This is a genomic window from Stenotrophomonas sp. NPDC077461, assembly GCF_049545475.1.
Lineage (GTDB): Bacteria > Pseudomonadota > Gammaproteobacteria > Xanthomonadales > Xanthomonadaceae > Stenotrophomonas > Stenotrophomonas nematodicola.
Genome location: NZ_JBMWDO010000002.1, coordinates 285976 through 398625, shown reverse-complemented (window position 1 = coordinate 398625; position 112650 = coordinate 285976). Strand labels below are relative to the sequence as shown.

The following is a 112650-nucleotide window of genomic DNA, read 5'->3' as shown; positions in this document are numbered from 1 at the left end:
CGCATCCACCAGGTCGTAATAGTCGTCGGCGACCTCATCATCGTCCCAGTCGATGCCATCGCTCTGGAACGCCTCGACCATGCGTTCGCCATCGGCCGAGAACGGATGTGGCAGCCCCCAGCCCTGATGAAAGCCCAGCGCCGCCGGTGGCAGTGCCATCTCGGGATCGGGGGCAGGCAGGCGCTGCAGATCGCCCGCCTCCAGCAGCACGATGCAGTGGCCGTCTCCATGCGCAGGGTCGTAGCCCCAGGGTTGTTCCTGGGTATCGTAGAAGAACGACAGCAGCCCCTGCGCGGGCAGGTCCAGGCCCGACTGCAGGCCCTGCAGGTCGGCAAGATTGATCTGCAGCAGGAAATCCAGTGGTCGGCCGTTGCGCATGGGCCACTGGAAGTCCGCGGGCACGTCGGGCCCGCCGCCGATGCGCGATGCCCCGACCGGCGCGTCCGCATCGGCCGTGCGACTGAAGCCGACACGCGGACGCAGCCAGGGCTGCAGGACAGCGGCGTGCTGCCCCAGCGCGTGCTGCTCGCACAGCGCGATGAACGCCTGATCGGACAACGTCATTCCACATCCCTGTTGGACAAAACAGCCCGCAGTCTAAAGGGGGCTGCTGCGCCGGGGCAACGTGGCCACCACCGGCGGTCACGCAGCCACGGGTCCCCCGCCCAGCAGCCGCGCCGGCAGCATCAACAGCGCGCGCAGGAACGCGAACAGTGCCGAGAAAGTAATGCCCACCAGGCGGAACGGCAGACTCAACAGCCAGACGAAGGGCCACGCCACCAGAGCCAGGACCGCCAGTGGCCAGCACAGCACGAACAGCAGGCACCACACACCGAGCGCGAACAGGGTCTTCATGACGGTCTCCAGGGCGGCACCTTGCCGCTGCGGTAGTACCGTGCCGCCCTGCCCGGCCGGCTTCAAGCTGTTTGCGACGAAACCCTCCGGTTCTCCGACGAACCCCGGATCGGTCTGGAGGAACAGCCCCGTGGTGCCGGCCGCTGGCCGGCAACCCCCCACGTCCGTCCGAGGGTCCATGAAGAGCCGGCAAGCGGCCCGCACGCCCGACCAGGCCCCCGGCACGCGTCGAACGAACCCCTCAACGCCATTGGCGTTATTCGAAGGAGCCGACCGAGTCGTGCGACAGGTTGTCGAAACGGGTGTATTCGCCGAAGAACTTGAGCTTGCACGAGCCGGTCGGGCCGCCTCGGTGCTTGCCGATGATGATCTCGGCCAGGCCCTTGTCTGGGGAATTTTCCTTGTTGTAATAGTCGTCGCGGTAGATGAACACGATCATGTCCGCGTCCTGCTCGATTGCGCCGGATTCGCGAAGGTCGGCCATCACCGGGCGCTTGTCGGTACGCGTTTCCAGCGAGCGGTTGAGCTGGGACAACGCGATCACCGGCACATTCAGTTCCTTGGCCAGGCCCTTGAGCGAGCGCGAAATCTCCGAGATTTCGGTCGCGCGGTTCTCGCTGTTGCCGGGTACCGACATCAGCTGCAGGTAGTCGATCACGATCAGACCCAGGTCGTGCTCGCGCTTGAGGCGGCGGCACTTGGAGCGCAGGATCTCCGGCGATACACCCGGCGTGTCGTCGATGAAGATCTTGGTTTCCTTCAGCATCCGGATCGCGCCGGTGACGCGGCTCCAGTCCTCGTCCTCGAGCTGGCCGGTACGCAGGCGCTGGGCGTTGATGCGGCCGTTGGAGGAAATAAGGCGCATCGCCAGCTGCGAGGCCGACATTTCCATCGAGAACACCGCCACGCCCTTCTTGGACTTGATCGCGGCGTACTCGGCGATGTTCAGCGCGAAGGTGGTCTTGCCCATCGCCGGACGCGCGGCGAGGATGATCAGGTCGGTCGGCTGCAGGCCGGCGGTCATCGCATCGAAGTCGGCGTAGCCGGTCGGCAGACCGGTGATGTTGCCGCCGTTCTCGAAGCGGTTGCGCAGTTCCTCGAACGCGTCCTTCAGCGCACCTGGCATCGCCACGAAATCGGTCCGGCCACGCGCGCCCTGCTCGGCGATCGCGAACACGGACTTTTCCGCCGCCGACAGCAGCTCGCTGCTCTCGCGCCCCTCGGGCTGGAAACCGTCGTTGACGATGTCGGTACCGACCTGGATCAACTGCCGCAGCACGGCCTTGTCGCGCACGATCTCGGCATAGGCGGCGATGTTGGCCGCCGAGGGCGTGGTGCTGGCCAGTTCGATCAGGTACGCGCCGTCGCCGACCAGCTCCATCTTGCCCTGCGACTCGAACCACTCGCCCAGGGTGACCGCATCGAACGGCCGATCACGCTCGGACAGCTCGCGGATCGCGCGGTAGATCATCTGGTGATCGCGGCGGTAGAAGTCGGTTTCGGTCAACTGGTCGTTGACCCGGTCGTAGCTTTCCGGCGCCAGCATCAATCCGCCCAGCACCGCCTGTTCGGCCTCGATCGAATGCGGCGGAACACGCAATGCGTCGATGCGCATCTCGTCGCGGTCGAAACGGTCACCGCGGTCTTTGCGGTCGGAACGGAAGCCAGAACGGGCGGACATGGGAGCGTACTTCCTGCGGGGTATGAGGCGTTGGACATGGTAGGCACGCAGCGACTGCCGCAGCCATGCACAACTCTGTGGATAAGCAGTGGATGAGCTGGGGGCATGCCGGCGGCGGCCGGCCGCATCGGCCGGGGCCGGCGCCGTGGTGGCGACGGGCGCCGTTGCGGCACCCGTCGAGGGCCACATTATCGCAGATGCACCCGACTCAATGCTGACCGCCGTGCGTACCGGTCCAGGCCAGGAAGCGGTCCACGAAGCCCTGCAGGAATGCCTGCGTGCCCGCGTTGGTGATCGTGCCCTGTGCGTCGATCAGGCCCTCCTTGAAGTGCAGGAAGGCTTCCGGCTGGCCCAGCACCGGCATGTCCAGGTAGGCCAGGATGTTGCGCAGATGCTGCTGGGCCAAGGCCGTGCCGATCACCCCGACCGACGCCCCGATGACCGCGGCAGGCTTGCCGGCGAAGGCGCTGTCGCCATACGGCCGCGAGCCCAAGTCGATGGCGTTCTTGAGCACGCCCGGCACCGAGCGGTTGTACTCGGGGGTGACGAACAGCACCGCGTCGGCCTGGCGGATCTGCTGCTTCAGGCGCACGCCCTGCGCAGGATAGTGGCTGTCGAAATCCTGGTTGTAGAGCGGCAGGTCACCGATCGACACATAGTCGAACCGGGCCTTGTCGCCCGCGAGCTTTTCCAGCGCATGGGCCAGCGCCAGGTTGTGCGACCCCTTGCGCAGGCTGCCCACCAGCACGGCAATCTTGAATTCAGGCATGAAGGCATCTCCAGTCGTGGGAAGGCCCAGCCTAGGCGGGGCGGCCTTCGCGAGTGGTGAAGGCCACGCCGGATGCGGCGCGACAGCCGGTCAGCCGCGCGCGACCCCTGCCCGGACCTGCTGCCAGTGCGCCTGCCAGGCCTGGAACATCAGCACATTCCACAGGTGCGTATGCCATTTGCGCTCGCCCTGCTGGAACTGCTGCCACCGCGGTGCCACCGCGGCCACATCGAACACGCCTTCGGCGGCCAGCCGCACCGGGTCGAGCAGTTCGTCCGCCCAGCCGCGCAGGTCACCCTTGAGCCACTCGCTGACCGGGGCGCCGAATCCGCGCTTGGGCCGGTGCACCATGTCCTGCGGCACATAACGGCCCAGCACGCGCTTGAGCAGGTACTTGCTGACCCCGTCGCGGTGCTTGAGCGCCATCGGCAGCGACCAGGCGAATTCGGCCACCCGCCAGTCCAGCAGCGGCGCGCGCGCCTCCAGGCTCACCGCCATGCTGGTGCGATCCACCTTGCACAGCAGATCGTCGGGCAGGTAGGTGCTGAAATCGGCCAGCATCATCGCATCGGCCGGCGAGCCGGCACCGTGCAGCGGGTCGGCCAGGTCGTAGAAGCTGCCCGCCGCCGTAGCGCCCGGCACCGCGGCCACCGGATCGCGCCAGCGCGTGATGCGGTTGCGGTACACATCCCCAATGCCGCGTGCGCCCGCTTCGGCCAGCAGCGCAGCAAGCCCGCCGGTACGCGAGGCCTCGCCCTGCCCGCGTGCGCGCGCGGCCATCCAGCGCCGCAGCGGCGCCGGCACCCGGCCCAGCATCGTCCAATTGCGCAGCGCGCGCTGATAGCGGCCATAGCCGAAGAACAGCTCGTCGCCCCCATCGCCGGACAGCGCCACGGTCACCTTGCCGCGCGCCAGGCGCGCCACCAGGGCGGTGGGTACCTGCGAGGCATCGGCGAACGGCTCGTCGAACATCGCCGGCAACGTCGGCACCACCGCCAACGCATCGGCGCCACTGACGTACAGCTCGGTGTGGTCGCACTGCAGGTGGGTGGCCAGCGCCTTGGCCAGCGGCGCTTCGTCGTGGTGGGATCCCTCGAAGCCGATGCTGAAACTGTGGATCGGCGTGGGCGACTGCGCCTGCATCAGCGCGGCCACCACCGACGAGTCGGTGCCACCGGACAGGAACACGCCCACCGGCACGTCGGCCACCATGCGCAGTGCGACGGCGTCGCGCAGGATCGCATCCAGCCGTTCTTCGGCCTCCTCATCGCTGCCGACGAACGGGGCTGCCAGCGCCTGCTGCATGCGCTCGCGCGCATTCCAGAACGGCTGCTGCATCTGGTCGGGGCGATGCGCGGCGGCGCCGGCGGCCACTGCCTGCGCATCCAGCCGCAGCACCCGGCCCGGCAACAGCTTGAAGCAGCGCTCATGGATGCAGTGTGGGGCCGGGATGTAGTCCAGGCGCAACAGCAGGGTCAGCGCGTCGCGGTCCACCCCGTTGTCGAAGTCCGGGTGCTGCCACAGCGCCTTCAGCTCCGAGCCGAACACCAGCGCACCGCCGGCCCAGCCGTAGTACAGCGGCTTCTTGCCGACCCTGTCGCGGGCCAGCCACAGGCACTGCCCAGTCCGGTCCCACAGCGCGATGGCGAACATGCCATTGCTCCGCTGCAGGGTCTCGTCCAGCCCCCACTGGCTGATCGCGGCCAGCAGCACCTCGGTATCCGAATGCCCGCGGAAGCCGTGGCCCAGCGCCTCCAGTTCAGCGCGCAGCGAGGCGAAGTTGTAGACCTCGCCGTTGTAGGCCAGCACGTAGCGGCCGTCGGCCGAGGCCATCGGCTGATGGCCCAGCGGCGACAGGTCCAGGATGCTCAGGCGGCGGTGGGCCAGCGCAATGCCCGCGGCCGCATCTGCCCAGACCCCACTGTCGTCCGGCCCACGATGGACCATCGCATCGCCCATCGCGCGCGCCCGGTGTTCCAGTGTCGCCTGCTCCAGCCCGGGAGCGGGCAGCAGCATTCCTGCCAATCCACACATACGTCAGAGATCCTGCGCCAACACCCGTGCGGCGCTCAGGACGGCATTGTCGCTTGGAAGCACCGAGATTGCTGCCCCCGCCAACGGCGTATAGGTGTCCGCGCCGCAGACCCGCTGCAGCGGCAGGTGGCCGAGACCGGCCTCGACCAGCGCGGTGATGACGCCCTCCCCCACCCCGGCGCTGTGGCGGCCCTCGTCCACCACCAGGATGCGTTGCGCGGTAGCGCCCTGCTCGGCGATGAAGCCGGCATTGAGCGGCACCAGCCAGCGCAGGTCGACCACGCGCACCTGCCAGCCCAGCGTCGCCTCGATGCCGCGCGCGGCACGCAGGCTCATCGGCACACCATTGCCGAAGGTGAAAATCACCAGGTCGTTGGCGTCCGGCGCGTACACGCGCCCCTCGCCGGGCAGCATCGCCGGCTGGCCCGGGGATGGATAGTCGAATACCCATTGGCCGTCGCCCGGCACGTGCAGGTCCTTGGTCATGTACAGCGCGATCGGCTCCAGGAATACCGCCACGCGGCCATCCACCTGGCCCAGCGCGGCCAGCGTGCGCAGCATCTGCACCGCATCGTCGCCCCGCGAGGGGCACCCCACCACCAGGCCGGGAATGTCGCGCAGCGCGGTGATCGAGTTGTCGTTGTGGAAGTGGCCGCCGAAACCCTTCTGGTAGCCCAGCCCGGCCACACGCACCAGCATCGGGTTGCGGTACTGGTCGTTGGAGAAGAACTGCAGCGAACACGCCTCGCCGCGCAGCTGGTCGATGGCGTTGTGCAGGTAGGCCAGGTACTGGATCTCCGGGATCGGCAGCATGCCCAGGTTGGCCAGGCCCTGGGCCATGCCGAGGATCATGGTTTCGTCCAGCAGCGTGTTGAACACCCGGCGCGGGCCGAACGCCTTGAGCAGGCCCTTGCTGACCGTGTACACGCCTCCCTTCTGCGCCACGTCCTCGCCAAACAGCAGGGTCGAGGGGTACTTGGCCATCAGCTCGTGCAGCGCCTGGTTGATCTGGATCGCCAGGTGGCGCGGCGGCAGGCGTTCGGGCAGCTGCGCCGCGCCGCCGTGGGCCGCCTCGCGCGCCACCGGGTCCGGCAGGCGCTCGGCTTCGGCACGCACGGCCGCCGGCGAGTACGGCGCCAGCGGCGCGATGATGTCCTCCAGTGCGGACAGCTTCGGCCGGCGATCGGCCTCGTCCGCCGCCGCGAAGCAGCGCTGCCGCACGGCCTCGTACGCGGCCAGCAGCGCATCCGGCGTCATCCAGCCCGAGGCCAGTGCGATCTGCGCCGAGCGCAGCAGCGGGTCGGCTGCCTCGGCCGCGCAGAGTTCGGCCAGCGGCCGCCACTCGATCTCGAAATCGGTACCGGCATGGCCCATCAGCCGCGTGGTGCGCAGGTGCAGGAAGGTCGGCCGCCGCGTCTGCCGGCAATGCACCAGCGCGCGCTGGACCGCGTCATGCCCATTGGCCAGGTCCAGTCCATCGGCGAAGAAGTAGTCCAGGCCCGGCCGATGGCCGAAGCTCGCGGCGATCCAGCCCTCCGGTGTTTTTACCGAGATGCCGATGCCGTTGTCCTCGCAGACGAACAGGATGGGGGCCGGCAGCCGCTGGTGGGCGGCCCACGCAGCGGTGTTGAAGGCGGTCTGCGCGGAGGCGTGGTTGGCCGACGCATCGCCGAACGAGCAGATCACCACGCTGTCGTCGGGAATCGGCAGGCGATGGCCGATGCGCCGCCCGCTCTCGATCGCCATCGCCGTTCCCAGCGCCTTGGGCAGATGCGAGGCGATGGTGGACGTCTGCGGCAGCACCCACAGCGGCTTGCTGCCCCACACCTTGTGGCGGCCGCCGCTGGCGGGGTCGTCGCGGCTGGCCGCGAAGGACAACGCCGCATCCATCACCGGGTCCATCCCCGGCACCTTGCGGAACCGTTCGGCCATGAAGCCGCCGGAGCGGTAATGCAGGAACGCCGGATCGGTGTGCCGGGCCAGGCGCGCCACCAGCGCATTGCCCTCGTGCCCGGCCGAGCCGATCGTGTAGAAGACTTTGTTCTGCACACGCAGCACGCGCGCCATCAGGTCCAGGTGGCGGCTGATCAGCTGGGACTCCAGCAGCTCGCCGAAACCCTGGGCGTCCAGCGTGCTGCCGGGCAGGATCGGCGCGCCCGGATCGGGCCGCGGCACGGCCGGGCCGCGCCACTGCTGCACGAAGTCGATGAAGTTGGTATCGCAGATCTCGGCCCGGTTGAGGCCTTTCATGCGTGCGGGAATCGGATCGGGAACCACGGCAAACATCCATCACCCTCCGTGAGGTGCTGCGGAAACGATCAAACGTGCCGGTCAGGCCGGCTGTACGAGCAACGCCTGCACCTGCGGCGACACCGGCGGCATCGGCACGAAGCCGGGCTGCGTGCGCACGCGCCGCAGCCAGGCCAGCACGGCCGGATACGGCGCCAGCGTCACGCCGCCATCGGCGGCGACATCGGTGTAGGCGAACAGCGCGATGTCGGCGATGCCGTAGTGGCGGCCGCTGAACCAGTCGGCCTGCGCCAGGTGCTGCTCCATCACCGCCAGGGCTTGTGCCGCGCGCGCCTGCAGCTGCGGCAGTTCAGCGCGGCGCGGGGAATCGATGGCGGTCCAGCCGCGGATGAAGCGGGCCACGGCCACGCAGGGCTCATGGCTGTACTGTTCGAAGAACATCCAGCGCAGCGTCTGCGCGCGCTCCCAGCCGTCGGTGGACAGGTACGGCGTACCTTCGGCCAGCCAGAACAGGATGGCATTGGACTCGGGCAGCACCCGGCCGTCGTCACGCTGCACCAGCGGCACTTTGGCGTTGGGGTTGAGGGCCAGGAACCGGGGCGTGTGGGTCTGCCCGTTGGCGCTGTCCACTTCCACCCACTCGTAACGGCTGCCGAGGTGTTCGAGCAGCATGCGCACCTTGTGGCAGTTGCCCGACACGGACATGCCATACACCGTCAACGGAGCCCGTACCGACGTCATTGCCACCCTCTCGGATCACTGGCGGGCGGTCTGCCCGCAGCCGCGAGTCTGGCCGCAAGCAGGCGGGCTTGCCAAGCGCGGGTGCAGCATCCTGCTCACGCCTGCCGGCGCTGTCGCCATTGGGCGCGCGACTGGCCCCAGATTTCCATCGGAACGCCTGCATGCGGCGGCGGCAATTCGCCCATGCGCAGCAGCGTGCTGCCGAGCTTGCGCGCCACGGCCTGGGAATTGACGTTGGACGGCTCGATGGTATGGATCACCTCATCCCAGCCCAGTGTGTCGAAGGCCCAGTCGATGCTGGCCACCGCAGCCTCGGGCGCGTATCCCTTGCCCCAGCTGTCGCGGCAGATGCTCCAGCCGACCTCGGTGCCGGGCCAGTCCAGCGGCTGCCACGGCCCCATGCGCCCGACCCACGCGCCGGTCGCCTTCTCGATCACCGAGAACATCGAAAAGCCATACAGGTGCCAACTGCCCACCAGGCAGCTGAAGCTGCGCCAGGCCTGCGAGGGGGGCATCACGCCACCGAGGTACTGCATCACCTCCGGGTCGCTGCAGAAGCGCAGGAAGGCATCGAAATCCTCGACGCGCGGCGGGCGCAGGATCAGGCGGTCGGTTTCCAGGGCAAGATCGACAATGCTCATGCGGCGGTCCCAATGGCTACGCCGGCCATGATCGCAGAACGTGGGCCGCACGGCAGGCCCCACAACGCGGCACGCCGGCGCAGGGCCGGCGTGTCGTTCGATGCTTCGGGGAGAAGCGGCGCTTACTGCCGGTTGGCATCCAGCGACGCGGTCTGGGTGACCAGCTGACCATCGATCACCGGCAGGCGATCGCTGCTGGGCTTGTTGTCCATCTTGACGGTCTTTTCGACGCCGTCGTAGCGGTAGGTCACGTTGTAACCGGTGACCGCGTCGCTGGTGCCCATCGCAATGCGGTTGCCCGGCTTGCTGGCCATGCGCATGGTGCCGGTGGTGCCGTCTTCATTGCGGTAGGTCACGTTGTAGCCGGTGACGCGCGTCGACTCGGAGGTTGCCGTTTCGGTGTGGCACTGCCGCTCGGTGCGGTTGACCACACGGCCCCCCACGTGGCGCTTGTCCACCTGGTTGCCGATCAGGCCACCGGCCACCGCACCGGCGGCGGTCGCTGCCTTCTTGCCGTTGCCGCCGCCGACCTGGTTGCCCAGCAGGCCACCGATCACCGCACCGGCCACCGTACCGCCGACGTTGCCGTCGCGCTCGGGCAGGCGTTCCTGCACCACCACGTCCTGGCAGACCTCATGCGGGGTCTGGGTGGTCGAGGTCTCGCGCACCGGCTCGGTGCCGATCACGGTGGCGTAGGCCTTCTCCTTGCGGGTCAGCGGATCGACCTTGACCACGTCGGCGTATTCCAGCCTGCCGGCCTTGTCTTCCAGGGCCACGGCATCGGTGCGCGCACCGTCGTCGGTCAGCGGGGTGGTGTCCAGGGTGGGCCGGCTCTGTGCCGCGGTGGTCGCATCCGGGGAGGACGTGCCGCTCTTCATGAAAGCGGCGGTGGCGATACCGCCGACGAGCAGCGCGCCAGCGGCGACCAAAGCAGTGGTGGTTGTACTTTTCATAACCGGCTCCTTGCGGACCATCCGCAACGTTCTTGAGCGAATTCCAGCATGGCGTGCCTGAACGGAATCTCCACATTCCCTGCACACCGCGTTACCCCATTCAGGTTCTGTCGCAGCAAGGCCCGTGATAGCGTTTACAGCATCTGTCGAGGAGTGCGTCATGGCCAATCCCCTGTTGCTGCCCGTGCTCGAATGGGCGCGCCACCTGCGCTACCCCACCCTGTTCAAGCTCACCGCCGGGCTGTTCGCGTTGAGCCTGCTCCTCCCGGACCCGGTGCTGCTCGTGGATGAGATTCTGCTGGGACTGGGCACGCTGCTGCTGGCCAACTGGAAAACACGCGGCCACCGGACGCCGCCGCCGCTGCCCGCCAAACGCCGCGCGTGAACCTGGTCGACAGCCACTGCCATCTGGACGCGGGCGAGTTCGACGGGGATCGGCTGCAGGTGATCGAGCGCGCGCGTGCTGCGGGCGTGCGCACGCAGGTGGTGCCGGCGGTCACGGCTGCCAGCTGGCCGGTGCTGCGCGAGACCTGCCGCCTCGGCGACGGCTTGCATCCCGCCTACGGGCTGCATCCGATGTTCCTCGATCAGCACCGGCCCGAACATCTCGATGCACTGCGCACGTGGATCACGCGCGAGCGCCCGTGCGCGGTTGGCGAGTGCGGCCTGGACTTCTTCGTGGAGGGGCTGGACGTGCAACAACAGCAGTTCTACTTCCTCGGCCAGCTACGCCTGGCGCGCGAGTTCGACCTGCCGGTGATCGTGCATGCGCGCCGTGCGGTGGACGCTGTGATCGCCGCGATCAGACAGGTGGGCGGTCTGCGCGGCGTGGTGCACAGTTTCCCTGGCAGCCCGGAGCAGGCCGCGCAGCTGCACGCGCAGGGCTTCCTGCTGGGCCTCGGCGGCCCGCTGACGTACCAACGGGCCCAACGCCTGCAGCGCCTGGTCGCGCATATGCCGCTGGAGCAGCTGCTGCTGGAAACCGACGCTCCCGACCAGCCCGACGCGGGCATCCGTGGCCAGCGCAACGAGCCGGCGCGCTTGCCGGTGATCCTGGAGACGGTGGCGCGTCTGCGCGGCCAGCCAGCAGAGCACATCGCCGCGCAGACCACCGCAAACGCACGCCGCCTGTTCGCCCTGTAGCGCCGGGCTCTGCCCGGCTGCCGTTGGCGTACGATCCGAAACACCAACACGCGCCAGCCCCGTAGAGCCGGGCTCTGCCCGGCTGCCGTTGGCGCACGACCCGAAACACCAACACGCGCCAGCCCCGTAGAGCCGGGCTCTGCCCGGCTGCCGTTGGCGTACGACCCGAAACACCAGCACGCGCCAGCCCCGTAGCGCCGGGCTCTGCCCGGCTGCCGTTGGCGCACGATCCGAAATGCCTGAACACCCGCATACCACGTCGCGCGGCAGCCGGGCAGAGCCCGGCTCTACGGGGTCGCAGGCTTCTTCAGCCGGGCAGAGCCCGGCTCTACCGGGTTGCGGCCTTCTTCAGCAGCATGTCCAGCGCCTTGCCGACGGCGGCGAACGCGAAGGCGCCGGTGATGTGGGTGGCGGCCCCCAGGCCCGCGCCGCAATCCAGCTTCAGCGCCGCATCGGCGCCAAGGTTCGGGCGGATGCCGCACACGCTGCCATCCGCCTGCGGGTACTTCACGTTTTCCAGCGAGTACACCGCCGGTACGCCGAAGTACCGCGAGGCATTCTTCGGGAAATTGAAATCGCTGCGCAGCTTCTTGCGGATCAGCGCCATCATCGCGTCGTGCTCGGTACGCGACACGTCACGGATCCGCACCAGGGTGGGATCGGTACGGCCACCGGCGGCGCCCACGGTCAGGATCGGCAGCTTGCGGCGGCGGCACCACGCGATGGTTTCGACCTTGACCCGGAAGCTGTCGCAGGCGTCGATGACCAGATCGAAATCACGGTCCAGCAACTCGACCATGTTGGACACGGTCAGGAACGAGGCGACCGCATCGACGCTGATATCCGGATTGATCGCGCGGCAGCGCTCGGCCATCGCCTCGGCCTTGTTGCGACCGTACTGGCCGGCCAGGGCAGGCAACTGGCGGTTGGTATTGGACACGCAGATGTCGTCGGCATCGATCAGGGTCAGGTGACCCACGGCCGTGCGGGCCAGTGCCTCGACCACCCAGGAGCCCACGCCGCCCATGCCGACCACCGCCACCCGGCGGCTCGACAACAGGTCCACGGTGCCCACCCCATACAACCGGTCGATGCCGGCAAATCGTTCGCGCAGTACGTCATTCATCGGCACATTTTAAGGCCCATGACCCCGTACCGGTACGCGCCGTGGACAGGACGCGTCGTACCATCGCCGCAGCCACCCTCAAGGAAGCCCTCACCATGAACGATCCCGCGTCCCCGCCCCGCCGCCCCTCTGCCGCCTACCGTTACCTGTTCGTAGGCCTGCTTGGGCTGGTGATCGGGCTGATTGCCACGGTGATGGTCTCGCGTGCGATTCAGGCCCGGCAGGATCCCTTCCCGGATTCACTGATGCATGTGATGAACCGCCAGGTCGAGCTGCTGCAGGCCGCGCAGGCGCAGAACCGCTGCAGCCTGGCCGACACCGTGCCGCGTCTGCAGACGCTGCGCTCGCTGTCCAACGATCTGGACCTGGCCTTTCCCGGCCTGAAGGACAGCCAGGGCTTCCAGCAGCACGCCAGTGCCCTGCGCGCCACGCTCAACGAGGCGTTGGCGGCACCGCCGACCGACTGCCCGGGCATGGCCACGCTGGTGGAGAAGATCCAGACCGACTGCAAGGCCTGCCACCAGGATTTCCGCTGATTCATCTTCCAGCCACACTGGCGGCCCGGGATTGGCACGCTGTTCACGCTGCACAGGACACGATCTGCTCCATGCGCACCAGACGCATTCGATCATCCCTCTGGCCAGGAGATACACCATGAAGATTCAACTGATTGCCGCCGCTGCCGTTGCTACCGTCGCCCTGGCTGGCTGTGCCACCACCTCGCCGGGCTACGGCGGCGGTGGTTACAACAACGGTTACGGCAATTCCGGCGGCAACTACAACACGAACCGCTGCGCCGACTGCGGCATCGTGACCCGCATCAACCAGGTGGCATCGGGCCGCACCGCGCCGAGCGCGACCGGGGCGATCCTGGGCGGTATCGTCGGCGCCGTCGCCGGCCATGAGATCTCCGATCACACCGGCGGCAGCAAGGGCAACCAGAACATCGCCGCCGCCGCGGGCGCCGTGGGTGGTGCGTTGGCCGGCAACCAGATCCAGAAGAACGTCACCAGCGACACCTTCGACATCACCGTGCGCATGGATGACGGCCGTACCGTGGTGGTCAACCAGCGCGATCTGGGCGGCATCCGCGAGAACACCTATGTCCGCGTGGTCAACGGCAAGGTGATCCTGCGCTGATCGGCGCTGCCTGCCCGCACCATGAAAAAGGCCCGCTTGCGCGGGCCTTTTTCGTGCCGCCGCGTGGTCGACCTCAGGTCGGTTCCACAGCGTCGGCCTGCAGGCCCTTCTGGCCCTGCACAACCGTGAAGGTGACCTTCTGGCCTTCCTTCAGGCTTTTGAAGCCCTGGGTCTGGATCGCGCGGAAATGCACGAACACGTCTTCGCCGTTCTCACGGCTGATGAAGCCGAAGCCCTTGGCATCATTGAACCACTTGACAGTACCGGTCTCACGATCAGCCATCTCACTCACTCCCTGGTGACTCTGCTCTTGTTGTTGGATACGCCTGGTTGGGCGGCTGACAGCAAGGGGGAAGCGAGGTGCAACGATGCAGCGGATCCGGAAGATCTACCATCATCAGGCCACGATCCACGGTGACCTTGCCAAGCTCAGCGACCTCAACTTAACCCGGGCAAAACGAAAAAGCAACTGGCAAACCTTTCGGATGTCAACCCCATTTACCACACCATACTGGACAGCATGGACCTCTCATTCATCTTGTATCTGCTAGCGATCCTGCTGGTGCTCGCCGGCATCGCCGGGGTCATCCTGCCGGCGCTGCCCGGCATCCCGCTGGTGTTCGCCGGATTGCTGCTTGCGGCATGGGTGGACGGGTTCGCGCACGTGGGCTGGCTGCCCCTGGTCGTGCTGGGGCTGCTCACCGCCCTGTCCTTCGCGGTGGACATCCTGGCCACGGTGGTTGGCGCCAAACGGGTGGGGGCCAGCCGCAAGGCGCTGTGGGGCACGTTCATCGGCAGCATCGTGGGGCTGTTCTTCATGCCGCTGGGGCTGTTCCTCGGCCCGCTGGCCGGCGCCCTGCTTGGCGAGTACTGGCATGGCCGCGAACTGGGCCGCTCGACCAAGGTCGGCCTGGCCACCTGGCTGGGCATCCTGCTGGGCGTGGCATTGAAGCTGGCGCTGGCCATCGCGATGCTCGGCCTGTTCGCGTTCGCGTGGTTTTTCTGAAGGCGCTTTCACACCCTCGCCACGTCGTCGCCGGGCATAACGTCGCAGCAGCAGGTGATGGCCGCGCGCTGGCATGAAAACAGAGCACCGGCGACACTGTGGCGGCAATCCCATTCACTATTTGTCACCTGGCCCCGTGTTCATGACCCTTCCGCTCCCCCGTTCCGCGTTGTTCCTGGCCCTGGCCGCCTCTGCCACCAGCCTGCCGCTGGCCGCGCAGGAGGCGGCGCCGACCCCGGCCTCACCGGAAGCCTGTGCGCTGGTGGACACCGACGCCGCGCGACTGGCCTGTTACGACACGCTGTTCGGCCACACCCGCGGCGTCACCGTGGCCGCCGATGCGGCCGCCACGGCGGCCCAGCAGGCGCGCCGCGAGGAACGCCAGGCCGCCCGCAGCGCCGATGCCGATGCGCCCACGGGGCAGCGGGTCAAGCAGCGCTTCGGCGAACTGTTCCAGAACGATGGCCACCAGGCTGCCCTGGCCAACGCGGGCAAGGGCTCGCTGCTGGACAGCCGCTGGGAACTGGCCCAGGACTCCAAGCTCGGCGCCTTCCAGCTGCGCGCCTACAAGCCGGTGTACCTGCTGCCGGCGTTCTGGACCAGCGACAAGAACCAGACGCCGCAATCGCCCAACCCGGCCAACACGGTCACCACGCCGCAGCTGCTGGACAGCAACGAACTGAAGTTCCAGCTCAGCTTCAAGACCAAGATCGTGGAGAACGTGTTCGGCAACAACGGCGACATCTGGGCCGGATACACCCAGAGCTCGCGCTGGCAGGCCTACAACGCCGAGAACTCGCGTCCCTTCCGCGAAACCAATTACGAACCGGAAGTGATGATGATGTTCCGCAACGGCTACTCGATCGGTGGCTGGCGCGGTCGCATGAGCGGGATCAGCCTCAACCACATGTCCAACGGCCGCCCCGACCCGCTCTCGCGCAGCTGGAACCGGGTGATCGCCACCATCGGCCTGGACCGCGAGAACTGGGCGCTGGTGCTGCGCCCGTGGTACCGCATTCCGGAAGACCGCAAGGACGACAACAATCCGGACATCGAGGATTACATGGGCCGCGGCGACGCCACCCTGACCTGGAACCGCAACGGCCACGAAGTCTCGTTGATGGCGCGCCACTCGCTGCGCGGCGGCGATCGTTCGCACGGTGCGGTGCAGCTCGATTACGGGTTTCCGATCAGCAACCTGCTGCGCGGCCACGTACAGGTGTTCGACGGCTACGGCGAGAGCATGATCGACTACAACCACAAGGCCACCTACGTGGGCGTGGGCGTGTCGCTGCTGGAGTGGTACTGATGGCGGTGACGATCTGGCACAACCCGCGCTGCAGCAACTCGCGCGGGGCACTGGCGCTGATCCGCGAGGCAGGCATCGAACCGACGATTGTGGACTACCTCGCCACCCCGCCCGACCGCACGACCCTGGCCGCCGTGATCGCACGCATGGGCATCGCCCCGCGCGCACTGCTGCGCAGCAAGGAAGCGGCATACACCGACCTGGGGCTGGATGATCCGACCCTGGACGATGCCGCCCTGATCGACGCAATGGCTGCCCATCCGGCACTGATCAACCGCCCCATCGTGGAAACCCCGCGCGGTACGCGGCTGTGCCGCCCGCCGGAAACGGTGCGCGACCTGCTCGCGTAGCCACCGGCCGGCGGCCTGCCTGCGGGGTCAGCCGCACCCGGACATGCACGACGAACGCCGCTCTTCGCAGCCGATCTGCACGCCACTCTGTTGACACGCGTGCGCCTTGAGCTCGCAGGAGCGGCGCAGCTCGGGATGCTGGATGTCCTTGCAGCGCTTGTCCGGCTGCGGTGCCATCTGCTGCTCGCAACTGCGGTCGTGGATTTCCTTCGGCGTGGCCATGCAGCTGCGGTAACTGGCCTGGCACTGCATCGCGCACTGCGCGCCGGCGGTGAACCCGGTGTCGGCGGCAGGGTCGCCGCTGCTGGCACAACCGGCCAGCAGCAGTGACAGCACCAGCATGCAGACGTTCCGTGACATGGGCGTGCTCCTTGTTTCCGTCGAAGGGAGGGTCAGCGTTCGATCATGCGCCCGCCACACGCCAGCGCGCAGCGCTCCCAGCGCTGGGTGCAGGCCGACGTGTCGGGCGAGGGAGGCAGGCAGGCCGCACCGCCATTGGCGCTTTCGCAGCGACGCCGTTCGCTGTCGCTGGCGTATCCCGAGCAGCGGTCCTGCAGGCGTTCCTGGCCGGCCAGGCACATCGCGTGGCTGCTCTCGGCCTCCAGACGCGCATCGGTGGAGCAGCGCAACGCCTGCGCGTCGCAGGGGACCATGCATGCCGTGCCGGCCGGCGTGGTGGGGCGCTCGATCTCATACGACCGGCACCCCGCAAGGGCGAACACGCCCACACACCACAGCACCGCAGTCCAGCGCATTCCGATCCTCCATGATGGCGCCCCGACTGTAGCAAATACGCGCGGGGCTGCCGCGCCTCAACGCCAGTCGGTGATGCCTTCGCGGCGGTACACCTCGACAAATGCCGGTCGCGCCTTGAGCCGGTCTGCGTAGGCCTTCAGTACCGGCCAGCGATCACTCGGTGCCGGCATGCCGCGCGACCAGCGCAGCAGCATCACCACCATGAAATCCACCACGCTCACCTGCTCGCCGAGCATGTACGGGCCGCTCGCTTCCACGTGATCGGCCAACCGCTGCCACGCCGCTTCAAGGCGTTCGCGCGCGTGCCGCCGGGTCGCTTCAACATGCGCCGCGCCGGCCATTTCATGTGCGTAGAACCACGCCCGATATGCCGGCTGCACGCTGTTGGCGCACCAGAACATCCAGCGGTAGGCCTCGGCACGGGAGGCACTCCCCACCGGCGGCAGCAGGCCCGCCTGCGGGTGCAGATCGGCCAGGTGCAGCGCGATCGCCGCCGCTTCGGTCAGCACCTGGCCGTCCAGCACCAGCGTGGGCACCACGCCGGCCGGGTTCAGCGCGAGGTAGTCGGCCGTCTTGTGTTCGCGCGCCTCGAAATCCAGCAGCACCAGTTCATGCGGCAACGCCAGTTCCAGCAGCAGCCAGTGCACCACCAGCGATGCGGTGCTGGGCGAACCGTAGAGGGTGATCTGCATGGGCGCTGCCTGTCGGGGAAAACGCCGAGTATGCGCTGCGGCGCCGGCCGATGCGATGCCGCGCCGACCGGGTACAGATGCCACGCGACATTGCAGGGGACTGTCGCTGTCGGCGCCCGATGCCGCCGCCTAGCATGTGCCGCCTCGCCCGTTCTTCTCCACGGTACAGCACCATGCCGGACGCCTCCGCCCTGCTCGCCTTCGCTCTGGTCGCACTGGTGATGGTGCTCACACCGGGCCCCAACATGGTCTACCTGATTTCGCGCTCGGTCAGACAGGGGCGGGTGGCGGGCTGGATCTCGCTGAGTGGCATCGCGGTGGGATTCATGACCTACCTGGCCTGCGCCACGCTGGGTCTGACCGCGCTGCTGATGGCCGTGCCGTATGCCTACGACGCACTCCGCATTGCCGGTGCGCTGTATCTGCTGTACCTGGCCTGGCAGGCGCTGCGCCCCGGTGGCCGTTCGCCGTTCCAGGTGCGTGCGCTGTCACCTGACCGCCCACCGCGCCTGTTCGCGATGGGGCTGCTGACCAGCCTGTTGAACCCGAAGATCGCGGTGATGTACCTGTCGCTCCTGCCACAGTTCATCCAGCCCGGCGGACACGGCAGCGTTGCACTGCAATCGATGGCGCTGGGGTCGCTGCAGATCGCCATCAGCCTGGGGGTCAACGCGCTGATCGTGGGCGTGGCCGGCGGCATGGCCGCCTTTCTGGCCGACCGGCCGCGCTGGCAGGCGCTGCAGCGCGCGGTGATGGGCACAGTACTCGGCGGCCTTGCCCTGCGCATGCTGTTCGACGCGCGACGCTGAGCGCCGCCCCCGCCGCAATGTTCAGGGCGTGGCGACCAGTGCCTCCAGCTGCGCGGCAACGTGGTCGAAGGGTTCAATGCTCCGCTGCGCCCGGCACATCACGATGGCCCCTTCAACGCTGGCGATGATCAGGGTGGCCAGCCGCGCCGCAGCGGCCGGCGCGTGGCCATGCACCTGCAACGCGGCGGCCAGCCGGCGCTGCCAGTCGCCGAACGCGGCGGCGGCGGCATCCAGCGCCTCCACGGCGATGTCGTCGATCGGCTCCTCCACCGCCACACCCATCACCGGGCAGCCGCGGCGGAACTCGGTGGCGATCAGGCTCTGCCGCCACGCCGCCAGATTGGCACGCAGCCCGGCAAGCGCCCCGTCCTGCAGGTGCCGCTCCAGACGCGCACCGACGTGCGCACCGGCGAGCTCGATCGCCTCCACCACCACCTGCTGCTTGCCGCCCGGGAAGTGATGGTAGGTGGAGCCCAGCGGCGCCTCGGCGCGCTTGGTCATCTCACGGATGCTGGTGGCATTGAGGCCATGCCGGGCCAGCATCTCCACGGCGGCCACGACCACGCGCCCACGCGGATTGGTGTGTCGATTGCGCATGCGGTGACCCTTGCCATGACAGTCGTCATAGCCTACCGTAATTGACTATTACACTCGTCATATTCGGAGCCTCCATGCGCCGCACCTCCGCTCTGCCCCGCCCTTCCGGCGTTCCGGCATGAATCTCTGGTTCCGGCTGCTGTGGCTGCTGCTGAGCTCCTTGTGGCGTCCGCGGCTGTCGGCCCCGGACGGGATCTCGCGGATCCGCTCGCGGGTGTGGCTCAACGACCTGGATGTCAACGGCCACATGAACAACGGCCGCTACTGGACGCTGTTCGACCTTGGCCGCATCGACCTGATCCTGCGCAATGGCATCGGACGGGCCGCCCTGCGCAACCGATGGGCGCCGATCGTCGGTGCCGGGGCGGTACGATTCCGACGGGAGTTGAAGCTGTTCCAGTCCTTCACTCTGGAAACCCGCGTCCTCGGCTGGCAGGACGCGCGGATGGTGATGCAGCAGCGTGTACTGATCGGCAACGATGAGGTGGTCGCCACCCGCGCCCTGCTGCTGGCCGGGTTCTACGATCGTCGGGCACGCCGTTTCGTCAGCGCCGAGGACCTGCTCGGCGCGGTCGGGGTGTGCGATGCGGTTTCACCGCCCTTGAACGACCCCGCCCAGGCCTTGCTGGACCTGGACGCCTCAATGAAGGGCGACGGCGCGCTGTAACGGGGTGCCGGCCGGTGGCCGGCACCCCGCTGGATCAGGCAACGACCACCGGAATGCTGCCGATGCGGGCCTGCCATTCGCGCGGCCCGGTGATGTGCACCGACTCGCCGGTGGCGTCGACGGCCACGGTGACCGGCATGTCCTGCACGGTGAACTCGTAGATCGCCTCCATGCCCAGGTCCGCAAAGCCGACCACCTTGGCCGCCTTGATCGCCTTGGACACCAGGTACGCCGACCCGCCGACCGCCATCAGATAGGCGGACTTGTTGTCGCGGATCGCCTCGATTGCCGCCGGGCCGCGTTCGGCCTTGCCGACCATGCCCAGCAGGCCGGTCTGCTCCAGCACCTGGCGGGTGAACTTGTCCATGCGGGTAGCAGTCGTCGGGCCGGCCGGGCCCACCACTTCGTCGCGCACCGGATCGACCGGGCCCACGTAGTAGATGAAGCGGCCCTTGAGGTCGACCGGCAGCGGCTCGCCCTTGTCCAGCATCTCCACCATGCGCTTGTGCGCGGCATCGCGCCCGGTGAGCAGCTTGCCGTTGAGCAGCAGGGTCTGGCCCGGGGTCCAGCTGGCCACGTCTTCCGGGGTGATCGTATCCAGGTCGACGCGGGTGCCCTTGGAGGCGTCGTACGTGATCTGCGGCCAGTCTTCCAGCGACGGCGGGTCCAGCATCACCGGGCCGCTGCCGTCCAGGGTGAAGTGCGCATGGCGGGTCGCCGCACAGTTCGGGATCATCGCCACCGGCAGATTGGCGGCGTGGGTCGGGAAGTCCTTGACCTTGATGTCCAGCACCGTGGTCAAGCCCCCCAGGCCCTGCGCGCCGATACCCAGCGCATTGACCTTGTCGAACAGTTCCAGGCGCAGTTCTTCGGCCCGGTTGGAGGCGCCGCGCGCCTTGAGGTCGTTGATGTCGATCGGCTCCATCAGCGATTCCTTGGCCAGCAGCATCGCCTTCTCGGCGGTGCCGCCGATGCCGATGCCGAGCATGCCCGGCGGGCACCAGCCAGCCCCCATCGTCGGCACGGTCTTGAGCACCCAGTCCACGATCGAATCGGACGGGTTGAGCATGGCGAACTTGGACTTGGCTTCCGAGCCGCCCCCCTTGGCCGCGACGATCACCTCGACGGTGTCGCCCGGCACGACCTTGACGTTGACCACGCCCGGGGTGTTGTCCCTGGTGTTGACGCGCTTGCCGGCCGGATCGGCCAGGACCGAGGCGCGCAGCTTGTTGTCCGGGTGGTTGTAGGCCCGGCGCACGCCTTCATTGGCCATGTCTTCCACGCCCATCGTGGCGTCGTCCCAGCGCACGTTCATGCCGATTTCCAGGAACACGGTGACGATGCCGGTGTCCTGGCAGATCGGCCGATGGCCTTCGGCGCACATGCGCGAGTTGATCAGGATCTGGGCCATCGCCTCCTTGGCGGCCGGCGACTCTTCGCGCTCGTAGGCTGCGGCCAGGCTCTTGATGTAGTCGACCGGGTGGTAGTACGAGATGTACTGCAGCGCGTCGGCGATGGACTGGATGAGGTCTTCCTGCTTGATCGATGTCACGACTTGCTCGCTTGCTGGAGGCTGGCGGGGGGTTAGCCCTCCATTTTACCCCCAGCGGTCCACCGATGCCGCCCCCGCGTGCCGACCGGAGCCACGGGTGAGAATGACTCGCAACCCTGCGATTTGAGGCACAGTGACAACCCCCAACCTCCTGTCACGGCAGCGCCCGCTGCGGCGTCCTCCCTGCATGCACACCCCCGATACCTTCCAGACCCATCGCCCGCGCCTGTTTGCCCTCGCCTACCGACTGCTGGGCAGCCGCAGCGACGCTGAGGACGTGGTCCAGGACGCCTGGCTGCGCTGGCAGGGGGCCGACACCACTGCCATCCGGGACCCGGAAGGCTGGCTGGTCACCGCCACCACCCGGCTGGGGCTGGACCGCCTGCGGGCCGCGCGCAACGCGCGCATCGACTATGTCGGCCCGTGGCTGCCCGAACCGCTGGAGATCGCCCTCGACCCGGATCCGATGCACGACCCGGCGCAGCGCCATGCCCACGCCGACGATGTCTCGGTGGCCTTCCTGGCGCTGCTGGAGCAGCTCAGACCCGACGAGCGCGCCGCCTTCCTGCTCAAGGACGTGTTCGACTACGACTACCCCGAGATCGCCCCGCTGCTCGACCACACCCCGGCCAACTGCCGCCAGCTGGTGCATCGCGCGCGGCAGCGCCTGCAGACCGGGCGGCCGCGCTTCGCGGTCAGCGCCGCGCAGCACCGCACGCTGCTGGAGCGCTTCATGCAGGCCACGGAACAGGGGGACCAGGCCGCGATCCTGTCGCTGCTGCACGCCAATGCGGAGATGGTGTCCGACGGCGGCGGACGGGTGACCGCCGCTATCCGCCCGCTGCTGGGCGCCGAGCGCATCGCCCAGCTGTTCTGGGCCATCGCCCGCCGCAACGGCTCGCACCCCGGGCGCATCGGCTGGGTCAACGGCGAGCCGGCGATCCTGCGGTTCGACGACGGGCATCTGCATTCGGTCACCACCGTCACCGTGGACGACGGGCGCATCGTGCGGGTGCTGAGCGTGTTGAATCCGGACAAGCTCGGCGCGGTTGTCACAGCGCGCCACGCTGCCGCGTCCTCCTGATGAAGACGGCCATCGGGGCCGTCACGGAGTCCACGATGTCCGCTTCTCCCCGCGTTCCCTACACCCGCCTGGCCGCCGACGCGTTCAAGGGCCTGCTCGCCACCAGCAAGGCCGTGCATGACAGCCCGGTCGATCCCACGCTGATGGAACTGGTGTTCCTGCGCGTGTCACAGATCAACGGCTGCGGCTACTGCATGGACATGCACGGCACCGCGCTGCGCAAGGGCGGCATCGAGCCGCGCAAACTGGACACCCTGCCGGCGTGGCATGAAAGCCGCTTCTTCGACGCGCGCGAACGCGCCGCGCTGGGCTGGGCCGAAGCGCTGACCCGCCTGCCCGACGGTGCACCCTCCGACGCGGCGTTCGAGGCACTGACGCCGCATTTCGACGAGAAGGGCATCAGCGACCTGAGCATGGGCATCGCGGTGATCAACGCCTGGAACCGCCTCGGCGCCGGACTGCTGCCGCCGCTGCCGTAAGAGATCCCGGCAGTGCCGGCCGCTGGCCGGCACTGCACGGTGCACGCCTTGCATCGCGATATCCGCAGGGTGAGGCGGGATTGCACCGCATTCATCGTTCCGCCACGGCGCAGGCGCGCACAATAGCGCCCATGCCCGCCTCCCCCGCTGCCGGCACTCCCGGCCAGAAGAACCCGAGCCTGCGCGAACGCTTCCAGGCGATGCGCAACCTGCCCCCCTTCCTGCGCCAGGTCTGGCAGACCAGTCCCGCACTGGCCAGCGCCAGCCTGGGCCTGCGCCTGATCCGCGCCTTGCTGCCGGTGTCGATGCTGTACGTGGGCAAGCTGATCATCGATGCGGCCCTGCACCTGAGCCAGCACGAAGCCGGGTTCCCGCCGTTCGGCGAGGCGCTGTCCAGCGGCCTGCTCAACCCGCTGCTCGGCCTGCTGGCGTTGGAGTTCGGCCTGGCGATCGTGTCCGATCTGCTTGGCCGCCTGGTCAACTACGCCGACACACTGCTCTCGGAACTGTTCACCAACGTCACCAGCGTCCGGCTGATGGAACACGCTGCCGAGCTGGACCTGGAAGACTTCGAGGACCCCGACCTGCAGGACAAGCTTGATCGCGCGCGCCGCCAGACGATGGGCCGGATGAACCTGATGAGCCAGCTGTTCGGCCAGGTGCAGGACAGCATCACCGTGGCCAGCCTCGCGGTAGGCCTGCTGGTGTATGCGCCGTGGCTGATCCTGCTGCTGGCCGTGGCGCTGGTGCCGGCGTTCATCGGCGAATCGCACTTCAACGCGGCCGGCTACAGCCTCAACTTCCAGTGGACGCCCGAGCGCCGCCAGCTGGAGTACCTGCGCCAGATCGGGGCCAGCGTGGAAACGGCCAAGGAGGTGAAAATCTTCAACCTCCACCGCTTCCTGATCGACCGCTACAAGACCCTGGCCGACAGGTTCTTCCGCGCCAACCGCGCGCTGGCGCGGCGGCGCGCGTTCTGGGGCACCCTGCTGGCCGCGCTGGGTACGCTCGGTTACTACGCCGCCTACGCCTACATCGCCTGGCGCACCGTACGCGGCGATTTCTCCATCGGCGACCTCACCTTCCTGGCCGGCAGCTTCCTGCGCCTGCGCCAGCTGCTGGAGGGCCTGCTGATCGGCTTCTCGCAGGTAGCCGGGCAGGCGCTGTACCTGGACGACCTGTTCTCCTTCTTCCAGATCCAGCCGGAGATCCACTCGCGCGCCGATGCCATCGCCATCCCGCAGCCGATCACCCAGGGCTTTGTGTTCGAGAACGTCGGCTTCCGCTACCCCGATGCCGGGCAATGGGCCGTACGCCATCTCGACTTCGAGCTGCGCGCCGGCGAAGTGCTGGCCCTGGTCGGCGAGAACGGCGCCGGCAAGACCACCCTGGTCAAGCTGCTGGCGCGCCTGTACGACCCGGACGAAGGCCGCATCCTGCTGGACGGGCGCGACCTGCGCGACTACGACCTGGACGACCTGCGCGCCAACATGGGCGTGATTTTCCAGGACTTCGTGCGCTACAACCTCAGCGCCGGCGAGAACATCGGCGTCGGCCTGGTCGAGGCGATGGGCGATCAGGCGCGGATCCGCGATGCGGCCCGTCGCGGCATGGCCGACGAGGTCATTGCCGGCCTGCCCGGCGGCTATGACCAGCTGATCGGGCGCCGCTTCAAACTGGGCATGGACCTGTCCGGTGGCCAGTGGCAGAAGATCGCCATCGCCCGCGCCTACATGCGCGACGCGCAGGTGATGATCCTCGACGAACCGACCGCCGCGCTTGACGCGCGCAGCGAGTTCGAGGTCTTCCAGCGCTTCAAGGAGCTGTCCGACAACCGTACCGCCGTGCTGATCTCGCACCGCTTTTCGTCAGTACGCATGGCCGACCGCATCCTGGTGCTGGCCGGCGGCCGCATCGAGGCCAGCGGCACCCATGCCCAGCTGATGGCTGAAGGCGGCCGCTACGCCGAGTTGTTCGAGCTGCAGGCTGCCGGGTATCGTTGAGGCCCCTTCCGCATGCGTTTCCGGCCAGTCAATGAGAATTTATCTCATTTGAGATAAACTGGGCGGGACAACACAGATCAGACCCCACCCCCATGTCTTCCGCTTTCGGCGCCGAAACGGTGCTTGAGGTCCGTCACTGGACCGACGCCTACTTCAGCTTCACCACGACCCGCGACAGCGGTTTCCGCTTCGAGAACGGCCAGTTCGTGATGATCGGCCTGGAAACCGACACGCGCCCGCTGCTGCGCGCGTATTCGATCGCCAGCGCCAACTGGGAAGAGAACCTGGAGTTCTTCAGCATCAAGGTGCAGGACGGGCCGCTGACCTCGCGCCTGCAGCACATCAAACCAGGCGACAAGGTCCTGGTCGGCAAGAAGCCCACCGGCACCCTGCTGATCAGCGACCTGCACCCGGGCAAGCACCTGTACCTGCTGGGCACCGGCACCGGCCTGGCACCCTGGCTGTCGGTGATCAAGGACCCGGAAACCTACGAGCGCTTCGACAAGGTGATCCTCACCCACGGCGTGCGTTTCGAAAAGGACCTGGCCTACCGCGACCTGTTCGAGAAGGAACTGCGCGAGCACGAATTCCTCGGCGAGATGATCGGCGAGAAACTGCTGTACTACCCGGCCGTCACCCGTGAGCCGTTCCCGAACCAGGGCCGCCTGACCTCGTTGATGGAAAGCGGCGAGATGCAGAAGACCCTCGGCCTGCCGCCGCTGGACCCGGAAAACGATCGCGCCATGATCTGCGGCAGCCCGCAGATGCTGGCCGACCTGCGCAGCGTCCTCGATGCCCGCGGCTTCCAGACGTCCCCGCGCATCGGTACGCCCGGCCACTACGTGTTCGAACGCGCCTTCGTGGAAAAATAAGCGCGCCCGCGCAAGGAAGCATTGCCGATGATCACGATGATCCGCCCCGCCCTCGCGTGCCTGCTGCTCGCGATCAGCCTGGGCGCCAGCGCCGCCACCGCCGAGCCGCCCAAGGCCGGCGACCTGCCGCCCCAGCTGCTCGGCAAGGACCGCCAGGGCGAACCTGTCGACCTGGCCGCCCATCGCGGCAAGGTCGTCATCGTGACCTTCTGGGCGTCCTGGTGCGGCCCGTGCCGCAAGGAACTGCCGGTGCTCGGCCAGTTGCAGGACATCGTCGGCACCGACGCCCTGCAGGTGTTTGCGGTCAACGTCAAAGAACCGCGCGCGGACTTCCTGGCCATCGCCCGCGGTCGCAAGTCGCCGCCGCTGACCTGGATCCACGACAGCCGCGGCCTGGTCTCCGACCAGTACGGCATCGAAGCCCTGCCGCACATGTTCGTCCTCGACCATGACGGCCGCGTGGCCCACGTCCACCGGGGCTACTCTGAACAGGCCCTGCCGAAGATCCTCGAGGAAATCACCGCCCTGCTGCCCGACGAGGTCCGCAACCGCCGGGCTGGCGGCTGACTGCTCAGCCCAGCGCCGCCTCGATATCCCCGCGCAGCGACGCCGGCGTATCCGTCGGCGCGTACCGCGCCAGCACCTGTCCATCGCGTCCGACGAGGAACTTGCTGAAGTTCCATTTGATCCCGCGCGTTCCCAGCACCCCGGACTTCTCTGCCTTCAGCCACTGCCACAGCGGATGCGCCGCCGGCCCGTTGACCGCGACCTTGTCCGACAACGGAAAATCGACCGCATAGGTCAGCGAACAGAACTGGGCGATCTCGGCCGCATTGCCCGGCTCCTGGTGCCCGAACTGGTCGCAGGGAAACCCGATCACCACCAGCCCGCGCGACCCGAACTCGCGCCACAGCGCCTCCAGGCCCTCGTACTGCGGTGTAAACCCGCACTTGCTCGCCACGTTCACCAGCAGCAGCACCTTGCCCCGATACTGCTCCAGCGCCTGGGGCTGGCCCGAGAGATCCACGAACGAAAAATCAAAGGCGGTGGTCATGGACGGCGGCTCCTGCGGAAACCGGCATCTTAGCGCCGTGCGGGTTGGCGCGGCCCGACCCGGCCCGCGCCCGGCGGCAACCTCACCGCCGCCGCCGCCGCACGCCCGCATGCCATGTCTTTCGACACAAGCCCGGGCCCCTCACATCGCGGTAATCTCGGGCACTTGTCTGACCGGAGAATCCCCCCTTGACCACCCGTCTTGCCCTTGCCGTCGCCGTCACCCTCGGCCTGGCCCTGCCCGCCTACTCCGCCGTCGCCGCCACCCCGGCCGCGAACACCGCCCAGCAGGCCAATCCGTTCTTCGCCGACAGCCCGCTGCCGCTGCACTACCCGCAGTTCGACAAGATCAAGGACAGCGACTTCGCCCCCGCCTTCGACGCCGGCATGGCCCAGCAGCTGAAGGAAGTGGAGGCCATCGCCAACAACAAGGCCAAGCCGACCTTCGACAACACCCTCATCGCCCTCGAAAAGAGCGGTGACATCCTGGATCGCGCCACCACCGTCTTCTTCAGTCTGGTCGGTGCCGACACCAATGACGTGCGCAAGAAGCTGCAGGCCGACTATTCCGCCCGCTTCGCCGCCCACAGCGATGCCATCGCCCTGAACGGCAAACTGTTCGCGCGCATCCAGACCCTGTACGACACCCGCAGCCAGCTTGGCCTCGACGCCGAAGGCGTGCGCCTTGTCGAAAAATACTATGACAACTACGTCCGCGCCGGTGCCAAGCTCAACGACGCCGACAAGACCAAGCTCAAGGCCATGAACGCCGAGCTGGCCAAGCTCGGCACCACGTTCAGCCAGAACGTGCAGAACGAAGTGAATGCCTCCGCCGTCATCGTCGACGACGTCAAGCAGCTGGACGGCCTCTCGGCCGAGCAGATCGCTGCCGCCGCCGAAGCCGCCAAGGCCCGCAAGCTGGACGGCAAGTATGTCATCGCCCTGCTCAACACCACCGGCCAGCCGCCGCTGACCAACCTGCGCAACCGCGACCTGCGCCAGAAGATCTACGAAGCGTCCATCACCCGCGGCAGCCGCGGTGGCCAGTTCGACAACACCGCGCTGGTCTCGCGCATCATGCAGCTGCGCGCCGACAAGGCCAAGCTGATGGGCTTTGACAACTTCGCCGCCTACAACCTCACCAACCAGACCGCCAAGACCCCCGAAGCCGTCAACGCCATGCTCGGCCAGCTCGCCCCGGCCGCCGTCGCCAACGCCAGGCGCGAAGCCGCCGACCTGCAGGCCATGATCGACAAGGAACAGAAGGCCGCCGGCAAGCCGACCTTCGCCCTGGAAGCATGGGACTGGGCGTTCTACAGCGAGAAGGTGCGCCAGGCCAAGTACAACTTCGACGAATCCCAGCTCAAGCCCTACTTCGAAATGAAGAGCGTGCTCGAGGACGGCGTCTTCCACGCCGCCAACCTCGAGTATGGCCTCACCTTCAAGCAGCGTACCGACCTGCCCGTCTACCACGACGACGTCACCGTCTACGACGTGTTCGATGCCGACGGCAGCCAGCTGGCGATCTTCATCTTCGACCCGTACGCCCGCGCCTCCAAGCGTGGCGGCGCCTGGATGAACTCCTACGTCTCCCAGTCCGCCCTGACCGGCTTCAAGCCGGTGGTCGCCAACCACCTCAACATTCCCAAGCCGCCGGCGGGCCAGCCGACCCTGCTGACCTGGGATGAGGTGAGCACCACCTTCCACGAGTTCGGCCACGCCCTGCATGGCATGTTCTCCAACGTGAAGTATCCCTACTTCTCCGGCACCGCCGTGCCGCGCGACTTCGTCGAGTTCCCCTCGCAGGTCAACGAGATGTGGGCCGACAACCCGGTCATCCTGAAGAACTACGCCAAGCACTACCAGAACGGCAGCGCCATGCCCCAGGAACTGCTCGACAAGGTGATCGCCGCTGCCAAGTTCAACCAGGGCTTCGCCACCACCGAGTACCTCGGTGCGGCCATGCTCGACCAGCGCTGGCACCAGATCGGCCCGGACCAGGTCCCGGCCGCCAAGGACGTGATGGCGTTCGAGCGCGCTGCGCTGGAGAAGGACGGCATCTACTATGCGCCGGTTCCCCCGCGCTACAAGACCCCGTACTTCAGCCACATCATGGGCGGCTACTCGGCCGGCTACTACGCCTACATCTGGTCCGAAGTGCTCGACGCCAACACCCAGAAGTGGTTCCGCGAGAACGGTGGCCTGAGCCGCAAGAACGGCGACCATTTCCGCGAAACCCTGCTTTCCAAGGGTGGCAGCGTCGATGCGATGGAACTGTTCCGCAACTTCGCCGGGCACGAACCGCAGATCGAGCCGCTGCTCGAAAAGCGTGGCCTGACCGAGGGTGGCGGCAAGAAGTAAGGCCGGTCACAACAACGGCACGTAAATGAAAACCGCCCGGGACACCGGGCGGTTTTTTTTCAGGCGGGGCTAGCGCGGCGCCACATACCCCCCCGGCACGCCGCTGGGCGACAGCACCAGCTGCCACAGCTGCGCGTGGCGGCAGCGGAAACTGGCCATGGAACCGGCCAGATAGAAGCGCCACATGCGCTTGAAGCGTTCGTCGTAACGCTGCCCGTCCAGTCGCGGCCATGCCGCTTCGACGTTGGCGCGCCAGGCCTGCAGCGTGCGATCGTAGTCCGGGCCGAAGCTGTGCCAGTCCTCCAGCACGAACAGGCCCTCGCAGGCCGCCGTGATCTGCGCCGCCGACGGCAGCATCGAATTGGGAAAGATGTAGCGCGCGATCCAGGGGTCAGTGCGGTGACGCGACAGATTGCCACCGATGCTGTGCAGCAGGAACAGGCCATCGGGCTGCAGGCAGCGCCGGACCATCTCGAAGTAGCCGCGGTAGTTCTTGTCACCCACGTGCTCGAACATGCCCACCGACAGGATCGCGTCGAACGTCTCCTCGACGTCGTGGTAATCCTGCAGCCGGATCTCGATCGGCAGGCCCGCGCACAGCTCGCGGGCATACTCGGCCTGCTCCCGGGAAATGGTGATGCCCACGCCGGAGACACCGTAGCGTTCGGCGGCGAACTTCAGCGCCTCGCCCCAGCCGCAGCCGATATCCAGCACACGTTGGCCCGGACGCAGCCGGAGCTTGCGGCAGATCAGGTCAAGTTTGGCTTCCTGCGCGGCATCGAGGTCCTGTGCCTGCGCCCAGTAGCCGCAGCTGTACACCAGACGCCGGCCCAGCATCGCCTCGTAAAGATCGTTGCCGAGATCGTAATGGCGCCGCCCGACGTCGAAGCTGCCGGAGCCCGCCTGCAGGTTGAACAGCCGCGCCTTCAGCGCATCGGCCACCTCGCGCCAGCCGTGCACCCGTTCGTCCAGGTGCGCCTGCATCAGGCGCACCAGCAGCCCGTCCAGGCTGCCGGCATCCCACTGCCCGTCCATGTAGCTCTCGCCCAGCCCCAGCGACCCATGCGCCATCACCCGCGTATAGAAATGCGGATCGTGCACCTGGATGTCGTGTGGCTGGTCGCCGTCCACCTGGACGCCGGCCTCGTGCAGCAACTCCTGTACGCGTCGTTGCAGGCCAACGTCCATGCCGCCCCCGTCAGCCGCGCGCGAACAGGCCCGCGTAGGCGGCGCCGACATACGGCAGCAGCACGCTGGCAGGCACGTCCACCGACTGGGTGCCGTCCGAATACGGACCGACCTGGTACGGCGGGAACACGAACCGCACCGCAGTGATCTTGCCGTCGGTGCCGGTAATGGGCTGGAACTGGCTGAAATTCTCCACGCTCGCATCCGTGCCGTCGGCGATCATCCGGCTGGCGTTGCGCAGCGACTCCTGCATCTGCGCCGGTTCCAGGTCGTCCCCGCTCAGGCGCGTTGCAACGCGCTCGCGCAGCTGGTCGGCCACATACACGCTGACCGCCTTCCAGCCCTTGGCATCGGCCACCAGCTGGTCGGCCGTCAGCATCTGCTGCTGCTCGGGCAACCACACAAAACGCGCCACCAGCGGCTCGCCGTGGGCGCCACCGGTGTAGCGGCTGCCATCGGCGCCAACCACCACCAGCTGCGGGGTTTCCAGCAGTTTCTCAAAGCTCAGCGACAGCTCGTAGGGCATGGTCGGCGTGTCGTTGCCCAACCCGTCAACGGCCTGCTGCAGTTCGCCACGGGCGCTGTCGGCATAGGCCTTCAACGCCTTGGCCAGCCCGGGATAGCGGGCCAGATCCGGCGGGTAGCTGATACCCACGACCGCCTGCGGGGAGGTCTCGATGACATCGCGAAGCTCCACCGGCGCGTCGGCCGGCACGATGCCGGTGGCGGGCGCGGCCGGGGCGGTGTCGGCCACCGGTGCGGCCGGCGGTGGTGTATCGGTATCGCGTTGACACCCTGCCGCCAACATCACGGCCAGGGCCACGCCGCTGGCGCGCAGCGCGCGGCGGTTTACTGCGTTGTCCATCCTTACATCCCCTTGTTGTAACCCACCATCATGAGCGGTGTTGCCTGAAGCATGACCGGCTGCTCAACCCGCCAGCAGGTCGTCGTATTCCGCGTGCCGTTGCATGAAGGCTTCGGCATAGGCGCATGCAGGCACCACTTTGAGTTTCTGTTCGCGCGCATAGCGCAGCGCCACCCGGGTCAGCTCACCGGCGATGCCGCGGCCGCCGATCGCCTCGGGCACTTCGGTGTGCGTGATCACCATCCGCTTGCGCCGGTTGCGGGTCTGAATCTGGTAATCCAGCAACGCCAGATGACCCCGCACCCTCGCCTGGAAGCGATGCCGGACCTCATCGTGCTCCACCTCGTAGGCCAAGCCGGGCGGGGTGACCGAAGCCATGAGCGGTGTCTCCTGCGGCGACTGACGCGATAGTGCGCAGCCGGCCGCCATGATCGCGTGAAGCCTGAACAGGGACAACCACCGACGCGCTGCGTCACATCCTGCCGCGCGCACGGAGGTCAGCGCCTGGCCACGGTGGACTGCGTTTGCGTGGGATGCCGCTCAAGCCTGCCCGGTTCAAGCCGATATAGGGAACGGACAGGGCGTAAAAGCTGGCATGGCTTTTGCGAGACCTGCCTGCCCGACCGCGTTTTATGGAGGCCCTCATGGACAACGCACCGCAGCCCCCCGCTCTTCCCGTGGACGCCGACAGCTCGCTGCTGGAAGGCCTGTTCGAGCTGGCCGTCAACGGCCAGACCCAGGGCTGGGAATTCGACCAGATCGACAACGAGGTCTATGCGCGCCTGCTGAGCACCTACGGCGCGGACAGTCAACAGGCCGCCTGAGCGGCCTTCCGGTTTTCGCGCGTCTCGACCAACGGCCGTGACCTGCCGCGGGGTGCCGGTGATCCCGGTCCCGACAGGTACCGACCGTTGGCCGGCACCCGCCCTCCCCGCCCCGCCGATCAGCCCAGCGGGCGGAACGAGGGGTTGCCCAGCTCGCGCAGGAAGTGGTTGAAGATGCTCGGCTGCATCATCAGCATGAACAGCACGCCGAATGCGGCACCGGCCAGGTGCGCGCTGTGGTTGATGCGGTCGCCGCCGCGGCGATCCATCCAGATGCTGTAACCCACATAGAACACGGCGTAGATGATCGCCGGCGCCGGAATGAACAGCACGAAGATCACGCTCCACGGGCTGAGCAGGATGAAGGCGAACAGCACCGCCGACACCGCGCCCGATGCGCCCAGACTGAGGTAGTTCGGGTTCTTCTGGTTCTTCAGGTAGCTGGGCAGGATCGACACCACCAGCGCGCCAAGATAGAACGCCGGGTAGGTCAGGTAGCTGCCGGTGAGCTGCACCATCACCCCTTCAATCTGCCCGCCGAAGAAGAACAGCGTGATCATGTTGAAGGCCAGGTGGCCAAGATCGGCGTGGATGAACCCGTAGGTCACCAGCCGGTCGTACTGGCGGCGGCGGTCCACCGCCGGCGGCCAGAGAATCAGGCGGTCGGCCAGGGCGCGGTTCTTGAACGCCATCCACGACACGATGACGGTGATGGCGATCAACAGCAGGTTGACGGGGGTCATGGCGGGGCTCAGGCGATCCGGTAGTTGTCGACCATACGATAGCGTCGTGCATACCAACCGAAGGCCAACGCCGCCAGGAACGCGAAGCCGGCGAAGAAGAACATCAGGAAGGCCGCCTCGCTCAGGCCGGTACTGGCGATCTGGTGGGTCACCGTATCGTTGCGCACCGCCGCGTTGGACAGCAGCACCCACAGGTTGCCGATGGTGGTGGTCAGGTTCCAGAAGCTCATCACCACGCCCTTCATCGCCTGCGGCGCCTGGCTGTAGGCAAACTCCAGGCCGGTTGCCGAGACCAGCACCTCACCGAAGGTCAGCAGCGCGTACGGCAGCATCTGCCAGAAGATGGACATGACGTTGCCGCCGTCCATCATCACCTGGATGCCACCGACCACAATCCAGGCCAGGCCGCTGAAGGCGATACCGGCGGTCATGCGGCGCAGCGCGGTCGGCTCGAAGCCGAAGCGGCGCAGCATCGGGTACAGCACCAGGTTGTTGAACGGAATCAGGATCATCACCAGCAGCGGGTTCAGGGCCTGCATCTGCGAGGCGGTGAACCACGACGGCATGGCCATCTGCTGGCCCTGCAGCACCCAGGTGGACGCCTTCTGGTCGAACAGCGAGAAGAACGGCGTGGTCAGCGCGAAGATCACCAGCACGCGCAGCACCGAGCGTACGCCTTCCACGGCTTCGGCCGGATGCACCGCCCGGGCCCGGTCGAGCTGGATCCAGGTTCCGCCCCCCACGCCGGCCAGCACCAGCACCAGCGCGATGCACAGGCAGATCACGATGCCCAGGCTGCCCACCAGCCCCATCGACGCCACCGCCAGCACGGCACCGAGGATGGCCAGGGTACGGCCCGGACGGCCCTTGCCCGGCACCTGCGCCGACAGCGCGGTCCGCACCACGTTGCCGAACGAATGCGGGTCTTTCGGCGGCAGCGGCACCAGTACGTAGCGCTTGCGGCCCATCCAGAACACGAAGGTGGCCACGAACATCAGGATGCCCGGGATGCCGAACGCCCACTGCGGGCCGAGGTTCTTCAGCGCCAGCGGAATCAGCAGCGAGGCGAACAACGAGCCGAAGTTGATGATCCAGTAAAACGCGTCGAAGACCAGCTTGGCCAGGTGCTTGTTGCTCTGGTCGAACTGGTCGCCCATGAACGAGGCCACCAGCGGCTTGATGCCGCCGGCGCCCAGCGCGATCAGGCCCAGACCGACGAAGAAGCCCTCGCGGCTGTTCTCGAACACCGCCAGGCAGGCGTGGCCGGCGCAGTAGATCAGGCTGAACCACAGGATGGTGTGGTACTTGCCGAAGAATCTGTCGGCCAGCCAACCGCCCAGCAGCGGGAAGAAGTACACGCCGATCATGAAGCTGTGCATGATGTCCTTGGCCTCGCCGGCCCGGCCATCGGCCGTGATCTCCTGCAGCAGCAGCGAGGTGATCAGGAACTGCACCAGGATGTTGCGCATCCCGTAGAAGCTGAAGCGTTCGCAGGCCTCATTGCCGATGATGTAGGGAATCTGGCGCGGCATCTTTCCCTTGCCAGCGCTGGCGGCTGCGATCGTGCTCATCCTATGGGGCTGTCCTGCGAATACGAAAGGGCGCGAGCTTACCGGAAGCCCCACACCTGCGCACGCTGCGGCCCTACATGACAGCGGCCGGCGAACATGGCAGGCCAATGGCGACAGACGCTGCCGGAAGTCACGAGGCGTCGACGGACAGAGCGTAAACTTATCGTTATGCGCATGACCTCGACTGCTGTGTTGGGACGCTGGCCACGATGGGTCCTGTTGCTGGCGCTTGTCGTGTCCGCTCCTGCGGCCAGCGCGCGCCAGGCCGAGGGCACCCGCCCGCACCTTCTCAAGATCGCCACCCTGGAACTGCCGGTCGCCGACGACGGCCAGTGGCAGCAGCGCCGCGACCAGGTGCTGCAGTTGCTGGAGTCCCTGCAGCCGGATGTGATCGCGGTGCAGCGGGTGCTGCAGAGCCAGGGCCGCAACCCGGCCTGCTGGCTGGCCACGCGCCTGCGCTACAGCTGCGACTTCGTCACCGCCGACCCGCCCAGCCAAGGCCTGCGCCACGGCAGCGCCATGCTTACCCGGCTGCCGGTCACCGAAGACGGCGTTACCCTGCTGCACCCGCCCGGCCAGTTCAGCGCGGCCGGCATGATGCGGGTCAAGGTGCAGGAGGAACTGGTCAACATCTACATTGCCCGGCTGCGTCCGGACCCGGACGAGCCGGACGTGCGCCGCCATCAGACCAGCGACCTGATGACCTGGATCGGCGCCACCTCCGATGGGCTGCCCTCGCTGATTGCCGGCGATTTTTCCGCCGAGGCCGGCGAGCTGGTCCGCAGCACGCCCGGCTTCCAGCCGGCGCGGAAGAACCCGGGCGAGCGTGTCGATCCGCCATCAATGGCCGGCGCGGCACGCGGCCACGGCCTGGACGTGCTGTTCCAGGTCAAGCACTTCGATGGCCTGCGCCAGGAAAACGTCAAGCTGCCGGCTGCCGAGGGCGAGACCGGCGCGCTGCGCCTGGGCGTGATGGCCACCCTGCGCCTGCAGGGCGAAACGCTGTAGCGCCTCCCGCTGAAACGACAACGGCCAGGCATTGCTGCCTGGCCGTTGCGTCATCCAATGCCCTGTGATCAGGCGATGGCATCCTGGTAACGACGCTCGACTTCGTTCCAGTCGACGACGTTGAAGAACGCGCCGATGTATTCCGGGCGACGGTTCTGATACTTCAGGTAGTACGCGTGCTCCCACACATCCAGCGCCAGGATCGGCGTGTTGCCGTCCATCAGCGGGCTGTCCTGGTTGGCGCTGCTTTCAACCACGACCTTCTTGTCCGGGGTCACGCTCAGCCACGCCCAGCCGCTGCCGAAACGGGTCAGCGCAGCCTTGGTGAAAGCATCCTTGAACTTGTCGAAACCGCCCAGCTGGGACTCGATCGCCTTGGCGACGTCACCGACCGGCGCACCGCCGCCGTTCGGCGACATCACGGTCCAGAACAGCGAGTGGTTGGCGTGGCCGCCGCCGTTGTTGCGCACCGGGCCCTGCAGGTTTTCCGGCAGCGACTTGGTCTTCTTCACCAGCTCTTCGACCGGCAGGTCGGCGAACTCGGTGCCTTCCAGCGCCGCATTGACGTTGTTGATATAGGTCTGGTGGTGCTTGGTGTGGTGGATCTCCATCGTGGCCGCGTCGATATGCGGCTCGAGCGCGTCGTAGGCGTAGGACAGCTTGGGCAGGGTGTAGGCCATGTGGTTCTCCTGGTAGCTCACTCACCCGGCGAAGACCGGGCGTTGCGGTGTCGATGATGGGGATGGTCTCCGAGCATACCAAGGGGCATGTAAAGGATTCTTCGTCGCGCGCGGTGTGCCGCGTGATTGTTATGCAGCGGTGACGGCGCATCCCGCAGGCAGTGCGCAGCGTCATCGGAGATGCAGGCCGATGGCGGTAGAGTACGCGTCACCTTTCCTGCCTTCCGCCCCTCATGCGCAAGCCCTTGCTGCTCCTGCTCGCCATTGTGCTGCTGATCGGCGGACTGGCCGCCATCAAGCTGGCCCAGCGTCCGCCACCGCCGCAGTTCGCCCCGTCGCTGACCCAGCCGGAGGCCGCGCCGGTACCGGCCGCCGCATCGACGCGACCCCGCGATGCGTTGCCGCCGTTCCTGCCACCCGAGGCGCGACGCACGCTCGCCCTGATCCAGCAGGGTGGCCCCTACCCGCACCGCCAGGACGGCAGTGTGTTCGGCAACCGCGAACAGCGCCTGCCGCAGCGCCCGCGCGGGTATTACCGCGAATACACCGTCGACACCCCGGGTGCCGGCAACCGGGGCGCGCGCCGCATCGTTACCGGCGGCAACCCGCCGACCGCGTGGTTCTATACCGACGACCACTATGAAACCTTCCGCAGTTTCGACGTACCACCGGCCGGGAGCTGGCAATGACACATGATGGATTCGAGCTGGGCCTGCACGACATCAACAATGCCGGCGTCTACGCCATCGGCAACGAAGACGTCGCCCCCCTCTCGGCCGCGATGCGCGATGCCGGCCTGCGCATCTGCCGGATCGACCTGGCCGGCTGCAGCGACAAGCGCACGCTGCTGATGCGGCTGGCCGCGCAGCTGGACTTCCCATCCGGCTTCGGCGGCAACTGGGATGCGCTCGCCGACAGCCTGCGTGATCTGCAGTGGCTGCCGGCCAACGGGTATGCGCTGTTCTTCAACGATGCCGACGACCTGCGCGCTGGCGCGTCGGCCGACTTCGACACGCTGCTGGACATTCTGGACGAGGCAAGCGCGCACTGGAGCGGGCAGAACGTGCCGTTCTGGGCCTTCGTGGCGCTGCAGGATGCCGCGGTGGAGCCGTAAGACAACTCCGTTGGGGCCGTTGGCCTCAACGGCTGCCGTTGTCTTCCTGCAGTTCCTTCTTGAACGGGATGTCCGGCGGCGGTCGCGCCACCGCCGGCTGGTCGTTCATGTTCGGATTGGTCAGGCCACAGCCGCCACCGAACTGCAGCATCGACACCACGCAGGAGATCTTGGTGCTGGTACCGGGAATCGGAATCTCCACCGCCTTGATGCCCTTGCGAACCCACTCGGCGAGCAGTGACTCGTTGGGCGCCCAGTACTTGTCGAACGAGGTCGGGGTGTAATCGTACGGCGGACGCTTCAGCCAGGTGCCCGACTGCGCGATGCGCTCGCGGCTCCAGCCATCTTTGTCACCGCCGGGCGCCCCCCGCTCATGGTCGCCCTTGCCGTCGTCGCCGGGCACGCGAACGCTGCCATCGGCATTGAACAGGCCGGTACCGGCCTGGTTGGCCTGCTGGGCGCCGCGCCGCGCGCCATCGCGCGCCTGGGCGTCTGCACCCCAGTCATCGCCCCGCTGCGGCGTGGCCCAGCTGCCGGGCTGCGGCGCCAGTTGCGTACCCGCGCGCGAACTGGCCGGGGCCGACGCGGCCGGGCCATCGCGGACCGGCGCGGACGTGGTCGACGGGGACGACGTGGTCGCGGCACTGGTGCTGGTGCCGGCGGCCGCCACGGTCGGCGCGCTTGGCGCCGGCCGGGGGGCGGCATTGGGAATGCTGCGCTCCCGCACCTCGATTTCCGCTGCAGCGCCCCGCACGTTGACCTCGCGCTGAGGCACCGGGGCCATCGCCACCGGGGCGGTGGGCGCCGGCTGCACCTCGCGCTCGCGCACCTGCAGTTCGCGTTGCGGCACCGTGGCCTCCACCCGCGACTGCGGCATCTGCATCGGCACCGGGCGCTCGCTCATCAGCGTCACCTCGCGCTCGCGCACACTGACCTCCGGAGTGCGGTCACGCGGCGGCGTGGCAAGCGCCGGCAACGGGACGGCCGAACGCGCCACCGGCGTTTCCACCACCGCCACGGTGCGTTCGCGCACGGTTACGTCCTGCGGTTCGCGCGGCACCACGCGGACTTCGGTGCGCGGCACGCTCGGCGGCGGCACCACAAAATCGGTAGTGGCCTCCTGCACGACGGTGGCCTGCAGGGGTTGTTCGTTGGCCGGCGTCGCCTCGGCCGGGGGCGCCGGCTCGGCGGCCGCCGGTGGCGGCGCGGCGGCCGATGCACTGGCGTCGGTCGGCTCGGCCGCCGGGGACGGCGACAGCGTGGCGGCCTGCGCCGACGCCCCCGCTGCGGTGGCATCGATCTGCGTGGCCGGCGCATTGGCCGCCACGGCTTCGGCACTGGACGCGCCACCGCCATCCTCGGCCGGCGTGCCCTTGCCGACGAAGGCGACCTGGATACGGTTGCCTTCGCCACCCTCCTCCGGATCGACCGGGGTGCGCACCAGTGCCACCCACAGCAGCAGTACCGCAAACAGAACGTGCAGCAGCGCACTGATCAGCGCCGAGGTCCAGCGCATCCAGCGCTGGTCGCGGGGGGCCGGCTCCCAGGTCTGCCAGAACAGGCGGCGCACCGCCTGCACAAAGCCCAGCGCGGGCAGGCGACCGGTCGGCACAGGCGCGGGCCGCTGCAGCATCTCCGTCACGACGCCCGTGGCCCGTGGCGGGCGCGGCAGCGGCGTCAGCGCACGCAGCCACAGGCCCCAGCCATACGGCAGGCCCGTGGTTTTCTCCAGGATGCGTTCATCCGGCTGGCGTGCCAGCAACCAGTCGAGAATCTCGTCGGCTCGGCGCAAGGGCACGCAGTGCGGTCAGGCGGCCGTGCCGCGTGGAATGTACGGCGCGTCGCCACTCTCGTGGTCGGTCGCGTCGCGCACCGCGGTAATGCCGGGCACACGTGCCATCAGGGTCTTCTCGATCCCCTGCTTGAGCGTGACATCGGCCATCCCGCAGCCCTGGCAGCCGCCACCGAAGCGCAGCAGCACCACGCCATCGGAGGAGACTTCCTGCACGGCCACCTTGCCGCCGTGCGAGGCCAGCTGCGGGTTGACTTCGTTCTCCACCACCCAGCGCACGCGCTCGACCAGCGAGGCGGCATCGGTGGGCGCCTCGCCCTTGATCTTGGGCGCCTTGATGGTCAGCTGCTGGCTGCCGGCGGCGTTGGCGACGATGTCGATGTCGGCGCCGTCGAGCCAGGCCACACTGGCGGCATCGACGTACAGGGTGAACCCGTCGCAGTCCACCGCCCACTCGTCACCGAGCAGTTGGGTGGGTTCGGCGAATTCCAGCCGCGCGTCGGCGCGCGGCGTGCCGGCATCGACCGCGCTCAGGCGGACGCCCATGCCGGGCACGGCCTCACGCTCGATCAGCTTGCGGAAGTAGGACTGGGCAGTGTCGGATATCTGGATCATCAGGCTATTCTAGCCAATCGCTCGTTACGCGCTCATTCGGTTTATACACTGAACGGCGCATTGTTCAGACATCTAGATGTGGAGGATTGCATGGCCGACCTGATTCCCCTGGCGCAGGCCCATTGCGTGCCGCGCAAAGGCAGCGACCACAAGCTGGGCGCAGCCCGCGTGGCCGAGCTGCTGGCCCAGGTGCCCGGCTGGGAGCTGGCCGAACAGGGCCAGGCCCTGACCCGGACCTTCCGCTTCGATAATTACCACGGCACGATGGCGTTCGTGAATGCCCTGGCGTGGGTGGCCCACCGCGAGGACCACCACCCCGACCTGGGCGTGCATTACGACCGCGCCGTGGTGCGCTTCTCCACCCATGATGTGGGCGGACTGAGCGAAAACGACTTCATCTGCGCAGCGAAGGCTTCGGCCCTCACGGAGTGACCCCATGAAACTGTCATCCATTCTGTTGTCCAGCGTCGCCGTGGCCGCCCTGGCCGGCTGCAACAGGCCCGCCGAACCGGCCGCACCGGTTGCGCCGCCCACCGAGGTCGCCGCAGTGAAGACCCCGCCGCCGGAGTACCCGATCGAACTGGCCTGCCAGGGCATCGGCGGCACCAGCACCTTCAGGGTGGTGATTGGTGCCGACGGCGCCCCCGGCGAGGTGGCGCTGGTCACCGGCAGCGGCAACACCCAGCTCGACGAGCAGGCGAAGAAGGCGGTCCAGGCCTGGCAGTTCAAGGCCGCCACCCGTGCCGGCCAGCCGGTGTCCACCACGATCCAGGTGCCGATCAGCTTCAACCCACCGCAGCCCAAACCCGACCAGTGCTTCGCGATCGAAGAGCGGCTGCGTCAGGGCGGTTGACCGCCCCGTTCCTGCCCCCGGAAGCCAGCGCACGCCAGCTCCATCCCCCTGATCACGCACCGCCTGCCCCGCACGCCCTTTCCCCGGCGTGACGACTACAGGGGCGACGGCGCGTTGTTACCCGTGTAAAGGATGCGGTAGCGCATGCTGGATATTTCGAGCGACAACGTATGGATCGCCCTGCTGGTGACCCTGGCTGCCGGCCTGGCCACCGGCCTGGGCAGCCTGATGGTGCTGTTCTCGCAACGTCCCAATCCCCGTCTGCTGGCATTCGGGCTGGCCTTCGCCGGCGGGGCGATGGTGTTCGTGTCGCTGACCGAGATCCTCAACAAGGCCATCGATTCCTTCACCCTGGCCTACGACGCGCGGACCGGCTTCGCCTACGGCACGATGGCCTTCCTGGCCGGCGTGCTGCTGATCGTGCTGATCGACCATCTGATCCCGAACCCGCACGAAAGCCTGGACAAGCAGGACCCGCTGTTCCGCGACAACAACAAGGCCTATATCAAGCGGGTCGGCCTGCTGACCGCGATCGCGATCACTGCGCACAACTTCCCTGAAGGCCTGGCCACCTTTTTTGCCACTCTGGAAAGCCCGTCGGTGGGCATGCCGCTGGCCTTCGCCATCGCCATCCACAACATCCCCGAAGGCATCGCGATCGCCGTCCCGGTGTACTTCGCCACGCAGAACAAGGTCTACGCCTTCGGTGCCAGCCTGCTGTCCGGCCTGGCCGAACCGGTGGGGGCCGCGATTGGCTATTTCGCCCTGTCCGGCGTCCTCAACCACGCCACCTTCGGCTGGGTATTCGGCCTGATCTCCGGGGTGATGGTGTTCCTGGCGCTGGACGAACTGCTGCCGGCCGCCAAGCGCTACGCGAAGGGTCACGAAACGGTCTATGGCCTGGTGGCCGGCATGGGCAGCCTGGCCATCAGCCTGGTTCTCTTCAAATGGTAATGCCGTCCCGCAGCGCGTCATGCCGGCCGCTGGCCGGCTCCACGCGCTGCCGCATTCCGCGCGCACCCGGCCGCCCCTGACCGGGACGGCAACCACGCCCCATCAACGCAACCGGTTCAGCACCTCGGTCAACTCGTCGGCCAGCGGGGCGTTGAGCAGGTACGGGGTCTTGCCGTTGTCCAGCGCAAATTCCAGCGAGGCGGCGTGCAGGAACAGGCGCTTCAGCCCGATCTGCTCACGAAGCCGCTTGTTGACGTCCGGATCGCCGTACTTGTCGTCACCGGCCACCGGGTGGCCCAGGTGCTGGGCATGCACGCGGATCTGGTGGGTGCGCCCGGTTTCGATGCGCACCTCACAGTACGAATGGCCGCCCTTGCGCTCCAGCACCTTGAAGTGGCTGATCGATTCCTTGCCGATCGGATTGACCTGCACATGCCGCTCGCCGCCCTGGCGCAGCCCCACGTGCAGCGGCGCGTCCACCGTCATCGTGCCATCCGGCATGCGCCCCACCAGCAGGGTCAGGTAGCGCTTGCGGATGCCCGCACCGTGGTCCTCCCGCAGCAGCGCCTGCAGTTCGCTCAGCGCCGACCGCTTCTTGGCCACGATCAGCAGCCCCGACGTGTCCCGGTCCAGCCGGTGCACCAGCTCCAGCGTCCTGCCCGGGCGCAGGGCGCGCAGGGTCTCGATCGCGCCGAAGCTGATCCCGCTGCCGCCGTGGCTGGCCACGCCCGACGGCTTGTTCAGCGCCAGCAGCCGCTCGTCCTCATAGACGATGGCGTCTTCCAGGCGCTTCATGAAAGCAGCGGGCGGGCCCGCCTTGTCTCCTTCCTCGGTGAGACGGACGGGCGGCACCCGCACCTCGTCGCCGGCCTCGAGCTTCCGCTCGGCCTTGGCGCGGCCGCCATTGACCCGGACCTGGCCGCTGCGCACCAGCTTGTAGATCAGGCTGCGCGGTGCACCCTTGAGCTGGCCGAGCAGGAAGTTGTCCAGGCGCTGCCCGGCGCGGTCGGCCGGGACAGAGATCATACGTACGCTGGTCATGGCTTCAGCGGCTTTGGGGGTGGGCTCGGTAACGGTCATTGGCCTTTTATTCTGTTACACTCGGCGGGCGAGATAAGGGATTGATTTCGTTGGAAGTTGCTCTGGGCCAGAAGCCCGACTTCCCGCGATTCCGGCACAGTGCGCAGCCACCGCCCCCGGGGCGGCCATGTTAGCGGCTCACCGGCGGTCCCGGCCATCGCCGGATGCCTGACACGCATCTGCGCTGAACATGTCCCTGTGGCGCTCCAGCCTGGCTGAAAGCTGCCTCCGGCCCAGAAACACCCAAACCAAAACAAATGAAGCGCTCCCGCGGCCTGCCGTGGTGTCGTAGCGCTGGAAACCCAAGCCGCCCTCCCCGCGCATGCGCGATGGGCGTCGAAGCGTGACCAGAAGCGAAACCCCATGGCGTTCCGCGCGGTAGCAGCGCGCGAGGAACGCAAGTATGAAGCGAATGCTGATCAATGCCACGCAGGCCGAAGAGCTGCGGGTAGCCATCGTGGATGGCCAGACGCTGTACGACATCGACATCGAACAGCCGTCCAAGGAACAGAAGAAGTCGAACATCTACAAGGGCCGTATCACGCGCCTTGAACCGTCGCTGGAAGCGGCCTTCGTCGAGTACGGCGCGGACCGTCACGGCTTCCTGCCGCTGAAGGAAATCTCCCGCGATTACTTCCAGGCGGGCGTGGACCACAACAAGGCCGGCATCCGCGAACTGCTGCGTGAAGGCCAGGAAGTGGTTGTCCAGGTGGACAAGGAAGAGCGTGGCAACAAGGGCGCCGCCCTGACCACGTTCATCTCCCTGGCCGGCCGCTACATGGTGCTGATGCCCAACTCGCCGAGCGCCGGTGGCGTCTCGCGCCGGATCGAAGGCGAAGACCGCGCCGCCCTGAAGGACGCACTGGACAAGCTGAACATCCCCGACGACATGGGCGTGATCATCCGCACCGCCGGCGTCGGCCGCGATGCCGAAGAACTGCAGTGGGATCTGGATTACCTGCTCCAGGTCTGGAAGGCCATCGCCGAAGCGGCGCTGACCAAGCCGGCCCCGTTCCTGATCTACCAGGAGTCGCGCCTGATCGTGCGCGCCCTGCGCGACTACCTGCGCGCCGATGTCGGCGAGATCCTGGTGGACACCGAGGAGCTCTACGAGACCGCCCGCGAGTTCATGCAGCAGGTGATGCCGCAGACCCTGCGCAAGCTCAAGCATTACAAGGACGACATCCCGCTGTTCAACCGCTTCCAGATCGAATCGCAGATCGAAGGCGCGTATGAACGCAACGTGCGTCTGCCGTCGGGTGGCTCGATCGTGGTTGACCAGACCGAGGCCCTGACCGCCATCGACGTCAACTCCTCGCGCGCCACCAAGGGTAGCGACATCGAGGACACCGCGTTCCAGACCAACCTGGAAGCCGCCGAGGAAGTGGCCCGCCAGCTGCGCCTGCGCGACCTGGGTGGCCTGGTGGTCATCGACTTCATCGACATGGCCTCCAACAAGCACCAGCGCGAAGTCGAGAACCGCCTGCAGAACGCGCTCAAGTACGACCGTGCGCGCGTGCAGCTGGGCCGCATCTCGCGCTTCGGCCTGATGGAAATGAGCCGCCAGCGCCTGCGTCCGAGCCTGGGTGAATCCAGCCAGATCGTCTGCCCGCGCTGCGACGGCCACGGCCGCATGCGCAGCGTCGAATCGCTGTCGCTGTCGATCATCCGCGTTGCCGAAGAGCATGCGATGAAGGAGAACACCGGGCAGGTGCTGGTCCAGGCCCCGGTCGAGATCGCCAACTACCTGCTCAACGAGAAGCGCAGCGCGCTGCGTGAGATCGAACAGCGCCATGACGCGCCGATCGTGATCGTCGCTGACGAGCAGCTGCACACGCCGCACTACGAAGTGACCCGCCTGCGCGAGAACGAGCTGGGCGAGGAAAGCGGCAAGCCGAGCTACCAGCGCGGCACCCCGCGCAAGCTGCCGGTGCATGCCCTGACCAAGGCGCAGCTCAACATCCCGGTCGCCCCCGTGGTGACCCAGGTCAAGCACAGCCAGCCGGCCCCGGTGCGCGAAGCGCCCGAACCGGTCGTCGCGCCGGCACCGGTCGCCCCGGCACCGGTCGCCGCCCCGGCGGCCACCGGCGTGGTCGGTTGGCTCAAGCGCATCTTCGGTGGCGAACCGGCTCCGGCCGCCGCCCCGCAGCCGGGCAACCGCCCGGCCCAGGAGGGCAACCGCGCCAACCGCACCAAGGACCGCAACGGCAAGGACCGCAACGGCCGTCGCGATGAGCGTGGCGAGCGCGGCGGCACTGGCGCCGCGAACGGCCAGGCCCAGGGGCGTGGCAAGGACCGTCGCGAGGACCGCGGCGAGCGCGGTGAGCGCGGCCCGAAGAACGAGCGCCGTGACGAGCGTCGCCAGGACGTGGCCCCGGCCGCCGGTGCTGCCGCGCAGGTCCCGGCTCCGGGCCAGGGCAAGCCGCGCGGTGAGCAGCAGCCCAAGCAGCCGCGCAACGAGCAGCAGCCCAAGCTGAAGCAGCCCAAGCAGCCGCAGCAGCCCAAGCCGCAGCAGGGCGAGGAGAAGGCAGCCCGTCAGCCGCAGACCGACGCACCGAAGCCGGGCAACACCGCCGCGCCGGTCGCCGATGCCGCCGTGGTGGCCGCCGCAGCCGTGACCGTGGCCGACGCCACCGTCGTGACCTCGCCGGTGCAGGACGCTGCGGCGCTGGCCGCCGCATCGGCGGCAACCGAGCAGGCACTGACTGCCGGCGATGCCGCAGAGCAGAACGATGCCGCCGGCAATGGCGATGATGCCAATGGCGAAGGCGGCTCGCGCCGTCGTCGCGGCCGTCGCGGTGGCCGTCGCCGCCGTCGTGGCAATGGCGAGCAGGCCGCAGGCAACGATGGCCTGAACGATGACGGCGGTCTGGACGACGACGGCGACGAGCAGGACGGCGAGCAGGAGGGTACCGACGCCGCCCAGGCCGAGCGTCCGGTTGCCGCCAACGGCCAGCCGCAGCCGGAGTTCGACTTCGACGATGAAGCTGGCTCGGCGCCGAACGCTGCGGCACCGGTCCAGGCCCCGCGCCCGGCACCGGCCGCCGCTGCTGCACCGGCGCCCGTGCAGGCACCGGCACCGGTCGCTGCCGTCGCCGCTGCCACGCCGGTTGCCGCGATCAGCAGCCCGGTGGTGACCGCCGGCCACACCGAAGCCGCTCCGGCCGAGGAAGCCGCGGCACCGTCCTACACGGATCGCGTGCCGTTCGTGGAATCGCCGACGCCGGCCCCGGCCGTGGTCGCCGCCTCCGCACCGGTTGAACCGGTCCGTGCCGACGCCCCGGTGGCCGACGCACCTGTCGCGCCGACGCCGGCCGCTGCTCCGGATCCGGTGGCGAACGCGCCGGTGGTTGAAGCGCCCGTCGTGACCCCGGTGGTTGCCGAGGCACCGGCCGTTGTCGCACCGGCCGCCGCGACCGTCGTCGAGGCACCGGTGGTCGTGGACACCCCGGTCGAAGCCGCACCGGCCGCGCCGGTCGTGGCCCGCAGCGAGACCGCCGAGACCGTCCGTCCGGTGCAGACCAGCATGCTGGATGCCGTGGATCCGGTGCCGGCGGCCGTCGAGAAGGTCGACGCCACGCCGGTAACCCGCGTTGAACCGGCGCCGGTCGCACCGGTGGTGCAGAACGGCCAGTTGTTCGGCTCCGCCACCAGCGATGTCCCGGCCAGCACCGACGCGGCCGCACAGGCAGCGCAGGCCGAGGCCCGCGACGACATCCCCACCGATGCCGCGCAGACCGATGCCGCCCCCCAGCAGGACCCGGAAAAGACCGACAAGGCCTGATCCCGATCCAGCGGCATGTGCAACAACAGACAGCGGCCTTCGGGCCGCTGTCTGCGTTTGGGGTCACCGCCGGCTGTGGCATGCTCGGGCTCATGCGCCGATCCGTTCCCCTGCCCGTCTGCGCGCTGCTGTTGGCCTTGTCCGCCTGCCAGCCCGCACCGTCACCGCTCAGCGATGCCGCCATTGCCGTACGCGATGCGCCGCCCGAGCACCACTTCCGCGGCGCGCTTGGCGGCACACCGGTGGAGCTGCTCGTCCAGGACTGCAAGGTGTTCAAGGTCGTGCGCGGCACCGGCCAGACGCTGTCGCTGGCCGAGGTGCTGGCACCGGCGCCCTACCCGTTCTTCACCGCGTGCCAGCGTCAGTCGCTGCGCCAGGAAGACGATGCGGTGGTCGCCGTGCTGGGGCGCATGGCCCTGGGCGCCGGCGGCTGCTGCGCGACCGGCGGGACCTGGCGGACCCGCAATGGCCAGGCCTGGGAAAAGACCAGCGAACAGGCCGTCCCCTGAGCGCCTGCCACGCGGCCGTCGATCAGGGAGCGGTGGCCGCCGGAGCCGCCGCGCGCGGCGCGAACTGCAGGCGCGTCCACACGCCGTAGTGGTCCGATGCCCAGCGGCCTTCCGCATAGGGCTGATCGAACAGCAGCCGGGCTTCGCGCGCGATCAGCCGATCCTGCTGGAAGAAGATGTGGTCGATCCGCGAGGGCGCCTGGTGGTAGTGCCGGTTGAGCGTGCTGACCGCCGCGAGATCATTGACGTGCACGCTGCCGTAGCTGTCGCCGTAGTGGTTGCGCAGCGCGCTCAGATCGCCCGCATCGACCAGCGCGTTGAAATCCCCGGCGATCACCACCGGCGCGTCGTCCGACGTGGCGGCGATGAAGGCCAGCAGATCGGCCACCTGTTTGCCACGGATGCGGCTGCCGCTGTCATCGGAGCGCTCGTTGAGATGGGTGGCGTACACGTTCACCGGCTGGCCATCGACCGCGATCCGCAGGTGCGCCACCGTGCGGTAGTCGGTAAGCGGGGCGAGCAGATGGTCGTTGCGCGCCAGCACCGGGCGCGCGGTCAACAGTGCGTTGCCGTAGCGTTTGGAGGCACCTGGCGGGTCGGTGGAGACGAACTGGTAGTCGTACCCCAGTCTGCGTGCCAGCCACTGCGCCTGGTTGCGCACCTTCGGCTTCTGGATCACTTCCTGCAGCGCGATCGCATCCGGACGCAGTGCCTTGAGCTCGCGCAGGATCACCTCACGGCGCGCCGGCCAGTCCTCGCGGTCATGGTGCAGGTTGAACGTCACCATTGTCATGCCCGACGACGGCGCTTGTGCAGGCTCCGCTGCGGCGGCCGCTTCAGCCAGTGCCAGCAACGCCAGCAGACACACAGCGAGGCAACGGCTGCCGCGGCGTCCCCATCGGTTCAACAGGTGCGTCATTACGGTGCCTTGCGTTCTGCCCGGCGTACCGCCGCCGGAATGTCGATCTGGACGGTGGCCGGCAGCTGCATCACCCGCAGTTCCTTGCCCTCCCACTGGGCCGGTTCGCCGTTGATGGTGGTCCCGCCGGGTTCACCGCTGTACGGCCACGGCAGCACCACGCCACCGGGCGGGGCCACCAGGCCGGCCGACACGGTGAGGGTCAGCTGCTTCTCGCTGCGGCTCAGTGCGTAGTTCAACTGGCCGTTGGGCGTGCGCAACCCCTGTACGGCGATGCCCTTGCCTTCCAGCCAGCGCACCGGCACGCCGGCCGCCAGCACCAGGCTGTCGTCGAGATCGCGGTTGTAGGCGAACATGTCCAGCGCCGAGCGGACGAAGTCCGAGGCAACCCAGGCATGCGGCAGGTCGCCGACAAAGAACGGTTTGCGCGGGGTGTGCGACACCACTTCGGCCCACTGGTTCCAGGCCTGCGGGGCGCGATCATTGAAGAAGAACCCGGTGGCCTGCCAGGCGCGGTCGCGCCAGTCCAGGCGTACGAACGCGGCGACATTGCGCCACTCGTACGGGGTGTAGTCCTTCCATTCCCGCTTGCCGTCGCGCCGTTCCACGAACTGGGTCCAGTAGCGCTCGAACGTGTTGTCCAGGTACGGCTGCGGCAGACGCCCCTGCTCACCGCCCGGTGCCAGCGCGATGGTGGTGGAGGTGGCGTCGAAGTCACCCAGTTCGGCCGAGCCAGGCAGGTAGTCGATCTTGTGCAGCGCGACCGCGGCCTGCAGCGAGGCCTGCAGATCGTCACGGAACTGATCGCGCGATTCGCTCATCTGCAGCGCTTCGGCCTTGCCCAGCGCCGTGGCGATGATCGCCGCATCCTTGTAGCCGCGCAGCGCCCAGAAGTTGTCCCAGTACGAATGCATCGGCTTGGCCGAATAGCCTTCGTGGCTGATCGAGGCCGGCATCATCCCGTAGAACGCCGGATTGCGTGCCCGGTTCTCTTCGGTGCGCTCGCTCAGGCGCAGCTGTTCCATGTAGTTGAACGCGCCCTGCACGTGCGGCCACATCTGCTCCAGGAAGGCGGTGTCGCCGGTGTAGCGCCAGTACTCGGCGATGTTGAAGATCAGCTCACCGTGGCTGTCGTTCTCCGGCACCGGGTCGCTGCCGCGCGCATCCACGCAGCACGGCACCTTGCCGTTGTCGAACTGGTACGGCGCATACCAGCTCACGTAATCGCGCACCGCGTCATTGCGGCCCATGCGCAGCAGACCCTCGGAAATCATCGCGCCGTCGCGGATCCAGCTGCGCGAGTACGAACGCGTGCCCGGCTGCAGGCTCGGGCCGATGCGCGAGATCAGCATGTGCGCCAGCGCGGTACGCAGCGTATCCACCAGCGGCTTGCCGGCGTCGGGTACCTGCAGCTTCACCTGGTCCAGCCGGGTGCGCCACATCGAGGCCACCTGCTGCTGGGCCTTGGCGGCGTCGAACCCCTTGGGCATGGCCCAGGTACCGGTCTGCGGGAGGACCAAGGCCACCTCGCGGGTTTCGCCGGGTGCCAGCTTAAAGCGGTACAGCAGCGCGCCGGAGGCCAGCCCGGTGCTGTCCTTGACCTCGCGGGTCTCCGGAAGTTTGCCGCTGGCCAGGTGCATCACCTCCAGCTTGCTGTCGAAGGCGGTGGCGAAGGCCGCATCGGCCGGCTGCACGGCATGGATGCGCGGGGTACCGTTGACGTCGACATGGGTCGGGTCCACCGCGAGTGCGTCGATCCGGCTGAAGCCGCCCACGGTGTTGAGGAACTGGGTCGGCGGATTGACCTGCCACGGCCGCACGGCCAGCGCCAACGTGTACTCGTGGGCCACCTTGTCCGGGTTGCGCAGGGTGTAGCGGCCGATCAACTGCGCGTTGTCCGGCCGCCCCTGCACGAAGCCGGTCACCTGCAGCGCGGCCTTGTCGTGGGCCCAGTCCACGCTGGCGATCGGCAGATAGCCGTCCTGCAGCGATTGCCGGCTCTTCACGTCCGCCCAGGTGAGCAGCTTGTTGTCCACCAGCACGAACGGTTCAACGCTGAAGCTGGACTTCGCCACCTCCAGCGCGCCATCTTCGCCGATCAGCGCCTGCTCGCGGCCGCCGTCCAGCCCCAGCAGGGTCCAGTAGGGCTGTTCGCCGCTGAAGCCGCGCGGCACCGAGCCACGCGGCAGGTCCGAACCGACCGACTGGATGAAGTCATTGGGGGTGTCGGCGAAATCCAGCGGCTTCAACCCGATGTCGCGGATGCCGTAGCGCCAGTTCGGGCCGCCCTTGAGGTCGAAGCGCAGGTAACGCGCTTCGGTTTCCGGCAGCGCCAGCCAGTCGCGGCCGCCGCCACCGGCGGTGACCTCGCGCAGCGTCTTCCAGCTGCGTCCGTCCTGCGAGGAGCGCACGGTGTAGCGCGTGGCCTCCAGCCCCGGCAACCACTGGATCACCGCGCCACCGAACTCGCGGACCTTGTGCAGGTCCAGGCTGATGGTCTGTTCGGCGACCCCGCCACTGATCCAGACCGTGTCCGGCTTGCCATCGACGATGCGGTTCTGCAGCGCGGTGGCGGTGTCGGCGATCACCGACGGCGTCAACGCACTGGTGTCTTCCGGTGGCAGGGCCTGCAGGGTGAGGCGGTCGAAGCACACCGTGCCCTTGCCGCCGACCTTGCTGTAGAGGGTGAACTCCACGGCGGCGCTGCGGGTCAGCGTCTTCTCGGTACCCGGCCCCCAGGCCTTGTCGATGTGGCGCTTGCGGTACTGCACGCCGGTCCACGCCTTGGGAAAGACAAAACCGGGGCGGTTGACCCACCACACGTTGTCCCCGCTGGCATCGATCAGCTTGAACTGCAGGTCGTTGGACGGCGAATCGCCGCGCAGCTGGAAACCGACCTGATAGTTGCCCGGCCACTCCACGGCCAGCTCGCGGCGGATGCCGACATACCCGGAGACGTCATGGAAGTCGTAGTCCAGGCACAGCGCGCGCCCGCCCCCGAGGCCGGCGACGCTGCGCAGCGAGCCGCTGACCTGGTCGGACAGCACCAGCTTCCACGGCGACATGTCGTCGAAGCCGTCCAGCACCCGGGGTGCAGCCGGCGTCGCCGGCGGTGCGGCCGCGGCCGCCAGTGACCAGACCAGACCCAGACCCACCGCGACGACGACTCGCTTCACCCTTTGACACTCCCCAGCAGCAGACCTTGGATGTAGTAGCGCTGCAGCACCAGGAACAGTGCCAGCACCGGAACCACCGTGACCACCGCACCGGCCATCATCATTTCAACGTCCATGATGTGTTCGCGCGAGAGTGTGGCCAGGGCGACCGGCAGAGTGTAATGCTCCTGGTCGGTCAGCACGATCAACGGCCACATGAAGTCGTTCCACGAGCCCATGAAGGTGAAGATCGAAAGTGTCACGAGCACCGGCTTGAGCATCGGCAGCACGATCTGGAAGAAGATCCGCAGCTCCCCTGCCCCGTCAATGCGCGCCGCTTCCAGCAGTTCGTCCGGGATCGACCGGGCGTACTGACGGACCAGGAAGATGCCGAACACGGTGGCCAGCGCCGGCACGATCACCCCGCCGAAGTTGTTGACCAGGCCCAGCTGCTTCATCAGCAGGAACAGCGGCAGCATCGCCACCTGCGCCGGGATGACCAGCGCTGCCAGCAGCAGCTGGAAGATGCGCTCGCGGCCGACGAAGCGCAGCTTGGCGAAGGCATAGCCGGCCATTGTATTGAGCAGCAGCGAGCCCAACGTGATCGCCAGCGACACCAGCAGGCTGTTGACGAAGTTGTTGCCCATGCCGGTCCGCGCGAACAGCTCGTGGTAGTTCGCGGTGGTCACCGAGGACGGCAGCAGCGGCGGCGGGAAGTGCGCCGCCTCGCCGGTCGGCATGAACGACACCGACAGCATCCACAGCAGCGGCGCCAGGCTGACCAGCGCCAGCACGGTCAGGCCACCGTTGACCCACCATGCATGCCAGCGCGATTGACCGATTTCACGACTCATACCAACTGCCTCTTGCGGCCGAAACGCAGCATCAACGTGGTCACCGCCAGGATGATCAGGAACAGCAGGAACGCCACCGCGGAGGCGCGTCCCAGGTTCCACCACTTGAAGCCCTCTTCAAACATGAAATACAACACGCTCACGGTGCTCTGCAGTGGGTCGCCGCGGGTCATGACGTACGGTTCGGCAAACAGCTGGAAATAGCCGGACACGGTGATCACCCCGACCACCAGCAGCACCGGGCCGAGCATTGGCAGGGTGATGTGCAGGAACTGCTTCCAGCGCGAGGCACCGTCGATGCGCGCGGCTTCGTACAGATCGTGCGGAATCGCCTGCAGGCCGGCCAGGAAGATCACCATGTTGTAGCCGAAGTTCTTCCATACGGCGAACAGCATGATGGTCGGCATCGCCCAGTTGGGATCGCCAAGCCAGTCGATCGGGCTGATCCCCAGGTGCCCCAGGCCATAGTTCACCAGGCCGTAGCTGGTGTGGAACAGGTAGCGCCAGATCACCGCCACCGCCACCAGGGTGGTGACCACCGGGGCAAACAGCGCCGTACGGAACAGCGCCTTGAAACGGGCCGCCGGCGCGTTGAGCAGCATGGCCGCGCCCAGCGATACGCCGATGGACAGCGGCACACCCACGATCACGAAGTAGGTGGTGTTCCACAGCGACTTCCAGAACATCGGGGTCTGCAGCAGATCAATGTAATTGCCCAACCCGACGAACCGCAGGTTGGCGCTGTCCGACAGCGAATACAGGTCGAAGTCGGTGATGCTCAGCGCCAGCGCCGACAACACCGGCAGGCCGAAGAACACGCCGATCACCAGGATGGCCGGGCCGGCGAACATCCAGCCGGCAAGCGAACGCTGCTTCATGGGCGGGCCTCCTGCTTCTGCTCTTCAATCCAGCGTCGTTTGGCGAGGATCTTGTCCACGCGGTTGTCCAGTTCGGTCACGGCCGCATCCTGATTGAGTCCACCACGCACCACCTGCTCGGTGGTGATGCGCATTTCCTGCGCGATCCGCTCCCACTCCAGCACCTTCGGGGTCGGCTTGACCCGCTCGAGCTGGTCGCGGAACGGCTGTGCCAGCGGATCGTTGGCCAGCGAGGGGTATGCCCAGGCGCTGCGACGCGGCGGAAGATCGCCGATGATGGAATGGAAACGCTGCTGGATCTGCGGGCGCGAAAGGAACTCGATCAGCTTCCAGGACGCCTCCTTCTGCTGCGAGGAGCGGAAAATCACCAGGCTGGTGCCGCCGGCGATGCCGGCGCCCGGACCGTCCGGGCCCGGCAGTGCGGCGGTGCCCCACTGGCCTTCCAGCGCCGCCGGCTGCAGCTTCTTGAACTCACGGATGTTCCAGGGGCCCGAGACGTAGAACACATTGAACCCGCGGAAGAACTCGTCCCAGACATTGGAGATCTGGGTTTCGGACATGCGCGGCGCCCAGCCCTGGGCGAACATGTTCTCGTAGAAGGCCAGCGTGCGGCGGAAGCCGGGGCTGCGGAAGTTGCCACGGGTATCGTTGTCGCGCAGCAGCGGGTCCGGCTGCTGCAGGGCCAGCGACAACTGCTGCTCGAATTCGTTGATCGGCATCAGCACGGCGTAGCGGTTGGCGCCCTGCATCGTCTTGATGGCCGCCATCATCGCGTTCCATTCGGCCCACGTCCGCGGCGGATGATCGAAACCGGCCTTGGCCAGCAGGTCCTTGCGGTAGTACAGCAGGCGGGTATCGACATACCACGGCACGCCCACCAGTTCGTCGTGGATGACGTTGGTATCCCAGATGCCCTGGAAATAGTCGGTCGGGTCCACCACCGTGGACTTCGCCACATACGGCTGCAGCGGGGTCAGCGTGTTGAGCTCGGCGAACTCGGGAATCCAGGTGTTGCCGAGCTGGCACACGTCCGGCAACCCATCGGCGGCGAAGGCGGTCAGCAGCTTCTCATGCGCCGCCGTCCACGGAATATTCTGCACATCGACATGGATGCCCGGGTTCTCCGCCTCGAATTCGCGGATCAGGCCGGTCACGACCTCGGCCTCGCGGCCCATCGCCCAGAAACGCACGGTGACGCCTTCCGGCTCTTTCCGGCAGGCACTCAACAACAGGCTGCCGACCAGCAGCAGCAACAGACTCAGACCCAGCGTGGGGCGCGACGACAATGGCACTGCTTACTTCCCTTGAGGCTGGTTGCGGTTGGTGTTGTTCTTCTGTTCCTGCGCCGCGGCCGCGCGCGATTCGGCGATGCCGACCGATCGTGCCGACGCTGCTTTCTCATCCTTCTGCAGCGTCGTCGGCGCCGTCTCGCCTTCCGGGGTCAGCCAGCCGCCACTGAAACCGGCGCGCTCCAGCCCCTTGCGGATATGCGGGTTCTTCTTCATCACGTCCCAGACGAAATCGTTCCGGTAATTGGCGATCATGGTCAGGATCGGCCCCTGGTCGATGCCGATGTAGTCGCTGGCCACCCAGCCACGGTCCGGCACCAGGCGCCCGGTCTTGATCGGGATGTCGTAGTTGAAGCTGGGATTGAACGAGTCCAGGAAGCCGTAGCTGGAATAGATGTAGTCGCCGTAGCGCTTGTGCATCTCTTCGGTGGCCGGGATCACCTCTTCCGGCGCGAACACGATCGAGGCGATCGCCGCTGTCGGCGCGATGGTGCCGTCGTCGAAGTTCTCGCGCAGGCCGGCGCCGCGCGAGGAGTAGTGCCGGAACTGGCGCTGCTCGCCGCGATACTCCTGCGTGGTGTTCTGCGGGCCATCGCTGGCAGTCAGGCCCCACACGTTCTCGCCGTAGTCCTTCCAGTTCATCGGGTTGGCGATTGCGTACTCGCGCTGGGCCAGCGCGGCCGACCGGCTGTTGAGGAAGTAGGTGCTGCCCCGCTCGCGCATGTAGGCGTCCTGGATGTCGCGGAAATCCACCCATACGTGCGTGTACTGGTGACCGAACAGCGGGCCGAAGGACAGGTATTCCTGGCCCTGGTAGACGCCCCAGTCGTTGTCGTAGGTGCGCGTCCACACCGTCCATGCGTCAGGACTGACCGGATGGGTCGGCGAACCGAGCGCGAGGATGTAGACCATCATCGCCTCGTTGTAGCCCATCCAGTCGTGGTCGATGAAGCCGCTCTCCGGGAACCAGCCCATCGAGATCAGCGGCGCACGCTGCTGCAGCCAGGGCCAGTCCACGCGCTTGTACAGCGTATCGGCGATCTCGCGGATCTCTTTCTCTCGCGGGTCATCGCCACTGTAGTAGGACTGCGCGAACAGCACGCCCATCATCAGCAGCGCGGTATCCACGCTGGACAGCTCGACCCAGCTGTCGTACCGGCGGCCCTGCTGCATGTCCAGGAAGTGGTAGTAGAAGCCCTTGTAACCACCCTTGCCGGTGCGCTGCGGCCCCATCGGCAGGTCGCGGAAGAACTTCAGCGTCAGCAGGGTGCGGTCCACCGCCTGGGTGCGGCTGACCCAGCCATTCTCGATGCCGATCGGATAGGCGGTCAGCGCGTACCCCACCGAGGCGATGCTGGCGAATGGGCGCGACGGGAAGCGATCCGGGCTGAGTCCGTTGACTTCGTTGGTGGTGTCCCAGAAAAACTGGAAGGTGCGGCGCTCGATGTCGTCGAACAGCGGCGGCAGTTCGGGCTTCATCGGACGCGGCGGCGCATCGGCCTCCACCAGAATGACCGGAGGCTTGGGCTTGGCCGGTTGTTCCGGCGCCTTCTGGCAGCCGACGATCGCTGCGGACAGCAAAGTCAGCGTCACCACCCGACGTGCATTCATCGACCACCACCTTTTCGCATGTTCGTGCTGGAGAGCATAGCCTCAACCAGATTGAAATCGTTTACAGACCCGACGCAAAAAAAATCCGCGTGTCGAGGGCGGATCCAGTCTGTCCGGGCAACGCGGGCTACCTGCCGCACACGCGCTTGTCCATCGCCGATGGGTAAGCGCCTGTGCAGTCCGCCGGTCGGCCAGGGGCCGGCCGGCGGTGCTGCCCCGGCATCGCCTGCGAAGGCGATGCCGGGTAATGCGATCAGAAGCGGAAGCCGACTTCCGCCTTGACCTGACGCGGCGTACCAATGATTTCGCCGGTCTCGTTGTAGCTGGCCTCCAGCTTGCCGTTGGTCTTGACGTAGTTGTAGGTGGAGAAGTTGTCGAAGTTGAACACGTTGATGATGTCCAGGCGAGCGTACAGCTCGGTATCGCCCGCCATCTTGAACGTCTTCGTCGCCTGCAGATCGACCGAACGGTAGCCGAAGATCTTGCCACCCAGCAGGAACTTGCCATTGGCGTTGGGCACAGCCGCCTGCGGCGTCGGCAGGTTGTAGCCGCTGGCCTGCGGCACCGGGTACCAGTCGTTGACGGCGGTCGGGGTCGCCAGGGTGATCTTGCCACCGAAGGTGATGCCCCAGAAGCCGGCGTACGAACCGGTGACCACCAGGCGGTGGCGCGGCGCGCCGTTCGAGCGGATGGTCGGGTACTCGCTGATCAGGCCGCGGTCGAACGCGTACTTCTCATTGATGTCGCGGTTGTGGCGCGCGGTGGTCCAGGTGTAGGCGACCGAGGTGCCCCAGCCGCTTTCCTTGGTGAACGGCTTCTGCGCCGACAGCAGGACCTGGGTCGCACGGGTCTTGATGCCCTGCTGGCCGATGATCAGGCTGCCGAAGCCCGGCACGTTGCAGCTCCAGGCCTGGCTCAGGCCCGGGTCGGAACCGCCGCACAGGCGCGGGTCATCGAAGAACTGGCCGGTCGGGTAGCGGTTGCCCAGGGTGAAGGCGAAGCCGTCGTAGCTCAGCGTGCGGGCGATCGTGGCGTCGGTCAGCCACTCACCGATCTGATTGCTCATGCCCAGGCTGAACTGATCCGAGTACGGAGCCTTCAGATTGTTGTTCAGCAGATCCACTTCCAGACCGGCATTGCTGGTGGCACCCACGAGGTTCTGCAGGTTGCCGATGCCGTTGAGCAGGGCCGGGTTCCAGTCATAGCAGGCGGCCTGGCCGTTGATGCAGGTGCCGGTGGCCGGGTTGCGGAAGTAGATGGTCGGCTGCGGCAGCGCCAGCTTGGTGGTTTCCAGCTGCAGGTTGTCGAACAGGTCGCGATCGTACGAACGGCCGGCACCACCGTGGATCACGTGCTGCTCGTCGGCGTTGATGTCATACGAGAAGCCCAGGCGCGGCTGCCAGGCATCCTTGAATGCCTTGCGGTTCTTGCCGGTGCTGATGTAGTCGCTGATGTCCAGACCGCCCAGCGCCAGCGAATCGGCGTAGGTCTGGCCGGCGGGGGCGCGCGGATCCTGCGAGTAGATCGCGTCGACCACCTGCTGCGGGGTCACGAAGTCCAGGTAGGACGGGGTCTTCTCGTAGTCCCAGCGCAGGCCGAGGTTGAGCTGCAGGTGGTCATTGACCTGCCAGTCGTCCTGGATGAACAGGCCGATCTGCTTGGACTTCGAACGCACTTCGCCGGACACGCCCGACACGCCGGTTACCGGCTTGACGAACTGCGCCTTGTACGGAATGGAAGACGGGAAGTCCGGATCGCCCAGGCTGTAGGTGAAGGTCGGATTGATCTGCGCGGCATCGGATGCGTACAGGTCGATCTGCTTGTACTTCGCACCCATCTTGATGGTGTGGTCGCCCATCCACTGGATGCCGTCCAGGGTCAGGTTGTCTTCGATCGACCAGCCCTTCTGGCCCTTCACCTGAGAATCCAGCGCCGATGCGCCACCGATCTTCACCACGGTGCGGTCTTCGGTGCCGTCCGGTGCGGTGTAGGTGATGCCGTTGGCCAGGGTCAGCGGGGTCGGGTTGTTGAACGAATCTTCATGGGTGACCATCATTTCGTTGTAGTAACGCTCGCCGCTGTGATTCCAGCGCAGGGCGTAACGACGGTCGGTGTTGACCACTTCACGGCCGGCTTCCGGCGAGGTCTGGCCGCTGAACTGCGACTGGGTTTCATCGCGGTCCTGGAAGGTCAGCTCGATGCGATCGTTGTCGGTCGGCTCGAAGTCGATCTTGGCGAAGATCAGGTCCTGCTGGAACGGCTGGCTGGCCGGGCCGAGGCCGGCGGCGCCATCGGGCGGCAGCAGGCCGGCAGCACCGGTGACCGCGCCATCCGGCGCGATGGTGACCGGCAGGTCGAAGCGCTTGGCTTCATAGGTCACAAAGAAGTGGGCCTTGTCCTGGATGATCGGGCCGCCCAGGGCGAAACCGTATTCCTTCTCGGCCGACACCATCTTGTCGTTGCCGCCCTGGCGCTCGGCCGGGGTCTTGGCGCGCATGTCCTCATCGGTGTAACGGTAGAAGGTTTCACCCTTGAACTCGTTGGTACCGGACTTGGTCGCCGCGGTCACGGCCGCGCTGGAGACCTGGCCGTACTCGGCCTTGTAGTTGCCGCTGATGACCTTGTATTCACCGATCGCCAGCTGCGGGAACGGGTTGCCGGCGCTGCCGGACTGGCCGGCGACGCCGCCGCCCTTGACGTAGCTCTTCTGGCCCACGCCATCGATGTACACGTTGGTACCGTCGGAGTTGGTGGCACCGCCGCGCAGCGAGGTGTTGCCCTTGGCGTCGCGGGTGAAGATCAGGCCCGGGACCGCGTCGGCGAATTCCAGGAAGTTGCGCGACACCTGCGGGGTGGTCTGGATCTGCTGCAGGCTGACGGTCTTGCCCACTTCGGAGGTACGCACTTCCTGCAGCAGGGTCGGCGCAACCACGTTGACCGTGTCCAGGTTGGTGGCATTGGCGGTGCTGCCGTTGGCCGGCGCGCCGCTGAAGTTCAGCGTCGCGGTCGAGGCCACGGTCACGGTCACTTTCTGGGTCTGGCCGTTGGCCACAACATCATAGGTACCCGGGTCCAGGCCCATCAGCGAGTAGCTGCCATCGGCACGGATGGTGCCGCGGCGCACGGTACCGGTGGCGACGTTGGTCGCGATGACTTCGGTGCCGGCCTCGGCCTGTGCAACCTGGCCACGCAGCGAGGCGTTGGCCGACTGCGCCATCAGGTCCGGCGCAGCGCCCAGCATCAGACAGCTGACCAGTGCGGTGGTCAGCAGGCGACGGGCCGGCGCACGATTGCGGTGATTGGAATACGTCATGTAACTCTCCGGGTGGTGGTGGCCGTCATTGCGGCCCCTGTATTGTTTTTTTGAAGTGGATGTACGCCCGGCCTCGCGGCCGGATTACTGCTCGGATCTGGACCTGCTCGAATCACGCACGATCAGGGTCGGCACCAGCGTCTGCTTGTCGCCGGCCCCTTCCGTGTTGTTGCCATCCATCAACTGCAACAGGCGCGTCGCGGCTCTATCGCCGAGGTCGGCGATACTCACCTGCATCGTCGTCAACGACGGGTGAACGAAACGTGCCAGCGGAATGTCATCGAAACCCGCCAGTGCGACATCGAGCGGAACACGGATGCCCGCCTGCGCGAAGGCGTAAAGACACCCCAGCGCCATCATGTCGTTGGCGGCAAACACCGCATCGGGCAGCGTGCCGGCTGCCAGCAACTCCTGTCCGGCGCGATGGCCGGAAGCTTCGTCAAAGTCACCGGGCAACTCGATCCCGTCGGCAGCATCGCCGAATGCGGCCAGCGCATCGCGGAAACCGCGCAGGCGCTCACGGGCGTCGTAGTTGAGATCCGGACCGGAAATGAATGCGATACGGCGATGGCCGACCTCCAGCAGGTGGCGGGTCATGGCCATCGCACCGGCATGGTCATCGATGCTCAGCACCGGATGATCCTGCTCGGGCAGATAGGTATTGATCAGCACCGTCGGCAGGGACTGCGGCAGGTTGTCCGTCAGGAAGCCCGGGCTTTCGGCGTACGGTGACAGCACCAGCAGGCCATCCACCCGGCCGCGCATGGCGCGCAGCGCGGCCCCCTGCTGCTCCTGGTCGCCGTGGTAGCTGGACACCAGCAGGTGCTGGCGGCGCGCACGGGCCACGTTGTCGATGCCGCGCATCAGCTCGGAGAAGAACTCGCCGTACAGGTCGGGCAGCACCACACCGATGGTGTTGGTGCGCCGGCTGCTCAGGCTGCGGGCCGCCGCGTGCGGGGTGTAGCGCAGGCGCGCAGCCACCTCCAGCACCAGCTTGCGCACGGGCTCGGCGACATTTTCATGACCGTTCAGGGCACGCGAGACCGTGGCCACGGAGACCCGGGCTTCGCGAGCGACATCTTTGATTGTGATGGCTGCCTTGTTCACCTCGCCGCCCTCCACGGCTTAGAGATCTGGGCTTGGCGCGGAATGTAAGCGTTTTCAATCCTGAATGTAAACACTACGTTAGCCTCATGTCTCACGGCGGTAACGGAACGCTGTCCACGGCGGGTCCTTCCAGGACTCGCCAGGACAAGACGGGACAAGGGTTTCAGCGGTTTTCGGTCGGACTGCGGGCGTCGATGGACAGCGCGTGGATATCGGTCTCCATCATGGTCCCGACGGCCGCATAGACGGCCCGGTGGCGCGCCAGCGGCGCCATTCCCGCAAACGCCGTGCTCACCACGTGCACCGTGAAGTGGCCACGGCCATCGCGCGCGCCGGGGTGGCCGGCATGGCGGTGGCTGTCGTCCTCCACCACCAGCTGCTCCGGGGCGAAGGCCTGCTGCAGGGCCGCACGGATGCGCTCGACGCGCTCGGCGTTGCTCATGGCAGCACCTTGCGGAACGGGCGCACCTGGACCCGCTCGTACACCCCGGCCGCCACGTACGGGTCGGCATCGGCCCAGGCGCGGGCCTGTTCCAGCGACTCGAATGCGGCGATCACTACGCTGCCGCTGAAGCCGGCCGGGCCGGGATCTTCGCTGTCGATGGCCGGGCATGGGCCAGCCAGCAGCAGACGCCCTTCGTCCTGCAGGGCCTGCAGACGCGCCAGATGGGCCGGCCGCGCCGACTGGCGGGCAGGCAGTACGGCCGCGCCGTCATAGCCTTCAATCACATACCACACAGGAAACTCCCGAGACTCATATAAACAAACGGGACGATTCTAGCCCGGCTCGCTGGACACTGCCGGTGCAAAGCCGTACTCTTGTGTCCATTGCACGTGGCTGGATGCAGCGGCCCGTCGACCCCCGGCTCTCCCGGCCCCGTGTCGACCGACCCACTGCCCCACACCAGCGCACGTAGACGACCTCCCCGTAGTTCTGTCGCTGCCCATCGCGGCGCGCCTTGCTGTTTGAAGTGTGGAATCGCGCCGACAGCGGCGTGCCTTGGCCTGCCACCCTGCCACCTGGTTCTCCAGTGGCCGGCACGGTGCGGCGACCGGTCCGTTGCAATACTGACGTCAATTTGATGACTTCCGAACTCGCGCTCGACGCGAACCCGCAAATCCGGCCGACCGCCCCACAGCAGCAGGAAATGCCGCTGGCCGTGGTGCATGGGCAACCGGTCCTGCAGATTCCGCAGGACCTGTACATCCCGCCGGACGCGCTGGAAGTGATCCTGGACGCCTTCGAGGGTCCGCTGGACCTGCTGCTGTACCTGATCCGCCGGCAGAACCTGGACATCCTCGACATCCCGGTGGCCGAGATCACCCGCCAGTACGTCGAGTACATCAACGTCATGCAGGAGCTGCGCTTCGAACTGGCGGCCGAGTACCTGGTGATGGCGGCGATCCTGGCCGAAGTGAAGTCGCGGATGCTGCTGCCGCGGCCGCCCAGCGTGGAAGGCGACGAAGCCGACCCGCGTGCGGAACTGGTGCGCCGACTGCAGGAGTACGAACGTTTCAAGCAGGCCGCCGAGGACATCGACGCCCTGCCCCGGCAGGATCGCGACACCAGCCTGGCGCATGCCTTCGTTCCCGACCGCGCGGCCGTCAAGCTGCCGCCGCCGGTGGACCTGAAGGAAATGCTGATGGCGCTGCACGACGTGCTCAAGCGCGCCGAGCTGTTCACCGGCCATGCGATCAAGCGCGAGGCGCTGAGCGTGCGGCAACGGATGGGCGACGTGCTGGGTCGTCTTGAAGATGGCCGGTTCTACCGGTTTGAATCGCTGTTCACTGCCGAAGAAGGCAAGCTGGGGGTGCTGGTGACCTTCCTGGCCCTGCTGGAACTGGCCAAGGAGCAGCTGCTGGACATTGTCCAGGAAGCTCCGCTGGCGCCGATCTACGTCAAGTCCCTGGCCGCCGGCAATACCAACGAACCGCTGCAGTTCAACAGCGAGTTCGACGACAACGACGCCGCCAACGAATCCGACTGAGCACCCGACCCACGCATGGATCAACCGCTGATCAACCGTATTGTCGAAGGCGCGCTGCTGGCATCCAGCCAGCCGCTGACGCTGGCGCAGTTGCAGGGCCTGTTCCCCGAAGAGGAACCGGCGCCCCCGGGCAGCATCGAGCGCGCGCTGGAACTGCTGCGCGAGGGCTGCAGCGGGCGTGGCGTGGAGCTGGTCGAGGTCGCCTCGGGCTTCCGCTTCCAGATCACCAACGAGGTCCACGGCTACATCACCCGGCTGTGGACCGAACGCAAGACCCGTTACACCCGTGCCACCCTGGAAACGCTGGCGCTGATCGCCTATCGCCAGCCGATCACCCGCGGCGAGATCGAGCAGGTGCGCGGCGTGGCGGTCAGCAGCAACATCATCCAGGCACTGGAAGAACGCGAATGGATCCGCGTGATCGGACACCGCGACGTCCCCGGACGGCCGGCGCTGTTCGGCACCACCAAGGGCTTCCTGGACTACTTCGGGCTCAAGCGCCTGGATGAACTGCCGCCGCTGTCCGAACTGCGCGACCTGGGCGAGCTGGAACCGCAGCTGCCGCTGGACAGCGACGGCCAGCCGGCCGCTCGCCTGGCCGCCGGCGCCGCCAGCCCGGACCCCGACGGGGACAGCGACGCCGCCAATGACGACGGCATCCCGTCGCCGGCCACGGGTGAGGACACGGTGGAACCGGACGCCGACCAGCACGCCGACGAGGCCCCACCCCCGGCATCCGATCCGGCACAGGACCTCGACCCGGCCGCCGCCCGGGCCGCCGCGCGCGCTGCGCTGGCTGCCGCCCGACTGGCGGATCGGCCCGCAGATCAGGACAATAGCGAGGCGTCCGCCGATGCGGAAGCCGGTACCACCTCATCCCATGCGCCGTTGCCGCTCCGCGACGACGACGCTGATACGACCGCCAGCGATGGCGAACCCGTTACCGCGCCGGGAGAGCGCGCGGCGCACCAGAACGAAACCGAAGACAACGCCGTCGCGACGACGACCGTGGCTGTTGACGAAGCCGATCCCGAACCAGAGGCCGACGAAACCGTCGCCGGCCGGAGCCAAGTAAATGAGTGACACCCCCCGCAAGCTGTCGTTGAACAAGCTTTCGCTCAAGCGCGAATCCGACACCGATCAGCCCAAGCTCGAAGAGCGCCTGCACAAGGTGCTGGCGCAGGCCGGTCTCGGTTCTCGCCGCGCGCTGGAACAGCGCATTGCCGATGGCCTGGTCAAGGTCAACGGCGAAGTCGCCCAGACCGGTCAGTCGATCAAGAGCGGCGACAAGGTCGAACTGGATGGCCGTGGCTTCGTCGCCACCGCGCTGACCGAGACCTCGCGCGTGCTGGCGTACAACAAGCCGGAAGGCGAAGTGACCACCCGCGAAGACCCCGAAGGTCGTCCCACCGTGTTCGAAGCGCTGCCGGCCCTGAAGGGCGCGCGCTGGATCGCGATCGGTCGCCTGGACATCAACACCACCGGCCTGCTGCTGGCGACCACCGATGGTGAGCTCGCCAACGCGATGATGCACCCCTCCTACGAGGTGGAGCGCGAGTACGTCGTGCGCGTGCGTGCACCGGAAGGCGAGGAAAAGGTGCCTGACAGCATCGTCGACCGCCTCGCCCGCGGCGTGGCGCTGGAAGACGGCCCAGCCAAGTTCGACGAGATCGAACGCATCGGCGGCACCGACTCGCACGACTGGTTCCGCGTGGTCGTCAAGGAAGGCCGCAACCGCGAAGTGCGCCGCCTGTGGGAGTCGCAGGGCTGCCAGGTCAGCCGCCTCAAGCGCACCCGGTACGGCAAGGTCAGCCTGCCGCGCGAACTGCTGCGCGGCCAGTCGGTTGAACTGCCGGCCAAGCAGGTCGAAGCGCTGCGCGCCGAACTGAAGCTGGAAGAAGGCGCGCCGTCGGCGCTGACCCTGCAGCCGGTGATCGGCCAGCGCCGCGCCGCCAAGACCACCGTGCGCGTGTCGCGCGAAGGTGGCCGCGGCAACGCCTACGTCAACGGCCACAACCAGGCCGATGAAGGCCGCGAGCTGCGTCGTTTCGACAACGTGCGCGAAGAGCGCGGCCGGGGTCGCGGCGGCAAGGGCGGCGGCTTCAAGGGCGGCCTCACGGTCAGCGGCGAAGCGGCAGCCAAGCAGTCGCAGCGTCCGTTCAAGCAGCGTCCGGACAAGGGCAACCGCGCCCTGCCGGAAGGCAACCCGGCTGCATTCCGCAGCTGGTACGTGCCGGACGGTGTCAGCACCGGTCCGAGCAACCATCGCAATGCCGGTCCGGGCGCTGCCCGTGGTCCGGGGGCGCGCGGCCCGGGTGCCGGCGCAGGTGCCGGTGGCCAGGGGCGTCCCTACGGCAAGCCGAAGGGTCCGGGCGGCGCAGGCGGCCAAGGGCGCGGCGGCTTCGGCGGTGAAGGCCGTGGCGAAGGCCGTGGCGGATACGGCGGTGAAGGCCGTGGCGGCTTCGGCGGCCAGGGCCGTCCGGCCGGCGGCGGCAACCGCGGTGGTCAGGGCGGTCAGGGCGCGTCGCGCCACCCGTACGGCCATCCGGGCAATGCGCCCAGCTTCCCGTCCGACCACGCCAATCCGGGCGCCAGCCCGTACGGCAGCGCACGTCCGGCCGGCAATCGCGGTCCGGGTGGTCCGGGTGGCAACCGTGGTCCGGGCGGTCCCGGCGCACGTGGTCCCGGCGGTCCCGGCGGCAATCGCGGTCCGGGCGGCAACCGTGGCCCGGGTGGCCCCGGCGGTCGTGGCCCCGGCGGCCCGGGCGGTCGTCCGGGCGGCGCACGCCCCGGCGGCAGCCGCGGTCCCGGCGGCGGTGGTCACCGTGGTGGCGGCCCGCGCGGCGGCTGATCGCTGAACCGCAGAACACAAAAAACCCCGGCGTGAGCCGGGGTTTTTCGTTTGGCAGGTCGCTCCCGGGCTGCTGTCAGCGCCGCTCGATGGTGAAACGGCCCACACCCACGCCCAGATCCCAGCCCTTGCCCGTGCCGGCCAGCGCCAGCGAGACGTCGCCCTTGGTCATCACCTGCGCATTTCCGGATTTCTCCGCGCCAGCATGCGCTTCAACCGACGCGTAGGAGCCGAGCAGATCGTTGACCGCGTACGCGCCGGAGAACTTGCCCTTGCCATCCACGATCCTGGACTTGCCCACCGTCAGCCCACCGCCCTTGGCGGTGATCTTGACCGGGATGCGCGCGCCGTTGTCGCAGGTGATGGTGCCGGTGCCCGACGCGGTCTTGTACAGCACAGACCAGCCCGCCAGGTTGTAGTGCAGCTTGCAGTCGATGTTGCCGGCGGCCTGTGCGGCGGGAACCGCGCCCAGGCTTGCCAGTGCAGTCAGTGCCAGGGAAAGCGTCTTCATTGCAGTGCACTCATGCGGAAAGGAACGGCCCAGAATCTAGCAGCGCGCGCATCGCGCCAGCATGTGGCCGCCTACGCGCATGCGGCCACCGTTCAGTAGCGCCGGCCGCTGGCCGGCTGCATCGGTTCGGCATGGCGTACGCGGCGCCGGCCAGCGGCCGGCATTACGCGCGGGTGTGGAGGTCAAAGCTGTCCGCGTCCAGCATCGCCGGAAAACGCGCGCGGTGCGCGGCCAGCGCCGCCGCCGAGATGGTGGTGGTGACTACCTGCTCGCGTTCGCGGATCTCCACCTGCGGCTGGCCGAGGCAATCGATCACCGCGCTGTCGCCGGCGTAGTGCAGGTCGTTGCCGTCGATGCCGACCCGGTTGACCGCGGCCACGTAGCACAGGTTCTCGATCGCACGGGCACGCAGCAGTGTGCGCCACGGGTAGGCACGCGCGGAGGGCCAGTTGGCGACGAAGATCTGCAGGTCGAAATCCAGGTCGTTGGCACGCTCCACGTTGTAGCGGTTGCGGCAGAACACCGGGAAGCGCAGGTCGTAGCAGACCTGCGGATTGATCCGCCAGCCCTTCCAGTCCACGCTCAGACGCGCGTTGCCGGCGGCATAGCGCAGGTGCTCGCCGCCGTAACGGAACAAATGACGCTTGTCGTAGTACTGCAGGTCACCATCCGGCGTGGCCCACAGCAATCGATTGAACACGCCCTCCCCCACCCGCAGCTGCACGCTGCCGGTGACCGCCGCGCCCAGCCGCGCCGCCTGCTCGCGAAGCCAGGCCACGGTCGGGCCGTCCATGTTCTCGGCCTTGTCGATGGCGTCGTTGGAGAAACCACTGGTGAAGGTCTCCGGCAGGATCACCAGATCACTCTGCCCGGCCAGCGGTGCCAGCAGCGCACCGTAGTGCGCTCGGTTGCCGGACGGATCATGCCAGCGGGTGTCGCCCTGGACGAGGCTGATGCGCAGATCGGGGCGTTCGGCGGCGGTCATCACAGCCCCTGCAGACGTGCGATCGCCGCGTCCAGCGTGGCGTCGTTCTTGGCAAAGCACAGCCGCACCAGGCGCTGGCCTCGCGGCGCGGTCTCGTAGAACGGCGACAGCGGAATGGCGGCCACGCCCTTCTCGATGGTCAGCCACTTCACGAACTCGTGGTCAGGTAGATCGCTGATCGCCGAATAGTCGACCAGCTGGAAGTAACCGCCCGGCACCGGCAGCGGGGTCAGGCGGGTGGTCAGCAGCTGTTCGCGGAAGCGGTCGCGCTTGGCCTGGTAGAACGCGCCCAGTTCCAGGTGGTGTTCGGGCTCGTCACGGATCATCGCAGCGAAGCCGTACTGCGCCGGGCCGAAGCTGGTGAACGTGTTGTACTGGTGGACCTTGCGGAACTCGGCGCTCATCGCCGGCGGGGCGATGGCGTAGCCGATCTTCCAGCCGGTGCAGTGATAGGTCTTGCCGAAGCTGGAAATCACGAACGCGCGCTCGCGCAGCTCGGGGTAGCGCAGCGCCGATTCATGGCGGCGGCCGTCGTAGATGATGTGTTCGTACACCTCATCGGAGATCAGGTAGATGCCGGTGCCGCGCAGGACGTCGGCCAGCGCCTGCATGTCCCCGGCAGTCAGCATCGCACCGGATGGATTGTGCGGGGTATTGACCATCAGCAGGCGGGTCCGCGGGGTGATCGCCGCACGCACGCGGTCCCAGTCCACCGCGAAGCTCTGCGGGTCCAGCGGCACGTGTACGGCCACCGCGCCGGCCAGCGCGATGGCCGGCTCGTAGCAGTCGTACGCCGGGTCCAGCACGATCACTTCCTCACCCGGGCGCACCACGGCGTGGATGGCGTTGAAGATCGCTTCGGTGGCGCCACTGGTCACGGTGATCTCGGTATCCGCATCGACCTGCGCGCCGTACAGCTCCAGCGACTTCTGCGCGATGGCCTGGCGCAGCGGTGCCACGCCGGTCATCGGCGGATACTGGTTCAGCCCGCCGTGCATGGCCTTGACCGTTTCATCGATCAGGCGCTGCGGCGCGGAGAAGTCCGGAAACCCCTGCCCAAGGTTCACGGCACCGTGCTCGGCGGCCAGCTGGGACATCACGGTGAAGATGGTGGTGCCCACCTTGGGCAGCTTGGTCTGGGGTTGCATCGGCAAAGAATGAAGAGGAAAGGGGGAAAGGCCAGTGTACGCAAAACGTCCGCGGCCATGATGGCCCTCCCTCCACCCTGCCACCTCACCCCCGCTACAATGGCGGCCCTTTCCCGGTGTGAAGCCTGAGCCCCTTGAACGCTCCTCCGTTGCTGGCCGCGCAAGGCCTCGGCTTCAGTCGCAACGATGAACCGGTCTTCGGGCCGCTCGACTTCCATATCGATGCCGGTGAAGCCCTGCTGGTGCAGGGCGACAACGGCGCCGGCAAGACCACCCTGCTGCGGGTACTGGCCGGGCTGCTGCGCGCCGACAGCGGCCAGGTGCAGATCGATGGCCGCGTGGCCGGTCACAAGGAACGGTCGCAGTATGTGGCGTACCTCAGCCACCTGCCCGCACTCAAGCCGGACCTGGACACGCTGGAGAACCTGCATTTCCTGTGCGGCCTGCATGGCCGCCGCGCGCGCCAGATGCCCGGCAATGCGCTGGCCATCGTCGGCCTTGCCGGCTATGAGGACACCCTGGTCCGCCAGCTCTCGGCCGGCCAGAAGCGTCGCCTGGCACTGGCCCGGATCTGGCTGTCGCCGGCCCCGCTGTGGCTGCTCGACGAGCCCTACGCCAATCTCGACCTGGACGGCATCAACCTGGTGAACCGCATGATTTCCGCGCATCTGCGCAGTGGTGGGGCCGCCCTGGTCACCACCCACGGCGCGTACGCCGCCCCGCCCGTGCGCACCCGCCTGATCGACCTGACGCCCGCCGGGCACCCCCCGGTCGCCATCGGCGGTGCCGCATGATCGCGCCGGGCACCGAACCGGGCCTGTGGCAGACCGCCTGTGCCCTTGTCACGCGCGACCTGCGCCTGCTCTGGCGCCGCCGTGGCGACGCGCTGCAACCGCTGCTGTTCGCGCTGCTGGTGGTGGTGCTGTTCGCGCTGGCACTCGGCCGCGAGTCATCGCTGATGGGTCAGGTCGGTGCGGCGGTGCTGTGGCTGGCGGTGCTGCTGGCCGGCCAGCTGGCGCTGGATTCGCTGTTCCGCAGCGATGCCGAGGACGGTTCGCTGGAGCAATGGCTGCTGGCACCGGTCCCGCTGGCCTGGCTGGTGCTGGTACGGGTGCTGCTGCACTGGGCCACCACCGCGCTGCCGCTGATCGCCATCACGCCGCTGCTGGTCGAAATGCTGCACGTGCCACATGACCAACTACCGATCCTGCTGGCATCGTTGCTGCTGGGAACGCCGGTGCTGAGTCTGATCGGTGGCGTGGTCGCCGCGCTGACGGTGAGCATCCGGCGCTCTGGTATTCTCGTGGCGTTGCTGGCCCTGCCGTTGTACGTACCGGTGCTGGTGTTCGGTGCGGGCAGTGTCGGCGCTGCGGCACGCGGGCAGGATCCGGTCGGTGCGCTGCTGCTGCTGGCCGCCGGGCTGGTGGTGGCACTGGTGCTGGCGCCGCTGGCGACGGCTGCCGCCATCCGGATCTCGCTGAGTTGAGCTGCTGTTCCCGTGCCACCGTTCCAGTGTCATCGTTTAACGAGCCACTCCACGTCCGTTGGATCGTCGCCCTTCGTTGGATAGCCACTGCCGCATGCACCCGATAGTCCGCTGGTTCCATCAACTCGGTTCACCGCCCACCTTCGACCGCTTCGCCACGCGGTGGTCGCGCATCTTCTATGTCGCCGCGGTGCCGGTGCTGCTGCTCGGCATGTGGCAGGGCCTGTTCGTGGTACCTGCCGAGCAGACCCAGAACGATGCCTTCCGGATCATCTACATCCACGTGCCCAGCGCGTGGATGAGCCTGTTCGTGTTCGCCCTGATGGCCTTCTACGCGGTCATCGCCCTGGTGTGGCGGATCAAAATCTGCGAAATCCTGGCAATGGCCTGCGCGCCGATGGGCGCCGGCTTCACCCTGATCACCCTGCTCACCGGCAGCATCTGGGGCAAAGGAACCTGGGGCGGCTGGTGGGACTGGGACCCACGCCTCACCAGCGAACTGATCCTGCTGTTCCTGTACCTGGGCGTGATCGGTCTCTACCACGCCATCGACGACCGACGCAGCGCCGCACGCGCGGCCGGGCTGCTGGCCATTGTCGGCGTCGGCCTGCTGCCGGTGATCCGCTATTCGGTCGACTGGTTTGGCGGCCTGCACCAGCGCCAGTCGATCAACGTGTTCGGCACCAACGCAGTGCGCCCGGAGCTGATCGCCCCGCTGTGGTGGATGGTGGTGGCCACCAAACTCTGGTTCGTCGGTTCGCTGCTGGCCAAAGCGCGCGTCGACAACCTCGCGCGCGAGGCCGGCAAGGCCTGGGTCGGCGAGCGCTTCGGCGACACCGCGCCGGCCACATCCGAGGAGCTGCCGCGATGACGCACGTCCCCTTCATCATCGCCGCCTACGCGGTGTTCGTGCTGGTGCTGGGAAGCGACGCGCTCGGCTCCTGGCTGCGTCTGCGCGTGGCCCGGCGGCAGGCACTGCGACGCCAGCAGCGGTTGCAGGCGCGCACCAAGGCGCTTCCCGACACGCCGCTGGCCACGGAGCTCACCCGATGACCCCGTCGCAGCGTCGTCGCATGGTCTGGGTGCTGCTGCTGCTGCTCGCCTCGGGGCTGGCAACCACGCTGGTGGCCTTCGCGCTGCAGCGGAACATCGCCTATCTCTATACGCCGTCGGAAGTGCTGCGCGGCGATGTGGATGCGCAGTCGCGCTTCCGGCTTGGCGGCATGGTGGTCAAGGGATCGTTCGAGCGCGCATCCGGTTCGCTCGATGCCCATTTCGTGGTGACCGACGGTGATGCCGTGCTGCCGGTGACCACTTCGCGCATCCTGCCGGACATGTTCCGCGAAGGGACCGCCGTGGTGGCCAGCGGCCGCCTGCAGGACGGCCGCTTCATTGCCGATGAAGTGCTGGCCAAGCACGACGAGAACTACATCCCCAAGGAAGTGGCCGACAAAATGGGCCAAGCGCATACCAGGCACGACGTGACCATGCCCGCTGCGGAGACCCGCTGAGTGCTGCCCGAACTGGGGCAGGTTCTGCTGGTGAGCGCCCTGCTGATGGCCCTGCTGCAGGCCGTGCTGCCGCTGTGGGGCGCCCAGCGCGGCCAGCAGGCCTGGATGGCGGTGGCGCGGCCGGCGGCCTTTGCCCAGCTGGCCCTGCTGCTGGGCGCGTTCGCCGTGCTGACCGTGGCCTTCGTGGTGCAGGACTTCTCGGTGCGGTACGTCGCCGAGAACTCCAACTCGCTGCTGCCGATGGCGTACCGTTACTCGGCGGTATGGGGTGCGCATGAAGGCTCCCTGCTGCTGTGGGCGCTGGTGTTGGCGCTGTGGAGCGGCGCGGTGGCGCTGTGGTCCAGACGGCTGCCGCCGGACGTGCGCGCACGCGTGCTTGGCGTGCTCGGCATCATCAGCATCGGCTTCCTGGCGTTCCTGATCTTCACCTCCAATCCATTCGCGCGGCTGCTGCCGGCGCCGCTGGAAGGCCGCGACCTGAATCCGCTGCTGCAGGACCCCGGGCTGATCATCCATCCGCCGATGCTGTACCTGGGCTATGTCGGTTTCGCCGTGCCGTTCGCCTTCGCCATCGCTGCCCTGCTGGAAGGCCGCGTGGATGCACGCTGGCTGCGCTGGACCCGGCCGTGGACCAACGTGGCGTGGGGCTTTCTGACCCTCGGCATCGCGCTGGGCAGCTGGTGGGCGTACTACGAACTCGGCTGGGGCGGCTGGTGGTTCTGGGACCCGGTGGAGAACGCCAGTTTCCTGCCGTGGCTGGCCGGTGCCGCGCTGATCCACTCGCAGGCGGTCACCGAGAAGCGCGGCAGCTTCGCCAGCTGGACACTGCTGCTGGCCATCGCCGCATTCGCGCTGTCGCTGCTGGGCACCTTCCTGGTGCGCTCGGGCGTACTCACCAGCGTGCATTCGTTCGCCGCCGATCCCTCGCGCGGCACCTTCATCCTGGTGTTCCTGGCCCTGGTCGTCGGTGGCGCGCTGCTGCTGTACGCGCTGCGCGCCGGTGCGCTGGGCAACGATGATCCCCGGCGCGGGTTCATGCCGACCTCGCGCGAGACCCTGCTGCTGGCCAACAACCTGCTGCTGGCCGCCGCCTGCGGCATGGTCCTGCTCGGCACCCTGTACCCGCTGCTGGCCGATGCGCTCGGGCTGGGCAAAGTCTCGGTCGGCCCGCCGTATTTCGGCACCCTGTTCGTGGTGCTGATGGCGCCCCTGGTGGCGCTGCTGCCGTTCGGGCCGCTGGTGAACTGGCAGCGCGACCAGGCCTCGCGCGCGCTGGCCATGCTTGCGCCGTGGGCCGCGCTGTCGCTGCTGCTGGGCGTCATCGCCTACTTCATGGCGCCGCAGGGCGCACTCAAGACCGCCGCCGGCGTTGCCGCTGCGGCCTGGGTGGCGCTGGGCACCGCGCGCTTCGTGTGGACCCGCCTGCGTGGCAACGGTCGTTTCAACGCCGAGATGGTCGGCATGCTGCTGGCCCACGGCGGCGTGGCGGTGTTCCTGGCCGGCGCGCTGCTGGTGGAGGCGCTCAACGTGCAGCGCGAAGTCGCCCTCGCTCCGGGCCAGGCAGTGCAGGTGGGCGCCTACGAACTTCGCTTCGAAGGCGTGGACCACCAGCAGGGCCCGAACTACAGCGCCGACCGCGGCCACGTCCGCGTGCTGCGCCACGGCCGCGAGCTGGCCCTGCTGCATCCGGAGAAACGCGCCTATGCCAGCGGCGGCCAGGTCATGACCGAAGCCGGCATCCATGCCCGCATCAGCGGCGATGTGTACGTGGCGCTGGGCGAGCCGCTGGGCAACAATGCGTGGGCCGTGCGCGTGCACATCAAACCGTTCGTCCGCTGGATCTGGCTGGGCGCGCTGTTGATGGCCCTGGGTGGCTTCGTCACCGCCGCCGACCGCCGTTTCCGTCGCCCGTAGGAGTTCCCATGTCCGATCCTCGCCCCACCCCGTCCCGCCCGCTGCCACCGGTTGCGATCGTGATCGGCGTGCTGTTCTTCTTCGGGCTGCTGGGTCTGATGGTGTATGGCGTGATGAAGTCCGGCGCGCCCGACCGCGATGTGCTGCCGTCCGCGCTGATCGGCAAGCCCGCCCCTGCTTTCCAGCTGCCGGTCCTGCACGATCCCACCATCACCGTGAGCAGCGCCGAGCTGCGCGGCGCGCCCTACGTGCTCAACGTATGGGGCAGCTGGTGCGCGGCCTGCCGTGAAGAACACCCGGTCCTGACCCGCTTCGCCGAAACCAAACGCGTGCGCGTGATCGGCTACAACTGGAAGGACGAACCGGCCGACGCGCTGCGCTGGCTGGAGCAGCTCGGCAACCCGTTCGTGCTGGTCCTGAGCGACGTCGAGGGCCGCACGGCCATCGACTGGGGCGTCACCGCCGCGCCGGAAACCTTCCTGGTCGACGCCAGCGGCGTGGTGCGCTGGAAGTACAGCGGCGCGCTGAGCCAGCGGGTGATCGATACCCAGCTGATTCCCGAACTGGACAAGGTGGAACGCGCCAATGCCGATGCCCAGCATCATCTGCCGGCCGCACCGTAACCCGCGCGCGCGGGCACGCGCCGCGCTGCTCGCGCTGGCGCTGCTGGCGCCGCTGGCGGCGCTGGCGCAGGCCGTGTCCGACCCCACCCCGCTGCAGTACCGCAACGCCGCCGAGGAAGCGCGCTTTCATGCGCTCACCGCCGAACTGCGTTGCGTGCAGTGCCAGAACCAGTCACTGGCCGATTCGGATGCGCAGATCGCCCACGACCTGCGCCGGGAAGTGCTGGCGCTGATGCAGCAGGGCCGCGACGATGCCCAGATCAAACAGTTCCTGGTCGAGCGCTACGGCAGCTTCGTGCTGTACCGGCCGACGATGGATGCGCGCAACGCACTGCTGTGGTTCGGCCCGCCGCTCGCGCTCCTGGCCGGTGCCGGCGTGCTGGTGTGGGTGGTGCGCCGGCGCGGCCGCCACATCCAGCCTATCGAACAACGCGAGGATCACTGGTGAGCGAGTGGCTGATGGTGCTGGCCGGGCTGGTCGCGGCGGTCATGGCGATGGTGGTGTTGTGGCCGCTGCGCCGCACCGGCCGCGGGCCCTTTCTCGGTGGGGCGCTGGCAATGGGCATCGCCGGCGCGTCGCTGTATCTGCTGGTAGGCACACCGCAGGCGGCCGAGGAAGCGCAACGCACCGCCCCGGCGACGCTGCGCGACGGTGTGCAGGACCTGGAGCAGGCGCTGGCGCGTGACCCGCAACGCGCCGACGGCTGGGCACTGCTGGGACGTTCGCAGTTGGCGCTCGGCAACCTCGAGGCCGCCAACCGCGCCTATGCACGCGCCATCGCGCTCGCACCGGATGAGCCGGTGGTCCTGGTCGAAGCGGCGCAGGCACGCGCCCAGGCCGACCCGGACAAACGCTTCGACGATACCGCACTGACGTGGCTGCGCCACGCCGCCCAGCTCGCGCCCGAGAGCGAACGCGCCGGCTGGCTGATCGGCATCGCACAGCGCCAGCGCGGCCAGGATGCCGACGCTGCCGCCACCTGGGAAGCGCTGCTGCCGCGCCTGGACCCGGGCGCGGCCACTGCGTTGCGCGAGCAGATCGCCATCGCCCGGGCCAGCGCCGGGCTGCCGGCCGGCCCCGCCGACGCCAGCGCCGCGCGCCCCGGCCTGACCATCAAGGTCATGCTCGACCCGCAGTTCGCCGCGCGTGCACGCCTGCACGGCGATACCAGCGTGTTCGTCATCGCCCGGGTACCGGGCGGCCCGCCAATGCCGGTGGCCGTGGAAAAACACCGCGCCGATGCACTGCCGCTGGTGGTCACGCTGGACGATGCCGACAGCCCGATGCCGACCCAGCCGTTGTCGGCGCTCGACGAGGTGGAGGTGTTCGCCCGGCTGTCCGCGTCCGGCAACGCCACCCGCCAGGAGGGCGACCTCGACTCGGCCGTGGTGCGCGTGAGCCTGCCCCATGCCGCCCCGGTGCAGCTGGTGCTGGGCTCGCCCTGAGCGGGCGATCACCGCGATACAGCGTGCCGCCAGCGGCACCGTGCACCGATTCGGGCGAGCTAGAATGCCCGCATGACTGAATTCATCCCACCGGGCACGCGCTACCACGCCTTGCCCTCGCCGTTCGCGTTCAAGCGCGGCGGCCAGTTGCATGGCGCCCATGTCGCCTATGAAACCTGGGGCACGCTGGATGCGCAGGCCGGCAATGCGATTCTGCTGGTGACCGGCCTGTCGCCGGACGCACATGCCGCCGCCAATGCGGGCAATCCGGCTGCCGGCTGGTGGGAGCCGATGCTCGGGCCGGGCAAGCCGATCGATACCAACCGCTGGTTCGTGGTGTGCGTCAACTCGCTGGGCAGCTGCAAGGGCTCCACGGGACCGGCCAGCATCGACCCGGCCACCGGGCAGCCGTATCGCCTGCACTTCCCGGAGCTGTCGATCGAGGACGGCGCGAACGCGGCCATCGATCTTGTGCGCGCGCTCGGCATCGACCAGCTCGCCTGCGTGATCGGCAATTCGATGGGCGGCATGACCGCGCTGGCCGTGCTGCTGCTTGCACCCGGCATCGCACGCAGCCACATCAACATCTCCGGCAGCGCGCAGGCGCTGCCGTTCTCCATTGCCATCCGCTCGCTGCAGCGCGAAGCGATCCGCCTCGATCCGCGCTGGGATGCCGGCCAGTACAGCGAAGACAGCTATCCCGAATCGGGCATGCGCATGGCGCGCAAGCTCGGCGTCATCACCTACCGTTCGGCGCTGGAATGGGACGGCCGTTTCGGTCGCGTGCGGCTGGATTCGGACCAGACCGACGACGATCCGTTCGGCCTGGAGTTCCAGGTCGAAAGCTATCTCGAGGGCCACGCGCGTCGCTTCGTGCGCTTCTTCGACCCCAACTGCTACCTGTACCTGAGCCGCTCGATGGACTGGTTCGACCTGGCCGAGTACGCCGACGGCGACGTGCTGGCTGGCCTGGCCCGGATCCGGGTGGACAAGGCCCTGGCGATCGGCGCCAACACCGACATCCTGTTCCCGGTGCAGCAGCAGCAGCAGATCGCCGACGGCCTGCGTGCCGGGGGCGCCGATGCGCAGTTCATCGGGCTGGATTCGCCACAGGGGCACGACGCCTTCCTGGTCGATTTCGCACGCTTCGGCCCGGCCGTGGGCGACTTCCTCGGCACGCTGTGACGCACCTGCGACGCTACCTCGCCCTCGCTGCGGCCGGCGCCCTGATCGCCATGACGGTCACCGGCGCGCTGCCGCTGTGGGCCGCAGCCTGGTACGCGCTGACCAGCGCGGTGGCATTTACGCTGTATGGCGTGGACAAGCGCGCCGCGCAACGCGGCACCTGGCGCACGCCCGAACGCACCCTGCAACTGCTGGCCTTCGCCGGAGGCTGGCCGGGTGCCCTGCTCGGCCAGTCCGTGTTCCGCCACAAGCACCGCAAGACCGCCTTCCAAGGGATCTTCGTGCTATGCGCCGTGGCCAACGTCGCCTCGCTGGCCGCCCTGCTCAGATAGTACCGGCCGCAGGCGGGTACCACGACCAACGGCAACGGTGGATCTGCTAGCCTGCCCGTGCACCCGGCAACTCGGACCGGGCCAGGACTGCCGTTCAAGGAGGAATGCCATGCATCCGTGTTCGATCTCTCTGTCCCCCCTGAAGAAGGTCGTCTCCACGGCCCTGCTGCTGTCGGCACCGCTGCTTGCCGGCGCTGCGTCCCCGGGCACCTTCTTCGATGCCGTCGAACAATACGGCGCGGACAATTTTGCTGGCTGTACCCGGACGTTGGACACGCTGTTCAACAGCGGCGGCGCGTTCCCCGCCGGTGGCGAACTGCTGCTGGTCGAATGCGCGGCAGCCTCCGGCGATCGCGCTGCCGCGCTGGCCTATATCGACGCCCTGCTGCCCACCGGCCGTCTGCCGCTGGACGACCTGCGCACCAAAGCGCGGCCTGGCCTGGACGCCCTGCGCGCCGATCCGGTCTGGCCATCGGTGCTGCAACGCATCGCCGCCGAAGAACACAGACACGCCGCACAACGCGATGCTCCCCTGCGCGACGCGCTGCTGCAGCGCGAGGCGAAGGACCAGGCCGCCCAGCACGCGGCGGTCGCGGCCGGCGGCGGCAGCGCCTGGGCGCAGACCACGCCGGTAAGCGTGGAAAACGCCACCTGGCTGAAAGCAACGGTTGCCGAGAAGGGCTGGCCGGAGCGCTCGCGGGTAGGCGCCGATGGCGCCAAGGCCGCCTGGGTGATCGTGCAGCACGCCGATCATGACCCGGCCTTCCAGGCCGAGATGCTGCCACTGATCGAGACCGCCGCAAGGCGCGGTGAAGCCGACTTCGCCGACTACGCCCTGCTCACCGATCGCGTGCTGCTCGCCCAAGGCAAACCGCAGCGCTACGGCAGCCAGTTCAAGGAGAACGCCGACGGCATCTTCGAGCTCCAGCCCACTGCCGATATGGACGGGCTGGACGCACGCCGCCGCGAGGTGGGACTGCAGCCGCTGGCCGCCTACAAAGCCGTACTGGCAGAGATGTACGGCAAGCAAGTTCGCTAGCGCCGGCCGGAACGCCACCGCAGTCCGTCAGGCGACCTGGATGACCACCTTGCCGAATGGACCCTGCTGAAGCCGGGCGAATGATGCGCACACGCCCTCAAGGCAGCGAACGCAGCCACGCCACTGCTGCCTCGACGCCGCCCTGCTCACCCGATGCAGGCGTTTCCGGCCGTATGCCCTGCGGATACACATCCCCCTGGCGATCCACGAACATCGCGGTCGTCAACAGGAGTGCGCCGCCGTCGGGAAGTGGATAGGTTCGGTTGGAGGTTGCCCGCCCCGAGGTTGGCTCGCCGAAGAACCGGGTGTCAGGGCGGCCCCTGAATGCAACGGCGACCGCCTCACCAGAGCTGGCGGTCTTCGCGCCCACCAGCACGGCCACGCGACTGCGGGCCAGGTCGATGGTGCATGCCTTGGCGCCGCGAGAAGGCCAGCGGGTCACTGCACCGTCCCGGGTGCGGTTCGCGCCGATGTCGCCAGCGCCGAGCAGCGGACCCAACCCACTCAACATGGGCCACATATTGCCGCCGGTGTTCTGGCGAAGATCGACGATCCAGCCCTTGGACGACGTGGGCGCCAGAGTGGCGATCTTCTCGCAGAGTTCGGCGCTGAATGCGTCGCCGGCTGCGGCATCGGTTCCGCGCAGCCCCGGTACGAGCACGTAACCGATGTCCTGCATCTGCCGCGATTCAATAGCCGTCGATGCCACGGCGGTCGTGCGGGCCGTCGAGGCCTGACCCGGCACCTGCAGGAAACTGTGCCGGTCACCGAGCGCATTCAGCACCCGCTGCAGTCGGCCATACGCCTCCTGCGCAGGACGTTGCGCGAGGCCGGGGGCCCGCATCATCGCCTCCTGGGCTGACCAGTCCACATTGCCGGCGTTCAATGCGTTCGCGCGGATGATCGGAAGCGCATAGGCGATCATGTCGTACGCAGAAACACCTGCCGACACCGCAGGTTCCGACGTCAGCGTGAGTCGCTGGACGTTCACCCGCCCTGCCGCGTCCAGTGTGACGCCCAGCTTGAGGTGGGTCGCGTCCGACGGGATGTAGAGCTGCAGCTCCCTCGCCTGTGCTCCCTCACCGGCGCGGGCTGGGCTGGCCCCCGTGCTTGCGAACGCCAACCGTCCGTCCGGGCCGTCCGCACGCAGCCAGAGCGCAGCGATGCCGGTGCCCTCGGCGACCAGGAGCGAACCGGCCAGACGCACCTCCCGTCCCCGGAAGGCAGTGGCGTCCACTGACGTGATGGCACCGAAGAACGTGTCCTGCCCGACCGACTCGGCAGACACGGTGACCGCTCCCCCCTCGGGCGTCAGGATATCGCCCGCGCCGCTGGTCCGCGCGTGGGGGCCGATGTTGTTCCAGACGGACCGCGCGGTGGCGCCGCCGCTGAGGAGCATCAACACAAGGAACGCAGCCATGCGCACCATACTCAACATCCGTGTCTGAGTGGGATCGCGATGCTAGTTCACGTACGTCTCATTCAACAAGCGGGGGTGTGGCCGTGGGAGACGCTCCCGCGCAACGTGAACGGGACCAACGGGGTAGCCAGGCCTCGTTTGCGCCGCAGGACGGCCAACCGGACCCGACCTTCACAGCTACCACGGCAGCACCAATGCAACTATGCAGGACGCGACCTGCCTCCCCGGTAACCTATGCCCCACTTTCCTCGTCTTTTCGGCCGTTGGCTGCGCCTGCGTCGTCGTGTACGTTGGCGCTGGCGCGAACGCCAGGCGTCGGCCCCGGCCATCGAAGCTACCGAGGGTCCACTGCGTGCCGCGCTGTACAGCGTTGAACAGATGGAGGTGTATGGCCGCGCCCTCGCGCGCCAGCATCGCGTGAGGATGCGACCTGGCCCGGAGCGCCTGCTTGATCGACTGCAGGCCAACGAGCGTGTCCTGGAAGACGCCAACACGCTGCTCAGCAGCGTGGTGCGCGAACAGCGCCCGGTCACCCCGGCCGGGGAATGGCTACTCGACAACTACTACCTGATCGAAGAACAGATCCAGACCGCGCGGCGTCACCTGCCGCGCGGCTACAGCCGGCAATTGCCTTCACTGGCCTCGGGGCCATCGGCGGGGTTGCCGCGCGTGTATGAACTGTCGATGCAGGCCATCGCGCACGGCGATGGCCGCATCGACGCCGACACGCTGGGCCGTTTCATTGCCTCGTACCAGTCGCTCGCGCCCCTGAGCCTGGGCGAACTGTGGGCCGTTCCCATCATGCTGCGCCTGGCACTGCTGGAGAACCTGCGGCGCATGGCGGCGCGGGTGATGCGCGATGGCACTGACCGTCGCCTGGCGGCGCAATGGGCTGAGAGCCTCAATCGGGCGGCGTCCGACACGCCCACCGATGTGGTCCTGGTGGTGGCCGACATGGCACGGTCCGCGCCCCCCTTGACCGGCGCGTTCATCGCCGAGCTGACCCGCTCGCTGCTGGGGCGCGGTGGCGCATGGGCCATGCCCATCGCCTGGCTGGAACAGTGGGCAGGCGCAGCCGGTCAGCGCATCGACGAACTGGTCGCCGCCGAGGGGCAGCAGCAGGCGGCCGACCAGGTCTCCATCGGCAACAGCATCGGCAGCCTGCGCTTTCTCTCCACGATGGATTGGCGCATCTTTGTCGAAGACATGAGCGTGGTCGAGCAGCGGCTGCGGGAAGACCCGATGGCCGTCTATGCGCAGATGGATTTCGGCACCCGCGACGCCTACCGTCACGTGGTGGAGAAGATCGCCCGCGGCAGCCGCGTGGCGGAGGAGCGTGTTGCGACCATCGCGCTGGACCTGGCACGGGCGGCTGGACCGCCTGATGGGCCACGCACGCACGTGGGCTACTGGCTCGTCGGTGAAGGCCTGCACACCACCGCTGAGGCGGTGGCGCAGACAGCGCCGCGCCACCGCAAGGCACGGCCACTGGCGCATCGCGTGCCGCTTGCGCTGTACCTGCTGCCGATCACGCTGCTGGCGGTGCTGGCCACCGCGGGCCTGTTGGCCGCCGGCAGCGGCGCGGTGCCGGCCTGGCTGGCCGCGCTGCTCGGGCTGCTGGTGTTCAGCGAACTGGGCATCGTCCTGGTGAACTGGACCGCGACGGTGCTGGTCACCCCCAGGCCGCTTCCGAAACTCGATTTCAGCGAGGGCATCCCTGCATCCTGCGCCACCGTGGTCGCGGTCCCGTCGATGCTGTCCAGCATCGACGGGATCGACGTTCTGAGCGAAGCACTGGAAGTCCGCTTCCTGGCCAACCGCGATCCTCACCTGCGCTTTGTCCTGCTGACGGACTTTCTCGACGCCGCGGCAGCCACCACATCGATGGACGACACCCTGCTTGCGCACGCCGTGGCGCGGATAGAGGAACTGAACCGCCGTTACGTGTCGGAACACGGTGATCGCTTCTACCTCCTGCACCGCCCCAGGCAATGGAATCCGGGCGAACGGGTATGGATGGGGCACGAGCGCAAGCGCGGCAAGCTGGCAGCGCTCAATGCCCTGCTCCGCCGCGGCAACGCGGCCGCATTCATGCGCATCGTCGGAGACACGGCTGCCCTGGTCGGCGTCCGCTACGTGATCACGCTGGATGCGGACACGCAGCTTCCACGCGATGCCGCACGCGCATTCGTCGCCACGTTGGCGCACCCGCTCAACCGCCCGCGCTTCGATCCGACGCTGCAACGCGTGGTGGAGGGTTACGGCATCCTGCAGCCCAGCGTCGGCACCAGCCTGGGCAGGCGGCGCACCTCGCGTTTCGCCAGGATGTTCGGCAGCGAGCCCGGCATCGATCCGTACACGCGCATGGTTTCGGACGTCTACCAGGACCTGTTCGACGAAGGTTCGTTCGTGGGCAAGGGCATCTATGACGTCGAGGCCTTCGAGCATGCGCTCGAGGGCCGCCTGCCCGAGAACAGCATCCTCAGCCACGATCTGCTGGAAGGCTGCTATGCACGCGCAGGCCTGGTCAGCGACGTGCGCCTGTACGAAGACTATCCCGAGCGCTACGTTGCCGATGCCAAGCGCCGGGCGCGCTGGATCCGCGGCGACTGGCAGCTGTTGCCCTGGTTGTTGCCGTGGACACCGCGGCCGGCATCTGGATGGGAACGCAACCGGCTCAGTCTGCTGTCACGCGGCAAGCTGCTGGACAACCTGCGCCGGAGCCTGGTGCCGATCGCTGCCCTTGCCTTGCTGGTGGCCGGCTGGCTGTGTGCCGAACATCCGTCCATATGGACGGCGTGGGTGCTCGCGCTGTGGTTTGCGCCGCCATTGATCGGCATGCTGCGCGATGCGCTGAGCGTTCCTGAGGACACGCCGCTGGAAGCCCACTACATCAAGGTGGGGCGCGGAACGCTGCAGTCGTTGCTGCGCGCGTCCACCCAGGTCGCCTGTCTTCCCTACGAAGCGTTGCTGGCCAGTGGCGCGGTGCTGCGCACGCTCTGGCGCATGGCCATCACACGCCGGCATCTGCTGCAATGGAACCCCTCCAGCGAAGTCGAGCGCCGCCTTGGCGGCGACCGCAGCGCGGAATGGCGGGTGATGGCGCCGGCATCGCTACTGGCGCTCGCGCTGACGGCTGTCGTGGCCAGCGTGCGTCCGCAGGCACTGCCGCTGGCCCTGCCCTTGCTGGTGGCATGGACCTTCGCGCCTGCGTTGATGGCGTGGCTGGGTCGGCCGCCGGTCGCGAGCGTGGCGGAACTGTCGGTCAGCCAGCGGGCGTTTCTTGGCCGGCTGGCGCGGCGTACCTGGTCATTCTTCCAGGCGTGGGTGCGCGAACAGGATCATTGGTTGCCGCCAGACAACATCCAGGAGCATCCCGCGCTGGTGGTGGCGCGACGCACCTCGCCGACCAACATCGGCCTGTCCCTGCTGGCCAACCTGTCTGCGTGGGATTTCGGCTATCTCCAGCAGGACGCAGTGGCGGAACGGACAGCCCGCACGTTCGATACGCTGGACCAGCTGCCGCGCCATCGCGGTCACTTCCTGAACTGGTACGACACCGAAACCCTGGCGCCGCTGCCGCCACGCTACGTCTCCACCGTGGACAGCGGCAACCTTGCCGGCCACCTGCTTACGCTACGCCAAGGCCTGCTCGCACTGGTGGACGCGCCGGTGTTGGCGCCGCACACGTTCGACGGCCTGGCCGATACGCTCGCCGTGCTGGAAGAGGAACGGCAGCGCCATCGCCCCGATGACGCGCCCCTGGGCGACGCCCTCAACCACCTTCGCCAGCGCCTGGCGTCAACGCGTATCGACCCGCCCCGCGGGCCGGCGCAGGTGCTCGGCCGGTTGCAGGAACTGGCCGGTCTGGCCGACGCGGTGCTGGTGCAGTGGCCGGAACCGCCATCGCCCGAGGACGGCGCGCTGCACTGGCCAGCCCTGTTCGCTGCCGAATGCCATGCCGCCAACGCCTCACTGGCCGGCATCCCTGCCGATGCCGGCGCGGACAGCGACGCGCCGCTGCCCAGCCTGCGCCAACTGGCCGGCCTGCCCGGTACGGCCGGTGCGGATGCACGCGCGCGCATCGAGCAGCTGCAGGACCTGGCACACCGCGCCGGACAGTTCTCGCTGATGGAATACGGGTTCCTGTTCTACCGGACCCGCAACCTGCTGTCGATCGGTTACAACGTCGACGACCACCGCCTCGACAACAGCTTCTACGACCTGCTGGCCTCCGAAGCGCGGCTGTGTGCCTTCGTCGCCATCGCCCAGGGCCAGTTGGCGCAGGAGAGCTGGTTCGCGCTTGGCCGGATGCTCACCGAGGTCAACGGCACGCCCACGCTGTTGTCATGGAGTGGCTCGATGTTCGAGTACCTCATGCCGCAGCTGGTGATGCCGAGCTATCCGGACACGCTGCTCGACCAGACGACGCGGCATGCGGTCGAGGCACAGATCGTCTACGGGCGCACCCTGAACCTGCCGTGGGGCGTGTCCGAGTCGGGCTACAACGCCGTCGATGCCCGCCTGAACTACCAGTACCGCGCGTTCGGAGTGCCAGGATTGGGGCTCAAGCGCGGTCTGGGTCAGGATCGGGTCATCGCCCCCTATGCCAGCATGATGGCGCTGATGGTGGCGCCGGAGGCGGCGTGCCAGAACCTGCAGGCCCTGGACGCATTGGGGTTCTCCGGCCGCTTCGGCATGTACGAAGCCATCGACTACACGCCTGCCCGGGTGCCGCCGGGGCAGGATCACGTTCTGCTGCGTTCGTTCATGGCCCACCATCAGGGCATGGGGCTGCTGTCGTTGGATTACCTGTTGCGCGACCAGCCGATGCAGCGCCGCTTCGTTGCCGACGTCGAGTTCCAGGCCACCTTGCTGCTGCTGCAGGAGCGCATCCCGCGCATCGGCGTATTCCATCCACATGAGGTCGAAGCCCTGGGCGAGCACTCCGCCCTGGCCGAACACGAGACGGCCCTGCGCGTCCTGCGCGACCCGGGCGGCCCGCGTCCGGAAGTGCAGCTGCTGTCCAACGGTCGCTACCACGGCATGCTGACCCATGCCGGCGGCGGGTACAGTCGCCACGGCGATCTGTCGCTCACCCGTTGGCGCGAAGACGGCACTACCGATGCCTGGGGTACCTTCTGCTATCTGCGCGATGTGGACAGCGGCGAGTTCTGGTCGGCTGCATATCAGCCCACCTGCGTGCCGATGGACAACTACGAGGCGATCTTCTCCGACGCCAAGGCAGAGTTCCGCGGTGTGCGCCGCAGCTGCGAGAGCCACCTGCAGGTGGCCATCTCCGCCGAGGACGACATCGAACTCAGGCGCCTGCGCCTGACCAACCGCAGCCGTCGCCCGCGCACGGTGGAGATCACCACCTATGCCGAAGTGGTGCTGGCACCTGCAGCGTCCGACGACGCCCACCCGGCCTTCAGCAACCTCTTCGTGCAGAGTGAGATCCTGGCCGCCAAGCAGGCCGTGCTGTGCACCCGCCGACCACGCTCGCACGACGAGGTGCCACCGTGGATGTTCCATCTGGTCGCGGTGCATGATGCGGAGGTGGTGGCGATCTCCTACGAAACCGACCGTGCGCGCTTCCTGGGGCGTGGTAACACCCCGCGGGCGCCGCAGGCGCTGACTACCGATACCGACCTCTCCGGCACTGACGGCTCGGTGCTGGACCCGATCGTGGCAATCCGCGTGCGTGTCGTGCTTGAGCCCGAGCAGACCGTGCAGCTGGACATGGTGTATGGCATCGGCGCCGACCGCCCCGGTTGCGAGGCGCTGGTGGACAAGTACCGTGATCGTCGCCTGGCCGACCGCGTCTTCGACCTGGCCTGGACGCACAGCCAGGTGGTGCGCCGGCAGATCAACGCAAGCCAGGCCGAAGCATCCCTGTACGAACGCTTGGCCGGCCACGTGTTGTACGCCAATGCGCTGCTGCGCGCCGGCACCGGCGTCCTCCAGCAGAACCAGCGAGGCCAGTCCGGGCTGTGGGGCCATGCCATCTCGGGCGACCTGCCCATCGTCCTGCTCAAGGTCACCGACGTGGAGAACGTGGAACTGGTCAGGCAACTGGTGCAGGCGCATGCGTACTGGCGCCAGAAGGGACTTCACACCGATCTGGTGATCTGGAACGACAGCAAGGCCGGCTATCGGCAGGAACTGCAGGACCAGATTCTGGGAATGGTGGCGGCCAGTTCGGAGACCGGCCTGCTCGATCGCCCGGGCGGTATTTTCGTCCGGCCGGTGCAGAACATGAGTCATGAGGACCGCATTCTGCTGCAGGCGGTCGCCCGCGTGGTCATCAGCGACGAGGACGGCACGCTGGTCGCGCAGGTGGGCCGCCAGCCCCTGCCTGCCCGCCGCATCCCGCCCCTGGTGCCGCAGGTGGAGCAGCAGGAACTGGCGTTGTCGATGGAGGCGACGCCCGGGCACCCCGCCATCACCGGGGCCGGACCCGAGCCCGGGATGCCCCCGGGTCCCGAGCAGGATGAAGAGGTGGACGACCCGTGGCCCTTCCTTCCGTACCGCGGCACCGGCCAGTTCGACAACGGTACCGGCAGTTTCAGCGAGGACGGCCGCGAGTACGTCGTGGTGGTGCGCGAAGGTGCCCCGACGCCGGCGCCGTGGGCCAACGTGATCGCGAACGCCCGCCTGGGCACGGTCGTCAGCGAGAGTGCGCCGGGCTACACCTGGTTCGAGAATGCACACGAATTCCGCTTGACGCCCTGGCTCAATGATCCGGTGTCCGACACGGGCGGCGAGGCCTTCTACCTGCGCGACGAGGAGACCGGCCGTGTCTGGTCACCGATGCCGCTGCCGTGCAGGGGCACCGGTGCGTACCGTACGCGTCATGGATTCGGCTACACGGTCTACGAGCACAGCGAAGACGGTATCGTCAGCGAATTGTGGGTGTTCGTCGACGTCACCGCGCCCCTCAAGTTCTCGGTCCTGCGTCTGCACAACCTCTCGGGCCGGCCACGGCGGCTGTCGGCCATCGGCTACGTTGAATGGGTCATGGGAGACCTGCGCACAAAGTCACGCATGCACGTGGTCACCGAACGCGACCCGCAGACCGGCGCGCTGCTGGCGCGCAACAGCTACAGCACCGAGTTCGGCGGCCGGGTGGCGTTTTTCGACACCGATGCAGAAGGCTGCGGCTGGACCTGTGATCGCCTGGAGTTCATCGGCCGCAACGGCAGCCTGCATGCGCCGGCGGCGTTGCGTCGCGAACGTCTGGATGGGCGGATCGGTGCGGGCCTCGATCCCTGCGCGGCGATCCAGGTGCCACTCACGCTGGGGCCGGGCGACCGGAGTGAAACGACGTTCCGCCTTGGCGCGGGGCGCGACCGCGAGGAAACGCTCGCGTTGGCACACAGCCGCCAGGGCGCCCATGAGGCAATCGATGCGCTGGACGCAGTGCGCATCCACTGGCGCAACGTGCTGGCCACGGTGCAGGTGCGCACGCCCGACCCGGCATTGGACGCGCTGGCCAACGGCTGGCTGGTCTACCAGACCCTGGGCTGCCGCTACCTGGGACGCAGCGGCTACTATCAATCCGGCGGTGCATTCGGCTTCCGCGACCAACTGCAGGACGCGCTCGCGCTCGTGCACGCTCGCCCGGATCTGACCCGCGAGCACCTGCTGCTCTGCGCTGCACACCAGTTCACCGAAGGGGATGTGATGCACTGGTGGCACCCCCCGCAAGGTCGCGGCGTGCGCACCCGCTGCTCGGACGACTATCTCTGGTTGCCCCAGGGCGCATGCCGCTACCTGGAGGTCACTGGCGACGCCAGCGTGCTGGATGAAGTGGTCGGCTTCATCGAAGGGCGCGCGGTGACACCGGAAGAGGAAGGGTATTACGACATGCCCACACCGTCGGTGCAGCGCGGCACTCTGTATGCCCACTGCATCGTCGCGCTCGACCGCGGTTGCCGGTTGCTCGGCGAGCGCGGTCTCCCGTTGATGGGCAGCGGCGATTGGAACGACGGCATGAACCGTGTCGGCGACCAGCAGCGCGGAGAAAGCGTATGGCTCGGATTCTTCCTCCATGACACGCTTCGCCGCTTTGCTGTGCTGGCCGACGCGCGTGGCGACGCCACCCGCGCACAGTGGTGCCAGCAGCAGGCCGAGAGCCTGCGCCGGAATCTGGAACACCACGCCTGGGACGGGGCATGGTATCGCCGCGCCTGGTTCGACAACGGCGCCGCCCTGGGCTCGGCAGAGAACCGGGAATGCCGCATCGATTCGATATCCCAGAGCTGGTCGGTGCTGTCCGGCGTTGCCGCGCCAGAGCGTGCCCGCCAGGCATTGGATTCGCTCTATACGCATCTGGTGCGGAAGGATGCCAAGCTGATCCAGCTTCTCGACCCGCCCTTTGACAAGACGACGGAGGACCCTGGCTACATCCGCGGGTACGTCCCCGGCGTGCGTGAGAATGGTGGGCAGTACACCCACGCGGCAGTGTGGGCGGCGATGGCATTCGCACAACAGGGAGATGCGGTGCGCGCCTGGGAGCTGGCCGGCATGATCAACCCTCTCAATCACACCCGAGACCCGGCAGCGGTGCAGACCTACCGCGTCGAACCCTACGTGTTGGCGGCCGATGTATACGCCGTGTCGCCGCACGTCGGGCGAGGCGGCTGGACGTGGTACACCGGCTCGGCCGGGTGGATGTATCGCCTGCTGGTCGAATCCCTGCTCGGCATACGCCGCCAGGGCGATCGTCTGTCGCTTGCACCGTGCCTGCCCGATCACTGGCCGTCATTCGAACTGAGCTACCGCTTCGGCCGAAGCTTCTACGAGTTCGTGGTGACCCGCAGTGCACAGGGTCAGCCTACGCTGCAGGTGGACGGGATCCCGCAGCCGGACCTGACCGTGCTGCTCCGCGATGACGGTCATCATTACCGTGTCACGCTTGACCTGGGGGCGGCCCCCACATGAGCCTGCGCCCCGAAATACAGGTACAGCTTGATGCGCTGGGCGACATGCTGGTCCACTGGTTGGATCAGGTGCGGCATCCGGCGCAGTTCTGGCCGCAGTTTGAAGCGTTGGCGGCAGAGATTCTGGACCAATGCGAGCATGCGGAGCGGGACCAGGCGCACGCGCACATCCACGCCATGCTCAAACGCCACGCGCTGGAGCTCCCGGCCGGGTACGAACGTGACGACAACCTGGAGTAGGTCAACGGCCGTGCTTGAGGACCGTCAACCTCTTTGCGCCAGCACGCCCCGCCTCCTTTCCTGCCAGCGACCGTTTCCGGGCAGAAGCGGACACCCTCACGGGCCGGCAGGTCAACGGGAGCCTGCAAACGCCCAAGCCCCTCCCTACCTCAGTGCACCGGGCCCAGATTGCTGGGCATGCCCCTGCGCAGCACCGACAGATACCGCAAGTACTTGCCAACGAAGATGCCGGTGAACCCACCAGACAGCAGCAGATACGCGGCACTGAAGTTGCCGTTGGCACTGAGCGCAGGCGACACCGCAAGCGCCACCTCGAACCCGTACTTCACCAGGAACGTGACCAGCAGCAGCGGCAGCAGGCTGTAGTCCGCACTGCGCCACAGCTGGCCCGTTGCCTCATCAACCGTCAGCGTCGCCCGGCGCAGCAGCACCCAGCCAAGCATCGCACCTGCACAGATGCCGGCGAGCCACTCGCTCCACGCCACCAGCGAACCGCCGTAGCGGTGGCTGATCGACCAGATGCCCCACACCATGAACAGGGCCGGGACGATCGCCAGCCTGCGCAGCGAGGTCTGTCCCGGCCGCATGGCCGCGACGCCGCGGGTGATGAGATACGCCAGGATCACCCAGACCCAGATCGGGGTGTGCGAGAGGATGGGCTGCAGCTGGGTCACGGGAGGTCCTTTCAGTGAGTGGCCGCACGGAGGGCGGTGGTGGCGCTCACTATTGACGGACCGGCCTACCTGAACAAGTGACAGGTGTCAGCGATACCAGATGACTGCTATTGCGTCCGGGCGCGCGTAGCGGACGCCCGCTCAGGCCGGCGGAGCGGCTATGGCCGCAGCGGGCATGGCACCGGCAGGCGCCATCGCAGGCGTGCCGGCCCCCGTCCGCTCGCTGGCGGCGGCCAGGGCCTGGTTGATGCGCTGCGTGGTACCGCGCTGGTCCAGGTCCACGCCGATGAAGTAGGCGAAGCGGCCATCGCATCGCAGCTGCGTGGACTCGAGACCTTCCGTATCCGCCAGGACCCGCTTCAATGCCTTGGCCCAGCCGCGCCCCGGCACGCAGTTCAGTTCAACCACCACCACCGACTCGCCGCCATCCAGCGGCAGAGCCTCCAGACGGACGACTTTCGGCGCTGCATGTAACCGGGCACTCATGGCTGGAAGGTCCTGCAAGGTGGCGACGGCCGAAGTATCCACGGCGTGCGCCAAGGGCCTGTCAAGGTGAGGACAGCCCCATGTGTACGTGTGAGCTTCGCACTGCCGAACTGACGCCGTCAGCGCTCCAAAGGCCCGAGCTCTTTCATACGGCGCACGCAGCCGGCTGGATATGCCCTTTAGAACGACTCCTGCTGCAGCCACGCGGTGAGGCGCGGCGTCGCGGCCTGCGCGGTCAGGATGATGTCGCCCCCCGGTCGATGGATCGCATCGAACCGGGCCACCGTGGTATCCGTCGCGATCCGGACCCACTGCTCTCCCCCACCACCGCAACCACAGCGCGGGCGCGGCTGGACCGAGCGCGATAGGCGGGGATCACCGCCTCCTGCGTGAAAGAGGAATCCGGTGCTTGGTCAGCGGATCGCGTCGATTTGGATGGCTGCCCTTCACTTCCGGCCAGCGCCGCGGACACACCCCAGGCGGCGTGCAGAATGTGTCGAGGGAAAGTGCGTGGTGCCAAGGTGCTGCCTCACCCGCAGCGGTCAGAATGTTAGACGCTGCCCTCACGCTCGATGACAAGAACTCTTGCCTCTCCGACTGGGTGGGCAACGTGCTCTGTACCGATGGAGGCATAGAAGACGTCACCTGTTTCAAGAATCGTGCTGTGCTCCACCCCCGAGAGCCTGTATCGCATCTCGACCCGACCGTTCAGGACGGCAAAGACCTCCTCTCCATCATTCACATGCCACTTGTACGGCTCGTCTGTCCAATGAAGGCGAGTGGTGATTCCGCCCATATTGGCGATATCCTCAGCACCCCAAGGACGGTCAGCTTTGAAAGTACTTCCACGAAAGATTTTCATGCCGGTGATAACGCCTGATGGAGTTGGAAATACTGATTGAGAACGCCTGGACATCAGTGCGGGCGTATTGCCCCGCAGGAACCATGTGAGGTTCAGACATCCGTCGCGGTAATGGCCGTCGAAGTACTCACTGCCCGCTGTCTGATTGTACGGGCTGCGCCGCATCTGGCACCACTGAACGCACATCTCTCGATTCCGTCTGGCGTGGCTGCGACTTGAGACCGAAGAGTGGCCGAAGCACCCGTGAGCGTCGAATCAGAAGTTCGTGCAGCACCCCGCATCCCAAAATAGTTCCTGCAAGCAACAGGAGTAGCTCCAGCACAGGGGCCAGCTGCAGCGGCTTCGCCCAGAACAGCAGCGCAATCAGCAGGCTCTGGTGCAGCACGTACCATGCGTAAATTGCTTCAGTGCAGTAAAGCGGCCAGCGGAAGGGGCGGTTGAGGTACCGCTTAGCCCACCCCAGCAGGGTCGGCAGCATGCCCCACACGTGGAGCATCTCGCAGCACATCGCTATCAGATTCAAAGGTGGATGAGACCGCAGGCCCAGCTGACCCAGCGCGAGGTAGACCACGAATTCCCCCCAACCGTCCCAAGCGATGCCCAGCGCAACGCCTCCACCCGCTGCCAGAAGCTCGGCTCCCGGCCGAGCAGATAGCCGGACAGAAACACAGTCACCAAGCTTGCGTGCTGGTAGAGATCGTCTCGGCGAACCGCAGCGGAATCCAGTACCGGGATCAGAATATGCAGGCCGCCTTGATGACTCGCAAGAGCGCCCGCGATGCCTTTGGCACCTGGCGCCGTTGGGCGGTACCCACGCAGCCGCGCCCGCATGCACTCTCTTCGGCAGCCACACAACGCCTCCGCGTGCCGTCGAAGTTCATGATCTGCAAGGTCTCGTCAGCCGCCGCTTGGCCAACGTCGCTGCACGTGGTTTTGGGATCGCCTGCAGAAAGGTGATCCAATCGCAAAGCTGCCAGCGCCGGACGGCATTACTTAAGGCACTGAAAATTGACTACACCTGTAGTCAACATAGCACCCTCGACCCACAGGGAGGTGCTCATGAAGAAGAAATGGACCGTGCTGGTGATGTCGCTGCTGCTGGGTTGCGTAGGGCCGGTACTGGCCAACACCGCCGATGCGCTGGATGCCCTCGAGCGCCACGCCAGCGCCGCGCATTCCGATGCCGTGCTTGTGCAACAGGAAGGCCGCCTGCTTCTACAGGGCGGCGCCAGTGGCATCCGTGAATCCATCCATCTGATGTCGGCAACGAAGTCGGTACTGGCCCTGGCCATCGGACTGCTCCTCGATGACGGACGCCTCGCCTCCATCGACACGCCAGTCAGCACGGTTTACCCAGAGTGGCGCCAGGGCAGGAAGCGCGACATCACCGTCCGCATGCTGCTGGACCACACTTCCGGCCTGCAGAACGTGCCCAACGCCGGTGCAGAGCTGGAAGGCGCACCAAACCTGGTGAAACTTGCGCTGGCCGCTGAACTCGCCGCCGACCCGGGCACCACCTTCGCCTACAACAACAAAGCCACCAACCTGCTGTCCGGCATCGTCCAGGAGCTGGCCGGTATGCCTGTGGATGAGTATCTCAACGACACGCTGTTCAAGCCACTGGGGATCACCGGCCACACTTGGATGAGGGATGAGAGCGGAACACCGATGGGCATGGCGGGACTTTCGCTGTCGGCCACGGACCTGGCTGCCCTCGGCCAGCTCATGCTCGATGGTGGTGTGGCGCCAAGCGGGCGACGCCTGATGAGTGAACACTCGGTGGCACTGCTGACCACAGAAAGTGCGCGCTCGCCGGATGTGGGACTGCTGTGGTGGCGCATTCCGCAATGGGAGCGCTATCGACTGACGGAGCACTCAGCCAGCCGCCTGACAGAGCGCGGTGTCTCTGGCGATGTCAGCCAGGCCATGCTGGCAGCGGATGGGCGCAGCTTCAACAGCAAGACCGAACTGCTTGCCTTTCTGGCCGACCAACTGGGTCCCAACTGGCCCCAGCAGTACAGTGAACAGATCACCGGTCGCGGGCTGAAGCTGACGGATCTGTTCGATGTGCAGCGCGGGCCGATCGCTGCGTACGCTGCCAACGGGTATCTTGGCCAGCATCTTATCATCGTCCCGGAGCAGAAATTGGTGGCTGTCAGGCTCATCCACCGTCGCGACGACCATGCCGCACCGCTGGATGACTACGCGACATTCCCTGCCGATGTGCTGCGCTTGGCCGAAACTCTCGTCCCCACAGCCGCAGACGGCTGACATTGTAGGCACTGAAGAGACCGAGCATAAGGTTGGACGTTGTGGCATCTCGTGCAGGCCCTGGCGCCGCTCGCCAGCGTCGTGGCGTCACGTTCCTGGCTGGTCACGGTGAGAAACAGATCGGGCGTCATCTGCGGCCCAAACGGCAGGACCTCAGGCGTGACAGGAGTTGCCAGTGCTGCAGCAGGTACACGCGAGTATGCCAGCGGCATAAGCGCAGCAGCACCGAGAGCCACGCGCAGCAGACGCCTGCGCTGCAATCGAAGGGTAAACATCCATGCGCAAGTGTAGCGTCTGGAGGCGGGACGGGGTCCATCGCGGATGAGGTGGTGCAAACGCCATCTCGGTCCTCGGGCGCAATCGGGGCAGGTTGAGCTCGTTACTCACAGCTCCACTTCCCAGCTTGCCGGTGCTGTGAGAAATGAGGCGCAGGGCGATCCTGCGGATACCAAAGCGGAACCCGTTTGGCTCAGCTCATCAAGCTCGGCGACGCACTGAAGATGGCGCAGCGGTTGATACACTGCGGCCTGCAGTCGACACTGCGGATATCGCCATCCTACGCAGTGCCGTCAAATACCGCGCAAACAAGGACGTCACGAAAGCATGAAGAAGGTAATGACCACCACGCTGTACGTGATGATGGTTGCGCTGTGCTGCTCGGCGGCAGCCGGCGCGGTGAAGGCGGCCGTGGCGAATCCTGAGCTGTACTACGTCCTCCACTCGGTTCACAACGCCGATGCGCCTGATGTCGATGCGGGCAACGTGGGCTTCCACCGCGCCACGCTGTTCACCGAAGCCCAGGCTGGCAGCGTGCACCTCCAGCCGCTGTGGATCCGCAGCGCTGATGCGCCGGAGCGCGATGTAGGCACGGCGGCGCTTGATCCACGTGCGACTGTGGACGCAGATATCATCGCCGTGCTGCGAGCAGGGTTCCTGTCCACCCTTGGATCAACGGGTGCGCCCAGCCCGTTGCGGAGTGCAGACGCAGACGCGTTCGCGCGCTTGAAGAAGCATGATCCACAACTGGCCCAGCGCCAGTTGCAGATGGGTCAGGCGGCGGGCCTACGGCCCCTGCGGCTGCCGGTGGCCTTGCATGTTGGCCAGCACGTTCGCGTTCCGATGACGATCGAGCCGCACGGCCCGTTCATGGCCGAGGCACGGGTTCTGGATGTTTCCAGCGAGACGGCGCTGCTGGCCTTGAAAGTGGCTGAAAAGGGCCTGCGGGGAGGTGGCCGTGCCGCCGTCCGTCTGTCCGACGGCATGCCCATTGAACTGCGCGTGCAGCTCGCGTTTGATGCGCGGGGCCGCCACCCGGCAAGCCTCCATGAGGTGCATGTTGCCACCATGCGCCACGCGCCCCATCTGGAAATGGCGCAGGACCTGGGCCTGTACCAGGATTACGTCGGCCAGGTCCAGCAGGTGCTAGCGGGGGGGCCGTTCGACGGCCGCCAAGGCGGTCCATCGATGTACAGCCTGAGCGAAGTACCCGCCGGTGCACTGCAGCCGCACATGGTCGCCTCTGAAGCACTGCCAGCGCTAGAGCGCAACATGTGGTTCAGCTGGATGCAGGCGGCAGGCAGGGGCGAGGCAGGGCTGGCTATTGGCGCGCTGTCGCGGTTGTCGCGGGGGCGCACCGATGAGGCCGTGCTGGTGGCGCAGCTGGGGCCGGTGGTGGCGCTGGACGCGGCTGGCGATGTCCTTGCCGATGTCGTCGTACAGACCGTGCTGCCGCAGCTCTACCTGGGTGACCGCTTCACTGCCGCAGAGCATGAGCCGGGCTTCCCGTTCCGCCTGCCGCTGGGTCTGGATCCGTCGGTGCGCGAACGGATCCAGATGCTGCGCGCGACGGTCATGGCGGAGGTCTACCGTTGGCAATCGGAAGAAACCATCCCGTTGCACCACGCTTCATCCGTGAACGCCGGTGTCGAACTGCAGTCGATTTCACCCACGCGGCTGTCCGTGGTGCATGCACGGGCGTCGCAGCAGGGCTCGGTCGGTCTGTGGACCGTGGCCGTGCCGCTGGATGCCCAGGGAAAGGAAATCCCTGCCCGGCAACTTTCGGTGCTGCCACTCGTCATCCGGGAAGTGAGCGCGCAGCATGAGCTGCCACTGGCCTGGGAAAGCCGGGATGTGCCTTACCGTGTTGAGATCGCCACGCAGGCGCCGATACACCAGGTGCAGCTGCGGCACTACCTCTGGACCCTTGAACCGCGCATGTGGGATTTTCACAAGCGACAGTGATATCGAGGCGAAGCCAAGAAGACGGGTACGGCGATAATCGCTTCGCTGCTGGAACTCGGATTGAGTTGCAGCCGGAAGACCAGCTACGGCTAGCGTCAAAGTCCAGCTTGAGCGACTGACGGGCTGCCGCGCTTTCGATGCAGTCGCACAAGCTAGCGCAAGATTCAGCTCCCGTGGACGTGATCTGCCAGGTGTCCGCTCTCGGCCAGAAGCGGACGCAGCCTTTACAACAACCAGTCCTTCTTCATCCGGCGTATGTGAAGCAATAACCTGTTCCGATGCGCTGGATGCGAACAAACCCCAGCTCACCCAAGTGCATGCCGGCCGCCATCAACTGATCTGCACTGACCATATCCAAAAGCGCTGAACGGGCCGCCGCAGCCCGCTGCGGATCCTGGTCGAATGCGATGGATACGTCGGGGCGAGCAATCTGGATATGCGGAAAATGGACGATATCGCCCCAGATCAAGGCAGTCTGGCCCTCCGAATCGACTCGATAGCCGGTGTGACCTGGCGTATGGCCCGGCAGCGGGACCATGCTGATGCCGGGCAACACATCGCCCTCGGCCAACAAGCGCAAGTTGCGGCGATATCCGGCGAACACCTGCCGTGCGAGCAGGAAGTTGCCCCGGGCACGATCATTGCTGCGGGCAAGGTTGCCGTCGTCCTCCCAGAAGGACAGCTCGCGCGGGTGTATGAACAGCTCCGCATTGGGAAAGACGGGGTGACCTTGAGCATCGAGTAGACCGCCAACGTGATCAGGATGCGCATGCGTGAGCAAGATCGTATCCACATCCGTGGGCTGCACACAGGCTCGCAATAGATTGCCCTTCAACTCCCCTCCCCAGCCCTTGACCCCCCCGGCACCGGCGTCGATGAGGATCGTGCGGCCCTTCCCCCGCACCAGGTAGGTGTTGATGTGGATCGAGGAAGGGTCGCTGACCCCGGCCTTCAGCTGTAGCTGCGCGGCCTCGGCCGGATCGATGTGGGAGAGCAGATCCAGACTGGCGGTCAGATGGCCATCGCTGATCGCCTGGACCAGGAAGTCACCGATCTGGAGGGTGGGCAGAGCCCGTTCAATGATGGATGCGTTCATGCCGCTCGTCAGTTTCGCGCGTGGAGGGAATCATTGGCGTAGCCAAAGCATCGGATGCGCGCCGTCAGTCCTGCATGGTCTTGGATGGCCAGATCGAGCTGCCGAATGAACTCGTCCATGAGCTCGGGCGTTCTCTCCGGACCCAGTGGTAGGCCAGCTCCGCAGACGCCGGAAGGCCCCGCCCCTGACGCGCAGCCAGGTAAAGGATGTGGACGTTGTCCAACGCAGCACCAAGCACGTCCGTACACAGCACCGCGCATCGCTCAGTGAGCGCGTCGAGACTGTCCTCCGCCGGCATCCGCTCCTCGGTGAAGTAGATCGAGAGCCTAGGCATCTGGGTGCGTCTCCACCCCTGACCGGCCTGCATCGGACACGCTCTTGAGTTGTGCTGTCATGGGCGCATACGCATGCACCCCACTGGGAAAGGGCTCCGTGGCTGGAACCATCCCGACCGGAAGGCGCGCAAGCCAGAGCGCTGCGGGCGCGTGATCCAGCGCAACCGCATGCAAGGGCTCGGGGGCAATCCCCATCGCAATGATCGGCTCAGGGCCGACGCGACTCACCAGCAGGTAATCGCCCTGCTCGACGGCGGGGGCCCGATCCAAGCCACTGTACAGGTTGCGATGCCAGTCGGTGATGTGATGCTGCCAGCGTGCGAAGTTGCCCCCTCCCTTCCGGACGTACTCGTCCCCCTGCAGGACCTCCAGGCCGTCTATCGAGTGAAGTGCAAGGTAGGTCGGGCACCCTGCACCACATGCCCTGAGGCGCTGCGAGGTGTGGAACCCCCGCACGGAGATGAGCGCAGGCAGTTTGTGCAGGCTGTAGAAGTCGTTCCATTCCTCCTCGCTGGCGAAGTCGGAATAGCTGCATTCAACGGCGTAGATCATGGGAACACTCCTGGGCCGGCTTGCGCGCGCGCCCCCTTGTTGATGTCCCGTCATGCTAGACCTGCGTTGGCCCACATCAAATCGACGTTTCGGTATGCTTCAGTGACAAAAGATCACGCTGAATCCCCATGCGCAGGAAGATTCCCAGCAGCACCGCCCTGACCGCCTTCGAGGCCGCCGCCCGCCACGGCAGCTTTGCGCGGGCAGCGGAAGAGCTTTCCCTCACCGAGGGTGCCATCAGCCGCCAGATCGGCAGGCTGGAATCCTTCCTGGGGGTCTCCCTATTTGAGCGGGTCGGCAATCGCGTCCGTCTCCTGCCCAATGGCGAACGATACGCCGCCCAGGTCCGCGAGTCGCTGGACCGCTTGGACCGGGACAGCCAATACCTGATGGGCCAACCGAAGGACGCTGCAAGCCTGGACATTGCCGTAACGCCCACCTTCGCGTTGCGATGGCTCATCCCTCGCCTGCCCGCATTCACCCGCGCGCACCCGAACATCACCGTGCACCTTTCCGAACGCACTGACCCGTTCGCGCTTGCCGGCAGTGGATTCGACGCCGCCGTGCACTTCGAGCACCCCGCCTGGACAGGTATGCGCACTTACCCGCTGCTGCAGGAAGTGCTGGTACCGGTGTGCCATCCCGCGCTCATCGAGGGCGCAAAGGCTTGTGTCTCACTGGACCAGCTACCCCGGCTGCACCGCCGACAAAGCCCAGATGCTTGGCAGCGCTATGCCGAGAAGGTGGGTATAACCCTCGCCAATCCAGCGGTGGGTGCACGCTACGACCTTCATGCGATGCTGATTGAAGCCGCGCTTGCCGGCCTCGGAGTCGCCCTGGTGCCACGCCTCTACGTGGGGACAGAGCTGGAGCAAGGTCGGCTGGTGGCGCCATGGCCGCAAGGCGAGACGGTGTCCAAGACGTTCTGCCTGGTGCTGTCCGAACCGATCGGTTTGACTGCCGGCCCAGTGCAAGCGTTTGCACGCTGGCTGCAGGACGAGGCCCGCGCGGTTCGGATGGAGACTGACTTGACGACCACGCCGTGAGGACACGCGCTGGCATGCACGGATGCCCTACACAGAGTCCCCGGGCGTGACTGGACCGTCGAAGCGCTGGCCACAGAATCCAACATTTCGCGCTCTGTCTTTGCAGACCGGTTCCAGACGGGTTCTACCCCGATAGCACGGGAGCGACAGGAGCGCTGCGCGTAGCGCTCTGGCGACTCGTGTCTTCGAAAGGACCGGAACAAGGGCCGCCTGCAGCGTGTGGAACAACGAGCACGCCGCTGGCTGTTCGGGTTGCGCCTCGTGGCTGCCCCCACTATGCAAGCCGTCGAACGTTTCGACATGTGTTGTGACACGCAATAAAGACGAGGGACAGGCCCCGCCATTTGGCGTTGACGCGCCCACGTCCACACAGCTGGGATACTGACGTCATCACACGCCGGGCAAGCACCCTATGATGACCAAGTGGCGGCTGACTCTATTCAGGATCAGCAGGAGAATGTGGTTCCGATCCACGCTGTATGGGGTGCTGGGCGTCGCGACGGCTCTGGCAGGCGCTGGCGCCAAGTTCGTGTTTCCGACCGGGCTCGCAACGCGGATCGGCGCTGATTCGGTCGGCAACATCCTCGGCATCCTGGCCGCTTCAATGCTGACGGTGACTACCTTCGCACTGTCAACAATGGTGGCCGCGTACGGCTCAGCGTCGACCAACGCCACGCCGCGCGCGTCCCGGCTGCTGATTGAAGACACGCGAGCGCAAAGTACGCTGGCCACATTCATTGGTGCCTTCCTGTTCTCCATCGTCGGTCTCATTGCGCTGAGCACCGGCATCTACGGGGACAGCGGCAGACTTGTTCTCTTTGGCGCGACCATCGCGGTCATCCTCGTCATCACCGTCACACTTCTACGCGCCATTGAGCAGTTCTCCCGCTTTGGACGACTTGGCGAAACGGTCGACCTCGTCAAAGAGGTCAGCTTGAAATCCATGCAGCAGCGTGCAGAAGCGCCCTTCCTTGGTGCTGCGCACTACGACGGCGTCGCTCCGGGCAACGCGGTCGATGTCTTCGCTGAGGATGTGGGTCACGTCGAGCACATTGATGTGCAGCGCCTCAACACCATCGCAGAACAACACCACCTCCTCATCTATGTGACCTGTCAGCCGGGCACTTTCGCAACCCCGAATCGTGCACTTTTCAGTGTTCTGGGCACGCTCGACGATGAGCTGAGAGCGCAACTGCTTGCGGCCTTCACTATCGGCGGCTCCCGCAGAATGGAGAACGATCCGCGCTATGGTTTTGTCGTCCTTGCCGAGATTGGTGTGCGTGCCATGTCGCCAGCCGTCAATGACCCAGGAACATGCATTACGGTCATCGGCACCTGCGTGCGCCTGCTGCTCAGATGGGACGCGTTGTCATCCGAATGCGAAGCCAAGGAGGTGCAGTATCCGTTTGTACATATGGCTCCACTTGATGTCGACGACCTGTTCGAAGATGTATTCGCGCCCCTGTCGACTGGTGCAGCAGGATCGCTTGAGGTCAGTATCAGGCTCCAGAAGGCTTTCGCTGCGCTATCTGCTGACTGCTCATCCGACACGCGTCGAGCAGCGCAGCGCTATGCCGATCTGTCGCTGGAGCGCGCCTTGCAGACCCTTGCATTCGCTCCGGATCGCGAGAAACTTCGAACCATTGCTGCCGTAGAGCGCCACAGGGCGCAACACGCGGCCGTCACTCGGGGCGCGCAGGAACCGGATTGAGGTCGACGGAGCCCCAGCGGAACCATCCGGCATGGCTCCATCCCAATCGCGGCTGAAACCAGATCAGAACTGCACTCGATCAGGCAGATTGCTCTCGCTCGACCGGTGGCCCGCTACGCCATGCCCTCGTTTTCACGGGCGTCATGATTCCATACCGCCCCGACGCGTTCCAGCGGCGGCTTGATCACGCCCCCGCACGTTGCGGAAAGTCCCTTTCGCTTGGGTGGGCCAGCCTATCGCGCTAGACTTGGACGCTTTCGTTCGCAAAATGGAGGCCACGAGACACTATCGTGAAGGTATTTCCCCTGATTTTTCTGTGTGCTGCTGCAACGTCCACAGACACAATCCATGCTCAAGAAGCCCCCAACGCCCAGGGTGAACCGTTTATCGATATGGGCGGCGCCGTCCGGTTCAATTACGGCTGGCTGGACTACGGCCCCACGAGCCGCCTGCAACTTGAACTGCTTCGCGCAGACGTCAACGCTGGAGCTGGAACGCTTTTCCTCTCCGCCCAATATCGCTGGTACGACGGCTTTGATGCGGTCCACCATGCCTACGCCGGGTGGAATCTCGGCGATGCCACGCAAGTCAGAGCGGGCATCCAGCAGGTCCCCTTCGGACTCCTGCCAACCGTTTCACAGAGCTTCTGGTTTGGCTCAGGGTATTACCTTGGCATTGAGGACGATTACGATCCGGGCGTGACGGTAAGCCACAAACATGGCGACCATCACTGGACCGCCGGCTGGTTCTCAGGAGATGAGTACGGGAGCGGAGCACGCTACGACCGGTACTCGTTCGACGTGGCACAAACGGCCGATCTGCCCTACAAGGAACGTGAGCGCGTTCACTTCAGATACGAATACACGAGCTCCCTGAATGAAGGTGAGCTGCTGCTCGGGGCCTCTGCGTTCCGCGGTCAGGTTCAGAACACCACCACTCGCCGTCACTATGACCACCAAGGTGCGGCGCTGCATGCCCAGTGGACACGGGATGGCTGGACAACGCAGTTGCAGTGGGCTCGCTACCGTTACAACGTGCCAGGAGACCGGATTGCGATGTCCGCGTTCCTTGCGCCTTTCGAAATCGCGTCGGAAGCCGATGTCCCCAGCGCGAACGTGGCCTACTCCTTCGGTGCGCGGCAGTGGCTCGATGACATCACCTGCTACAACAATCTGAGCATGACGCGCCCGTCAGGACGCAGCCAGGGCGTGAGGGAGTCATGGCAGAACGTCACCGGATGCAGCCTGCAGAAGGGGATCATGCTCACTTACGTGGACTGGATTGCAGGCAAGAACATGTGGTTTGCCGGGGGCGACGGCATCGGAATCGACGACGGCGGCCCTTCGCGCTGGCATAGCCGACTCAACCTCAACATCGGTTTCTACTTCTAAGCGCGAGCCGCACCGCTGCTTCAACGATCATCAACCGGAGGAACTCATGCAGAGCCCAGCTCCGCCATCCACTCCTGTTCGCCAGCGCATCTTGCCGCAGGTGTTCATTCCCACTGCAGCCAGCGTGATTCTATTGTTGGCGCTATCGATTCTGGTTCCAGAGAAGGCAACAACCTGGTTCACAGCAGCCAAGAACTGGACCGCCAATGACGCAGGGTGGTTCACCATCCTGGCGGTCGCAGGCTTCCTGGTCTTTGTCGTCGGTGTCGCGATCAGTGGTTACGGGCGCATCAAGCTCGGCCCGGATCACAGCCGCCCTGACTACAGCTATGCATCGTGGTTCGCCATGCTCTTTGCTGCAGGCATGGGCATCGGTTTGATGTTCTTCGGCGTGGCAGAGCCGATCATGCACTACGCCACGCCGCCCACAGGAACAGCCGAGTCTGCCGAGGCAGCTCGCCAGGCGATGCGTATCACCTTCTTCCATTGGGGTGTGCATGCCTGGGCGATCTACGCTGTTGTTGCGCTGGCATTGGCGTACTTTGCCTATCGCCACAACCTGCCTCTGCGCGTGCGATCAGCACTCTATCCACTCATCGGGGAGCGCATTCACGGACCCGTCGGCCACGCGGTCGATACATTTGCCGCCCTTGGCACCATCTTCGGCCTGGCCACGTCACTGGGTCTTGGGGTCATGCAGATCAACTCCGGGCTGAACCACCTGTTCGGTCTGGAAGTGAGCACCCTCGTGCAGGTGTCGTTGATCGGCATCATTATCCTTGTGGCCACAGGATCTGTCGTCGCCGGGCTCGACAGTGGTGTTCGCCGCCTGTCTGAAATCAACATGATCATGGCCGTCGCCCTGCTCGCGTTCGTGCTTGTCTGCGGCCCCACCGTTCACCTGATGCAGGCTTTCGTGCAGAACACCGGCATGTATGCCTCCCAACTGTTTTCGATGACGTTCAATCTGTATGCCTATGAGCCCAGTGGTTGGCTCGGTGGATGGACCTTGTTCTATTGGGGGTGGTGGATTGCGTGGTCTCCGTTCGTCGGGATGTTCATTGCCCGCATTTCGCGCGGCCGCACGGTGCGTGAGTTTGTGGTCGGCGTCCTGCTGGTCCCGCTTGGGTTCACATTCCTTTGGATGACCATCTACGGCAACTCCGCCCTGTTCATGGTGCGCTCGGAAGGTGTACAGGAGCTCGTCAAGGCCGTGTCAGATGACAGCTCGATGGCGTTGTTTGAGTTCTTGCGCCATCTTCCTCTGACGATGATCACCTCTTCACTCGCCGTTGTCCTCGTCGCGCTGTTCTTTGTCACCTCCGCTGACTCCGGCGCGCTGGTCATCGACATGCTGACGTCCAAGGGAGAGGAAGAGTCTCCGGTCTGGCAGCGTATCTTCTGGGCGCTGCTGGTTGGCGGCATCGCTGTCGCCCTGCTCATCGCAGGCGGTCTTGAGTCTCTCCAGGCGGCAACCATCGCCAGCGCCCTTCCCTTTACGATCGTCATGATCCTGATGTGCTGGGGGCTTCTCAAAGCGATGCATCTGGACGCCACCAAGCGTTCAATCTCCCGTGAAGCACGACTGCTTCCGGGCACCAGCGATGACTGGCGCGCCAGGCTCAGACTGCTTGCTCACAACCCCATCAGGATCGAGGTTGTTGGCTTCATCAGGGATCACGTGCTGCCGGCACTGCAGGAAGTTGCAGTGGAGCTGCGCAAGCAGGATCTTCCGGTTGAAGTTACCGAAGGAGAAGATGGGCGAGCCTGGCTTCGCGTAGGTCATGGCGAGGAGATGGACTTCTTCTACTCCGTGCGTCCCCAGCCTTACGCCCCCCCCACCTTCGCGTTGCAGGACCCGCGTCGCCCAGTGAGCGACGGCACCCGCCACTATCGGGCTGAAGTCTACCTGCGCGAGGGCGGACAAGACTACGACGTCATGGGTTGGCCGAAGGTGCAGTTGATTCACGATGTGCTGGATCAGTACGAGCGCCACCGCCAGTTCCTGGATCACGTTCGTTGATCCATGTCCCGGCCAACCGGAGCCGGTTGGCCGGGACGTCAAGCAAGGCGCCTTGGATAGGAATGGGCGACCTCTTCCAGATTCTGGGTGCAAACCTCAGTACAACCGCTCCCGGCAGCTCAGAAAGCAGCGATCCCGGCAGGATGCCGACGTTGGCATCGTCAACGAATGCTGGGACCCAAGGTCAAAGGGCCCCGTATTCGGCATGACCGAACGGAACAACTGGTCAGGCGTGGACTCCCCTGTCGGAAGGTGTATATGCCGTGTCCAGGACGTGGCGGTGGCAGCACGCGCCTGCCCCTCTCAGCCGGAAGCAGACAGAGACGGCAGTCCAGGGTTACTTCCGGCATTCGCCTCGATCCCGCGGCCGGTTCATCGTAGTGGCCAGATCACCCAAGGGGATAGCCGATGTGTCGCAGTATGCTGTGGGCGATGTTGCTTGTGGTCGCACCGTTGGCTGCCACTGCGGCGATGCCGGAGGCGCATGCCTGCGAGGATGACGCATCACCCGCTTTACGCGGATCGCAGTGCGCATTGATGGATGTGCCACTGCGCCATGCCGACCCATCAGGCGAGCACATATCGTTGTTCCTGCGGCGCATACCCGCCAGCGCCGACACGACCAGACGGGGCGAGGTCTGGCTGCTCTCTGGCGGTCCCGGTGAGTCAGGGGCATCCCTGTACCCGTTGATCCAGACCTACCAGCGCGCGTTTCCCGGATTTGATCTTGTGATTCCCGACCACCGGGGCACAGGCCGATCCTCGCGGATCTGCCCCGTCCAGGAATCACCCGAAAGCCCGGAAGGCACGGGGCTGGCGGGAACGGAATGGGGACCCTGCATCGGCGCCATGTACGCCAACCTGCAACGGACCTCGGCCTTCTCTATTACCGAGGCCGCGCAGGACCTTGGCATCCTGATGTCAGACGCAGATCGCAGCGGCCCGGTGCTCCTGTATGGCGTTTCTTACGGCACTCAACTGGCGTTGCGCGCGCTCCAGGTCAACGACCTTCGCGTGGATGGCCTCATTCTTGACGGACTGGTGCCGCCCGAAACCACTGAAACGTTCGATCTCAGCCGGCGCACAGCGCTTGTCGATCAGGTGGGCCGGGACAGCATGGATGAACGTAGCCTCGAGCGTTATCGGACGCTGCTGGCCGTGAAGGATGCGGGCTGGCAGAAAGAGGTGCCGGGCGGCGACGTGCGCCGATTCTTCGCCGCGCTGCTGAGCTTCCCTGCGTTGCGCGATCGAATCCCGAGGATCGTGCAGGATCTTTCCGCCGGCGACGACCGCTCGCTGGTTGCCACGGTAAAAGACTGGAACGTTGCGCTGGCACAGCTGGGACAGGGTGGAAACAATCAACCGGCCTTGCCGCTGGTGATGCTCATTGCCGCCTCGGAGAACAACGCCCGGCCGGAGCTCGGCATGGCCACTGTCAACGAAGAGGCCAAGGACGCGCTGTTCGTCAGCCCCATTCCCGGTCTGCTGGTGAATGGCAGCGTTCCGCGCTACCCACGCGATGCATGGTTCGGAACGAGTCCGCGCACCCTCCCGCGGACTCTGGTGATTCAGGGAACACTGGACCCGAATACCGCGTACGCCGGCGCCAAGGAACACGCTGCCACGCTTGGCAGGTCAGGGCCTGTCACGTTCCACACGGTGGACCGCGGCGCCCATCTGCTGGCACTGGTGGCGCCTCGCTGCTTTGTAGCGGCTGTCGACAGCTTCATTGAGGGCGCCGTGATCAGCGAGCGCTGTGCAGAGCCCGCGCCAGAGTGATGGCGCTTTCCCGAGCGGATCACGTCGACAGCACGCCCTCTGCAATCGCGCACCAGGCAGCCCTCTGCGTGCCGAGCACGCCCTGCCCCCTCCCATCCGGGTTCGGCCAATGGCGGACCCTGGACAGCAGTGGCTTACCCGCTATTGCGCTGGGGTGGCGATATAGGTGTTGTTTCCGCGCTTCAGCAAAAAGCCGTTTGCCTTGTCCTTACCTACCTGCTGGAACTCAACCGTCATGTCTTGTGCGGTCATGAAAAACCGGGTCTTGGACTGTGCAAACAGCTCTATCGGTCGCTCGCCGAACAATTCGCTCCGGAGATACAGCCGATCGCCTTCGGCAATGACCTGTGCAGGTTTCTCCACCAGGATGTAGTTGCCCACAAGCATCGCGTTGCCAACCGGATCGGATCGCAGCGCGACCTTCTCGGTGATCTGGAACTCTGGCCAGCCATATTCGGCAGCAACGCTCACAAGAATCTCGTCAATCAGGGCGGCACCGTTGTCGCTGTTGGTCATCACCACCACGCCTTGCCCCGTGTGGGTGTAGCCATACAACTGCGAGCGGAACCCGTCGGTGCCGCCCGAGTGCGCGAAGCTGACGCCGTCGCCCAGCTGTTCAACGTAAAACCCCAGGCCGTACTCGCCCAACCCACGGCTCAGCATCGTGGCAATCATTCCACTGGACAGCAGCTTGCCGGGCTTGCCGGACTGCGTTTGCTGGATATCGACGACCACCCTGGCCAGATCCGTCGGTGTGGACCAAAGCGCGGCCGCCGCCGATTCGGGGTACACATGCCACCCGCCGGAAACGGGCGCCCCGTTGGTGTGATGCCCCATTGCGGCCCGTGCCTGCAACGCCGGCGCCAAGGTCATGGCGAACGTACTGTCCCTCATCTGCAGTGGGTCGAGGACCAGCTCCTGCATCAGCTCGGGAAACGGCTTGCCACGCGTTTCGGTCATCATCAGTTGAACAACGCTGTAGCCGCCTCCGGAGTATTTCCATTCTGTGCCGGGTATCGCCTCTACGCGGACCGGTTCGGAGTTGGCTGGCGCCACGCCATCCAGCACCTGGAGCAGTGAAGGTACTGCTTGACCTCGGGCGTAGCCGTGGAAGCCATGTATGTTCATGCCCGCACTGTGGTTGAGTAGACCGCGTAACGTGACAGGACCTTGCTGGGTGAAGTGGTTGTCCGGGATCTTCCAGCTGCTGAGCTGCCCGTTCGCAGGATCGTCCAAAGACAACACGCCCTGCTCAACCAGGTGCAGCGCGCCCAGTGCAGTGATCGACTTGCTGACCGAGCCAGCCTGGAACAGGCTTGCTGTCGTGGCGGGCCGCCGGCTGGCCGCATCGAGCACGCCGTAGGCACGTGTCCATTCGACGCGTCCATTATTGATGAGGGCAATGCTGACAGCAGGAACGTCATGGAACGCCATGCGTTCGACAAGCGACATCTTCTGGCCGGGTGCGTCCTTGACGACCACACGAGTCGAAAGGCCCTGTTCCACTCTGGCAATCCGGGATTCGTCGGCAGGCGACAACGCCTGCGCGGATACGGACAGCGCGGCCGACATCAGTACGATGGATACCACCCTGAGGCGGATTTGGCGTGGACGTGGAACCCGAGTTACAAGGGCTTTGCGGGTAACCCTGAGCATCAAAGATCCTTCCACGACAGTGAAATCACAGGACTGGAGAACCGGCCGCTCGACTGCTGCCCGAACGACCGGACGCCGAGGATACGGGGCGTGAAGCAATGAGCTTACGGACTTTCCGTTCCGGAGGCATCCAGGCCTTCGGAGCGCTGTAGATCGTTTCGGGGTCGATGGGGACTTCCGGCCAAGGGCGGACCTCCCTGCCCCGGTTGCCCGCGCGCGGGGCGATGCGGATCAACGTCGCGTCCGCAGCCGGTTATCGCCCAGGCGATACGATGTCGATCACGAGGGAACCCAATGCCTGCTGGATCGGCCGCGAGGGCATCGGTACCGCACGATACCGATGGACGCCCAGCGACTACGCCATGTTGGGCACCATTGGATCTGGGAAGTTCCCGCCTGAGGAACCAGCGGGGATGGTGCAGTCGATGGGCCAGGTGACGACACCTCGCAGTCTCTATCTGCAGCAGTTCCGTGATGGACGCATCCGGGACAGTCTGGCCGCTGGTGCGGGGGAATGGCGTACGTGTCAACGCGAGCTCGCTGACGCGTCACCTGGGCCACGACCTACGGTGTTGCCGAAATGACCGTCAAGGCCGTGACATTCCGGTTCAGGCAGCCCTCCCAGCCCAGCGACTTCGCCGGCGGGAACGTGATCGAACCCACCTGCTGCGCCTGCACGAGCGGCGCGCTGATCTTCGGATACGCGGTCAGAATCGTCGCGCCCTGATCCAGCGCGACGTCAGGATCGCTGCCCATGTCGTTGAGCACATCACCAAGTGAAATGACGTTGGTCTTGCCCGCAACGATACGGAACACGCCCGCCCCCTTGGCATAGCAGTGCTCCGTCTGCAGATTGCCCTGCAGATCCCGCCTCGCCGCATAGGCGTAGTCGCCGGGCACCACGGAACGGGCACCGAAACGCAGCGTCGTGTTGAGACCTTCTGGCTTCTTCAATTCGTCGACGACGAACGTGCCCGCTCCGCCGTCGAAGGTAATGGAGAACCACTCCGGCAGGAAGGTTGAAGACTGCAGGTCGACCCTGCTGAAGACGAAGCTGTGGCTGCTCACGCCCCGATCAGGCACGTTGTCGGCAGCGACCAGGACAAATGCGTTGCCATCGCTGCCATCGAACGTGGTGTTCTGGTTCACGGTGGCGCATCCGCCCAGGACTGCACTTGTGATTACGGCAAGAACCGCGCGCTTCATGACGCCCTCTGATGGGTTCCCGTGGACCGGATCGGCCCGAATGGATGGTAATCCAGATCACTGATGCGTTTCGCACCGCTCTCGCTGGCCGGATGCCGCCCGGAAGCAGACTACGGTGGGCCAGGGCGCCATCCTCCCCGGGCCGCAGGTAGTCGGCACCCGCGAATGCCAGCGGTGCACCTCATGCAGCTTGCCGGTGTAACGGCATTCGTCGGTGGAAATCACCGAACACACGGAGACGTCAAACGAGACGATCCGTTTGCGGTTGGTAGCGAGGCGATCCGTGCGGATCTCGGCCAACACCTGTGCCGACGACAGAGCCTGAACGGGAATCTGGATGACGTTCAGGCGATGGTGGAACCATGCCTGCAACTTGCCTGCGATACGGAGGTGGACAGCTCCCGCCGCACTGTGGGCGGCGGTGCCTGCGAGGACATCAACGAAGAGCGTGCCATCCGGAAGCGCTGCAAGGACGTCAAAATCATCGCCCATGCGCCAGCCGACCAGCATGTGGCAAAGCGTGTTGGCAACATCCTGGAGGATCGTTCGACGCATTGGTTGACAGCACTCATGCCTGGAAGCGCGACGCAACAAGCGGGTGATAGGACAGGGCGACACCGCACAGCCACGCTGACGCAGCGGCAGCAAACAGCGCGATGCCAAGGCCACTCACCTGCCCCATCAGTGGCGATTGTGCCAGCAGCCCTGCCGCCAGGACGATCAGGGCAGAGGAAACGATGGCGAGCAGACGCCCCCACCGCCTGAACCGCACGAGCCCTGTCCATGCTGCGCCGCCAGTGACCACGCCCACCAGCAGCACGAACGCACCGAAGACCCACATCGGAGGGGGTTGATCCAGTGAAAATTCCACGTGCACGGGGCGTTCCAGGGGCAGAAGCAACGCGCCCGACAGCAGAGCAACGGAGAGGACCATCAAAACGCGGATGACGGCAGCCATGAGCGAAACCCTTCCAATGGATGGACCCATAAGCCACTTGCACGACGTGCCCAGACAGCCGCGTAGACGGGCGCTTACCTGACGCGGCTCGATCATAGAAGGGCCGCGGCCGTCCAACAAGCGGGGGGATGAGCGGGCCCAAGCGCCGGGGTCGGCGCCAGGCTCGATTCGGGCACGGGGCTAGCGGAACCGCACCTCCGACCCGTACACCGTTTCACCTGCGTTGACCCGCACCTCGACGTCCGTGAGGCGCTGATGGATTCTGCGCCAGTGCAGAATCCAGCGCACGAGGAGCGGCAGGCCGAACAGTAGATAGCTCACAACAGCTAGAGCGACGGCCACAGACACCCCACCCGGATGCAGCCAAAGCCACGCCGTGGCCAGAAGCGCACTGAAGATGGGTCCACCCGCAGCGGCTGCAAGAATTGATCGTGAGCGCATGACCGCTACGGCCTTGCGAACATCTGACAGATCATCAAGCGTTATGCGATCAGCACTTTCCATATGGGTCAAGGGCCTGACAGGCCTCCTCCTGCGTCAGAGTGGAAACGACAGGTTCGATCCTGGGGCTGCCGGGCCCCGCTGGCAAGCCGACGCACTATCGGTCCTGCGATGCCCGCCGGCACCCCGCAGTGCATTGCTACCATCAGCGCCTGCCCGTTCACGGATGAAACCACCCGAATGCGCCCGTTGCCGCCGTCCCGCAGAATCGCCGCGCTTGCCCTTATCGCCTTCGCCGCGTGCGCGCCGACGGTGCTGCACGCCGCGGATGGGCCCGGCTCCGCCGCATTCTTCACCCATCCCATCGATACGGCCGCAGACGCGCCGCTGGTCGCACCAGGCAGCAATGGCCGATTGCGCTACGGCATGTACCGCGAGCGCGGCGGCACGCAGGCCCGGCATATTGTTCCGGACTTCTCGCGCGCCGGCTACCGCGGCGGTGGCGTAGCGCTGCCTGCGCCCGCCTCGCTTCCCGTCCGCGTGGTGCTTGCTCCCTCCGCTGGCGGCGACGACCACGCGCGCATCCAGCAGGCCATCGACACGGTGAGTGCGCGCACGCCCGATGCGCACGGCATGCGCGGCGTCGTGCTGCTCACGCGCGGGCGCTACACCGTCTCGAACGGGCTGGTCATCCGCAGCGGCGGCGTTGTGCTGCGCGGTGAAGGGCGCGGCAGCAACGGCACGATCATCCGTTCGACCTACACCGGCCGGCAGGGTCGGATCATCGAGGCGGGCAACCGCGAGCCCTCCCGGTTGGTGGACACTGCCGGCCTGCCGTCGTCCCGCATCAGCGCCGCGTACGTGCCGGTGGGGGCAATGCGGGTGCCGCTGGCCTCCACCGCCGGGTATCGCGTGGGCGACACCCTCATTCTGCGTCGCACGCCCAATGCCGCCTGGCTGGGTGCCGACGGAATCGATACCGCCCGCTATGGCTGGACGCCCGACGGCTTCGCGATGGACTACGCGCGCGTGGTGGCCGCCGTGGATCGCGACGCGCTGGTGCTGGACGCACCGGTGGTGGATGCGATCGAGCGCCGCTTCGGCGGCGGTACGGTGTATCGCGTCGCTGTGCAGCGCATCGGCGAGGTCGGCATCGAGGACCTGCGTCTGGAAGGCAACCCCGACACCGGCACGGCTGCAGGTACGCCCGATAATGGGCCGTACACGGCCATCCGTTTCAACGGTGTGCGTGATTCATGGGTGCGCAATGTCACGCTGCGCTATGTCTCTCACGGCATCACCGCGCACGACGGCGCCCACTTCAACACGTTCCAGGATCTGGCTTATCTGGACCCGCGCTATGGGCAGACCGAGGGCATGCGCCGCTACGCGTACAACTACGAAGGCAACGCGTCGTTCAACCTGACCCAGCGCTGCTATGCCGAGCACGCCCGGCACAGCGTCGTCACCGGCGCGCTCACCCCCGGGCCAAACGTTTTCCTGGACTGCCTGGCCGTGGACGGCACCAACGACAGCGGCCCGCACCATCGCTGGGCCACCGGCACGTTGTACGACAACACCCGCGACACTCAGCTTCGGGCACAGAACCGGCGTCGCAGCGGGTCCGGCCACGGCTGGGCCGGCGCGCAGCAGATGTTCTGGAACACGGGCAGCGCGCACTACGTGCTGCAGGCGCCGCCGCATGCGATGAACTGGAGCGTGGGAGAGATCGGGAATGCCGTACCGGGCAAGTTCCAGCCCGAAGAGCCCGCCGGCATCGTGGAGCACCCGTCACAGGTGGTGATCCCGCGCAGCCTGTATCTGCAGCAGTTGCAGGATCGCCTTGGTGCGGGAGCGGTCGAAGCGGTGACAACCCCGGCACAGCGGCGCGGCCGGGTGTGGGAGGCGCTGGCCTGCCAACCCGACGCATGTCCTGGAGATCGCAAGTAACCCTCGCCCACCCCGCCTGCTTCAGTGGTGACGCGTCGGTTTACCTGCGAGCGGAGCGCGTGCGCTTTCCGTCTTCGTCCTGCGATGCCGCGCGACTCTTCGCGAACGCGGGGAAGGTCTTCTCGATCGGGTCGGCATCCGGGAGGATGTAGAACACCCCGCCCCGCTGGAACGTGGTGCTGATGATCTGCTCGTAGAACCCGGGCGAGACGTTAATGCAGCCATGCGTCACGCGGTTGTCGTCCGGCGAGGCGGACGCAAGGCGTTCCACCCGCTTCTCGGCCGGGACGCCGGTCGCGGTGGGATGGATGGAAACGGCGGACTCGTAATCCACCCACAGGACGCGGCCGGCGTCGATCGACGGGCCGTAACCGCCTACGAAGCGGCCTGCCGGCGTGGTGCGGTCCCGACCCGGAATCTCGCGCAGCGCCAGCCCGGCGACACCCGGGGCGGTATGGTCCCCTGTCGCCGAGCCGAACAGCCCCGGCGCCGCGCCGCGCAGCCGGCCCTCGCCGTCGAACACCAGGATCTGTGCTGCGGCCTTGTCCATGATGGCGAACGGATAGCCCTGGCTGTCCTTGGTGGCGACCACCCACCCCGCGAGCTCGATCACGGTGTCGGAGACGTCCTGGCCTTTCGGCAGTTCATCGACGGCGGCGACCGGTTGCGGGGCGGCATCCTTGGCGCTGGCAACGCCGGCACCTGCAAATGCCAGCGCCACGGCGAGCGCACCAGAGACGGCACGTCGTGCTGCGTGTGAGTACATAACGATGGGACGATTCCTTCGGATGGAACGATGGGCTTAAACGAAACCAGTGGCCAACAACGGCCACCGGTTCCACTTCATACCCTGCACACCAGGTGTGCAGGCGCGATCAGCCGCGTGGCTGGCGACGGGGCGCCTTTTCGAGCTGCTGGACGCGGCCTTCGATCTGATCCAGACGTTGGTTGGCCTGCTGCGCGGACTGGTTGGCGGACTCGGCGCTCTGGGCAGCGCCCTGCACCTTCACATCAAGCTGGTCGAGGCGTGAGTTGATCGAGGCGAACTCGTCTTTGTAGGTGGCGCAGCCGCCAAGGCCGACGGTGGCGATGATCGCCACGCCGAGCGTACGGGCGAGCGTCAGGTGATGCTTGGTCATGGTCATTGCAGTCCCTCCTTTGTCTGGGGAGACTGGAATATAGCTGCCTTTTTGTTGGCGCCACGAGAGGCTTTCAGTTCTGGTTGGAAGACGTGGAGAGGGCGTGAAGAGGTCGTAAAACGCATGCTCACACGGCGTTTTTTCTTCAGCACCGATCGCCATACCTGCCCTGTCGTCAGCGTGGCCCGGCGCTTGCCTACCAGAGCCGACCATCGTCCAATACCCGCGTGCTAGCCTGAAACCGCAAGGACGCCGCACCCTTCCGCCATCGTGTTCCGTTCCAGGCAGACCTCATGAAGACGCCACGCCAATCCGCCGCCACTACGAACAGCACCGCAGCGGAAACGCAGCCCAACCTGTTCGCCGCGCTGCGGAGTCTTATGATTCCCTACCGGAGCAGGCTTGACGTTGTGCACGATGAAGACGACCACTTCTACGCAAACTGCCGACACCTCGACGCCAAGGGCAAGGCGCAGTTCTTCGGGGCAGTGAAGGTCTCTGGCCGCAAGCATGTCGTTCACTTCATGCCGGTCTACGATTTCCCCGAGCTGCTGAGTGATATCAGCCCCGCACTGAAGAAGCGCATGCAGGGAAAGTCCTGCTTCAATTTCGATGCTCTGGACCCGGCGCTGCTGCAGGAACTGCAGCACCTTGTGGAACAGGGTGTGGCGCGCTACGAGAACGCCGGCAAGCTCTGAGGGACTGGACCATTCGCGTTTGGGCGCGACCGTCTCTGAGCGACAAGGCCCGTAATGCAGGCCACGTGCCCCATCGTCGAGCATTCTCCGCAGGGTGATGCGTGAGCAGCTGCATACGCATCAATGCACCCGTGCCCTCTATGCCGAGCGACACGGCCCGCTACTCGGTGACGTAGACGATCTGTCCGACACCCTCGGCGCGCCCGGCCTACGCAATTGCGCCTGTATCAGGCATCGGCCAACACCAGAGGCCAACTCCGGTAGCGCCGGCCTGTAGTCTTCGTGGAAACGCTCACTATTACCGACACTTTGTCGCCCGTCCGGATCGGTAAACGATATGGGTTCGTTCGAGATCGGATGCAGGCGCGTCCCGGTGTCGCTGCTGCCGGCGCTGGCGACCGGGCTGGCGGTGACGATGGAGGAGCCGATCGGAGCGCCGGGGCTGCGTCCTGCGGGCAAGCGCGGACCGGCACCAAAGCTGCAACAGCAGTTGGAGCGGATCAGTCAGCTACCAAAGGCCAAGCAGAAGATGGTGAGCGAGGTGCTGGACTCGTTGCTCGCGCAGGCCGGACGCTGAGCACGATCACAATGCCAACCATCACAAGGCCCGCACTGCGGGCCTTGTGCTTCATGGGCGGTTGGCAACCAAATCTTACCTCGTTACTTCCAGCCCCCAAACGAAACTTGACGGATCGAACTCTGTTTTTGGCCGGGGCTCTCCCCAGCGACACAGTGAGACTGCACCAGATGCAGGAGCCGTCGATATGACCAGCTCCCTACCACCACCATCAATTAGTGAAATTGCACAATCCGATATCACATTACTCTCCAAAGCTCTGGCAATGCGATAACCGGCTAAAACGAAATCATCGATAGGCAAGA

At 66.7% G+C, this 112650-nt stretch carries 104 protein-coding genes (1 of these 104 only partly in view); 51 read left to right on the top strand and 53 right to left on the bottom strand.

The genetic code is table 11. The features are described 5' to 3' along the window. The 9 genes from ACPEH8_RS06445 to ACPEH8_RS06405 all read right to left on the bottom strand — a co-directional run. Positions 1-564, bottom strand: partial view of a YwqG family protein gene (locus tag ACPEH8_RS06445; RefSeq protein WP_136003358.1) — the 5' portion only. 315 nt of this gene lie to the left of the window's left edge; the window shows 564 of its 879 coding nt (coding positions 1-564); its start codon is at positions 562-564; its stop codon lies beyond the left edge, outside the window. Positions 565-642: 78 nt separating this feature from the next. Next, positions 643-855: a hypothetical protein gene (locus ACPEH8_RS06440; protein WP_017357568.1), complete on the bottom strand. Its 213-nt coding sequence runs from the start codon at positions 853-855 to the stop codon at positions 643-645. 256 nt (positions 856-1111) lie between these two features. Further along, the gene (locus tag ACPEH8_RS06435; RefSeq protein WP_017357569.1) at positions 1112-2536 is read right to left on the bottom strand and encodes a replicative DNA helicase; all 1425 of its coding nucleotides are present in this window, start codon (positions 2534-2536) and stop codon (positions 1112-1114) included. A gap of 208 nt (positions 2537-2744) precedes the next feature. After that, complete coding sequence (locus tag ACPEH8_RS06430) at positions 2745-3305, bottom strand: NADPH-dependent FMN reductase (protein WP_017357570.1); 561 nt, start codon at positions 3303-3305, stop codon at positions 2745-2747. A 90-nt stretch (positions 3306-3395) separates the two neighbouring features. Continuing rightward, complete coding sequence (gene asnB / locus ACPEH8_RS06425; RefSeq protein WP_423666315.1) at positions 3396-5339, bottom strand: asparagine synthase (glutamine-hydrolyzing); 1944 nt, start codon at positions 5337-5339, stop codon at positions 3396-3398. Between the two features lie 3 nt (positions 5340-5342). Beyond that, entirely contained in the window at positions 5343-7625 is a 2283-nt protein-coding gene (locus tag ACPEH8_RS06420) for a thiamine pyrophosphate-dependent enzyme (RefSeq protein WP_423666313.1), read from the bottom strand. Between the two features lie 45 nt (positions 7626-7670). Then, positions 7671-8330 carry a glutathione S-transferase family protein gene (locus ACPEH8_RS06415; protein ID WP_423666311.1) on the bottom strand — a complete coding sequence of 220 codons (660 nt, stop codon included), beginning with the start codon at positions 8328-8330 and terminating at the stop codon, positions 7671-7673. 95 nt (positions 8331-8425) lie between these two features. After that, positions 8426-8971 carry a GNAT family N-acetyltransferase gene (locus tag ACPEH8_RS06410; RefSeq protein ID WP_136003353.1) on the bottom strand — a complete coding sequence of 182 codons (546 nt, stop codon included), beginning with the start codon at positions 8969-8971 and terminating at the stop codon, positions 8426-8428. Between the two features lie 122 nt (positions 8972-9093). Beyond that, the gene (locus ACPEH8_RS06405; protein WP_026070858.1) at positions 9094-9924 is read right to left on the bottom strand and encodes a glycine zipper 2TM domain-containing protein; all 831 of its coding nucleotides are present in this window, start codon (positions 9922-9924) and stop codon (positions 9094-9096) included. Between the two features lie 160 nt (positions 9925-10084). Between ACPEH8_RS06405 and ACPEH8_RS06400 the strand changes: the two genes are divergently transcribed. Both ACPEH8_RS06400 and ACPEH8_RS06395 read left to right on the top strand, forming a co-directional pair. Further along, the gene (locus ACPEH8_RS06400) at positions 10085-10309 is read left to right on the top strand and encodes a DUF6116 family protein (protein WP_313161308.1); all 225 of its coding nucleotides are present in this window, start codon (positions 10085-10087) and stop codon (positions 10307-10309) included. Next, positions 10306-11067, top strand: a complete 762-nt coding sequence (locus ACPEH8_RS06395) for a TatD family hydrolase (RefSeq protein ID WP_423666309.1) — start codon at positions 10306-10308, stop codon at positions 11065-11067. The genes ACPEH8_RS06400 and ACPEH8_RS06395 overlap by 4 nt, the downstream gene beginning before the upstream one ends. Positions 11068-11395: 328 nt before the next feature. Here the strand turns inward: ACPEH8_RS06395 and ACPEH8_RS06390 are convergent, their stop codons facing one another. Beyond that, positions 11396-12193 carry a tRNA threonylcarbamoyladenosine dehydratase gene (locus tag ACPEH8_RS06390; protein WP_136003352.1) on the bottom strand — a complete coding sequence of 266 codons (798 nt, stop codon included), beginning with the start codon at positions 12191-12193 and terminating at the stop codon, positions 11396-11398. Positions 12194-12288: 95 nt separating this feature from the next. On the opposite strand from ACPEH8_RS06390, the gene ACPEH8_RS06385 reads away from it, so the two are divergent. Continuing rightward, the gene (locus tag ACPEH8_RS06385; protein WP_136003351.1) at positions 12289-12729 is read left to right on the top strand and encodes a cytochrome c; all 441 of its coding nucleotides are present in this window, start codon (positions 12289-12291) and stop codon (positions 12727-12729) included. Between the two features lie 118 nt (positions 12730-12847). Further along, entirely contained in the window at positions 12848-13333 is a 486-nt protein-coding gene (locus ACPEH8_RS06380; protein ID WP_136003349.1) for a glycine zipper 2TM domain-containing protein, read from the top strand. 73 nt (positions 13334-13406) lie between these two features. Here the strand turns inward: ACPEH8_RS06380 and ACPEH8_RS06375 are convergent, their stop codons facing one another. Continuing rightward, positions 13407-13616, bottom strand: a complete 210-nt coding sequence (locus ACPEH8_RS06375; RefSeq protein ID WP_136003348.1) for a cold-shock protein — start codon at positions 13614-13616, stop codon at positions 13407-13409. Between the two features lie 237 nt (positions 13617-13853). Between ACPEH8_RS06375 and ACPEH8_RS06370 the strand changes: the two genes are divergently transcribed. The 3 genes from ACPEH8_RS06370 (at position 13854) to arsC (ending at position 15998) form a co-directional block, all read left to right on the top strand. Next, positions 13854-14339, top strand: a complete 486-nt coding sequence (locus tag ACPEH8_RS06370) for a DUF456 domain-containing protein (protein WP_136003346.1) — start codon at positions 13854-13856, stop codon at positions 14337-14339. Between the two features lie 142 nt (positions 14340-14481). Further along, positions 14482-15648, top strand: a complete 1167-nt coding sequence (locus ACPEH8_RS06365) for a phospholipase A (RefSeq protein ID WP_136003344.1) — start codon at positions 14482-14484, stop codon at positions 15646-15648. Beyond that, positions 15648-15998, top strand: a complete 351-nt coding sequence (gene arsC / locus ACPEH8_RS06360; protein ID WP_136003342.1) for an arsenate reductase (glutaredoxin) — start codon at positions 15648-15650, stop codon at positions 15996-15998. Before ACPEH8_RS06365 ends, arsC begins: the two co-directional genes overlap by 1 nt. A 27-nt stretch (positions 15999-16025) precedes the next feature. On the opposite strand, the gene ACPEH8_RS06355 is transcribed toward arsC, so the two are convergent. Genes ACPEH8_RS06355 through ACPEH8_RS06345 form a run of 3 tightly spaced genes read right to left on the bottom strand, consistent with a single transcriptional unit; the run spans position 16026 to position 17446 of the window. Further along, entirely contained in the window at positions 16026-16358 is a 333-nt protein-coding gene (locus ACPEH8_RS06355; RefSeq protein ID WP_165699835.1) for a hypothetical protein, read from the bottom strand. 32 nt (positions 16359-16390) lie between these two features. Next, on the bottom strand, positions 16391-16753 hold the full coding sequence (locus ACPEH8_RS06350) for a hypothetical protein (protein WP_136003340.1): 363 nt from the start codon (positions 16751-16753) through the stop codon (positions 16391-16393). 57 nt (positions 16754-16810) lie between these two features. Continuing rightward, a complete protein-coding gene (locus ACPEH8_RS06345; RefSeq protein ID WP_136003339.1) occupies positions 16811-17446 on the bottom strand; it encodes a glutathione S-transferase family protein in 636 nt (211 codons plus the stop codon). A gap of 173 nt (positions 17447-17619) precedes the next feature. On the opposite strand from ACPEH8_RS06345, the gene ACPEH8_RS06340 reads away from it, so the two are divergent. Further along, entirely contained in the window at positions 17620-18255 is a 636-nt protein-coding gene (locus ACPEH8_RS06340; RefSeq protein ID WP_166473204.1) for a LysE family translocator, read from the top strand. Positions 18256-18276: 21 nt separating this feature from the next. Here the strand turns inward: ACPEH8_RS06340 and ACPEH8_RS06335 are convergent, their stop codons facing one another. After that, the gene (locus ACPEH8_RS06335; RefSeq protein ID WP_423666307.1) at positions 18277-18852 is read right to left on the bottom strand and encodes a TetR/AcrR family transcriptional regulator; all 576 of its coding nucleotides are present in this window, start codon (positions 18850-18852) and stop codon (positions 18277-18279) included. Positions 18853-18970: 118 nt separating this feature from the next. Between ACPEH8_RS06335 and ACPEH8_RS06330 the strand changes: the two genes are divergently transcribed. Then, positions 18971-19519, top strand: a complete 549-nt coding sequence (locus tag ACPEH8_RS06330) for an acyl-CoA thioesterase (RefSeq protein WP_136003334.1) — start codon at positions 18971-18973, stop codon at positions 19517-19519. 34 nt (positions 19520-19553) lie between these two features. On the opposite strand, the gene ACPEH8_RS06325 is transcribed toward ACPEH8_RS06330, so the two are convergent. Continuing rightward, the gene (locus ACPEH8_RS06325) at positions 19554-21071 is read right to left on the bottom strand and encodes a fumarate hydratase (RefSeq protein ID WP_017356363.1); all 1518 of its coding nucleotides are present in this window, start codon (positions 21069-21071) and stop codon (positions 19554-19556) included. 187 nt (positions 21072-21258) lie between these two features. On the opposite strand from ACPEH8_RS06325, the gene ACPEH8_RS06320 reads away from it, so the two are divergent. The 5 genes from ACPEH8_RS06320 to ACPEH8_RS06300 all read left to right on the top strand — a co-directional run bounded on the left by ACPEH8_RS06320 (position 21259) and on the right by ACPEH8_RS06300 (position 26076). Further along, positions 21259-22155: an RNA polymerase sigma-70 factor gene (locus tag ACPEH8_RS06320; RefSeq protein ID WP_136003332.1), complete on the top strand. Its 897-nt coding sequence runs from the start codon at positions 21259-21261 to the stop codon at positions 22153-22155. A gap of 35 nt (positions 22156-22190) precedes the next feature. Next, on the top strand, positions 22191-22634 hold the full coding sequence (locus tag ACPEH8_RS06315; RefSeq protein WP_136003330.1) for a carboxymuconolactone decarboxylase family protein: 444 nt from the start codon (positions 22191-22193) through the stop codon (positions 22632-22634). A gap of 131 nt (positions 22635-22765) precedes the next feature. After that, positions 22766-24637: an ABC transporter ATP-binding protein gene (locus tag ACPEH8_RS06310; RefSeq protein ID WP_136003328.1), complete on the top strand. Its 1872-nt coding sequence runs from the start codon at positions 22766-22768 to the stop codon at positions 24635-24637. A 92-nt stretch (positions 24638-24729) separates the two neighbouring features. Continuing rightward, positions 24730-25509, top strand: coding sequence for a ferredoxin--NADP reductase (locus ACPEH8_RS06305; RefSeq protein ID WP_017355364.1), 780 nt, complete (start codon positions 24730-24732; stop codon positions 25507-25509). Positions 25510-25536: 27 nt separating this feature from the next. Further along, positions 25537-26076 carry a TlpA family protein disulfide reductase gene (locus tag ACPEH8_RS06300; protein WP_153165367.1) on the top strand — a complete coding sequence of 180 codons (540 nt, stop codon included), beginning with the start codon at positions 25537-25539 and terminating at the stop codon, positions 26074-26076. A 4-nt stretch (positions 26077-26080) separates the two neighbouring features. Here the strand turns inward: ACPEH8_RS06300 and ACPEH8_RS06295 are convergent, their stop codons facing one another. Then, positions 26081-26563: a glutathione peroxidase gene (locus ACPEH8_RS06295; RefSeq protein ID WP_017355362.1), complete on the bottom strand. Its 483-nt coding sequence runs from the start codon at positions 26561-26563 to the stop codon at positions 26081-26083. Between the two features lie 188 nt (positions 26564-26751). Between ACPEH8_RS06295 and ACPEH8_RS06290 the strand changes: the two genes are divergently transcribed. Continuing rightward, on the top strand, positions 26752-28923 hold the full coding sequence (locus ACPEH8_RS06290) for a M3 family metallopeptidase (RefSeq protein WP_153165366.1): 2172 nt from the start codon (positions 26752-26754) through the stop codon (positions 28921-28923). Between the two features lie 69 nt (positions 28924-28992). Here ACPEH8_RS06290 and cfa read toward each other — a convergent pair whose 3' ends face one another. From cfa to ACPEH8_RS06275, 3 genes are all read right to left on the bottom strand, one after another. Next, positions 28993-30111: a cyclopropane fatty acyl phospholipid synthase gene (gene cfa, locus ACPEH8_RS06285; RefSeq protein ID WP_017355360.1), complete on the bottom strand. Its 1119-nt coding sequence runs from the start codon at positions 30109-30111 to the stop codon at positions 28993-28995. Positions 30112-30121: 10 nt separating this feature from the next. Continuing rightward, complete coding sequence (locus ACPEH8_RS06280; RefSeq protein WP_136003325.1) at positions 30122-30976, bottom strand: DUF3298 and DUF4163 domain-containing protein; 855 nt, start codon at positions 30974-30976, stop codon at positions 30122-30124. A gap of 63 nt (positions 30977-31039) precedes the next feature. After that, positions 31040-31354, bottom strand: coding sequence for a GNAT family N-acetyltransferase (locus ACPEH8_RS06275; RefSeq protein ID WP_017355358.1), 315 nt, complete (start codon positions 31352-31354; stop codon positions 31040-31042). A 266-nt stretch (positions 31355-31620) separates the two neighbouring features. Between ACPEH8_RS06275 and ACPEH8_RS06270 the strand changes: the two genes are divergently transcribed. Continuing rightward, on the top strand, positions 31621-31800 hold the full coding sequence (locus tag ACPEH8_RS06270; protein WP_037590960.1) for a hypothetical protein: 180 nt from the start codon (positions 31621-31623) through the stop codon (positions 31798-31800). Between the two features lie 119 nt (positions 31801-31919). Here the strand turns inward: ACPEH8_RS06270 and ACPEH8_RS06265 are convergent, their stop codons facing one another. Both ACPEH8_RS06265 and ACPEH8_RS06260 read right to left on the bottom strand, forming a co-directional pair. Beyond that, complete coding sequence (locus ACPEH8_RS06265) at positions 31920-32543, bottom strand: rhomboid family intramembrane serine protease (RefSeq protein ID WP_017355356.1); 624 nt, start codon at positions 32541-32543, stop codon at positions 31920-31922. An 8-nt stretch (positions 32544-32551) separates the two neighbouring features. Further along, on the bottom strand, positions 32552-34114 hold the full coding sequence (locus ACPEH8_RS06260; protein ID WP_017355355.1) for an oligopeptide:H+ symporter: 1563 nt from the start codon (positions 34112-34114) through the stop codon (positions 32552-32554). A 174-nt stretch (positions 34115-34288) separates the two neighbouring features. Between ACPEH8_RS06260 and ACPEH8_RS06255 the strand changes: the two genes are divergently transcribed. Continuing rightward, positions 34289-35122, top strand: coding sequence for an endonuclease/exonuclease/phosphatase family protein (locus tag ACPEH8_RS06255; protein ID WP_423666305.1), 834 nt, complete (start codon positions 34289-34291; stop codon positions 35120-35122). A gap of 68 nt (positions 35123-35190) precedes the next feature. Here the strand turns inward: ACPEH8_RS06255 and ACPEH8_RS06250 are convergent, their stop codons facing one another. Further along, positions 35191-35802, bottom strand: a complete 612-nt coding sequence (locus ACPEH8_RS06250; RefSeq protein ID WP_026070662.1) for a superoxide dismutase — start codon at positions 35800-35802, stop codon at positions 35191-35193. Between the two features lie 233 nt (positions 35803-36035). On the opposite strand from ACPEH8_RS06250, the gene ACPEH8_RS06245 reads away from it, so the two are divergent. Continuing rightward, positions 36036-36491: a ribonuclease domain-containing protein gene (locus tag ACPEH8_RS06245; protein WP_017355352.1), complete on the top strand. Its 456-nt coding sequence runs from the start codon at positions 36036-36038 to the stop codon at positions 36489-36491. Continuing rightward, complete coding sequence (locus tag ACPEH8_RS06240; protein ID WP_017355351.1) at positions 36488-36916, top strand: barstar family protein; 429 nt, start codon at positions 36488-36490, stop codon at positions 36914-36916. Before ACPEH8_RS06245 ends, ACPEH8_RS06240 begins: the two co-directional genes overlap by 4 nt. 25 nt (positions 36917-36941) lie before the next feature. On the opposite strand, the gene ACPEH8_RS06235 is transcribed toward ACPEH8_RS06240, so the two are convergent. Both ACPEH8_RS06235 and ACPEH8_RS06230 read right to left on the bottom strand, forming a co-directional pair. After that, complete coding sequence (locus ACPEH8_RS06235) at positions 36942-38714, bottom strand: hypothetical protein (RefSeq protein ID WP_153165363.1); 1773 nt, start codon at positions 38712-38714, stop codon at positions 36942-36944. Between the two features lie 9 nt (positions 38715-38723). Beyond that, positions 38724-39323, bottom strand: coding sequence for an NfuA family Fe-S biogenesis protein (locus ACPEH8_RS06230; protein WP_423666303.1), 600 nt, complete (start codon positions 39321-39323; stop codon positions 38724-38726). 90 nt (positions 39324-39413) lie between these two features. Between ACPEH8_RS06230 and ACPEH8_RS06225 the strand changes: the two genes are divergently transcribed. The 3 genes from ACPEH8_RS06225 to zupT all read left to right on the top strand — a co-directional run bounded on the left by ACPEH8_RS06225 (position 39414) and on the right by zupT (position 41130). After that, positions 39414-39755, top strand: coding sequence for a 4a-hydroxytetrahydrobiopterin dehydratase (locus tag ACPEH8_RS06225; RefSeq protein ID WP_017357207.1), 342 nt, complete (start codon positions 39414-39416; stop codon positions 39753-39755). 4 nt (positions 39756-39759) lie between these two features. After that, complete coding sequence (locus tag ACPEH8_RS06220; protein ID WP_166473212.1) at positions 39760-40176, top strand: energy transducer TonB; 417 nt, start codon at positions 39760-39762, stop codon at positions 40174-40176. Between the two features lie 144 nt (positions 40177-40320). Next, a complete protein-coding gene (gene zupT, locus ACPEH8_RS06215) occupies positions 40321-41130 on the top strand; it encodes a zinc transporter ZupT (RefSeq protein ID WP_136003318.1) in 810 nt (269 codons plus the stop codon). A 102-nt stretch (positions 41131-41232) separates the two neighbouring features. Here the strand turns inward: zupT and ACPEH8_RS06210 are convergent, their stop codons facing one another. Further along, complete coding sequence (locus tag ACPEH8_RS06210; protein ID WP_423666301.1) at positions 41233-42210, bottom strand: RluA family pseudouridine synthase; 978 nt, start codon at positions 42208-42210, stop codon at positions 41233-41235. A 403-nt stretch (positions 42211-42613) separates the two neighbouring features. On the opposite strand from ACPEH8_RS06210, the gene rne reads away from it, so the two are divergent. Both rne and ACPEH8_RS06200 read left to right on the top strand, forming a co-directional pair. After that, entirely contained in the window at positions 42614-45994 is a 3381-nt protein-coding gene (rne, locus tag ACPEH8_RS06205; RefSeq protein ID WP_423666299.1) for a ribonuclease E, read from the top strand. Between the two features lie 92 nt (positions 45995-46086). Continuing rightward, positions 46087-46503, top strand: coding sequence for a hypothetical protein (locus ACPEH8_RS06200; protein WP_136003311.1), 417 nt, complete (start codon positions 46087-46089; stop codon positions 46501-46503). A 22-nt stretch (positions 46504-46525) separates the two neighbouring features. On the opposite strand, the gene ACPEH8_RS06195 is transcribed toward ACPEH8_RS06200, so the two are convergent. The 10 genes from ACPEH8_RS06195 to ACPEH8_RS06150 form a co-directional block, all read right to left on the bottom strand. Next, positions 46526-47422, bottom strand: a complete 897-nt coding sequence (locus ACPEH8_RS06195) for an endonuclease/exonuclease/phosphatase family protein (protein WP_423666297.1) — start codon at positions 47420-47422, stop codon at positions 46526-46528. Beyond that, entirely contained in the window at positions 47422-50598 is a 3177-nt protein-coding gene (locus ACPEH8_RS06190) for a discoidin domain-containing protein (RefSeq protein ID WP_423666295.1), read from the bottom strand. Before ACPEH8_RS06190 ends, ACPEH8_RS06195 begins: the two co-directional genes overlap by 1 nt. Then, the gene (locus ACPEH8_RS06185; protein WP_017357393.1) at positions 50595-51431 is read right to left on the bottom strand and encodes a carbohydrate ABC transporter permease; all 837 of its coding nucleotides are present in this window, start codon (positions 51429-51431) and stop codon (positions 50595-50597) included. Before ACPEH8_RS06185 ends, ACPEH8_RS06190 begins: the two co-directional genes overlap by 4 nt. Beyond that, positions 51428-52309, bottom strand: coding sequence for a carbohydrate ABC transporter permease (locus tag ACPEH8_RS06180; protein WP_017357394.1), 882 nt, complete (start codon positions 52307-52309; stop codon positions 51428-51430). The genes ACPEH8_RS06185 and ACPEH8_RS06180 overlap by 4 nt, the downstream gene beginning before the upstream one ends. Continuing rightward, entirely contained in the window at positions 52306-53571 is a 1266-nt protein-coding gene (locus tag ACPEH8_RS06175; RefSeq protein ID WP_136003442.1) for a sugar ABC transporter substrate-binding protein, read from the bottom strand. Before ACPEH8_RS06175 ends, ACPEH8_RS06180 begins: the two co-directional genes overlap by 4 nt. Before the next feature lie 33 nt (positions 53572-53604). Further along, positions 53605-55209, bottom strand: coding sequence for a glucoamylase family protein (locus ACPEH8_RS06170; RefSeq protein ID WP_017357396.1), 1605 nt, complete (start codon positions 55207-55209; stop codon positions 53605-53607). 253 nt (positions 55210-55462) lie between these two features. Continuing rightward, positions 55463-58522 (bottom strand): TonB-dependent receptor, encoded by a 3060-nt coding sequence (locus ACPEH8_RS06165; protein WP_017357397.1) that lies wholly within the window; start codon positions 58520-58522, stop codon positions 55463-55465. 84 nt (positions 58523-58606) lie between these two features. Further along, positions 58607-59644, bottom strand: a complete 1038-nt coding sequence (locus ACPEH8_RS06160) for a LacI family DNA-binding transcriptional regulator (protein WP_017357398.1) — start codon at positions 59642-59644, stop codon at positions 58607-58609. A gap of 148 nt (positions 59645-59792) precedes the next feature. Continuing rightward, complete coding sequence (locus tag ACPEH8_RS06155; RefSeq protein ID WP_153165360.1) at positions 59793-60071, bottom strand: BolA family protein; 279 nt, start codon at positions 60069-60071, stop codon at positions 59793-59795. Further along, on the bottom strand, positions 60068-60367 hold the full coding sequence (locus ACPEH8_RS06150; protein WP_017357400.1) for a YciI family protein: 300 nt from the start codon (positions 60365-60367) through the stop codon (positions 60068-60070). The genes ACPEH8_RS06155 and ACPEH8_RS06150 overlap by 4 nt, the downstream gene beginning before the upstream one ends. Before the next feature lie 344 nt (positions 60368-60711). Between ACPEH8_RS06150 and ACPEH8_RS06145 the strand changes: the two genes are divergently transcribed. Genes ACPEH8_RS06145 through ACPEH8_RS06135 form a run of 3 tightly spaced genes read left to right on the top strand, consistent with a single transcriptional unit; the run spans position 60712 to position 64468 of the window. Continuing rightward, positions 60712-61617, top strand: coding sequence for a segregation and condensation protein A (locus ACPEH8_RS06145; protein WP_017357401.1), 906 nt, complete (start codon positions 60712-60714; stop codon positions 61615-61617). 15 nt (positions 61618-61632) lie between these two features. Then, the gene (gene scpB / locus ACPEH8_RS06140; protein WP_136003304.1) at positions 61633-62700 is read left to right on the top strand and encodes an SMC-Scp complex subunit ScpB; all 1068 of its coding nucleotides are present in this window, start codon (positions 61633-61635) and stop codon (positions 62698-62700) included. After that, positions 62693-64468, top strand: a complete 1776-nt coding sequence (locus ACPEH8_RS06135) for a pseudouridine synthase (RefSeq protein WP_136003301.1) — start codon at positions 62693-62695, stop codon at positions 64466-64468. Before scpB ends, ACPEH8_RS06135 begins: the two co-directional genes overlap by 8 nt. A gap of 76 nt (positions 64469-64544) precedes the next feature. Here the strand turns inward: ACPEH8_RS06135 and ACPEH8_RS06130 are convergent, their stop codons facing one another. From ACPEH8_RS06130 to ACPEH8_RS06120, 3 genes are all read right to left on the bottom strand, one after another. Next, complete coding sequence (locus ACPEH8_RS06130) at positions 64545-64979, bottom strand: hypothetical protein (RefSeq protein WP_136003298.1); 435 nt, start codon at positions 64977-64979, stop codon at positions 64545-64547. Positions 64980-65142: 163 nt separating this feature from the next. Next, on the bottom strand, positions 65143-65964 hold the full coding sequence (locus ACPEH8_RS06125; protein WP_262072296.1) for an amidohydrolase: 822 nt from the start codon (positions 65962-65964) through the stop codon (positions 65143-65145). After that, complete coding sequence (locus ACPEH8_RS06120) at positions 65964-67112, bottom strand: pyridoxal phosphate-dependent aminotransferase (RefSeq protein ID WP_153165358.1); 1149 nt, start codon at positions 67110-67112, stop codon at positions 65964-65966. The genes ACPEH8_RS06125 and ACPEH8_RS06120 overlap by 1 nt, the downstream gene beginning before the upstream one ends. A gap of 134 nt (positions 67113-67246) precedes the next feature. On the opposite strand from ACPEH8_RS06120, the gene ccmA reads away from it, so the two are divergent. The 12 genes from ccmA to ACPEH8_RS06060 all read left to right on the top strand — a co-directional run bounded on the left by ccmA (position 67247) and on the right by ACPEH8_RS06060 (position 76648). After that, on the top strand, positions 67247-67906 hold the full coding sequence (ccmA, locus tag ACPEH8_RS06115; RefSeq protein WP_165699834.1) for a heme ABC exporter ATP-binding protein CcmA: 660 nt from the start codon (positions 67247-67249) through the stop codon (positions 67904-67906). Further along, positions 67903-68598 (top strand): heme exporter protein CcmB, encoded by a 696-nt coding sequence (gene ccmB, locus ACPEH8_RS06110; RefSeq protein ID WP_423666293.1) that lies wholly within the window; start codon positions 67903-67905, stop codon positions 68596-68598. The genes ccmA and ccmB overlap by 4 nt, the downstream gene beginning before the upstream one ends. A 94-nt stretch (positions 68599-68692) precedes the next feature. Next, positions 68693-69469 (top strand): heme ABC transporter permease CcmC, encoded by a 777-nt coding sequence (gene ccmC, locus ACPEH8_RS06105; protein ID WP_423666291.1) that lies wholly within the window; start codon positions 68693-68695, stop codon positions 69467-69469. Next, on the top strand, positions 69466-69651 hold the full coding sequence (locus ACPEH8_RS06100; protein ID WP_017357315.1) for a heme exporter protein CcmD: 186 nt from the start codon (positions 69466-69468) through the stop codon (positions 69649-69651). Before ccmC ends, ACPEH8_RS06100 begins: the two co-directional genes overlap by 4 nt. Beyond that, complete coding sequence (ccmE, locus tag ACPEH8_RS06095) at positions 69648-70109, top strand: cytochrome c maturation protein CcmE (protein WP_017357314.1); 462 nt, start codon at positions 69648-69650, stop codon at positions 70107-70109. Before ACPEH8_RS06100 ends, ccmE begins: the two co-directional genes overlap by 4 nt. Continuing rightward, on the top strand, positions 70110-72023 hold the full coding sequence (locus tag ACPEH8_RS06090; RefSeq protein ID WP_136003289.1) for a heme lyase CcmF/NrfE family subunit: 1914 nt from the start codon (positions 70110-70112) through the stop codon (positions 72021-72023). Between the two features lie 8 nt (positions 72024-72031). Further along, positions 72032-72646, top strand: coding sequence for a DsbE family thiol:disulfide interchange protein (locus ACPEH8_RS06085; RefSeq protein ID WP_136003288.1), 615 nt, complete (start codon positions 72032-72034; stop codon positions 72644-72646). Then, positions 72615-73094: a cytochrome c-type biogenesis protein gene (locus tag ACPEH8_RS06080; protein WP_423666340.1), complete on the top strand. Its 480-nt coding sequence runs from the start codon at positions 72615-72617 to the stop codon at positions 73092-73094. Before ACPEH8_RS06085 ends, ACPEH8_RS06080 begins: the two co-directional genes overlap by 32 nt. An 11-nt stretch (positions 73095-73105) precedes the next feature. Further along, positions 73106-74092 carry a tetratricopeptide repeat protein gene (locus ACPEH8_RS06075; RefSeq protein ID WP_423666338.1) on the top strand — a complete coding sequence of 329 codons (987 nt, stop codon included), beginning with the start codon at positions 73106-73108 and terminating at the stop codon, positions 74090-74092. A gap of 72 nt (positions 74093-74164) precedes the next feature. Next, positions 74165-75277, top strand: coding sequence for a homoserine O-acetyltransferase MetX (gene metX, locus ACPEH8_RS06070; RefSeq protein WP_313242285.1), 1113 nt, complete (start codon positions 74165-74167; stop codon positions 75275-75277). Between the two features lie 50 nt (positions 75278-75327). After that, a complete protein-coding gene (locus tag ACPEH8_RS06065; RefSeq protein ID WP_051008570.1) occupies positions 75328-75609 on the top strand; it encodes a DUF1294 domain-containing protein in 282 nt (93 codons plus the stop codon). Between the two features lie 109 nt (positions 75610-75718). After that, on the top strand, positions 75719-76648 hold the full coding sequence (locus ACPEH8_RS06060; RefSeq protein ID WP_423666289.1) for a DUF6624 domain-containing protein: 930 nt from the start codon (positions 75719-75721) through the stop codon (positions 76646-76648). A 97-nt stretch (positions 76649-76745) separates the two neighbouring features. Here the strand turns inward: ACPEH8_RS06060 and ACPEH8_RS06055 are convergent, their stop codons facing one another. Further along, the gene (locus ACPEH8_RS06055; protein ID WP_262072325.1) at positions 76746-78068 is read right to left on the bottom strand and encodes a S41 family peptidase; all 1323 of its coding nucleotides are present in this window, start codon (positions 78066-78068) and stop codon (positions 76746-76748) included. Between the two features lie 234 nt (positions 78069-78302). Here ACPEH8_RS06055 and ACPEH8_RS06050 point away from each other — a divergent pair, with 234 nt between their 5' ends. Both ACPEH8_RS06050 and ACPEH8_RS06045 read left to right on the top strand, forming a co-directional pair. Next, entirely contained in the window at positions 78303-87014 is an 8712-nt protein-coding gene (locus ACPEH8_RS06050; protein WP_423666287.1) for a GH36-type glycosyl hydrolase domain-containing protein, read from the top strand. Then, on the top strand, positions 87011-87253 hold the full coding sequence (locus ACPEH8_RS06045; RefSeq protein ID WP_017355098.1) for a hypothetical protein: 243 nt from the start codon (positions 87011-87013) through the stop codon (positions 87251-87253). Before ACPEH8_RS06050 ends, ACPEH8_RS06045 begins: the two co-directional genes overlap by 4 nt. Positions 87254-87402: 149 nt before the next feature. Here ACPEH8_RS06045 and ACPEH8_RS06040 read toward each other — a convergent pair whose 3' ends face one another. The 4 genes from ACPEH8_RS06040 to ACPEH8_RS06025 form a co-directional block, all read right to left on the bottom strand. After that, a complete protein-coding gene (locus tag ACPEH8_RS06040) occupies positions 87403-87927 on the bottom strand; it encodes a DUF6622 family protein (RefSeq protein ID WP_312710520.1) in 525 nt (174 codons plus the stop codon). 141 nt (positions 87928-88068) lie between these two features. Next, a complete protein-coding gene (locus ACPEH8_RS06035; protein ID WP_423666285.1) occupies positions 88069-88413 on the bottom strand; it encodes a hypothetical protein in 345 nt (114 codons plus the stop codon). A gap of 550 nt (positions 88414-88963) precedes the next feature. Continuing rightward, positions 88964-89275, bottom strand: coding sequence for a cupin domain-containing protein (locus ACPEH8_RS06030; RefSeq protein WP_166473221.1), 312 nt, complete (start codon positions 89273-89275; stop codon positions 88964-88966). A gap of 127 nt (positions 89276-89402) precedes the next feature. Continuing rightward, a complete protein-coding gene (locus ACPEH8_RS06025) occupies positions 89403-89753 on the bottom strand; it encodes a hypothetical protein (protein ID WP_423666283.1) in 351 nt (116 codons plus the stop codon). A gap of 581 nt (positions 89754-90334) precedes the next feature. Between ACPEH8_RS06025 and ACPEH8_RS06020 the strand changes: the two genes are divergently transcribed. Further along, positions 90335-91546 (top strand): serine hydrolase domain-containing protein, encoded by a 1212-nt coding sequence (locus tag ACPEH8_RS06020; protein ID WP_423666281.1) that lies wholly within the window; start codon positions 90335-90337, stop codon positions 91544-91546. A gap of 675 nt (positions 91547-92221) precedes the next feature. Beyond that, the gene (locus ACPEH8_RS06015; RefSeq protein WP_423666279.1) at positions 92222-93787 is read left to right on the top strand and encodes a hypothetical protein; all 1566 of its coding nucleotides are present in this window, start codon (positions 92222-92224) and stop codon (positions 93785-93787) included. 244 nt (positions 93788-94031) lie between these two features. On the opposite strand, the gene ACPEH8_RS06010 is transcribed toward ACPEH8_RS06015, so the two are convergent. Both ACPEH8_RS06010 and ACPEH8_RS06005 read right to left on the bottom strand, forming a co-directional pair. Continuing rightward, positions 94032-94883 carry an MBL fold metallo-hydrolase gene (locus tag ACPEH8_RS06010; RefSeq protein ID WP_423666277.1) on the bottom strand — a complete coding sequence of 284 codons (852 nt, stop codon included), beginning with the start codon at positions 94881-94883 and terminating at the stop codon, positions 94032-94034. 326 nt (positions 94884-95209) lie between these two features. Beyond that, on the bottom strand, positions 95210-95770 hold the full coding sequence (locus tag ACPEH8_RS06005; RefSeq protein WP_423666275.1) for a hypothetical protein: 561 nt from the start codon (positions 95768-95770) through the stop codon (positions 95210-95212). Between the two features lie 128 nt (positions 95771-95898). Here ACPEH8_RS06005 and ACPEH8_RS06000 point away from each other — a divergent pair, with 128 nt between their 5' ends. The 5 genes from ACPEH8_RS06000 (at position 95899) to ACPEH8_RS05980 (ending at position 103720) form a co-directional block, all read left to right on the top strand. Continuing rightward, a complete protein-coding gene (locus ACPEH8_RS06000; RefSeq protein ID WP_423666273.1) occupies positions 95899-96816 on the top strand; it encodes a LysR substrate-binding domain-containing protein in 918 nt (305 codons plus the stop codon). Between the two features lie 457 nt (positions 96817-97273). Beyond that, positions 97274-98527 carry a DUF2254 domain-containing protein gene (locus ACPEH8_RS05995; protein WP_423666271.1) on the top strand — a complete coding sequence of 418 codons (1254 nt, stop codon included), beginning with the start codon at positions 97274-97276 and terminating at the stop codon, positions 98525-98527. A 290-nt stretch (positions 98528-98817) separates the two neighbouring features. After that, positions 98818-99918 (top strand): hypothetical protein, encoded by a 1101-nt coding sequence (locus ACPEH8_RS05990; protein ID WP_423666269.1) that lies wholly within the window; start codon positions 98818-98820, stop codon positions 99916-99918. 46 nt (positions 99919-99964) lie between these two features. Further along, complete coding sequence (locus tag ACPEH8_RS05985; protein WP_423666267.1) at positions 99965-101941, top strand: BCCT family transporter; 1977 nt, start codon at positions 99965-99967, stop codon at positions 101939-101941. Between the two features lie 432 nt (positions 101942-102373). After that, entirely contained in the window at positions 102374-103720 is a 1347-nt protein-coding gene (locus ACPEH8_RS05980; RefSeq protein WP_423666265.1) for an alpha/beta fold hydrolase, read from the top strand. A gap of 141 nt (positions 103721-103861) precedes the next feature. Here ACPEH8_RS05980 and ACPEH8_RS05975 read toward each other — a convergent pair whose 3' ends face one another. The 5 genes from ACPEH8_RS05975 to ACPEH8_RS05955 all read right to left on the bottom strand — a co-directional run bounded on the left by ACPEH8_RS05975 (position 103862) and on the right by ACPEH8_RS05955 (position 108053). After that, positions 103862-105292, bottom strand: a complete 1431-nt coding sequence (locus ACPEH8_RS05975; RefSeq protein ID WP_423666263.1) for a serine hydrolase domain-containing protein — start codon at positions 105290-105292, stop codon at positions 103862-103864. A 648-nt stretch (positions 105293-105940) separates the two neighbouring features. Next, on the bottom strand, positions 105941-106525 hold the full coding sequence (locus tag ACPEH8_RS05970; protein WP_423666261.1) for a hypothetical protein: 585 nt from the start codon (positions 106523-106525) through the stop codon (positions 105941-105943). Positions 106526-106639: 114 nt separating this feature from the next. Beyond that, on the bottom strand, positions 106640-107137 hold the full coding sequence (locus ACPEH8_RS05965; RefSeq protein WP_423666260.1) for a hypothetical protein: 498 nt from the start codon (positions 107135-107137) through the stop codon (positions 106640-106642). 13 nt (positions 107138-107150) lie between these two features. Then, positions 107151-107540 (bottom strand): hypothetical protein, encoded by a 390-nt coding sequence (locus tag ACPEH8_RS05960; RefSeq protein WP_423666258.1) that lies wholly within the window; start codon positions 107538-107540, stop codon positions 107151-107153. A 180-nt stretch (positions 107541-107720) separates the two neighbouring features. Further along, complete coding sequence (locus tag ACPEH8_RS05955) at positions 107721-108053, bottom strand: hypothetical protein (protein WP_423666256.1); 333 nt, start codon at positions 108051-108053, stop codon at positions 107721-107723. Positions 108054-108221: 168 nt separating this feature from the next. Between ACPEH8_RS05955 and ACPEH8_RS05950 the strand changes: the two genes are divergently transcribed. Continuing rightward, complete coding sequence (locus tag ACPEH8_RS05950) at positions 108222-109931, top strand: hypothetical protein (RefSeq protein WP_423666255.1); 1710 nt, start codon at positions 108222-108224, stop codon at positions 109929-109931. Positions 109932-109971: 40 nt separating this feature from the next. On the opposite strand, the gene ACPEH8_RS05945 is transcribed toward ACPEH8_RS05950, so the two are convergent. Next, positions 109972-110652: a hypothetical protein gene (locus tag ACPEH8_RS05945; protein WP_017355081.1), complete on the bottom strand. Its 681-nt coding sequence runs from the start codon at positions 110650-110652 to the stop codon at positions 109972-109974. A 154-nt stretch (positions 110653-110806) separates the two neighbouring features. Further along, positions 110807-111076, bottom strand: coding sequence for a membrane protein (locus ACPEH8_RS05940; protein ID WP_017355080.1), 270 nt, complete (start codon positions 111074-111076; stop codon positions 110807-110809). A 287-nt stretch (positions 111077-111363) separates the two neighbouring features. Here ACPEH8_RS05940 and ACPEH8_RS05935 point away from each other — a divergent pair, with 287 nt between their 5' ends. Together ACPEH8_RS05935 and ACPEH8_RS05930 are read left to right on the top strand one after the other, a co-directional pair. Continuing rightward, positions 111364-111768, top strand: a complete 405-nt coding sequence (locus ACPEH8_RS05935) for a hypothetical protein (protein WP_136003268.1) — start codon at positions 111364-111366, stop codon at positions 111766-111768. A gap of 337 nt (positions 111769-112105) precedes the next feature. After that, a complete protein-coding gene (locus ACPEH8_RS05930; protein WP_423666253.1) occupies positions 112106-112345 on the top strand; it encodes a hypothetical protein in 240 nt (79 codons plus the stop codon). The last annotated feature ends 305 nt before the right edge of the window (positions 112346-112650 follow it).

Excerpts from the sequence above, each read along its gene's own strand:
- ACPEH8_RS06400 (WP_313161308.1), top strand. The coding sequence starts at position 10,085 with ATGGCCAATCCCCTGTTGCTGCCCGTGCTCGAATGGGCGCGCCACCTG.
- ACPEH8_RS06075 (WP_423666338.1), top strand. The coding sequence starts at position 73,106 with ATGGTGCTGGCCGGGCTGGTCGCGGCGGTCATGGCGATGGTGGTGTTG.
- ACPEH8_RS06185 (WP_017357393.1), bottom strand. The coding sequence starts at position 51,431 with ATGAGTCGTGAAATCGGTCAATCGCGCTGGCATGCATGGTGGGTCAAC.
- ACPEH8_RS06000 (WP_423666273.1), top strand. The coding sequence starts at position 95,899 with ATGCGCAGGAAGATTCCCAGCAGCACCGCCCTGACCGCCTTCGAGGCC.
- ACPEH8_RS05950 (WP_423666255.1), top strand. The coding sequence starts at position 108,222 with ATGCGCCCGTTGCCGCCGTCCCGCAGAATCGCCGCGCTTGCCCTTATC.
- asnB (WP_423666315.1), bottom strand. The coding sequence starts at position 5,339 with ATGTGTGGATTGGCAGGAATGCTGCTGCCCGCTCCCGGGCTGGAGCAG.
- ACPEH8_RS06280 (WP_136003325.1), bottom strand. The coding sequence starts at position 30,976 with ATGGACAACGCAGTAAACCGCCGCGCGCTGCGCGCCAGCGGCGTGGCC.
- ACPEH8_RS06390 (WP_136003352.1), bottom strand. The coding sequence starts at position 12,193 with ATGAATGACGTACTGCGCGAACGATTTGCCGGCATCGACCGGTTGTAT.
- ACPEH8_RS05985 (WP_423666267.1), top strand. The coding sequence starts at position 99,965 with ATGCAGAGCCCAGCTCCGCCATCCACTCCTGTTCGCCAGCGCATCTTG.
- ACPEH8_RS06195 (WP_423666297.1), bottom strand. The coding sequence starts at position 47,422 with ATGACGCACCTGTTGAACCGATGGGGACGCCGCGGCAGCCGTTGCCTC.
- ACPEH8_RS06345 (WP_136003339.1), bottom strand. The coding sequence starts at position 17,446 with ATGCAGATCACCCTCTACGGTTCGCCCAGCACCGCATCGCTGGTGGTG.
- ACPEH8_RS06085 (WP_136003288.1), top strand. The coding sequence starts at position 72,032 with ATGTCCGATCCTCGCCCCACCCCGTCCCGCCCGCTGCCACCGGTTGCG.
- ACPEH8_RS06410 (WP_136003353.1), bottom strand. The coding sequence starts at position 8,971 with ATGAGCATTGTCGATCTTGCCCTGGAAACCGACCGCCTGATCCTGCGC.
- ACPEH8_RS06305 (WP_017355364.1), top strand. The coding sequence starts at position 24,730 with ATGTCTTCCGCTTTCGGCGCCGAAACGGTGCTTGAGGTCCGTCACTGG.
- ACPEH8_RS06415 (WP_423666311.1), bottom strand. The coding sequence starts at position 8,330 with ATGACGTCGGTACGGGCTCCGTTGACGGTGTATGGCATGTCCGTGTCG.
- ACPEH8_RS05960 (WP_423666258.1), bottom strand. The coding sequence starts at position 107,540 with ATGGCTGCCGTCATCCGCGTTTTGATGGTCCTCTCCGTTGCTCTGCTG.
- ACPEH8_RS05965 (WP_423666260.1), bottom strand. The coding sequence starts at position 107,137 with ATGCGTCGAACGATCCTCCAGGATGTTGCCAACACGCTTTGCCACATG.
- ccmC (WP_423666291.1), top strand. The coding sequence starts at position 68,693 with ATGCACCCGATAGTCCGCTGGTTCCATCAACTCGGTTCACCGCCCACC.
- ACPEH8_RS06295 (WP_017355362.1), bottom strand. The coding sequence starts at position 26,563 with ATGACCACCGCCTTTGATTTTTCGTTCGTGGATCTCTCGGGCCAGCCC.
- ACPEH8_RS06430 (WP_017357570.1), bottom strand. The coding sequence starts at position 3,305 with ATGCCTGAATTCAAGATTGCCGTGCTGGTGGGCAGCCTGCGCAAGGGG.
- ACPEH8_RS06250 (WP_026070662.1), bottom strand. The coding sequence starts at position 35,802 with ATGGCCTACACCCTGCCCAAGCTGTCCTACGCCTACGACGCGCTCGAG.
- ACPEH8_RS06355 (WP_165699835.1), bottom strand. The coding sequence starts at position 16,358 with ATGTCACGGAACGTCTGCATGCTGGTGCTGTCACTGCTGCTGGCCGGT.
- ACPEH8_RS06145 (WP_017357401.1), top strand. The coding sequence starts at position 60,712 with ATGACTTCCGAACTCGCGCTCGACGCGAACCCGCAAATCCGGCCGACC.
- ACPEH8_RS06170 (WP_017357396.1), bottom strand. The coding sequence starts at position 55,209 with ATGAATGCACGTCGGGTGGTGACGCTGACTTTGCTGTCCGCAGCGATC.
- ACPEH8_RS06270 (WP_037590960.1), top strand. The coding sequence starts at position 31,621 with ATGGACAACGCACCGCAGCCCCCCGCTCTTCCCGTGGACGCCGACAGC.
- ACPEH8_RS06125 (WP_262072296.1), bottom strand. The coding sequence starts at position 65,964 with ATGACCGCCGCCGAACGCCCCGATCTGCGCATCAGCCTCGTCCAGGGC.
- ACPEH8_RS06245 (WP_017355352.1), top strand. The coding sequence starts at position 36,036 with ATGCGCAAGCCCTTGCTGCTCCTGCTCGCCATTGTGCTGCTGATCGGC.
- ACPEH8_RS06010 (WP_423666277.1), bottom strand. The coding sequence starts at position 94,883 with ATGAACGCATCCATCATTGAACGGGCTCTGCCCACCCTCCAGATCGGT.
- ACPEH8_RS06435 (WP_017357569.1), bottom strand. The coding sequence starts at position 2,536 with ATGTCCGCCCGTTCTGGCTTCCGTTCCGACCGCAAAGACCGCGGTGAC.
- ACPEH8_RS05940 (WP_017355080.1), bottom strand. The coding sequence starts at position 111,076 with ATGACCATGACCAAGCATCACCTGACGCTCGCCCGTACGCTCGGCGTG.
- ACPEH8_RS06080 (WP_423666340.1), top strand. The coding sequence starts at position 72,615 with ATGCCCAGCATCATCTGCCGGCCGCACCGTAACCCGCGCGCGCGGGCA.
- zupT (WP_136003318.1), top strand. The coding sequence starts at position 40,321 with ATGCTGGATATTTCGAGCGACAACGTATGGATCGCCCTGCTGGTGACC.
- ACPEH8_RS06315 (WP_136003330.1), top strand. The coding sequence starts at position 22,191 with ATGTCCGCTTCTCCCCGCGTTCCCTACACCCGCCTGGCCGCCGACGCG.
- ACPEH8_RS06130 (WP_136003298.1), bottom strand. The coding sequence starts at position 64,979 with ATGAAGACGCTTTCCCTGGCACTGACTGCACTGGCAAGCCTGGGCGCG.
- ACPEH8_RS05980 (WP_423666265.1), top strand. The coding sequence starts at position 102,374 with ATGTTGCTTGTGGTCGCACCGTTGGCTGCCACTGCGGCGATGCCGGAG.
- ACPEH8_RS06330 (WP_136003334.1), top strand. The coding sequence starts at position 18,971 with ATGAATCTCTGGTTCCGGCTGCTGTGGCTGCTGCTGAGCTCCTTGTGG.
- ACPEH8_RS06340 (WP_166473204.1), top strand. The coding sequence starts at position 17,620 with ATGCCGGACGCCTCCGCCCTGCTCGCCTTCGCTCTGGTCGCACTGGTG.
- ACPEH8_RS06165 (WP_017357397.1), bottom strand. The coding sequence starts at position 58,522 with ATGACGTATTCCAATCACCGCAATCGTGCGCCGGCCCGTCGCCTGCTG.
- ACPEH8_RS06385 (WP_136003351.1), top strand. The coding sequence starts at position 12,289 with ATGAACGATCCCGCGTCCCCGCCCCGCCGCCCCTCTGCCGCCTACCGT.
- ACPEH8_RS05935 (WP_136003268.1), top strand. The coding sequence starts at position 111,364 with ATGAAGACGCCACGCCAATCCGCCGCCACTACGAACAGCACCGCAGCG.
- ACPEH8_RS06275 (WP_017355358.1), bottom strand. The coding sequence starts at position 31,354 with ATGGCTTCGGTCACCCCGCCCGGCTTGGCCTACGAGGTGGAGCACGAT.
- ACPEH8_RS06225 (WP_017357207.1), top strand. The coding sequence starts at position 39,414 with ATGGCCGACCTGATTCCCCTGGCGCAGGCCCATTGCGTGCCGCGCAAA.
- ACPEH8_RS06155 (WP_153165360.1), bottom strand. The coding sequence starts at position 60,071 with ATGAGCAACGCCGAGCGCGTCGAGCGCATCCGTGCGGCCCTGCAGCAG.
- ccmB (WP_423666293.1), top strand. The coding sequence starts at position 67,903 with ATGATCGCGCCGGGCACCGAACCGGGCCTGTGGCAGACCGCCTGTGCC.
- arsC (WP_136003342.1), top strand. The coding sequence starts at position 15,648 with ATGGCGGTGACGATCTGGCACAACCCGCGCTGCAGCAACTCGCGCGGG.
- ACPEH8_RS05995 (WP_423666271.1), top strand. The coding sequence starts at position 97,274 with ATGTGGTTCCGATCCACGCTGTATGGGGTGCTGGGCGTCGCGACGGCT.
- ccmE (WP_017357314.1), top strand. The coding sequence starts at position 69,648 with ATGACCCCGTCGCAGCGTCGTCGCATGGTCTGGGTGCTGCTGCTGCTG.
- ACPEH8_RS06120 (WP_153165358.1), bottom strand. The coding sequence starts at position 67,112 with ATGCAACCCCAGACCAAGCTGCCCAAGGTGGGCACCACCATCTTCACC.
- ACPEH8_RS06365 (WP_136003344.1), top strand. The coding sequence starts at position 14,482 with ATGACCCTTCCGCTCCCCCGTTCCGCGTTGTTCCTGGCCCTGGCCGCC.
- ACPEH8_RS06240 (WP_017355351.1), top strand. The coding sequence starts at position 36,488 with ATGACACATGATGGATTCGAGCTGGGCCTGCACGACATCAACAATGCC.
- ACPEH8_RS06380 (WP_136003349.1), top strand. The coding sequence starts at position 12,848 with ATGAAGATTCAACTGATTGCCGCCGCTGCCGTTGCTACCGTCGCCCTG.
- ACPEH8_RS06180 (WP_017357394.1), bottom strand. The coding sequence starts at position 52,309 with ATGAAGCAGCGTTCGCTTGCCGGCTGGATGTTCGCCGGCCCGGCCATC.
- ACPEH8_RS06320 (WP_136003332.1), top strand. The coding sequence starts at position 21,259 with ATGCACACCCCCGATACCTTCCAGACCCATCGCCCGCGCCTGTTTGCC.
- ACPEH8_RS06035 (WP_423666285.1), bottom strand. The coding sequence starts at position 88,413 with ATGAGTGCCCGGTTACATGCAGCGCCGAAAGTCGTCCGTCTGGAGGCT.
- ACPEH8_RS06230 (WP_423666303.1), bottom strand. The coding sequence starts at position 39,323 with ATGATCCAGATATCCGACACTGCCCAGTCCTACTTCCGCAAGCTGATC.
- ACPEH8_RS06420 (WP_423666313.1), bottom strand. The coding sequence starts at position 7,625 with ATGTTTGCCGTGGTTCCCGATCCGATTCCCGCACGCATGAAAGGCCTC.
- ACPEH8_RS06350 (WP_136003340.1), bottom strand. The coding sequence starts at position 16,753 with ATGCGCTGGACTGCGGTGCTGTGGTGTGTGGGCGTGTTCGCCCTTGCG.
- scpB (WP_136003304.1), top strand. The coding sequence starts at position 61,633 with ATGGATCAACCGCTGATCAACCGTATTGTCGAAGGCGCGCTGCTGGCA.
- ACPEH8_RS06025 (WP_423666283.1), bottom strand. The coding sequence starts at position 89,753 with ATGCTGCCGACCCTGCTGGGGTGGGCTAAGCGGTACCTCAACCGCCCC.
- ACPEH8_RS06030 (WP_166473221.1), bottom strand. The coding sequence starts at position 89,275 with ATGAAAATCTTTCGTGGAAGTACTTTCAAAGCTGACCGTCCTTGGGGT.
- cfa (WP_017355360.1), bottom strand. The coding sequence starts at position 30,111 with ATGGACGTTGGCCTGCAACGACGCGTACAGGAGTTGCTGCACGAGGCC.
- ACPEH8_RS06065 (WP_051008570.1), top strand. The coding sequence starts at position 75,328 with ATGACGGTCACCGGCGCGCTGCCGCTGTGGGCCGCAGCCTGGTACGCG.
- ACPEH8_RS06255 (WP_423666305.1), top strand. The coding sequence starts at position 34,289 with ATGACCTCGACTGCTGTGTTGGGACGCTGGCCACGATGGGTCCTGTTG.
- ACPEH8_RS06265 (WP_017355356.1), bottom strand. The coding sequence starts at position 32,543 with ATGACCCCCGTCAACCTGCTGTTGATCGCCATCACCGTCATCGTGTCG.
- ACPEH8_RS06055 (WP_262072325.1), bottom strand. The coding sequence starts at position 78,068 with ATGGCTGCGTTCCTTGTGTTGATGCTCCTCAGCGGCGGCGCCACCGCG.
- ACPEH8_RS05930 (WP_423666253.1), top strand. The coding sequence starts at position 112,106 with ATGGGTTCGTTCGAGATCGGATGCAGGCGCGTCCCGGTGTCGCTGCTG.
- ACPEH8_RS05975 (WP_423666263.1), bottom strand. The coding sequence starts at position 105,292 with ATGTCGGCCGCGCTGTCCGTATCCGCGCAGGCGTTGTCGCCTGCCGAC.
- ACPEH8_RS06200 (WP_136003311.1), top strand. The coding sequence starts at position 46,087 with ATGCGCCGATCCGTTCCCCTGCCCGTCTGCGCGCTGCTGTTGGCCTTG.
- ACPEH8_RS06440 (WP_017357568.1), bottom strand. The coding sequence starts at position 855 with ATGAAGACCCTGTTCGCGCTCGGTGTGTGGTGCCTGCTGTTCGTGCTG.
- ACPEH8_RS06020 (WP_423666281.1), top strand. The coding sequence starts at position 90,335 with ATGAAGAAGAAATGGACCGTGCTGGTGATGTCGCTGCTGCTGGGTTGC.
- ACPEH8_RS06100 (WP_017357315.1), top strand. The coding sequence starts at position 69,466 with ATGACGCACGTCCCCTTCATCATCGCCGCCTACGCGGTGTTCGTGCTG.
- ACPEH8_RS06060 (WP_423666289.1), top strand. The coding sequence starts at position 75,719 with ATGCATCCGTGTTCGATCTCTCTGTCCCCCCTGAAGAAGGTCGTCTCC.
- ACPEH8_RS06375 (WP_136003348.1), bottom strand. The coding sequence starts at position 13,616 with ATGGCTGATCGTGAGACCGGTACTGTCAAGTGGTTCAATGATGCCAAG.
- rne (WP_423666299.1), top strand. The coding sequence starts at position 42,614 with ATGAAGCGAATGCTGATCAATGCCACGCAGGCCGAAGAGCTGCGGGTA.
- ACPEH8_RS06050 (WP_423666287.1), top strand. The coding sequence starts at position 78,303 with ATGCCCCACTTTCCTCGTCTTTTCGGCCGTTGGCTGCGCCTGCGTCGT.
- ACPEH8_RS06310 (WP_136003328.1), top strand. The coding sequence starts at position 22,766 with ATGCCCGCCTCCCCCGCTGCCGGCACTCCCGGCCAGAAGAACCCGAGC.
- ACPEH8_RS06005 (WP_423666275.1), bottom strand. The coding sequence starts at position 95,770 with ATGATCTACGCCGTTGAATGCAGCTATTCCGACTTCGCCAGCGAGGAG.
- ACPEH8_RS06335 (WP_423666307.1), bottom strand. The coding sequence starts at position 18,852 with ATGCGCAATCGACACACCAATCCGCGTGGGCGCGTGGTCGTGGCCGCC.
- ACPEH8_RS06210 (WP_423666301.1), bottom strand. The coding sequence starts at position 42,210 with ATGACCGTTACCGAGCCCACCCCCAAAGCCGCTGAAGCCATGACCAGC.
- ACPEH8_RS06260 (WP_017355355.1), bottom strand. The coding sequence starts at position 34,114 with ATGAGCACGATCGCAGCCGCCAGCGCTGGCAAGGGAAAGATGCCGCGC.
- ACPEH8_RS06405 (WP_026070858.1), bottom strand. The coding sequence starts at position 9,924 with ATGAAAAGTACAACCACCACTGCTTTGGTCGCCGCTGGCGCGCTGCTC.
- ACPEH8_RS06045 (WP_017355098.1), top strand. The coding sequence starts at position 87,011 with ATGAGCCTGCGCCCCGAAATACAGGTACAGCTTGATGCGCTGGGCGAC.
- ACPEH8_RS06300 (WP_153165367.1), top strand. The coding sequence starts at position 25,537 with ATGATCACGATGATCCGCCCCGCCCTCGCGTGCCTGCTGCTCGCGATC.
- ACPEH8_RS06370 (WP_136003346.1), top strand. The coding sequence starts at position 13,854 with ATGGACCTCTCATTCATCTTGTATCTGCTAGCGATCCTGCTGGTGCTC.
- ACPEH8_RS06220 (WP_166473212.1), top strand. The coding sequence starts at position 39,760 with ATGAAACTGTCATCCATTCTGTTGTCCAGCGTCGCCGTGGCCGCCCTG.
- metX (WP_313242285.1), top strand. The coding sequence starts at position 74,165 with ATGACTGAATTCATCCCACCGGGCACGCGCTACCACGCCTTGCCCTCG.
- ACPEH8_RS06135 (WP_136003301.1), top strand. The coding sequence starts at position 62,693 with ATGAGTGACACCCCCCGCAAGCTGTCGTTGAACAAGCTTTCGCTCAAG.